The organism is Chryseobacterium cheonjiense (assembly GCF_012927265.1).
Classification (GTDB): Bacteria; Bacteroidota; Bacteroidia; order Flavobacteriales; family Weeksellaceae; genus Chryseobacterium; species Chryseobacterium cheonjiense.
On record NZ_JABBGF010000001.1, the window covers coordinates 657,548 to 772,890 of the forward strand.

Consider the following 115,343-nt stretch of genomic DNA (forward strand, 5'->3'; position numbering starts at 1 on the left):
CAACGGCAAATTTTAGTAGTTTAACAATAAATAATTCAAGTTTAGGTGGTATTACTTTTGCAGATGCCAACTCTTTACTAAGCGGTACAAATACAGGTACGGTTTCGGGAACATTAACCTTTACAAATGGTGTGGTAAACACAGGAGCTAATACATTTGTATTAGGTATTAGTGGTGCAACAGTAGGAACATTATCTTATACTGCCGGAGGTTTTGGCTCAGGTTCCACATTTAGCAGATGGTATGGAACAACAGGTTCGGGAACAGCAATTACCGCTGGTGCAAATCCTACACCCGGTGCGGGTTCTTATCCCTTTGTTACCGGAGTTTCAGGTTCTTATAATGCTAATCATTTCCATAGAGCTACTGCTGCACTTACTACGGCGGGGCAAATGGCTGTTAAATTTACGGCAGGAACAGGCGTTAGCGCCATTACGCCTGTTGTAGAAAATGCACTTACCTTCGACAAGCAAAGCAACAGTAACTGGATAGTATCTACTTCCGCTGGGTATGCAGCTACGGCTGCGCATACTTTTGCAGCAGCAGCACAAGGTGCTTATATAGCTACTACGACTAATGCCAGACTATTAATTGGAGCGGCATTGTTAGGTACACATCAAGCGGGTACCAATTTACCACTGGGACAGAGGTTGGCAGTTCCTGCAGCTTCAATAGCAGGTACCTATACCATAGGTGTGGTTGGGACAGAAATTCCATTGTTAACAATTGCTTCTGGTAAATGGGAAGATGGTGCCATATGGTCAACAGGAATAGCGCCTGTTTGCACTAATTATGTAATAGTATCTGCCGGACATACGGTTACGTTGGACGGAACAACTGGTACAGCAAATGCATCTTCTGTAATAAACAATGGTACATTGAGTGTTACTAATGGATCTACCTTAAATGTAGGTTGTACAAATAAAAATAATTACTTGAATAATAATGGTACTTTAAGTGTTTCCGGAACATTAAATGTAAATGGAAATATTAACAGTGCCACAGGTTCCACTTTTGCCCAAACGGGAGGAAATATAAATGTAGACGGAAATGATGCAGGAGCTACGGCAACAAGTGTAGCATCAGGTACAAATATAGTAAATATAGCTACCGGAAACGTAACACTCACCGGTGGAACAATGACGGTGGTAGATCCTCATGCGGCTAATAGTACAACTTCATACGCATTCTCTTATTCAGGCGGAACTGCCATTGATAACACCGTTGGCTGGACGTTAAAGTTTGGTGACGGATCTTCTACGGATGCGGGAGGAACTACAGCTACTGCTTCAGCTGCAGGTGGATTTATCTGGAACAATGCAGGAAGTAAAATTTATTTTGACAATGTTATAATAGATGGAGCATTAGGTACAAACAGATATGTATCAAATTCGTCTACAACGATTGGTATTAATACACTAACTATTAATGCAAATGGAGAATTCAGAATGCCGACATCAGGAATAAGTATTGCGGGTAATTTTACCAATAACGGTACATTTACACACACTGCTTCTACCTTGAGTTTCCAGAATTTCAAAAATGCAACTGCTTCAGTTTCTACTACACCTCAGACTATTTCTGGTACAGGTGTGTTTAGAAATAATATTGTCACAGCAAGTTCTACTGCGAATTTTATTTCCATAGCGATCAATAATAGCTCTGCAACAGGAGTTACTTTCTCTAACGCTAATTCATTGTTAAGCGGCGCTAATACGGGAACAGTTTCGGGAACTTTGACTATGACAACTGGTTTTGTCAATACAGGTGCTAATACCTTTGTTTTAGGGACGTCAGCTACATCCAACGGAACTTTATCTTATACAGCAGGTGGATTTAGCGCTGGAAGTACTTTTGCAAGATGGTGGCCTACAACAACTGGAGGAGCAGCTATTACACAAGGTGCAACTTCAACAACGACGACAACAACAGGAGTTTATCCTTTTGCTGTAGGTACATCAGCCGCTTTTGTTGCAAGAAATCTTTTCTTAAATCAAACAACAGTATCGGCAACCGGAGGAAGAATTGCTGTACAATATAATGATGTTGCAGGAACAAATACTGTAAGCATTGTAGACGGAGCTTATACGGTAGATACACAGGCGAAATCCAATTGGGTGGTTTCTCAAACAGGGATTACAGGGACGCCTGCTTATAGTATGGCAATAAACGGACAAAATATTTATACTGCCGGTAATGGAAACAGTAGAATTACATTAGCTTCAGCTCCAGCAGCGGGAACCCATCAAACTGGAACAAGTTATGTAAATGCACAAAGAACAGCAATGCCATTAGCTAATTTGGCTGACACCTATTATTTAGGTATTTCGACTTCAGATATTCCTTTTGTGTCTGTGGCAAATGGTGATTGGAGTGCACCTGCAACCTGGAACAAAGGAACAATACCTACTTGTACAGATATAGTGCAAATTGCAACGGGTACTACAGTAACAGTAAATTCATTAGGAAATGTATCTAAAAATGTTACAGTTAACACAGGAGGGACATTGGTAAATGCTTCAGGAGATTTAACAGTAGGTTGTACAGCGTATAATAATTTCCTTACCAATAACGGAACATTAACTGTTTCAGGAGGTACATTAAATGTTAATGGAAATGTTGCAATTAATTCCGGAGCTACATTTAATCAATCAGGAGGGCAAATAAATGTTGATGGGAACGATAATGGAGCTGTAGCAACATCGGTTGCCGGCGGAACTGTTTTATTTGAAGTAAAATCATCTTTAGGTACTGTAAATGGAGGGACGATCACGATCGTGGATCCGCCAGCTACGGGTACTGCCAGAAGTTTCGGATTTAATCTTACTTCAGGTAATGTGCAATGGGTAGGTCATACCATACGATTTGGTAATGGTATAAGTACAGATGCTTCTGCAAATGTAAACGGTTTTGAATTCGATACTTATATTGGTAGTTCTGGTACACAATCTCTTACAGGTAATATTGTAGTAGATGGTGGAAATGTTACCAATAGATGGGTTTCAACTTCTTCAGCTTCAGTAAATGGAAGTTTTATAGGAGGTGATTTAACAATTAATGCAGGTTCTGAACTAAGAAATATATCTGGTGGAGGAACATTAAGTGTTGCAGGAAACATAATTAATAATGGTATATTTACAGCAATAACTACATTAAGTTTAAGCAGTAGAAACACAACGGGAACTGCAATAGCTTCGCCAAATACTCAGGCTATATCGGGAAGCGGCGTCTTCAGAAATTTAACAGCTTCTCCAACCGCCAATTTAAATTCGTTAATTGTTAATAATTCTAACGCAGCAGGTGTGACTTTAAACGTTCCTTTGTCGGTAAGCGGAACTTTAACTTTAACAACAGGTATAGTTAATACTACCAATACCAATTTATTAACATTGGGTACGGCAACTGTAGCAGGTACGTTATCTGGAGGTAGTACAACAGCTTACATTAATGGTCCTTTTGCGAGAACAATAGCAAATGCAAATGCAGCTACTAACTATATACTATATCCTATAGGTAAAACTGCTTATGCTCCTGTTTGGTTAGCTCCTGTAACTACAGCGGTAACGAATATGAAAGCAGAAGCTTTTGATACTAACTCTGGAACGGTATCTTCAGGTATTCAGAATTTATCTGCGAGAAGATGGGAAGCGCCTTTAGTGTCCGGTGCTTTTTCGACAATCAATGTAAGATTGGGAGATAATGCTATTGCAAATGTTAATTTCCCGGTAATGGCACAATCTGCCAGCGGAATTTATGACAGTTTATTTGGTACTACGGGAACGTATGCTGCCGGAACACCAAACACAACACAGTCTACTACGGCATTAGCATCCGGTAGCTATACAGGTTATCTATCTTATGCAGAATTAGCTCCTACACTCGGTACAGGTGAAATTTTATCCAATGCAAAAGCAATAAAACTTTATCCAAACCCATTCACTGAAGTGTTAAACATCTCTGATGTTTCTAATGTGAAAAATGTTTTGATAACAGATATTGCCGGAAGATTGGTTAAAACAATTTCAAATCCGGGTAAGGAACTTTACTTAGGAGAATTGAAACAAGGTTTGTATTTAGTGACCTTAGAAATGAAAGATGGTTCTAAGCAAACAATCAAAACGATTAAAAAATAACTTTTTTATCACTATTTATTGAATAGCAGCCAGAAAATTGGCTGCTATTTTTTTATGTTAAATGTAAAGGTAGGGATTTAATTATGTTAAATTTTTTTTGTAAGTATTTGAAAATCAATATTAATTTAAATGTTGTACTAGTTTAAAAATTGTAATAAATTAAATTATTGTTTAATTTTTTTAATTATTCCAATAATTATAGCTATATTTTTTATTAATTTTATAATATTTTTAGTTAATGTTATATAAATTAATATTTTTATATCTAATTTTAATTTAACTAAGTATGAAAAAACTTTTACTTACGTACCTTTTATTTCTGGGTACATTACTGTCGGCTCAGATTACCTTGGGATCTGGAACGACATCGGGTGGTGCCTCCACTTCGGTAGCCACGGTTCCATGGAGTACCTATTACGAGTACAGTTATGCACAGCAGATTTTACTTAAAACCGATATTAATGCTGCCGGTGCTGGAAATATTACAGGATTAAGATTCTTTTTAGGGGCTTCTGCGAGTCTTTCGAATTCGAATGATATTGTGGTTTATTTGGGTCAGACTACAAAATCATCTTTTTCATCAACTACGGACTGGGTTCCTACAAGTGCAATGACCCAGGTTTACAGTGGTACTGTGACGAATAATGCCGGAGTTGTAGAGATTACCCTTGCAGCGCCTTTTGCATATGACAATGTGAATAATCTTGTTATTGCAATAGATGAAAATAAAGCTGGTGACGATGGAGGAGAGCTTTTTTATACCTATACCAACGGGACAAACAAAACATTGTATTACAGAAGTGATTTTACTAACCCCAATCCTGCATCCATTACGCAGACAGGTACAAGATCTGCCACTCAGTCTGTGGTGACATTATTGGGGCTTGCTCCTAATCCTGTTCCTGCATGTCCTACAGTTATCGCTCCAACGGCTGCTGCCACAGGAGTTTCTGTACTGCCTACCATTACCTGGAATGCCGTAAGTGGTGCAACAGGATACAGGCTTTCTGTTGGTACAACATCAGGAGGGACTGATGTGTTAAATAATGTTGATCTTGGCAACGTTACCACTTATACGCTTGCATCATCTCTGCAATTTAATACTCAATATTACTATACCTTAAGTTCTTATAATGGTGCTATTCCTTCTGTAGCATGTTCAGAGAGATCTTTTACAACTTCAAACATTACCTGTCCGGCTGTTACCGCTCCGGCAGCTGCAGCTGTTGGTCTTTCCGTTACACCTACTATCACATGGACGGCATCACCGGGAGCTACAGGATATAAAATATCTGTAGGAACGACTTCGGGAGGAACAGATGTTTTGAATAATGTTGATCTAGGAAACGTTACCTCTTATACATTCGCTACAGCATTGAATACTTCTACAACGTATTATTATACGGTAAATGCCTATAGTGGAAGTTTGACTTCTTCATCTTGTACAGTAAGGAATTTTACGACAGTTTGTGCAGCTTATACACCAGCTTATACAAATAATTTTTCTTCTTTTCCTGGGATTTGTTGGTCTCGTGTAAGTGGAGGATCACCAGCAACGGGACTTGGAACCGGGACTACCAATTACTGGGTTGAGGACGGATTTTTAAATTCAGGTTCAACTGGCGCAGCAAGAATTAATCTTTATTCAACAGGAAGAAGTGGTTGGTTAATTTCTCCGGCATTTAATTTATCTGCGGGAGGTTATAGACTTAAATTTAATTATGGCTTAACAGGCTATGATGTAACTACATCAAGTGCCATGGGGTCTGATGATGTTGTTCAGCTTGTCGTTTCAACCGATGGAGGTACTACTTGGACTGTTCTTCAAACCTGGAATGCTGCTAATGCTCCTACTAATACTTCAAACACTTATACTCTTAATTTAACATCTTATACAGGCAACAACGTAATTTTTGCAATGTATGGTAGTGATGGAACGGTAGATGATACTCAAGATTATGATTTCTTTATTGATAATTTTGTAGTCGAGACAATTCCTTCTTGTGAAAGTCCAACAGCACCATCAGTAAGCAGTATTACGTTAAATGGAGCCAATGTTTCATGGACGGCTCCGGCAACAGCTCCGGCTAATGGATATGAAATCTATTACAGCACATCAAACACGGCTCCAGCAAGCTCAACAACTCCAACTATTACAGGAATTACAGGTACTTCTCAATCTTTAGGAAGTCTTTCTTCTGCTACAACATATTATGTTTGGGTAAGATCTAAGTGTTCCGGCTCCGATCAGAGTATTTGGGTTGCTTCATCTTCTTTTACAACGGCATGTACTGATACAAGTGTTCCTTATACTTTGGATTTTGAAGGAACAGCTAATCCGGCTTTACCATCATGCACATCCAACGAGAATGTTGGAACAGGAAATAACTGGATTACCAGCAGTACAAATGGTGCTTCTTACGGATTTACGACTAATGCATTAAATTATGTGTATAATTCAAGTAATGCTGCTAATACATGGTTTTACACAAGGGGAATTAATTTAGATGCTACCAAGGTATACACTATTACGTATAAATATGGAGGTACGGGTACTTTTTTTGCTGAGAAGTTGAAAGTTGCTTACGGTACATCCCCTTCCAGTACTTCAATGACAAATGCTATCGCAGATTATCCGAATGTTACAAATGCTACACCAAATTCTGTATCAATTGACTTTACACCGCCTTCCTCTGGGATTTACTATTTCGGATTCAATGCATACTCGGCAGCAAATAAGTTTTATTTATTTGTAGATGATATCAGTATTGTTGAAAAAGTTAATTTAGCGACATCAGATATTTCATTAAGCAAAAATGAAATTAAGATATATCCAAACCCGTTCAGTGAAATATTGAACATCTCTGATGCTTCGAATGTGAAAAATGTTTTAGTAACGGATTTCTCAGGAAGATTGGTAAAAACTATTGCAAATCCTGGTAAAGAACTTCATTTGGGAGAACTGAAACAAGGGATGTATTTAGTGACTTTAGAAATGAAAGATGGTTCTAAGCAAACCATTAAAGCAATTAAAAAATAGATTTTAAATTGTAAAAATTATAAGCGGCTAATTTTAGCCGCTTTTTTTTATAAAATAATTCAATTTAATTCTAACTTACGTGAGTTTGAAGGGAAAAATGCGAAATTTTTACTTTATAAAAATACTGTCATAAAAGCTAATTAAAATGAATTTTACTAGTATTTATTGTATTTTATAAGAATAATTAAAATATAAATTTTTATTCATAAACGGGTTTATTTTATTAATTCTTAAAATTATTTAAAAAAATTGGTATTTATTGTGATTAAATCGCAACATTATTCATAAATTAGTGTATTAATCAGCAAAAATAAATTATGACAAAATTTCTACTTTCATGCTTATTGTTTTTAAGCATGATGCTTAATGCGCAGATAACCTTGGGCGCAGGAAGCACTAATGTCGGAACCGCTCCGATAAGTACGTATTACGGCTATTCTTACACACAACAGATTTTCACAAAACAGGAAATCAATGCCAATGCCGCAGGAAACATTACAGGATTAAAATTTTATCTGGATCCTGCTATGTCTATTGCAAGCTCATCGCAATGGGTAGTATATCTGGGACAAACCTCGAAAACGGTATTTGCATCAGATTCAGACTGGATCCCTCTCTCTCAGCTTACGCAGGTTTTTTCAGGAACCGTTACCAATAACAATGGTGTTGTTGAAATTACCTTCGCAACTCCTTTTGCTTATGACAATGTTGCTAATCTTGTCGTAGCTGCTGAAGAAAATTCATCAGGATATGACAGTAACGATTATGATGAAGTAATGTACGTTTATCCGGCGGCGGCAAATTCTACACTTAACTTTAAAGATGACTATAACGATCCGGACCCTGCCTCTCCACCTTCTTCAGGTGATCTGAAAAATTACAAATCAGTTACCACTTTTGAAGGGCTTACTTCAAATCCGATTCCAAGTTGTCCGATGGTTTCTTATCCTTCGAACAATTCAACTTTTATCCCTTTATCTTCAACAATTACCTGGATTAATTCTGCTGGGGCAACAAGTTATAAAGTTTCTATAGGAACAACTTCCGGAGGAACCGACGTGGCCAACCAGGTATCTGTAACAACAAACAGTTTTACACCGGCAGCACCATTTGCACCAAATACAACTCTATATGTTAAAGTTGTGGCAGTAGGGCCTGGAGGAGATTCTCCCGGATGCTCGGAAATGATGTTTACAACAGCGCCTCCGGCACCTACTAATGATGAATGTGCTACTGCAGTTACATTAACGGTAAACCCTGATCTCAATTGTGGAACCGTAACTCCTGGTTACACTATTGGTGCTACTGATTCAGGAATGATTCCGGACCCATGCTACGGAAACCCTGATGATGATGTATGGTTCAAGTTCGTCGCAACAGCTACTAGTCATAAAATATCTCTTTTGAACATCCAGTCGGTAGGAAGCGAGCCTAATGATACCGATACTTACTTCCAGGTTTTCAGCGGAGGATGCGGTGCTCTGTCAAGCATCTACTGTTCAGATCCGTCTTCAGGTACTGTTAGCGGTCTTACCGTAGGAGAAACCTATTTGGTAAGAGTGTACAGTTATTATGGTACAGGAAGTAATCAAAGTTTTGATATCTGTATAGGGACATATCCACCGCCGCCTGCTAATGATGAATGCAGCGGAGCTCTTGTAGCAGCCGCTTTCCCGTATACTTATGTTCAAAGTGATGGAGGAGGAGCAACGAATAATGCCGGAATAATAAGTGCCTGCCCCAATGAAATGAATGATGGTACATGGTTCTCTTTCGTAGGTGACGGTGACACTTTCAATATTATCGTTACAATGCCTGCGGGAAGTGATTTTGATCCTCAGATAGGAGTGTACAGCGGAACATGTTCAGCTTTATCATGTGAAGATACTGTAGATGACGGAGGAACTGGTGGCACTGAGACAATTTCTATTCCTACTCTTGCCGGAAATACCTATTATGTAAACGTAGGTCAGTATAGTGGTTTTTCTGATGAGCCTGAAGGCGCGTTCACCATTAATATTAGCAAAGGTACATTAGGAACTTCAGATGTGAAGCCTGAAAAGAAAAACATCAAAGCATATCCAAATCCTTTTACTGATGTAATCAATATTTCGGATGCTGCGAATGTAAAATCAATTTCTGTTTCTGATCTTTCAGGAAGATTGATTAAAGTAATTGATAATCCGGGATCTTCAGTTCATTTAGGAGAATTAAGACAGGGAATGTATCTGCTGACACTTATCATGAAAGATGGTTCCAAACAAACTATCAAAACGATTAAAAAATAGCAGTACATCATACATACAATGAAAGGCGATCTCACAGATCGCCTTTTTTATTGCTTTTTTAGAATTTCGATAATATTATCTGTTTGGAGAAACAGGCTGCAAGTCTCCGCTATTAAGGCTTTCAAAAACAGCCGGGAAGAAAGTAACAAGAATAAAATAAACAATGACCATTAATACAATTAAAGAAAACAGTATAACTACTAAAGTATTTGGCTTATTTTTCTTTTTTGGTTCCATGATGTGAGTATTTAGTTAATAGATATGTTAATGTTTTACATTAAGCTAATTTCTTGCCACATTGTTTGCAGTATCTGGCATCATCATCAATATCTTCATTTCCGCAACGGTCACATATTTTTTCCAGATTTTGTCTTTTGTTCCGCATTTCCGCAGTCACAATCCCGGTTGGGACAGCAATGATGGAATAACCGGCAAGCATTAGAACAACTGCAAAAAATTTTCCCATAGGTGTAATCGGAGAAACATCGCCGTACCCCACCGTAGTTACCGTAACCACCGCCCAGTAAATTGATTGAGGGATGGTTTCAAATCCGGGCCTTCCGCCTTCCACCATAAACATCAGAGAGCCTACAATTACTGAAAAGATAATCAGGAATAAAAGGAAAATATAAATTTTTCTGGAGCTGTTCTTGAGTGCTCTTACAATGACAAAACCGTCATTCATAAAATCCATAAGATTAAAAACCCTGAATACCCTCAACATTCTCAACATTCTGAAAATCAGAAAATATTTGGTAACTGGGAAGAAAAAACTCAGGTAAAAAGGAACCAGCGCCAAAAAATCAATAATTCCGAAAAAACTGAAAATATAATGGCGTTTATTTTTTACAACAGCAATTCTTAAGGCATATTCTATAGAGAAAAAGATGGAAATAATCCATTCCAAAATAATAAATGTATAGTGGAAGCGCTTATCAAGTTTGGGGATGCTCTCCATCATGATAATCGCCGTACTGATCAGGATCAGGAGTAGTAAAATGATATCAAACAGTTTTCCGAGCTTTGTATCGGAACGGTAAATGATTCTATAGAGATATCGTTTCCACCATGCATCTTCCGGAACAAGATTATGTTCTCTTTCCATTTTAATGTTTTTTTAAATATAACAAATTATCCTTATTTTCGTGACAAACATACAGAATAAAATGAAAATTAGAGACGTCGTTTCAAAGATAGAAAAACGTATTCCCTTGCAGAAGGCGGAAGATTTTGATAATGTTGGCTTGCTCTGTGGTTCCTGGGACCGCAACGTAAGCGGAATACTGGTGTGTCATGATGCTCTGGAAAACGTAGTGGACGAGGCAATCCGTAAAAACTGCAATCTTATCGTATGTTTTCACCCGATTATTTTTTCAGGGTTAAAATCCCTCACCGGGAAAAACTATGTTGAAAAAGCAGTTATCAAAGCAATTGAAAATAAAATAGCGATATATGCAATTCATACCGCTTTTGATAATGATTTTTTTGGTGTAAATGCAGGAATCTGCCAACAGTTGGGCCTTAAAAATCTTAAAATCCTTCAGCCTAAAAAAAATGATTTAAAGCAGCTGACCGTTTTCGTGCCTCAAGAATATTCGGGAAAAGTAAAAGAAGCACTTTTCGAAGCAGGAGCGGGCAGTATTGGATTTTATGATGAATGCAGTTTCACAGTGAATGGAAACGGAACTTTTCGGCCAAAAGAAGGTTCTGATCCGTTTTCGGGACAGCAGGATATCCGGGAAAATGCCGATGAAGATATGGTTTCCGTTATTTTTGAAGGCTATAAACAGGGGCAGATTGTCGCGGCAATGAAATCGGCACATCCTTACGAAGAAGTAGCACATCAGATTTACAGTTTGGATAACACCAATCATTACACCGGGCTGGGAATGTACGGTGATTTTGAGGAGCCAATGGATGAGAGTGATTTCCTTAGTTTTGTGAAAGAAAAATTCAGTCTTGAGGTTATCAGGCATTCTGATTTTACACATAAAAAGATAAAAAGAGTAGGTGTTTTAGGAGGTTCCGGGGCAAGCGGTATACGATCTGCAATCTCCAAACAATGTGATGCTTATCTTACGGGAGACGTGAAATACCATGACTTTTTTCTGGCAGAATCCAAAATGATGATCTGTGACATAGGACATTTCGAATCAGAGCAATTTGTTACTCAACAATTATTTGAAATTTTGTCACAAAAATTTAGTACATTTGCAATCTCAAAATCTATTGAGAAAACGAACCCGGTAAATTATTTCATTTAAAATATGGCAAAAACCAACGATATTTCAGTTGAAGAAAAGTTAAGAGCTTTATACGATTTGCAGATCATTGATTCCAGATTGGACGAAATCCGAAATACAAGAGGAGAATTGCCAATCGAAGTAGAGGATCTTGAGATTGAAATCGAAGGTCTTGAAAAAAGAGCTGAAAAATTTCATGCAGACATAAAAGATCAGGATGATCAGATCAAAACCAAGCATGAAGTAATCAACCATGCAAAAACTTTAATTGAAAAATACAGATCTCAGCAGGATAATGTAAGAAACAATAAAGAGTTTGAAGCATTAGGTAAAGAAATTGAATATCAGGAACTTGAAATTCAGCTTGCTGAAAAGAGAATTAAAGAATTCGGTGCCAAGATCAGCCACAAAAACGAAACGCTTGATGAGCTGAACGGAAAAATCGACGATCTTAAAAATCACCTGAAGTTCAAAAAAGAAGAGCTGGAAGGTTTGGTTTCTGAAACGCAGAAAGAAGAAGAATATCTGATTGAGCAGTCTAAGGAATTTGCTGCTAAAATCGACGAAAGATTACTGGCTTCTTACAACAGAATCAGAAAAAATTCTCCGAACGGTCTTGCAGTAGTAGGGTTGGAAAGAGGTGCTCCGAAAGGATCATTCTTCACTATTCCACCTCAAAAGCAGATGGAGATCGCCCAGAGAAAGAAAATCATTATCGATGAGCACTCAGGAAAAATTCTTGTGGATGACGAATTGGTAATGGAAGAAAACGAAAAAATGAAATCGGTCATTAAATTTTAATTACAACGATTTTTTCAGAATATGAAGCTGTCTCATTTGAGGCGGCTTTTTTGTTTTTTTTAAGTTTCGATAAATAATATTTTACATTCATAATTAATTTTAAATGAATAAATAAAGTTAAAAAATAATAAAGTCACGAATATAATTCTCCTTACAAGGAATTATTGTTTTTAGCATTTGATTTCTCTTTATATTTACTCCCGAAAAACACAATCGCTTATTTTCTCAAGCTGTTAAATAAATGAAAGGTATTGGATTAATATTCATTGTTGATTCATTATTAAAATATGTTGCAACAGAAGGGCAGGACTAAACCGAAAACCTGTCTCCGAAAGGAAAGCCGAAGTTTCACTGTAGAAAATTTGGCAAAATAAGTAGGTGAAAAAAAATTATTTAAGAAATGAAAAAATTTAAAAAATTAACCCGTGAAGACCTTAAAACAGTAAAAGCAGGACAGGTTTGGATTGCAGTTACCAAATGTGGTTTTACAGCAACGACTACTCAAGATTGGACCGCTGAGCAAGCAAATGCTTGGGTTGATGAAATTGAAAAAAATTACTGTAAAACTCCTACTTATTCGGGGTCTGATGCTCAACATTTAGCATCTAATCTTAACTAAAACAAAGCACTTATAGTGGGAATTATTCTACTATAAGTGTATTTATAGATTAATCATACTTCTTATGAACTACCATAAAAAAATATTTCAACTTTTAATATTATTATATAGTGTACTATATTATACCCAATCATACAAAGAGGATGGTTTAAGAGGTGAATTTACCTATCGATTAAGAGCTAAGTTCGATAAACGAACAGACAATCGATATGAAGAATTATTCGCCTTACAGGTAGGAAACAGACGTGCATTTTTTGCAAGTGCTGTATCATTGAAAGGAGATTCGGTAATGCAAAACTCAAGAGTTACGACCAAAAATTATGATGGCAGCATAACTCTTAGCTACAATGACGATGCGGTTATTCCAAAAACAAATTTCAATTTTACGATCATCCAGACCAATGAAAATATACAGTTTTTTGATTCCGCAGGTATGTCATTATTTACCTATAAACAACCTGTAATATCAAACTGGGAGCTTGCAGATGAAACCAAAATAATTAATACCATTATCTGTAAAAAAGCGAAAGTAAAGTTTAAAGGAAGAAACTGGATCGCATGGTATGCTCCGGAAATTCCACTTCCGTACGGTCCAATGAAGTTTAGTGGTTTACCGGGATTAATCATCAAAATAACAGACGAGAAAGAGGATTACGATTTTGAACTGGTAAAATCCTTGTCCGTTTCTCAATTGAAAGGCAAATTTATCAATATTAGAAGAAACAGATATGCCGGAGCTATAGAAACAACACAGGCTAAATTAAAACAAGCGCAAAAAAATGCTGACGACAATGCTGCCGCTGTACTGGCAAGTTACGGAACCACGATTATACATGGGCAGGAAATGTTAAAGGAAAGAGAAAAAGCAAGAGAGGAAAATGAAAAATATAAAAATCCGCTTGAACTAAGCGAGTAAAAAACCGCCTCAACAGAGGCGGTTTATTTTATTCCTTATGATCGTACATTTTGTTGTAAAGATCAATGAATTTCTCTTTAATAGCCTTTCGTTTAAGCTTCAGAGTGGGCGTTAAAAGCCCGGATTCAATGCTCCAAATTTCAGGAGTAAGTTCGATTTTTTTGATTTTCTCCCAGTTTCCGAGATGCTCGTTCGTATTTTCGATTTCTTTTTCAATTCTTTCTTTGAGCTCTTTACTTTTTGCGATCTCCTGAGGCGTTGATCCTACATTCAGGTTGTTTCTCTGGGCCCAGCTTTTGGCAAATTCAAAATCAGGCTGCACCAATGCAGTAGGCATCTTTTCGCCATCACCCACTACCATGATCTGTTCGATAAACTTAGATGCTTTCGCAAGATTTTCAATGGTTTGGGGAGCAATATATTTACCGCCGGAAGTTTTAAACATCTCTTTTTTACGGTCTGTGATCTGAAGAAAACCATCACTGTCAATATGCCCGATGTCACCCGTTTTGAAAAAACCGTCTTCTGTAAAGACTTCTTTCGTCATTTCATCATTTTTAAAATAGCCTTTAAAAATGGAAGGTCCTTTCACTGTGATCTCTCCGTCTTCCTGAATTTTTACCTGAACATTATCCAAAGGGAGACCCACGGTTCCAATTTTCATTTTTCCGAAAGCATTAACGGAAATCACGGGAGAAGTTTCCGTCAGTCCGTAACCTTCCAAAATAGGGATTCCGGCATTCTGAAACATTAGATTCAGACGCGTTGAAAGAGCTGCCGATCCTGAAACCAGGGTGATAATTTCACCACCGAGTCCTTCACGCCATTTTTTAAACACCAATTTATCTGCAATTATCTCCTGTAATCCGGAAGGCTTGGAAACTGTTTTCTTTTTAGAAATAAGATTGAGTGCCCAGAAGAATATTTTTTGCTTCAGACCGCCTGCTGATGAGCCGGTTGCATATATTTTATCATATACTTTTTCTACCAGTCTTGGTACAACACTCATGTAATGAGGCTTTACTTCTTTTACATTTTCGCCCATTTTTTCAATACTCTCTGCAAAATAAATCGAGAAACCATTGTATTGAAAAAGGTAAAAAAGCATTCTTTCAAAAATATGACATATCGGCAAAAAGCTCAGTACCCTTGTATCTTTATAATCAAGGTTATTCTTCTTGGGAATTCTTGGAATGGATCCTAAGACATTGGATACGATATTGTGATGCGTAAGCATAACGCCCTTTGGTCTGCCCGTAGTCCCGGAAGTATAAATAATTGTTGCCAGGTCTTCAGAATTAATTGTATTGGAGAGATCTTCGACCTCAATTTGCGTAGAATCGTCTTCTCCCAAATCAATTACTTCTTTCCAGTTTGCGGCCCCGGTAATATTTTCAAAGGTGAATACACCCTGCAACGACGGAATATTGTGCTTTACTTTGGTTACTTTATTCAAAAGATCCTTATCAGATAAAAAGCAGTATTTGATCTCCGCATTATTGAAGATGAATTCATAATCCTCCGGAGAGATACTCGGATAAACAGGTACCGAAACGACGCCGATTTGTGAAAGTCCTAAGTCCATAATTGCCCACTCGGTACGGGAATTTGTGGTGATAAGGGCTATTTTATCCCCGGGCTTTATGCCAAGCTTTAACAGTCCGCGTGAGATTTTATTGGCCTGATTGATAAACTCCTGAGTAGATGTTTTCTTCCATTGCCCCTGATATTTTGTTACAAACATATCCGCTTTTGGATAGGTTTCTAATGCGTAATGAGGAATATCGAATAATCTTTTTATGGTCATGATGTTAAGTAATTGGTTAAAGGATTTTAAATATAAGCATTTTTTTTAATTGGGGACATGGTGTAGTGAAATTAACAATCAGTAAAGATTGTTCTGAATTATATATTGCTTTATATGTTTTTGAGATAAAATTTTAACAATAATATAATCAATATATTTATTTTTTAAAATCTGTTTAATTGTTGATTTTCAGAATCTAAGACTTAAATTTTAATTCTGTTTTCAGATTTGATCAAAAAGTGTAAATTAGCGACCATCTAATTATTCAATTTTTATGGACTTTAATTTATCGGAAGAACAGCTGATGATTCAGCAGGCAGCAAGGGATTTTGCACAAAACGAATTATTACCTGAAGTAATCGAAAGAGACCGCGACCAGAAGTTTCCTGCAGAACAGGTAAAGAAAATGGGTGAAATGGGGCTTTTGGGGATGATGGTAGATCCTAAATATGGTGGTGCAGGCATGGACAGTGTTTCTTACGTTTTGGCCATGGAAGAGATTGCTAAAATAGATGCTTCTGCAGCCGTAGTAATGTCTGTAAACAACTCATTGGTATGTGCAGGGCTTGAAAAATTTGCTTCTGAAGAACAGAAAGTGAAATATCTTACTCCTCTTGCAAGCGGACAGGTGATCGGGGCGTTTGCTTTATCCGAGCCAGAAGCAGGTTCTGATGCGACTTCACAAAAAACCACTGCAGAAGATAAAGGAGATCATTATTTGCTGAACGGAATTAAAAACTGGATCACCAACGGTGGTACGGCAACATATTATATCGTAATTGCTCAAACGGATCCGGAGAAAAAGCATAAAGGAATCAACGCTTTCATCGTAGAAAGAGGTTGGGAAGGATTTGAGATCGGTCCTAAAGAGGACAAATTAGGAATTAGAGGAAGTGATACTCATTCCTTGATTTTTAATAACGTTAAAATTCCGAAAGAAAACAGAATCGGAGAAGACGGTTTTGGTTTCAATTTTGCGATGGCTGTTCTGAATGGAGGAAGAATCGGTATTGCATCTCAGGCATTGGGTATTGCTGCAGGGGCTTACGAACTGGCATTGAAATATGCTAAAACAAGAAAAGCTTTTAAAACAGAGATCATCAATCACCAGGCAATCGCATTTAAACTGGCAGATATGGCAACCCAGATCACAGCGGCAAGAATGCTTTGCTTTAAAGCGGCAGTAGAAAAAGATGCCGGAAAAGACATTTCTGAAAGCGGTGCAATGGCTAAATTATATGCCTCTCAGGTTGCAATGGATACCACGATAGAAGCGGTACAGATCCACGGAGGATACGGGTATGTGAAAGAATACCACGTAGAAAGAATGATGAGAGACGCAAAAATCACTCAGATTTATGAAGGAACTTCTGAGATTCAGAAGATCGTAATCTCAAGAAGCATTGCAAAGTAATTGCTTAATAATAAAAATGAAATAGTAAAAGGCTCTCAGAAATGGGAGCCTTTTTACTTTCACACGAACCACAAAATATTAATAATATGTTGTTTTAATTATTGTTTTGATTGATTTCTTTAACGTAAGTTAAATTATGAATTTAATTAATTCAACAATACAAAGTTATACATAACAATTATTGAAGAAACGGAATTTCGATTAAAATATTATTAAAAATAAATAATACGCCCGCTTTTGGTTACAAATTTTTATCCGTAGTCTTTCGTTTTTTATAAAAATAATAGCCTATTCCTACGATAAGAAACAATGGCCATAGCGGAAGTATAAACAGGAATATGGAAGTGATAACATTCCAGCCCGAAGATATCGCGGCAAAGGATTGTTCGCCGAAAGTTTTGGGTTCGTCATCTTTTATGTAGGCTCCGTCTTTTCCGTAAAGTGTGATGTCAACTTCACACATGGTATTCTGAACAAAATCCTGTCCGGAAACTTCTATACCTTTATTTTCAACTTCTCCCAGATTAGAACTCAGATCTTCCATCAGATAGTCGAACTTCTGAATCGGAACTCTTATTTTTAAATAAGCGATCTTTTTTTCATTGTTATTTAACGAAATATTTTCACTTCGGATAAATCCGTCGTATTTTGAAACTTCTTCCTTTACAATTTCTTTTGCAGTTTCAGCATCATCAACCGTTACTTCCAAAACTCCTGTTTTTACCAATTTATTTTTAGGAATATTCAGTTCAAAATTTTCATTTTTTGGCTTGTCTTTATAAACAATTTTTGTTTCTTTAATCACTTTCGGAGCCGGAACATTTACCACAATATTGCTTTCTTTTTTTGCCGAATCCTTCTTTTCAGCTTTCGTTTCCAGTTTTACCGATGAAATTTTTTCAGAAAGAGAATCCACCATTTTTGAAGTATTTTCCATATGATCTTTAATTTCATTTCCGGCCTGCTGAAAGTCTTTGATTTTTACATGGGCAGAATCCATTGCAGCATTTGCTTTATCATCAATTGCATTGATTTTTTCAGACGCATCAGAAATAGTGCTGTCTGCCGAACTGATTGTATTTTCCAGCTGTGAAACCGCTTCTCCTTTTTTACACATGATGAATGTTCCCGATACGGCAACAAGTAAGATTAATTTTTTCATACGATTAATTTTTTCGATGAAGTAAAATTAGGAGTGGAATTGTTGTAAAGATTGTAAAAGGTTTGTTTTGAAGATGTAAATTGGTAAAGATTTGATTTTTAGATTTTTGTAAAATTAAAGAATGCTGTTTTACAAAAAACATTTGTCATGAAATTACAGAGGCCTGACATATCTAAACTAAATAGTAATTTATTCATTTCCATTGAAATCTTCTTGCTTACAAATATATAACGTAATGCCATTAATGTTTTTATCAGAGACTTTATAAAGATTGAATTGCCATCCGTTCAAAATCCATGATTCAAAATCCAATTTGTCAGAGGGAATTTTTACATCAACTTTTTCTCCTTTTTCAATGAATGCTTGTCGAATCTCTTTATATTTCTTTTTGAAGTATTTATCACTTTCAATACTATTTTCGTTTTCTATTGGGAAATATTTTTTTTCACTGTTATTAAAGAATTTTGTTTTATCCCATTCAATAAAGATTGCTTTTAATTGATCATCTGTTGTAAATAAATATTCAATATTTTGAGTTAAGAATTCGTTTTCACTTTTTATATAATTAATAGTGTTGATATTTATATTTTTATACTTTTCTGGGTAATAACCATTATGATTAATGTTGTTTCTGTAGAATAAAATGTCAGTACCTTTGGTTGATTCTTCAAACATAGTAACATCTTTCTTCAAAATGTTTTTTCTTTCATATAAATTAGATATCAATTTTGTAATACTATCTGACTTAACATATTGTAGAGTGTCATATATATAATGGACTTTTGTTATATCTATATTTTTATTGGCAACTTCAATAAAACCATCCGAATTATAACCATTCTTGAATCTGAGAAATCTATAATTGCTTTTTGAAGTCCTATATTGATTATACCATTTAAATATATTGTATTTTTCGTTAAATTTATAAACAATATCAACTTGATCTTTATTGATTTTTGTAATGGCAGTTTTATCTTTTAATTGTGTAATATGATATAGCTGATGATCTGTTGGAAATGAAGATAAAAATCTATATTTAAGATTATCATAAACTTTTTCTGAATGATACGAATCATCGCTAATAGAGTCTTTATAAATAAAACTCACGCCCTTGAAGTAATCATAAGAATCAAATATTTTATCATGCTTGTTGACGTAATAATAATTTTGTCCGGAGCTGCACGCTGTGAGATTTTTAGGATCCGAAATTTCAGCGATTGAATTAAAGCTGGTGAGATAAAATTTTCCATCTGCAAAATTGGTATTGGTGCCATTAATGCTTGTAAAATACTGCTTTTTATCTTTTTTATTTATAAACCATGTTGCCTGTCCCCATTCTCCGAAGTCCTTGTACATTACCTGATAGTTTTGATCTTCATAAACAATATCATTTCCTTTAACCGTTTTATTAAATGTATGTGTTATAAAGTCAAGAACATATCTTGTGTTAAACTGATCTACTATGTAGATTTTTCCCTCATATTCAAACAGGTCCAGATAAAAACTGTCGTGTAATTCTTTCGGTAGTTGTTCTGCGTGTAAAATTTTACCCAGAGTATTATAAACAATTAAATATTTTTGAGTTTGCCCAAAATGGTTCATTTGCCTTTCTTCAAAAATTGAATAAAAATCATCATTAAATTTTGTGGATGTCAACATGCTGATTGTTGAAGCAGGCCTGACAATTCCATTTAAATTAATTTTAATTTTGCTTTCCTTAAGGTTAAACTTTTGACTGTAGTTTTTGGAAGAAAATAAAATGCATAAGAAGATTAACAATTGTAAATATTTCATGGTGCCTTTTTAAAGATTTTACAAATATATAATCTAATAAAACAAGTCTAAAATAAAACAAAAAATCCGCAGAAAATTCCGCGGATTAAATATATAAATTAATTATTTTTAATTAAGCATTCCTGAATTCACTGATGAAATGCAGTTTCACATTAGGGAATTTTTCCTGGGTCATATGAATGGTAAACGAAGAATCAGCAAGGAAAACCAATTGATTGTATTTGTCTCTCGCTAAAAATCGCTGTTTTAATCTCGCAAATTCTTTGAACTCTTCAGACTTTTCGTCGGCCTCAACCCAGCACGCTTTGTGCATAGAAAGCGGTTCGTAAGTACATTTTGCACCATATTCATGTTCCAGACGGTACTGGATTACTTCATACTGAAGGGCACCTACTGTTCCGATAATCTTCCTGCCGTTCATTTCCAGCGTAAACAGCTGTGCAACACCTTCATCCATCAGCTGATCGATGCCTTTTGCCAGTTGTTTTGCCTTTAACGGATCGCTGTTATTAATATATCGGAAATGTTCAGGAGAGAAGCTCGGGATTCCTTTGAAATTCAACTTTTCACCACCTGTCAGTGTATCACCGATCCTGAAATTTCCTGTATCATGAAGTCCCACAATATCTCCGGGAAAACTTTCTTCCACCACTTCTTTTTTATCTGCAAAGAATGCATTGGGTGAAGAGAACTTCATTTTTTTACCCTCTCTTACCAGTAGATAATTTTCGTTTCTTTTAAAAGTTCCTGAAACAATTTTCACGAAAGCCAGTCGGTCTCTGTGTTTTGGGTCCATATTCGCATGTATTTTGAACACAAAACCGGTGAACAGATTCTCTTCAGGCTTTACCAGACGCGTATCGCTTTCTTTTGGCTGAGGCATCGGTGCAATATCGATGAAGGCGTCAAGCAATTCACGTACTCCGAAATTATTCAATGCCGAACCGAAGAACACAGGCTGAAGATCCCCTTTCATATAATCTTCACGATTAAATTCGGGATAAACCGATTGTACCAAATCCAGTTCCTCTCTTAAAGTAGCAGCTGCTTTTTCGCCGATTACTTCATCAATAGAAGCATCATTAATATCGTCAAACTTAATAGCTTCACCAACTTTCTGCTTTTTCTCTTCCAGGAACAGCTGGATATTATTTTCCCAGATGTTGTAAATTCCCTGGAAATCACTTCCCATACCAATCGGTAATGAAAGCGGAACAACAGTTAATCCCAGTTTCTGCTCAACCTCGTCTAAAAGGTCAAATGCATCCTTACCCTCACGGTCAAGCTTATTGATGAAAACGAGCATCGGGATGTTTCGCATTCTGCACACCTGTACCAATTTTTCAGTCTGTTCCTCAACTCCCTTTGCAACGTCTATTACAACGATTACCGAGTCTACGGCCGTCAGAGTTCTGTATGTGTCTTCAGCAAAATCCTTGTGTCCCGGAGTATCAAGAATATTGATTTTATGATCTCTGTATTCAAAAGCAAGTACGGAAGTTGCAACGGAGATCCCTCTCTGTCTTTCAATTTCCATGAAGTCGGAGGTAGCTCCCTTTTTTATTTTATTGGATTTTACCGCTCCCGCTTCCTGGATGGCCCCTCCGAAAAGAAGCAGCTTTTCCGTAAGCGTCGTCTTTCCGGCATCGGGGTGAGAAATAATCCCGAAAGTTTTTCTTTTCTCTATTTCTTTGATTAAGTCTGACATATCGTATTTTGAAGTTGCAAAAATCGTAATTTTTAATGGAATCTGAAAATGATTTCATTCAGGAAGAGATCTGTATCTCAAAAAAAGCAGTTGTTTTTTTGTACTTCATTATTCAAACAATAAAGAAACTTCTTAAAAACTTTTATCTTTGTCCGATAAATCTGAGTATAAAGTATGGAAAACAGCAGATATCCGAAGTTTACATTTACATGGATAGGCGGACTTCTATTAGTGGCTGGGATGGTAGTTGGTACCATGGCGGTATCATTTTTTAATATCTTCTGGATGTTTGCCTTCAAAGAAAGTCTGCAGTATAAAGAATGGTTCTTAATGCTTTCCAATGCCGCAGGATTTCTTACCGCTATCGCCTTTTTTGATTTTTTTATCGTAAGACCAAAAACAGGAAAAAAGCTGAATTTCAATTTTTCGCCCACAAATTTCTATACCTATCTTCTGATTTTTCCTATGATGCTCGGAATGATGTTTATTGCAGAATTTATTGCAGCACAAATTCCTACAACAGGTCCTTTTTTCGGAAAATATTATGAATTCTTTACAAAACTGATGGAGCAGCTTACCGATGACCCGGTCGTGATGATCATTACTGCAGTGATATGTGCACCTATCTTTGAGGAAATTGTTTTCCGCGGAATTATTCAGAAAGGCCTCATCAATAAAGGGGTGGAGCCCTGGAAGGCTATTATCTCCGCATCCGTAATTTTCGGTCTGGTTCATGGGAATCCCTGGCAGTTTGTAGGAGCGGTTTTATTGGGATGTGTGCTCGGTGTTGTTTACTATAAAACAAAATCTTTATTGTTGCCGATGCTGCTGCATGGGTTTAATAATTTCTGTTCAACCATATTGATTGCGTATACGAAAAACGAAAGTTTTGCAGATGCTTTTAAAATTCCCGAATGGGTAATACTTACAGTCGGAATTCTGCTTTTTTCCATGTTTTACTACCTGTTTACAAGGAAATATAAAGTGCATTATTCTGAAATTTAAATATAAACTGATTTTTAAATAAAATTAATAAATGAACATGTGTTTCGCATTTGTTTATTTAAATTAAAAAAATAAATATAAACGAATAAGGATATGGAGTTATTGGTAGCCACCCACAACATACACAAAAAAGAAGAGATTCAGCAGATTTTGGGTGATGGTTTTATTGTAAAAAGCCTTACGGACTATGATATACATGAAGAAATTGTGGAAGACGGCGACTCTTTCAATGCCAATGCTTTGATTAAGGCTAAATATTGCTTTGAAAAAACAGGAATTCCAAGCCTTGGAGACGACAGCGGACTGGTTGTAGAGTCTTTGGACGGCAGACCTGGGATTTTTTCAGCACGTTACGCCGGAGACCATGATTTTGCCAGAAATATTGAAAAAGTATTGTCGGAAATGCAGGGTGTAGAAAACAGAAAAGCTTATTTCATCACTGTTTTATGTTACTATGACGAAAACGGAGCAAAATATTTCGACGGAAGAGTGCACGGAAATCTGCTTAATGAAAATAAAGGGTTTAAAGGATTCGGTTACGATCCTATTTTTGTTCCTGAAGGATATAATAAAACCTTTGCAGAAATGGATCCCCAGGATAAAAACAAGATCAGCCACAGAAAACAGGCATTGGATCTGTTTCTGGATTTTCTGAAAGATTAGTTAGGCTGAGGTTACGTAATTTAATTAATATTAAAAACGAGATAAATCTTTTAAATAATTTTTAAAAATAATTGCTTTAGTCTCAATCTTAACCTCAACCTTAATAAAATCTCAACCTCACTCTTACCTAAATTCCGTACATTTGTTTATACAATAAACGATAGATTTGAGTACTTATTTAACGATATTAGGCTTTAATTCAGCAATTCCTACCATCAATTCTTCTCCTACCGCACAACTTCTGGAAATGGAAGAAAGATCTTTTCTTATCGATTGCGGAGAAGGAACACAGGTACAGCTGAGAAAAGCAAAAGCGAAATTTTCACGGATTAATCATATTTTCATTTCCCACCTTCACGGAGATCACTGCTTCGGTTTGCCGGGACTCATTGCTTCTTTCCGTCTTTTGGGAAGAGAAACGCCGCTGCATGTATACGGCCCGAAAGGAATAAAGAAAATGCTGGAAACCATCTTCACCATTACCGAAACCCATCGTGGTTTTGAGGTAGTGTACCATGAGCTTGATAAAGATTATTCCGAAAAAATTTATGAAGATAGCAGGGTAGAGGTGCATACAATTCCTTTAGATCACAGAATTTACTGCAACGGATATCTTTTTAAGGAAAAGCCGAAAGAAAGGCATCTTAATATGCAGGAAATATCCAAATACAATGAGATCGAGACCTGTGATTATCACAATATTAAAGCAGGGAAGGATTTTGTATTAAGCGATGGGTACGTCCTTAAAAATGAAATTCTTACAACGGATCCCGTTCCTCCGGTTTCTTATGCGTTTTGCAGCGATACGCGTTATCTTGAAAATGTAATTCCGGTTATTAAAAATGTGACGGTCCTTTATCATGAATCCACATTTTTGCATGATTTAAAGGAAATGGCAGATTATACAGGCCATACAACCGCGCTAGAAGCGGCAATGATTGCTAAAAAAGCTGAAGTCGGAAAACTGATATTGGGACATTTTTCCAATCGATATGCAGATCTTACGGTTTTCACCGATGAAGCAAGAACTGTTTTTCCCAATACCTTCTTGCCGAAAGCATTGGAGCCTGTGAAAATTTAAAATAAATGATGTTGAAATTTGAAGAATTAAAAATTTTCCTGGATGAAAAAGCAGATCAGTATAATCACCCGGGATTTATAGAAAATGATCCTATACAGATTCCGCACCGATTTACGCTGAAACAGGATATTGAAATAGCTGGTTTCCTGGCAGCTACCATTTCGTGGGGAAACCGCAAAGCAATTATAAAATCTGCGGAGAAAATGCTGGATATTATGGGAAATACACCGTATGATTTTGTTTTGAATCATTCGGAAAAAGACCTGAAATTAATTGAAAATAAAAGCATACACCGTACTTTTAATGGAGAAGATTTTACGTATTTTATTAAACAGTTTAACCGGATTTATAATGAAAATGAAAGTCTTGAAGTTTTATTCAGGCTCAATGAGTCGGAAACCAGTTTCCTGCATTCGGTAGAACGCTTCAGAAGCAGTTTTCTCGGAACTGAAAAGCACAGAAGTCATAAACATGTAAGCTCACCGTATAAAAATTCGTCCACCAAAAGAATAATTATGTTTCTGCGGTGGATGGTACGCAAAGACAAACGTGGTGTAGATTTTGGCATCTGGGAAAATATAGATCAGCGGTATCTTTCCATTCCGCTGGATGTACATACAGGAAATATTTCCAGGAAATTAGGGCTGATTTCAAGAACGCAGAACGACTGGAAAACGGTAGAAGAACTGGATGCTGTCATCAGGAAATTTGATGAAAATGATCCTGCAAAATATGATTTTGCATTGTTTGGGTTAGGGGTTACTAAAGAATTATTATAAAAGCAGTACAATGAAAAAGCATGAAGAAAGAACTGAGGTTTTAGAAAAAATCGCCAACGGAATAACCTGGTGGATAGGCTCTATTCCGTCACTTATTGCACATACGTTGTTTTTTATTATTTCATTCCTGCTTCCTCTGCTGGGGCTTGTGGAATTTGATAAAATGCTTCTCATTCTCACAACGGTAGTATCTCTTGAAGCCATTTACCTTGCCATTTTTATTCAGATGTCGGTAAACAAGAGCCATGAAAAAATTGAAGATATTCAGGAAGATATTGAAGACATCCAGGAAGATATCGAAGAGATCAGCGAGGATATTGAAGAGATCAGTGAGGATATTGAGGAGATTAATGAAGACATCGAAGATATACAGGAGGATATTGAGGAAATCAATGAAGAAGAAGATGAGGACGACCACAGTGAACGTGCAAAAAATGTCATGCTGAAAAGTAATGTAAGCTCAAACAAAAACGAAATCAAAGCGCTGAAGGATAGGATTCAGGAACTTCAGAGTAAAATTGATGAGCTTAAAAATGAATGATAATCCAAGTGAATTTACATAATAACTCTACAAACAAGGCTAATAAAATTTAGTCTTTTTTGTATTATGACAGATATATTATCTGATATGTACTGATTTGGTGAAATAGATTGGCTTTTTTGTTGCAATTATTTCATTTCTTGTTAAATTTTAAGTGAAAAATTATTATTTTTGAACAAACAACAACAAAATGTTAAATTATAGACTGAAAAACTACTTCTTTTTTTTAGTGTTGCTTTTGGTTTCAGGTTCTGTTGCTGCTCAGCAAGCATCAAGAAAAAACGGTAAAGTAAAACTGACTTCAGAAAGTATGAAAGCAGGTGCTTTTATTGATGTCAATGCATCATCATATCCTGCATCTTCTTATAGTATTCAGCAGCTTGTTCAGCAGGTTCTTATCAATGGACAGTCAAGTTGCGCAACTCCAAACGTTACGAATGTTACGTTGAGCCCAAATCAATCTCAAACCGACCCAAACAGATTTTGGGGGTACTTTAATAAAGGCACCACAAACTTTCCCTTTGCAGACGGAATTGTTTTGATGACAGGAGTGGCATCACAGGCGGGAAATACAGCCTATGCAGGAGATATGTCCGGTGTCATCTCTCAAAACGGAGATGCGGATCTTGCTGCCGCTACTGGTACAAACCAAGGCAGTCAGCGTGATGCTGTTGCATTGGAATTTGATTTTGTACCTAATTCCAATCAGGTAAAATTTAATTATTTGTTTGCCTCTGAAGAATATACGGGTACTTTCCCTTGTAGTTATTCTGATGCATTTGCTTTATTAATAAAACCCGTTTCGGGAGGTCCTTACGTAAATTATGCTGTTCTTCCGGGAAATGCAGGACCTGTAAGTGTTACAAATATTCATCCCGCGAATCAGTTTAACGGTAATCCGTTTCCAAGTAATTGTCCGGCTATAAATCCAACCTATTTTGGAGGTTATAATACAACAAGTATTGAGACAAATTTTAACGGGAGAGTAGTTCCTTTAACAGCTGTAGCAACGGTTACTCCGGGAGTAGCTTACCATTTTAAAATGGTGCTGGCAGATTATACGGATAATTCACTAGACTCTGCAGTTTTCTTAGAGGGAGGATCTTTCGATATTGGTATTGGCTTTACAGCAGGGCCGGGAGGACCGGTTTTGCTGAGTACAATCAATATGTGTGACAATACTCCACAGATTTTAACGGCTCAAGTGGTAACATCACCTGGAACAACCTATCAGTGGTTTAAAGATGGAGTTGCTATTGCAGGAGCAACAAATATTAGTTATACAGCAACTCAGCCAGGAGTTTATGGGATACAGGTTACGATTCCGGGAAATCAATGTCCCGGTTCAGCGGAGATTACTATTGTGGGAGGAACAACGCCTCCTGCTCAGGATGCGACCCTGAAGCTTTGTACAACACCTTCCGTTTCCACATTTAATTTGAATGATGCTAGACCTTTGATTACATCATCAACCTCCGCTATTGTTCATTATTATGTAAACCAGGCTGATGCGGTAGCTCAAAACAATAATTTTCTAAATGCAGCTGCCGTAAGCAGTTATAGCGGTACCGACGGACAGGTATTGTATGTTGTTGTTTCCAACGGTGCTTTCTGTAGCAAGATGGTTACATTAACCCTCAGAAAAGAAGCCACACCTGTCGCACAGCTTACCGCAACAAAAGTAAGATTATGCGTAGGAGAATCTACCACTCTTACAGCAGCGAACGGTGCTACCTATGAATGGGTAGGAATGACTGCTACAGGAGCGACAATGACGGTTTCTCCAACTCAGACAACAACCTATTCTGTATATGCTATCGGTGCACAGGGATGTAAATCTTTGCAGCCGGCATCTCTTACCATAGAAGTGGTACCTGCGATTACATCCAATCTTTCAGGAGGAATGATCTGTCAGGGTGACGTGATAACTCTGGATGCAGGATCAGGACCGAACTACACATATTTATGGAATACCGGAGATACATCGCAGACTATTTCTGTAGGAACGCCGGGAGCATATTCTGTAACAATCAATAACGGGGTTTGTTCAAAAGTGTTTACAACACAGGTTATTCAGGCTATTATTCCTGAAATCATTAACGTAAACTACACGGAGAGCGGAACGATGGTTCTTACGGCAAGCAACCCAAGCAACGGAGCATTGGAATATTCTATTGATAACGGTCTTACATGGCAGAACTCCAATACATTCAGCAATGTACCGAGAAATACGGTAATATCCATCAGAGTGAGAGTTAAGAAAACAAGCTGTGTAGGATTCCTTCAGTATTTTACTTTCGTGATGCAGAATGTAATTACACCGAACGGAGACAACATTAACGATATTATTGATTTCCGAGGAGTAAATCAAAACAAAGATTTCAAAGCTTCCATTTTTGACCGCTATGGAAAAGAGGTTTATAAAGAAAGCAGTCTTCAGCCTTATTGGGACGGTTACTTCCAGGGAAAACGCCTGCCTACGGCATCATACTGGTACCAGGTAAGCTTCGAAGATCCTGCAAGTAAAAAACCGGCACTGAAGACGGGATGGATTTTGCTTAAAAACATAGAATAAAAGAAAAAGAATAATTTTTAAATATTCAAAGAAAGACCAATAATTTGTTGGTCTTTTTTTCGTTAATAATATGAATTGAAGATATATTGTAAAATCGGCCTTATTGTATTAATGATAATGTAATTTGGGCTGAATTGATATTCAATCAAAAAAAATAGTATTTTTGTTTAAAATAATATAAAAATGTTAAATAGGAGGACGAAAAATTTACTTTTGGCTTTATTTTTAGTTTTTACGGGATCTTTGCTATTTGCACAGGACAGGCAAAGTAAGGTTTCTGCTAAAAAACCTACAGCTGCAAGTATGAAAGCCGGGGTCTTTATCGATGTGAATGCTGCCGGCTATCCGGAATCAGCCTTTAGTATTACACAATTGGTAAAGGATGTGCTTATCAGTGGTGGTTCCACATGTTCGGCTGCCAATGTAAGCAATGTGGTTGTCTCTCCCAATCTTGCAGTTACCGACCAGAACAGAAGCTGGGGATATTTTAATAAAGCGACCACTAATTTCCCCTTTGCCAAAGGAATTGTTCTTACCACAGGATATGCCAGAAAAACGGGAAATAATTTCCAGGGAACTTTAAGCGATGTGCTGTCTTCCGGAGGAGATACAGATCTTGCAACGGCTTTAAATGTAAATAATACAAACTTAAGAGACGCAACCTATATAGAATTTGATTTTGTACCTGCTTCCACGAAAGTTTCGTTCAGGTATCTGTTTGCTTCCAAAGAATATCAGAGTAACTTTACATGCAGTATTTCAGATGGTTTTGCTTTATTACTGAAAAAAGTAGGAGATCCTACATACACCAATTTAGCGATTCTTCCCAATGGTGATCCTGTGAGTGTTACCAATATTATTCCGGCAAATTTACCTTGCGGCCCTAAAAATGTTCAGTATTTTGCAGGAATTAATAACCCTCAGGTTGAAACCAATTTTGACGGACGTACTATTCCTCTTACGGCAACAGCGACGGTAATTCCGGGGCAGACGTATCATTTTAAAATGGTTCTTGCAGACTATCAGGATTCAAACTTCGATTCGGCTGTTTTTCTTGAAGCGGGATCTTTTGATATTGGAGTTCAGCTTCTCAATCCTGCCGGTGTAGAGCTGCCCTCATCCATAAACGTCTGTGACAATGCGCCGCAGGTTCTTACTGCTTCTGTTCAGGGAGGAGGAGCTACTTATCAGTGGTTGTTAGGAACTACTCCTATCCCGGGAGCAACAGGTTCATCCTATACGGCAACCCAGCCCGGATTATATACCGTTCAGGTTTTTCTACCCGGCAATACGTGCCCCGGAACCGCTTCCGTTACAATTGTTGGAGGAACTTCACCTACCGTACAAAATGCTACTTTAACGGCATGCTATACACAGGGAAATGCAACATTCAACCTTACTTCTGCACAAACTTCAATAAGTACGACACCGGGAGCAACATTTAGTTATTACGTCAATCAGTCGGATGCTTCAGCCGGAAACGGTAATACAATAGCCAATCCTGCAGCATTCCAGAGCGCCGGACAAACAGTATATGTTCTTGTAAAAAACGGATTCTGTTCGAAGGTTGCACAACTGCAGCTTGTGAAGGCACCGCAGATAATTGCTACAATTGCAGCACCATCTATTTTAACATGTACCAATTCGCAAACTACCCTGAATGCTTCAGGTTCCACTTATCCTGCCGGATCTACATTCGCGTGGACAACGACAAATGGAAACATTGTATCCGGCGCCAATACCCTCAATCCGGTGGTAAACACGGCAGGAACTTACACCTTAACAATCTCAAATACTTATCAGCCGGGTAACTTAACTTGTACAGGAACAGCAAACGTTACCGTAACCGGCGACAGTGCTCCGCCAACTACTGTTTTAACGGCTTCTAAAACGCTAATATGCTCCGGCGAATCTGTGACATTAACAGCATCCGGCGGTGTTACCTATAATTGGGTGGGACTTCCGGGAAATGGAAATACTCAGGCTGTTTCACCAACTACCACAACAACGTATACGGTCACAGCAGTTGGGGCCAACGGTTGTGTATCTCAGACTCCTGCAACCATTACCATACAGGTTTCACAACCAATTACAGTTCAGAATGCTACATTGTTTAAATGCTATCAGGCTGGAGGAATCAATTATAACTTAACGGAAGCGCAATCTCAGATTACTTCTGCAACCGGAGTTACATTCTCTTATTATCTGAATCTTGCTGATGCCAATGCAGGAAATACCAATACCATAGCAAATCCCGCCGCATTTAACAGTGCGGGAAATCAGACAATTTATGTTCTGGTGGTAAGCGGAGGATGCAGATATGTTGTGAATTTACAGCTGTTGGCAACTCCTCAAACAACATTAACTATTGCTCAGCCTCAACAGATTACCTGTAATACACCACAGGTAACCCTCAATGCATCTGCGTCTGTAATTCCTACAGGTTCTACCATTGCATGGACGACAACCGGCGGAGGAAATATTGTTTCAGGAGGAAATACATTGACACCTGTTGTAAATGCAGGAGGAGTGTATACATTGACAGTGACTAATGTTAATCAGCCGGGCAATTTAAACTGTTCGTATACGTCGAACGTTACGGTAACACAGAATACCACACTACCTGTGGCAACGTTAACATCAACCGTTCAGCAAATCTGCTCCGGAGAATCGGTGACATTAACAGCATCCGGCGGTGCTACTTATACCTGGGGCAATAATCTTCCGGGAAATGGAAATACGCAGGTCGTTTCTCCTACGAATACTACGGTTTATACGGTTTTTGCTGTAGGTGCCAATGGCTGTGTATCGGCAACCCCGGCTACTGTTACCATTGTGGTTGGTCCGCCTGTGGCCATATTGGCAGCATCAAAATCTAAAATTTGTGTAGGTGAGTCGGTTACATTAACAGCAACAGGTGGCATTACCTATGAATGGGTAGGCCTGCCAGGGAATGGAAGTACTCAGGTTGTATCTCCTACCGCTACAACTATCTATTCTGTTTTTGCTTTGGGTGGAAACGGATGTAGAGTAGCAAATCCTACTTCCATTACCATTGAGGTTGTACCTGCAATTGAATCAACATTGAAGGATGTCTATGCCTGTGCCGGAGATTCCGGAATTCTGGATGCCGGTTCTGGAACAAATTATACCTATCTCTGGAATACAGGAGCCACTACACAGACAATTTCTGTAAATACTCCGGGAACATATTCCGTAACGATAAGTAACGGTACCTGTTCTAAAGTCTATAGTGCGCAGTTGATCAATCCTGCACTTCCTCAGTTTACCAACGTTACATATGATAATCATGTTTTAACAATATCAGCAACCAATCCGACAGGGGGAGCTTTAGAGTATTCTTCAAACGGGGGAGTAACATGGCAGGATTCAAATATCTTTTACAATATGCTGGATAATAATAACTATAATCTTATGGTACGGGTAAAAGATGCGAAGTGCGGAACTACATTATCCTTCTTTACATTTGTCGTAATTAATGCTATTACTCCTAACTCTGATGGTAGAAATGATACCGTAGATTTTACAGGAATAAGCAAGTATAACAATTTTGCAGCCTCTATATTTGACAGATACGGACAGGAAGTATTTAAAGCTGGCAAAAATCAGACAAGCTGGAACGGACTGCTGAGAGGAAGCTTAATACTTCCAACGGCGACATACTGGTATCGTGTACAGTGGGAAAATCCTGCAAGCAGGAAACTTGAGCAACGCAGCGGATGGATTTTGTTAAAAAATAGAAATTAACAGTCATAAATATAATAAACCTCTCAATTTGGGAGGTTTATTTGCTTTTTTGATATAAAAAAGTTAAATATGTGTATATATTTATAAAAAACAATTAAATTTGTTCAAACAACTTATTTATGAAGAGATACTTACTATTGTTTTCCTTATTCGCGGTCTCGTCGTCGAGTCTCTTTTATTCACAGAACATTACAACCAGAAAGCCTCAAAAAGAAAAGGCATCCAGTTTAACAATGAAAGCAGGTGCTTTTATTGATGTAAATGCTGCCGGTTATGCGCCGACGGATTATACTCCGTTGCAGCTGGTAAAAGATGTATTGATTTCTTCAGGAACAAACTCTTGTGTAACGCCAAGTGTATCCAACGTTCAGGTAAGCCCGAACTTACCGGCAAGTAATGTTCAAAGATCCTGGGGTTACTTTCATAAAGGGACCACCAATTTTCCTTTTAAAGATGGTATCGTGCTTACAACAGGCTACGCAAACAAAGCAGGTAACAGTTATAATAGTAGTACTTTAGGAGATGATTTACCTACCGGAAGTGATCCGGATCTTGTAGCGGCTACTAATCCATCCGGAACACTTAACGATGCTGTTATTTTAGAGTTTGATTTTATTCCGACCTCTTCTCAGGTGAAATTTAATTATTTATTTGCATCAGAAGAATACACCGGGTCATTTCCTTGCAGTTTCTCCGATGCTTTTGCTTTACTGTTAAGACCGACAAGTGGAGGTCCTTATGTAAATATGGCAGTATTGCCTGCTCCGGGAACGGGGCCGGTAAGTGTAACGAATATTCACCCACAGAACAGTTTTAGCGGATTTGATATGGGATGCGGAGCTCCGAATGTTTCTTTCTTCGGAGGATATAATACCGCTAATATTGAAACTAACTTTAATGGCAGAACAGTGCCTTTACAGGCTACAGCAACAGTAGTTCCCGGGCAGTCTTACCATTTTAAAATGGTGTTGGCTGATGCTATTGACAGCAGCTATGATTCTGCTGTATTTTTAGAAGGAGGTTCATTTAATATCGGGGTTGAATTATTAGATCCTAATGGAGGAACTTTACCGGAAGAAATTAATGTATGTGACAATGTGCCTCAGGTTATTACAGCTTCTGTAAGTGATCCGAATATGAATTACCAGTGGTTCTTCAACGGAGTTGCAATTCCGGGAGCAACAACGCCTACGATTACTGCTACACAGCCGGGGAACTATGAAATTCAGGTATCATTCCCTGGAAATCCTTGTCCCGGAAAAGCAAATATTAAAATTAACGGAGGAACAACTCCTTCTGCAGTTGATGCATCATTACTGCTTTGTTCCACACCGGATGTGACATGGTTTGATCTGACGGATGCTATGCCGTCTATCAGTACGACTCCGGGTGCGGTATTCCGTTTTTACGTGAATCAGGCTGATGCGATGGCTCAGAATAACAATTATATTCAGGATATTTTACATTATAATGGAAATGACGGACAGATTCTCTACGTTGTTGTTTCTAATGGAGGATTCTGCAGCAAAATGGCAAAATTAACCCTATTGAAAGAAACACGGCCTACGGTAACTTTGGTAGCATCAAAGCTTAAAGTATGCCCAGGCTCAACAGTAGATCTTACCGCTACCGGAGGGGTTACTTACGACTGGGCTAATTTCCAGGGAACCGGCGGTACACAGACGGCAACGGTTTATCATACGACAACATTCTCTGTATATGCTTTAGGCACAAAAGGATGTCAGTCTTCATTACCTGCCACGGTTACGGTAGAAGTGGTACCTGAGATCACGTCCCCACTGACAGATGTGGAAATGTGTCAGGGAGACAGAATTACTCTTGATGCGGGAGCGGGACCTAATTACAGCTATCTGTGGAGTACAGGTGAAATTACACAAACCATCAATGTAGATAACTGGGGTATTTATTCGGTGAAAATCAACAACGGATATTGTGAGAGAACATTCACGGCAGAGGTAATGGGAGCAGCATCTCCATTTGTTTCGAATGTTGATTACAGCAACAGTACATTGACAATTACCGCAGAAGTGCCGATGATCAATAATATTCCTCAGACTGCAGAATATTCTGTTGACGGAGGTATTTCATGGCAGCAGTCTAATGTATTTACGGGAATTCTGGACAATACAACCTATAATATCCAGGTGAGAACAGTAGGAACTCATTGTGTAGGAGCGCTGGAATTCTTTACATTCCAGGTGAGAAATATTATCACTCCGAATGATGACGGTATTAATGATACGCTTGATCTTACTTCCCTTGGAGGCTTCAACAACTTTACAGGATCTATTTACGATCGTTATGGTGCGGAAATGTTCAGATTCTCAAAAGAAAACCCGATCTGGAACGGTACCGTTGGAGGAAAGAAATTGCCTACCGCAACGTACTGGTACAAGTTTAACTTCCAGTATCCGAAATCAAAAACCAATATGAGCCAGTCTGGCTGGATTATGCTCAAAAACAGAGAATAATAAAGTTAGTATTTAATAAATAAAACCCCGAAAAGTTAATTTTCGGGGCTTTTAATTTTAAGTGTTCAGAGATAAAATGATTATATTTTTATATAAAGTTCTTCCCTGATTTCTGTAAGTATCTTTGTTGTTTTTTTGATATCTGGAAATTCCGGAAGCTTTGAGCCTGAATAATAAAATTCTATAGATTTTATAAGTTCCTCCGCTTTTTTCATAACCTCATCGTATGAACGGTTTCCGGCTTTAATATCCAGCAGTTCCTCACGGTTTTCTACACGGATATTCAGAGAGCCTGTTTTGAAAATCTGCTCGCATGACTGCAGGAGACGGATGGTATGCATCATATTTTTGCTGTCATAATTCTGTCCGTGGTTTTGGTTGACATTGTAGCGGTCTTCATTGCGTTCGGAAACCCACTTCCAATACTCGCGGTAGTCTTTGCAGTAGGCAGAATACGCATCCAGGTTACAGAACATGTAGGCAATAGGTTTTTCCTCTTTCGGAACCGAAGAAACCGAAACCTCATTGGCCTCTTCATGCTGAATAATTCCTTTATAGTGTAAATCTCCCGATTCATCAGAGAAAAGCGCAAACATTCCTTTGGTGTTATCTATATTTACCAGCCCGCATTTTTCCTGTTGTAAAACACCCCGTCCTTCGGACACCCCTCCAGAGGAGGGGAATTCCCGCAACCACTTTTTCAATGGAACGGAACCCTGATCCCGCAAAATATAGCAGAAATCGAGAATGGATTTCTTTTCTTTATCCATCGGGTTCAGAATTTTTTTGTTGAGTCCTTTTGCTTTTTTAATCTGTGAAATCGCATATCCCGCAAATGTGTCTTTACACAATTTGGATAGGAAATCTTCAGGTTTCAACAAACCCATTAACGGATGTTTAGACTGTATGCAATCTTCCGGAGTAGCCAGTACTTCCAGTATATTCGGATTGTTCTTCTGCAGAAGCTCAACAAACCTTCCGATTTCGTAATACGTAATATCATTGGTTTCATTGGAGACCTGCGGAATATAGTTTAGCCCGAAAAAATCTTCCCTCGGAACAAAATATACACCACGGATATCAGTATCCGAGTTTTCCGTAGCCAGTCCGAAAGCCCGGCTTCCGGAGATCGCTTCGAAAAGGATGAGGTTTCGGGATGTTAATGTTCTTATGGTCATAACTTATGTAGTACTATTTAATATTTCTCTGAAAACTCTTTCCATTTCATTCTTATCCATATTTGCTGCCTTCAGATTTTTAGCTTTTTCTTCATTATCCAGTAGTGTTTTTTCTAAAAAACCGAAAAGTTCCCAGTCGTTTGGATGGTAATATGATTCTCCTTTCATAGCTTTTAAGGCGATCAGATTTTCTATTTTTATTCTGGTTAAATCATCTACCAACACAAGCAGCTCACTGAACAAAACAGGGGGAACCGTTCCTTTTTCCAATATCCATTTTCCGGTTAATGTTGTTCGGAGGCAGTAGAAATAAGATTTTAGTTTTACTTCGTCGTTTCTGCAGGCTTCGAGATATTTTTTGCTCATGCTCAGATAATGATAAGAAACGGCTATCGGAGAAAAACACTCGTTTGCCAAAGGTTTGAACAGTTCATAAAACTTTTCATCTTTCACATAGATGATAGGAGAGTAAAACCAGCTTAACAAAGCCGCATTTGACTTCAGCAGTAAGTGAAAAGTTTTCCTGAGATCCCATCCGGAACCATCCAGATCATCCTCTGTCATGAATTCTATTGTTTCATCCTTATCCCAAGGGGAAAGATACCAATCCTTTTCGTGACGGTAGATAAAGCGTATATCGTAATCGCTGTCGGGAGATGCAAATCCCCAGGCACGGCTCCCGGATTCTACGGCAAGAAGTATTTCTATACCGCGTTTTTCCTCGACTTCTTTTAATTTTTCTATTATTTTTGGTGTCATGATTTCAAATTTGATACAAAATAAAAAACACCCTGCGCAATCTTTTTACGCAGGATTATTTTTTTATATTTTATACTTTTTGTAACGCAAAGTTTTTTTCTAAAATCTTTTACTTATAAGGAGCAAAGCATGACGGCAAAGCCTTTGATGAAGCTTACTTATAGACATTTGCCTAATCAGATTAGCTTGCTGATCCATTCTCTGCTCTCTTTAATGGATACAGTAGAACATAAGACTTTGCGTTACATTCTTGTGATACAATATTATGCAGATTTAGCCTGAATTTACTATGCGAAAATTCTTGTAAAACTATCTTTCTCCAGACTTTCCAAAGAAAAATCAAAGTCAGCTTCTTCTTTATCAGAAACGATTTTGGCCCCCAATTCCGACATCAAAAGATTAAAAGACATAGGTTCGTACCATTGCTGATACAATGCGTTCGTCGCCATCAGGGAGATTTCTGTATTTCCTGAAACATGAGCGTGTCCCGCTCCGAAATTCAGCAATACGAAACACTGTTTTCCATCTTTTGGCAACAACATTCCTAAAACGGTCTGCTTTTGTACGGAATTACATTTTGCTTCCGCAAAAAGATGGTTCGGATTCATCATATAATCGTAAGAAACAGCATCGCCTTTTCCGATAACAATTTTATATCCGCAGTCGCTGTTTCCGTTGAAAACGTTGTTCATTACCAGAGTCGGAGCCATTAAGCCTCTGTTTGCGTAAAGATATTCTACAGCACCTTTTGGCGCGGAAGTCATATCTCCGGAATACATCAGCTGACATGAATTTTGGTTATAAGCTGCATTCCATCCGATTTTTCCGGCAATATTTAATCCCGAAAGGTCAAGATCATAAGCTCCCCAAGCGTTTTCCCAGTAAATTCCTATAGCTAATCTTTCACCAAAGAATCTTGTTCCCGTCGGAATATTTCCTACAAACATCTTTTCAGAAGTCGGTAACGCAAATTCTATGTCTTCAGGGAAATAGAATTTCTTTCCTTCAAAACGATACTTTGATTTTAAATAGCTTAAGATAAAATCGTAGTTCAGTTCATTCACGGAAGTTCCGATAGATTTTTTCGTCCATGATTTTCCGTTTCGGATTCTGTACACAAAAGTATCTTGACCGTACATTCTTGAATAACAAGCCGATAAAGCTTTAAACAATGCAAACGGAGTGGCATTTTCCAACCATTGCAGATCGCTATTTTCCAGTAATATATTGGTTGCGTTATTCAATGGATTAGAAATTAATGGTTTGTGATAAATTTTCGACAATTTTGAAATTTTATTAATCACCTTTGGTGCTCTGTTTTTATAAGCTAAAAATAAAGGTTTGAAACGGTTAAAAATTTCCGCCATTTTTTCCAGTCCGAAACTTTCAAAAAGATAAGTCGGATTGAATTTACTTTGCTTAATATCATTAATTAAATCATCGTTTTTAATTAATAATGTTTCTCTAGTGGTTTTGTAGATCACATAACGCAAAAATTCAACATTATTTTCGGGATAAACATCGTAACGGTCGGCAATTTTTATGATGGCTTCTTTGTTTCTGATATTTTCTTTTCCTGTGAAATCATATTCCAGTTCGTTGTGCAGAATGGATAGTAAATCATCAATCGTTTCTTCTTTCAATGCAATTCCTGATCTCAGAATAGCAAGACATTTTTCCTGAAGTTCTTCTTCGGAATATGCTTTAATTACTTTGAAATTCAGCTTCAGATCCGGGATATTCAATACTTCATCCGGAATATAGACTTCGCCCTGAAATTTACTTCCGTACGTTGAAAAATAATGAAATATCTGTTCCATAAACAGTTCGAATCTTGTACTTTCTTTAATCTTCTGCCACGACTTATGGAAGGTTTTGTTGAGATCATTTCCATTCAGCTTTTCTTTAGCGTAGTAAGAAATAATTTCTTTTTTTGCCCACATTGCATGAGGTTCGATGATGAAACCATCCTGTGAAATAAATAATCCGGCATCCGACTCTTTTGCCAGTACAGCGTTGAATAATTTTAATGTTTTCATTGTTTTTAGTTTAAAAAATAAGTTAGGAGTAAGATACATTAAAAGTGAGGTATTATAGGAACTCCTTTTACCTATAGTTTCTAAAAAAGCGGGGAGTAATTTTCCAAAAATATAGGAACTCCCTTTGCCTTAAAGTTCTTTAAATTTTACCTAAATTGTGTTTTGAGGAACAGGCAGGACTCGAACCTGCGACCCACAACTTTGACGTTTACAGGAACTTTATTTGCCAAAAAGCGAAAAGTAATCTGTTGCTCTACCATCTGAGCTACTGTTCCTACCTTATGATTAATATTTTCATTAAACCTACAGGCTTTTACACCTGCAAGGTTCTTCGGGTATTAGTTTTCTTTTTGTTAACGTATTGCTCTTAATCTGTTTTTACGAATAATTTTGAATTCTTAATCTTAATAATCCGACTTAGGAAAATGTAGCGTTAAGAATATTAAAATTTAATCCGTTAAAAAATTTCCACTGTCTGAAGTGCGACTGCACTTTTGAACCTAAGAACTTATCTTGAATTCGCGCAAGTTTTGGGAATTTTAGGATTAAGTTTTAATTTTTAGCGGAAGTTTCCAGGTTTTGAATTTTTGTTTCTTTTGTTTCAAGACAAAAGAAATTTTACGCTTTCCTAAACTTCTTCTTTTTCTTCCAAGGCGCATTCTTCTGAATGTCACCCGCCATGATACATCCGTAAGGCATCACTTCATCCAGCACTTCACACAATCCGTATTCTTCGATCTGTGCCCGTACATTTTTGGCACTTTTATAAGCGGTTGGAAGTTCTGAAATATCAATATCATGGGTAAAGAAACGGACATCCAGCCCCTGGGTTTCTTCTGCAAAAACTTCTTCAATCGTTTTATGGGCCAGCGATTTTTTATGCTGGGTTCTGCTGAAGTTTCTTCCTGCTCCGTGCGGCGCAAAACCAAGATTTCTTTCGTTTGTTGTTCCCTGTACAATCAGAACCGGTTCTGCCATGTTCAGTGGAATCAATCTTGGTCCGGTAATATCCGGTAAAAATTTATCATCCAATGGTGTTGCTCCTTTGGCGTGGTAGAACAGATCTCCATCTCGGAAAACGAAATTATGCTCATTCCAGTACCGGTCTTCTTTCTCGATGTTCATTTTGTTTAAAACTGCATCATGAATGGATGTATGGTTTTCCTTGGTCCATTGTCTGATCAGCTGTAAAGCTTCCCAATATTGTTTTCCTTCTTCCGTATCATAGGGAATCCATGCGTTTTCCTTTAATGTGTCCGGGGAAATTTCCATCCTGAATTTGTTGGCGACTTTCATTCCCTTATCATACAAAGCCGCACCCGGAGCTCTGGAACCGTGATGCGTTACCAACATGGTGTTTCCGGTATTTTTTGAAATTCCGACGAACAGGAAATGGTTTCCGTCTCCCTGTGTTCCCATATGCGAACGGGCAATGCTGATCAGTTTTTCGTCATTCAGGAAATCATTTTCCCTGAAAGCATCCATTAATTCCTGAGACATTGGCATCTGTTCACCTCTCGGTCTTCCTCCGTATCCGAAATGAGTAACGGAATGGGCGATATCTAATACTTCTTTAGGATCTGCCTTTCCAAAATCCGTCAACATGACCGAACAGCAGATATCCGCACTATGAAATCCGGGATGAATGGCATTTTTTGCCACAACCACTCCTCCGACAGGAATATGCCCTGCAGGACCTGTAGGACAGGCGTCCGGCATGATCGCTCCGTCAATTAGCGTAGGTGTTTTCATCAAAACTTTCATGGTGTTGATTACTTTTTCCACATTGTCATTTTCGCTTTCGTGTTCGGCTCTGATGTTGATCACAAAATCTTTGGCCGTTTCATGAAGCGGAATCAGTTCAGGCTGCTTAAATTGTTCCAGGTATATTTTGATTTGATGTTCGTCTAAATTATTTTCATTAATGAATTCGATTGCTTCTTTAAACCATTTTGCAGGTCTGTATCCTAATTCGATTAAATGAGTTCCGTTAAATTCCATGTTCTTATCTTTTTATTGATGCAAAGTAAGAGTACAAGTGTGCAATCTTTTTGCGCAGTTGGGATTATTTTGATTATTTTTGAGAAAATTTAGATAAAATGTTGTTTGAACAGTTAGAAAACGCGCCCGAAGAAATTCAGTTTAAGAATGTCATAGCCTTTATTGACGAGCATTATGATTTCACCCCTACAAGATTCACCAATGGAAATACAGTAAATGAAGCCAATCAAAACAACGGTTCGTGCAAAGTGTTTGGTTTTGCGCAACTGCTTGATTTAAGTAAACAGGAGACCCTGAATCTTTTCGGTGAATTTTACAGGGAAGATGTATTAAAAAATCCGGACGGAAGTGATCATCAGAATATCAGAAACTTTATGGAGTTTGGATGGGACGGAGTTTCTTTTGAAGGAAAAGCTCTGCAAAGAAAATAGAAATTTATATATAGGATTTATAACTCTTTCGAAAAAAGCCAATTGTAAATGAGGTACAGACAAGAGAAAATATTGTGCAACAGAAACTTCAAACTTATTACAGAGATGAATGAGTTTAGAATGTCGTTATGGATTAACGGTTTCGGATTGGAAAATGCAGCGACAGGTGAGGAAATTCTTCCACTACTTTCCCATTTTAATCTTGATACTATTGAAGAAGTGAATGAAGAGATTTTAAAAATAAAGTTTAGGATTTATCCTGATGGCTCAAAAGATTATTCAGTCGAAGTTAATCCATTTTATAAAAGATTTGAATATAAAGGAAGGATTTATTCAACCGATCATTTTTATAAAACCATTACTGGGGAAGATTTCAGGTAAATACGGTTAGGAAACTCCATCTTATTTTAATTTTATGGTGGAGAAACCTTATAGGTTTTTAAAACCTATAAGGTTTGACCTGAAATATAGCACTTATTAATTTAAAAACAATGTCATCCAACAAAAACGCCCTGATCCGCTACAAAACGCTTGATAAATGCTTAAAAAACAAATTCCGGAAATACACGCTGGAAGATCTTATCGATGAATGTTCTGAAGCACTGTTTGAGTACGAGGGAAAAGAATCTTTTGTAAGCAGACGCACGGTGCAGCTCGACCTGCAGAATATGCGCAGTGAAAAATTCGGGTATGAGGCTCCGATTGAAGTGTACGAAAGGAAATATTACCGATACAGCGATCCCAATTACAGCATTCACAACATTTCCGTCAATGAAAGTGACCTCAAAGCAATGAATAATGCAGTACAGATTTTGAAGCAGTTCAAAGATTTTTCCATGTTTAAAGAAATGAACGGGGTCATCCAGAAACTGGAAGATTCAATTCATGCAACTCATCACAAATCGATCATTCACCTCGATAAAAACGAGCAGCTGAAAGGCCTTGAGCATATCGATATTCTTTACGAAAGCATTATCGGCAAAAAGGTGCTCCGCATCTTATACAAAAGCTTTACCGCAAGAGACGCGAATATTTTCACCGTTCATCCGCAGCTTCTAAAAGAATACAATAACCGCTGGTTCTTAGTATGTGTCTACAAAGGGAAAATGTATAACCTTGCTCTGGACCGCATAGAGCATATTGAACAGGAAGAAAAAGCAGAGTATATGGAACGGAATCTTGACGGAGATGAATACTTCAAGGATATCGTAGGCGTCACCGTTTCCGAGACAATCAAACCCCGGAATGTTGTTTTTTTTGTTGATGCCTCCAACGCGCCTTATGTGAAAACAAAACCATTTCATAAAAGTCAGGAAATTGTTAGTGAAACAGAAGAGGGGACATTGTTTAAAATCTGTGTGCAGATCAATTATGAACTGGAGCGCCTGTTATTAGGCTTTGGTGAATGTCTTATCGTGCATCAGCCAAAGAAACTGAGAATGAGAATGCAGGAGAAATTCAGAGCGGGATTTAATAATTATAATAACCTGGATTTAGAAGGTGGGGACTAGAACAAATTCTTTGTGGCTTGGAAATTGTATTACCCAAAATACAAAAATAATAATATGAAATCAAGAATATTAAAAGCTGTGGTAGCAGTGGTAGCACCTTTGGTGATAGAATTTGTAATTAAAAAAATAGCTGAAAAGTTTGATGAAAAACCAGCTGAAGATAAAAGGCGGGTTCCTGTACAAAATTGGGAGTAGCTAATTTAATATTGTGAAAAAAGAGGTGTTATGAACAACACCTCTTTTTTTTATACAAAATCGTAAATACCGTTTTTCCAGCCTAATACTTTTGACGAATCTGCCTTCAGCCAGTTTTTAAGAACAGTTGCATAGACTTTTCTGAAATCTTCAGAGTAAATAAGATCGCCTTCATTCAGCTTTGTGAGATCGGGTAGTGGATTCAGAATTCCTTTTTTCTTCAGTCCGCCACTGATAAAAAACATCTGGTTGGCTGTCCCGTGATCAGTTCCCTTGCTGGCATTCTGAGCAACCCGCCGTCCGAATTCCGAAAACGTCATCAGTAAAATATTATCAAAAAGGCCATTGCTTTTCATATCTGCTACGAAAGATTTTACGGCTTCATTAATATCACTGAACAACTTTTGCTGTCTTTCATTTTGATTGACGTGCGTATCAAAACTTCCGATGGAAAGGTAATAAACCCTTGTGTTAATATCAGATTTAATTAAAGAAGCAACTGTTTTAAAATCTTTTCCGAGCTGTGAATTGGGGTAGGCTTGTGTTGTCTGTTTCGCCTTGCTCTTTTCAAAAATATATCCGGCATTGTTGATGGTGGAACCCAGTGTTTGATAGAGATAGGAAACCGTTTCATCGTCGTGATGATGATCATAGAGCGATTTGAAATATTTTTCCTGGCTGGTTTGGTACAGTCTTTTAGGATCTTTAAATGCAAAAGCTTTATTTTTTTCACCTTTTAACGCAAGACTGAGCATATCATCTACTTCCAAAGCCTGGGTCGGATGCTCGCAACGGTAACATTCTTCATCGAGAAACCTTCCGAGCCAGCCTGTGTCCAGGTATTCATCGCTTTTGCTGGCGGAATGCCAGATATCCATGCTTCTGAAGTGCGATTTATCCGGATTAGGATACCCTACATTGTTCATGACCGAAAGTTCGCCGCTGTCATACAGTTCTTTAAAATAAGAAAGAGCAGGATTGATTCCTGTTTCATCGTTCAAAGCCAGCGAATTATTAATGGCAATGCTGTTTCTTTCTTTAAAATAGATGTCATTCCGCACCGGAATAATCGTATTGAGGCCGTCGTTTCCTCCTGTGAACTGCAGGACGATCAGTATTTTCTGGTTAGGCTCCAGCGCTTCGTCGAACGTCATCGCTTTAAGGAAATTCGGCATCAGTAATGAAGCGGTCGCTAATGAGCTTATTTTCAGGAATTCTCTTCTTTTGATTAGCATAAGGCTGGGTTTTAGGTTACATTACATCAACTGATATTCAGGAGTGCACATCAGATTAATAACATTCATTTTAATACTGTTGTCTGAAAAGTTTTTCACAGAATCCAAGTCTAAAGATTTTGAGCTCTGAATCAGATATTCTTCAGGATTTTTTCCGTTGAAAAATTTTTCCACACGTTGCCAGTCAATCGTAATATTTGGATTTTTAAACGATTTATTCATTGCATTTTCCGGGGATTTCATTCCCATATCGATATCATCATCCGGCCGTGGTCTGTATTCTAAGGGCCGTAATCCCGACCAGATCTGGGGAATCTGGAGTCTTAACATCAACGTAGAGCTGTCGATCCAGGATTTTCCGTTGGGCCAGCCCGCGACATTCGGCGGATATAAAAGCATCTGTCCCAGTAATTTCTGGTAAACAATGAGATTTTCCGGATTCTGAATATTCATCGGTAATGTACGCATGATTCCGGCCATCAGTTCTATCGGTGATTTTATTCTGTTTCCGATATTTTTCTGATCATAAAACCATGAGCTTGAAAATATTTCGATCATCAGTTTCCGGATATCATAACCGGATTTGTAAAAATGATCTGCAAGCTGGTCAATAATGGCCTTATCTTCAGTTTCATTGACAAAAAAGCGGTAAATTTTTGCTGTAATAAATCTGGCTGTGGCTTTCTGTTCAAGAATAATATCTAACACATCATTCCCCGTAAAGTTTCCGGTTTTTCCTAAAAATGTTTTTGATCCTTCATCATGGAGTTTTTTTCTTTCCTGGAAATTTCCTTCTTTATCGTAGCCCCAACCTGTAAAAGCTCTTGCACCTTCCCGAATGTCTTTCTCCGTATAATTTCCTCTGCCCATTGTGAACAGCTCCATTACTTCCCGTGCAAAATTTTCATTGGGATGATCTTTTTTATTTTGCTGGTTGTTAAGAAAACCCAGCATAGCAGGAGCTTTGCTTACTTCGAATAAAAGATCCCTGAAATTTCCCAGCGCATTTTTTCGGATAATATTCAGGATTTGCCGGTTGAACTTTGGATTCTGTACTCTTGAAGCGAAGTGTCCGTGCCAGAAAAAAGCCATTTTTTCTCTTAGCTGTTCCGTACCGGTTACCATTTTATAAAGGAAATTCAGGTTTAGTTCTTCATTCTGCCGGCGGTTGATCTTCTGGATTTCTTTTCTCTTTTCTGCCGGAGATTTATCGTTCATATAATCTACAATTTCGGTATCGGGCGTATCATAATTGATATACGTAAAAGTCTCTTCTTTCAGAAGTTCATCCAATAACGTTTTGGAGTACTTGTTTTTCAGGTCTTCAAACTGGTTGATTGCTGCTCCAAAGCCTGCGCGCCAAAGCAGATGTTTATTGTGGATAATTGACAGGACTGTCATAGCTGTATTTTGTTTTTGGATGGTGTTATGGTGATAAGGTTAAAAATTACAACGGTTAACAATTGTTAATATAACAAGCTTAAATGGGTTTTTGTCATATAATTAAACAATCATTTAAATTTTAATAAATTTAATGTATTGAAAATCATTGTTTTGTAATTATGTTTAAATGTAAAACTGTTGTAGACGCCCTGGTTGGCACGATTTTTACAGTTTTCAGCTTAGTAAAATTAAAAAATCAGAGTTATGAAAATGTTAAAACATGCAATTTTATTTGCCGGAATTTTTACTGCTGGAGCTTTGAGTGCGCAGAGTGCACAGATGAATAATATGATTAAAGTAGGAGCAAATGTTGGTTTAGCAGTTCCTTCTGATAATACATCAATGGCAGTAGGTGTGGATGTAGCATATCAAAACCTTGTGACTCCGGGATTCGGATTGGGGATTGCTACAGGATATACTCATTATTTTGGAAAAGATAACAACGGATACAGCAATAACGATGTAGGGGTAGTTCCTGTGGGTGCGCTGATCAGAATTTATCCGAAACAGACAGGTTTCTATTTTGGGACTGACTTAGGATATGGTTTCCTTGTTGGTAATGATAAGGTAGCTTCTAATGCTTCTCTTGACAGACCGGATGGCGGTTTTTACATCAAGCCGGAGATCGGATATCATAACCAGGACTGGAACTTTTTCGTGCAGTACCAGAAAGTATTTGTAGGAAGCAAAGGAGATTTGCCGGGTCAGGACTATAATGTTGGCAACCTGGGTGTAGGATTTTCCTACAACATTCCATTAGGAAAGTAGTTAGATTTAAATATAAGCAATTATTAGCCAAACCTTTTCGAGTTTTTGAGAAGGTTTTTTATTTCTAACGAAAATTTACGAAAAGTATTATTATATTTGATAAAATTTGAGGTTATGATTTTGAATCCGAAATTTCCGCTTTATTTACCAGGAGCAAAAAATGCTGGCAATGATAACATTTCAATCATTGGCGCAAACCTTCGTGAAGATATTACAACTTTAGGTCATTTTATTTCCGCCAACGGAGGCCTTGAGGTTAAAATCCAAAACAGTTATCCAACCAAAGAATATGCTTCATTTGCAGACATTTTAAGGAAATTTATCCAGGATAACATGCTGGAAAATGTAAAGAGACTTAGTGTGGCTGTACCCGGCCCGGTGATTAACGGGAAGAGTAATCCGATACGACTGGGGTGGAATCTTGATATTGAAGATTTTAAAAGAGATTTTAATTTTGAAAAAGCAGATATGCTTAACGATCAGGAAGCTTCAGCATACGGAATGGGACTTCTGGAAGATTCCGATCTTGATCCTATCTACACCAGCGGAAATCTTGAAAAAGGAAATGTTGCCATCCTCGCTCCCGGAAACGGACTTGGAGAAGCAGGGTACTTTTTCGACGGCAAATACATAAGACCTTTCGCAACGGAAGGCGGACACTCCGAATTCTCCCCGAGAACCAATGTAGAGGTAGAGTTCTACCAGTTCCTGAACAATATCTATGGAATTGTAAGCTGGGAAAATGTATTGTCCAAAACAGGATTATTTAATATCTACCGTTTTTTAAGAGACGTAAAAAGACATCCCGAACCGGAATGGCTTGCCGAAAGACTGTCAGAAGGAAATTTCGTACAGGAACTTTATAAAGCGGCCGTGGAAGATGATGTACTGATCTGTAAAATCGCTTTAGATACCTTTATAGAGTTTCTTGCAAGAGAGGCAAATAACCTTACCTTAAAACTGAAGGCAACAGGAGGTTTATTAATCTCCGGCGATATTCCACAGGAAATCAGGTCCTACATTGATAAGGATAAGTTCTACGAAAAATTCAAGATCAGTGATAAAATGGAAGAAATGCTGAGAAACATTCCGATTTATCTGAATAAAAATGAAAATACAGCTTTGAATGGCGCAGCGCTATACACCGCTTATTATCAAGACTAACTTTAAGCTCCGGATTTCCGGAGTTTTTTATTTATAAAAATTATTGCATTAATTGATATACATCAATGAAATCTATCGTTTCTGTTGATTACATTTGCATCAGTAAATAATAAACAAGCAAATAATTTTTTATCAATGAAAAAAATATTCCTATTAGCAGTTTTAGCGAGTGGTTTAGCATTCGGACAGGCAAAAAAAGTAGTAAGCTCTGATGTTCAGTGGTGGGGTTACAAAATCGCAAAATCTGAAGCGAGTTCTCACAACGGAACCGTAAAAGTAAAATCCGGTGAAATGGTAATGAAAGGTAACCAGTTGGTTGGAGGTACATTTGTATTAGATATGACTTCTATCAATTCAACCGATCTTTCCGGCGAATATCAGCAGAAGCTGAACGGGCACCTTAAAAACGGAGATTTCTTTGAGGTAGAAAAATATCCTACTGCAACTTTCAAAATTACAGGTGTGAAAAAGAATAATGATAAAGTATACAATTCTTTAGTAACAGGTAATTTAACGGTGAAAGGAAAAACAAACGCGATTTCTTTCCCTGCAAAAATTACGTATGCCAACGGAACAGTAAGCTTAATGTCAAATAAATTCTCAATCGACAGACAAAAATTTGATGTTGCATACAAATCTACCATGCAGGATGTTCTTGTGAAAGATGACATGGATTTGCAGGTAAAAGTAACAGCAAAATAATTTAATCAAAAAAAGATTGTTAAAAGTGTAGAAGTTCTACACTTTTTTTTATTTTTGTTGAATTGTAAATAAAAAAGAATGAAAAGATTACTATTGTTTGCTATGATGTGTGTATGCATGTCATTTGTTTTCGGTCAGAAGAAAGGAGATAAAGTGGTAAAAGTAACATCGTCGGAGATCAGATGGTGGGGATATAAAGTAGTGAAAACAGTTCCTACAACGCACTCGGGGACCGTAAAGCTGAAAAGCGGAAAGTTTACTTTTGATAAAACCGTTCTTGTAGACGGAGAATTTGTGATCGATATGAAGTCGATTATGGCAGGTGATGTTTCAAGCCAGGATGAAGATATGGTAAAACTAACGAATGATCTTAAAAGCACCAATTTCTTCGATGTTAAAAAGTTTCCGTTGGCGAAATTCCATTTAACGAAGATTATTCCACTGGCAAACAGCGATTATAACTCTACAGTTTATGGTGATATAACGATAAAAGGAGTAAGAAAAACAATTACTTTCCCTGCAAACGTTTATATCACACAGTTTACGGTAGTAATAGAATCTGCAAAATTCTCTCTGAACAGAAGAGATTTCAAAGTATTCTATCAGTCTTCTCTTAAAGATTACTTTATTAAGAACGAAATGGATATTCAGTTTAAGATTTCAACAGAGAAATTGGATAACGAAAACAGAACCCCTGTTAAAAAGAAAAAATAAGACATCCGTCTTTATATAAATCAATGAGCGATTTCTTCTGAAACCGCTCATTTTTTTTGTCTTAATTTTTTATTTTAGTAGTATGAAAATATATGTAGTAAGCGGACTGGGCGCAGATTTTAAAGTGCTGGAAAAAATACAGTTTCCCAAACATCATGAAGTTGTTTTTATCGATTGGCTGATTCCTGAGCAGAATGAAGAATTTCTGGATTATGTTGAGAGAATGGCTGAAAAAATTGATGATTCGGAGCCGTTTTATCTGTTGGGATATTCTTTTGGCGGAATTCTGGTTCAGGAAATAAATAAACTAAAGCCAGCCCGGAAAGTGGTCATCCTGGGCAGCATCAGATCGGATAAGGAAAAATCAGTACTCATAAAGACCGGACAGATTACCAGGATTCCGAAACTCTTACCGGTAAGGCTTTTCAATGAAAAGACAACCAGTATCTATTCGATGTTCAGAAAATTTTTTGATCCTAAAAATCCTAAAATCCTACAATATTTTCAGGTAAGAGATCCGTATTACCTTAAATGGTCTATTGAAAAAATATCCGACTGGAAATTTGATGAAAATCCGGATGTTATCCAGATTCTGGGGGATAAAGACATTGTTTTTCCCATTAAAAACTGTCGGCCAGATTATATTATCAAAGGAGGAACTCATCTTTTTCCTGCAACTAAATCTAAAGAAGTATCAAATATTTTAAAAGGGGTATTTGATTAATTTATTACTAAAATTTAAAATATGCCATAATTTTTAGGGGGTTAAAAAATATTTTATATGTTTTTTTTTGAAAATTTATTCTTACTTTTGAAGGGGTAATACATGAATTTATGACAGTTGGTTTAAAATGGATTGTTTCATTTTCCATTATAACATTGGTTGCAGTAGGCGGTTTATTCTGGAGTCCTATTGCAGATTTTCCGAATACCGGAGAATTTCTTAGTGAAGATAAAATTGTTGGCGCCGATGTCGCTTGGATTCTTGCTGCTGCCGGTTTGGTTTTACTTATGACTCCCGGACTTTCCTTCTTTTACGGAGGAATGGTAGGAAAGAAAAACGTAATTTCAACTATGCTGCAGAGTTTTATTGCACTGGGAGTAATTTCTATCCTTTGGGTGGTGATTGGTTTCTCCCTAGCCTTTGGCGATTCCATTGGCTTTACTATAAATGGAGAACATTATGGTATTATAGGTAATCCGATGAGCTACCCGTTTTTCAGCAGGGTAGGGGTGTTGCCTCACAAACAGATGGCCTCTACTATTCCGTTTATTCTTTTTGCTTTATTTCAGATGAAATTTGCCGTGATCACGCCTGCTTTGATTACAGGGTCTTTTGCCGAACGGGTACGTTTCATTTCCTACCTTTTGTTCATGGTGCTTTTCAGTATCTTTATTTATACGCCGCTTTGTCATATGGTTTGGCATCCGGACGGATTGCTGAATAAATATTTCGGCGTGAAAGACTTTGCAGGAGGAACGGTTGTTCACATGAGCGCGGGTTTTGCGGCACTTGCCGGTGCAATGGTTGTAGGAAACAGAAAAAGACCACATCATGAGCCCTCTAATATTTCTTATGTCTTACTGGGAACGGGAATGCTTTGGTTCGGATGGTTCGGTTTTAATGCGGGTTCTGCACTTAGTGCCAATGCTACTGCAGCCACAGCGTTCGGAACAACAACGATCGCCTCTGCTTCTGCGATGATGACCTGGATCTTTTTCGACCGTATCAATAAAAGAAAAGTTTCTGCTTTGGGAGCATGCATCGGTGCAGTGTTAGGCTTGGTCGCCATTACACCGGGATGTGGTTTTGTTTCGGTTTCTGAAAGCTTATTTATCGGATTTATTTCTGCAATTGTTTCTAATATGATGATGAACTGGAAAGCGCTGAAAAAAATAGACGATACGCTTGATGTCTTTGCCTGTCATGGCGTCGGCGGAATTATGGGAATGATCCTCACTGCGATTTTTGCCCACGGAGAAAATGCAAGCCTTCTTCATGGCGGACTGGAAGTTTTTGCCCATCACATGGCTGCATTGTTGTTGGTTTCCGTATTTACCTTTTTCGGATCATTGCTTTTATATAAAATTACAAACAGAATAATTACACTGAGGGTTTCGGAAGAATCAGAAAATCTCGGCCTGGACATTTCTCAGCATGAAGAAAGCCTTTGCTGAAAAGTGAATAATGAGGGTGAAAGTGAATGGTCAATATTGAATCTATTAGGTTTAAATTTAAATTAACTGCGAAAGCAAATTGACTATTCATCATTGATATAAAAAAATCTACTAGTGTTCATATAGTTTTAATTAGAAAGCCGGAGCTGATTTTTCATCTCCGGCTTTTGCATTTGGATTTATCATGTATCTTTGCGTTAAAGAAAAGGAAGAATTTCTATATGGAATCAATATCGGTTTTTGAAATCATAAAAGTGGGAATTGGTCCGTCCAGCTCACACACAATGGGACCCTGGAATGCAGCTTCTGCATTTATCAGGATTATAAAAAGGGAAAGGTCAATTGCGGAAGTGAAAGAAGTTTTCCTTGAGTTTTTTGGCTCTCTTGCCAAAACGGGCATCGGACACGGAACCGATATTGCCGGAATGCTGGGTTTAAATGGTGAAGATTTTAAAACCATTGATACCACAAAAATTGATGAAAAAATAGCTGAAATAAAAAGCTCGCAAAAAATTAATCTCGGGGGCGAAAAAGAAATTCCTTTTATTTATGGCCATCATCTCGTGTTAAATATGAAACAGTCGCTGGATTATCATCCTAACGGAATGATTTTCAAAGCCATTTTCGATGACGGAACTGAACTTGTGCAGGACTTCTATTCCGTAGGAGGAGGTTTCATTATGAGCCAGGAAAAAAAGTCAATTGAAAAACACTGTATCCGTACTTTATATCCTTGTCATAAATCTTCGGATATTGTAAAATATTGTGAAAAACTGGGTCTTACGAAAATTTCAGACCTGATTCTCATGAACGAAGAAAGCTGGAGAACACAGGAAGAGACCAGACAGGAAGCATTATATATCTGGCAACAGATCAAAGAATGTATTTATAAAGGTGTTAATAAAGAAGGAGTGCTTCCGGGAGGATTAAATGTTTCGCGCCGTGCTGCCGGAATCAACAGAAAATTATTAGGAGATAAGATCTATAAAAATAAAGATGAATGGTTTCAGCAGGTTGTTGACGCAGAAGAAAATTTCACCAATATCAACAAGTGGATTTCGTGCTTTGCACTGGCGGTGAATGAAGAAAACGCAAGCTTCGGAAGAATTATCACTGCGCCTACAAACGGGGCGAGCGGCGTTATTCCTGCCGTACTGATGTATGCTCAGGCTTTTACACCCTTTACGAGTGAAGATGATATCGTACGTTTTTTGCTGGTAGCAGGTGAAATCGGAACTTTATTCAAGAAAAATGCAACCATTTCTGCAGCAATGGGCGGCTGTCAGGCGGAAGTTGGGGTCTCATCGGCAATGGCTGCGGCAGGACTTACTGAAATTCTCGGCGGCAGTGTCGGACAGGTTCTTATGGCTGCAGAAATCGCCATGGAACATCATCTGGGAATGACCTGTGACCCGATCAAAGGTTTGGTTCAGATTCCATGTATCGAGCGGAATACAATGGGTGCCATAAAGGCAATTACCGCTGCTAATATCGCATTGGAAAGTGATCCTGCGAAAGCAAAAGTAAGTCTAGACCAGGTAATCCAAACAATGTGGGAAACTGCTTTATCTATGAACGACCGCTTTAAGGAAACTTCCGAGGGCGGACTGGCAATTGCAGTGAATGTAGCGGAATGCTAAGATTGGCTTAATTTATAAAGAATAAAAATCCTCAGAATGAAATAGTTCTGAGGATTTTCAATTAATATTGTAATTTAGGTTACTTTAAAGTTATTTTTTCACCGTAATCCCAGGATTTACCGCAAGAAGATCCCGTTCAAAATCATTAAAATCCTTTGGCGAAATAACAATACTTCCGGATTGGTAATAGATTTCTACCCTACCCATAATCGAAGGGGCAGGAGACGAAATCATATTCCATGTTTTTTCTATTTATAAATGTCTTTAATGTTGATTTTTGTTGTGCCGAATATTGAATTTTTGACATATAAAAAGTCAGAATCCAGCTGATAACGAATCGTATATATTAGAAATAATATCACAGCGATAACGGCAGAAGGTACGAAAACTATTTCCCAATTGTTGTTTCTGATTTCTGGAATAACAGGGAAAAATATAATACAAAAAACAGGAATAAAAAGTTCCCATCCGATTCTGACAGGTATATTTTTCATAGTTAAGATGCTTTTAACAAATTTAAGAAAGAACTAATTATCAAACATTATTTATCTAAAATTCCCCTGATTTTATTGGCGTTTGAAATCAATTCTTCAAGATACCCGTAATTTTCTTTTTCTAAAGCCGATTTGAATTTTCTTAATTGAGAGATATGCTCGTTGAGTACATCCAGAACATTCTCTCTGTTTTGCTTAAAGATGGGCACCCACATTTCCGGGTGTGACTTTGCCAGCCGGACAGTGCTGGAAAACCCCGAACTCGCCAGCTGGAAAATGGTTTCTTCCTCACGCTCCTTTTCAAGAACGGTATTGGCCAGCGCATAGGAAGTAATGTGTGAAATATGGGAAATGTAGGCAGTGTGTACATCGTGATCCTCCGCATTCATATAGATTGTGTGCATATCAAGGCTTTCAACAATTTTTTCTACGGTTTTGAGGGCATCTTCGGAAGATTCTTCTCTATTGCAGATTACTCCTGCTTTTCCGGCAAAGCTCTCAGAAATTGCTGATTTCGGACCGTTGTTTTCGGTTCCCCACATCGGGTGGAAAGCGACAAACCTTGATCGGTTTGGATGATTTTTTACGGCTTGTACAATTCCTGCTTTAGTAGATCCCGTATCCATTACAACCTGCTTTTCGGTGATGAGATCCAGAATCTGGGGAAGGAGTTTCCGTGCAGCATCTACCGGAATTGCAAGAATGATGAGATCAGAATTTCTGATTCCATATTCAAGATCTGCATGGGCATCAATTATATTTAATTTCAGCGCTTCATTCAAATGGTCAGTGTTGTTATCGATTCCATAAATAAAATCTGCTATTCCTTTTGATTTCAGTTTTAAGGCAATTGATCCGCCGATGAGGCCTGTTCCTATAATACTTATCTTCATTATTTAAATTTTAAAAATAAAAAACCCCGTCCGGGGACGAGGTTATGTTTATCTATACAGAAATCCTTTATCCCAAATCTGAGCTAAAAATTTCATAATAATATGTTCCGATGTTTATAATCATAACACGAAGATAGGTAAATTTTTTTAATTGAAATTAAGAAAATGAATGGTGAATTTTGATTTGCAGGTCAATTGTCAATTTGTAAATTTGCGTGATGATAACAAGTTAATTGCCTTTTAAGATTCACCATTCACCTTTATTAAGGATTGCTGATGATCAACGTGGAAGGAATATCCGAAAGCCAGAGACTTTTACTGTCAATCAGATTTTTCCAGCTTTTATTGCTGATCAGCATCAGGTCCTGAGAAGTGAGAAATTCTTTTTCAATTTTCTTCTCGTTATATAAAGTGATGTGATTGGGGGCTACCTGCTCAATACTCCGGATGAGTTCTTTTACTTCAATATTGCTCCGGATCTGGCCGGCAACATCAAGAATGATAATCTGGGAATTGTTATTGTTGATGAGCCTTTTGGCATATTCAAGGAGATAAAAGTCGCTGAGATTGAATATCGGAACGAATACTTTATCTGCGGCGCTGAAATTTTTATCCACCATAATCCCTACCGGAATATTGGTTTTATCTAAAATCTGAAGGGTAAAATCGTCAAAAGGAGATGTATTGAAGATATTGCCTTTCCCTTTTACGGTATTGAGCAGTTTTTCAGGGTTAATGATTTTAGTGGTGAAACCTAAAAGCCTTCCCAGCAAACTTCCTTCATACATTGATTTTCCCAGCATAATAAGCAGGAGGTCATAGTTTCCTTTATTTGAGATCTGGGTAAGATCGCTTTCGATATCGGTAGAAGCTTTAAAATGAGTGGTGATTTCCAGGTTAAGTTCCTGAGAGGTTTCGATTACATTCCGGAATTGTTCGTTTTCATATTCATTGATATCATAAGCGTGCATTTCGTTTACCGGGGCAATATTGATAGCAGTTATGCTCTTATTGGCATTCATTTTTTTTGTGAAATCGTGCGCAAGCTTCAGCAGAGTGCTTGCCGATTCGGGATTATCGAAGGAAAGCAGAACTCTGTACCGGGCAGTATCATTATCATTACTTTCATCTTCTGTTTTTTTAGATTTAAAAATAAAATTAATAAAATCCAGCGCCGGTCCCGTCATAAAAGTGGTAAATAAGGCCATAATGACCATCATGGCAAAGATTTCAGGACTTAAAACGCCAAGATCATATCCTATATTCAGGACGATTAATTCCATTAATCCTCTTGTATTCATTAATGCTCCGATGGTTAAACTTTCTTTCCAGTTGATACCTAAAAATTTAGCCGTTAAAGCGCTGCCTGCAAACTTTCCTACAACAGCGGTAAGGATGATAAACCCTGCTGTGATCCAGAGATGTCCGTCATTCAAAAGTCCGATCTGCGTACGAAGTCCGGTGAAAACGAAGAATAGCGGGAGTAAAAGAACCAGCGCAACATCTTCTACCTTATCAATGAACATGGTTCGGAATTTTGCATTTTCCGGCATAATGGCACCGGCCATAAAAGCACCGAATAATGCATGAATACCAATGACTTCCGTAATGTATGCCGAAAGGATTAATGTTAAAAAAAAGATAGCGACCATCGGTCTGTTGATCGTATTTTTACCGGCCTGAAGATCTCCGATTCTTTTTAAGAACGGCCTTACGATTTTTATCATCAAAAATACATAGGCTATCGCCATTAAAATCACATAAATAGAACTGGCAAAAGACCCGGCCTTTACAATAGCAATTACCGCTGCCAGAATACACCATGCTGTAATATCATCTGCTGCGGCACAGGTAATAACTACTGTTCCGAGCTTGGTTTTCTGAAGGTTTCTTTCCTGAACGATTCTGGCTAATACCGGAAAAGCAGTAATGCTCATGGCAATTGCGATAAATAGAGCAAAAGAGGTAAACTGAATTCCGTCCGGAGCAAATTCCCGGTAAATAAAATACGAAAGACCTACTCCCAGAGCAAAAGGAATGATAATACTGGCGTGGCTGATCACTACGGCATCATGTGCTTTCTTTCTCAGTACGCTGAGATCAAGCTCCATTCCTACTATGTACATGAAGAGAATTAGTCCGATCTGGCTCAAGAACTGTAGATTTCCCAAAGATTCTTTCGGAAAGAGAAATGCAGAAAATTCTGGGAAATACATTCCTACAAGTGAAGGCCCCAAAACGATTCCCGCAATCATTTCACCGATTACGGAGGGCTGCTTGATCTTGATGCAGATCCAACCGAAAAGTCTTGCGACAAAAATGATGGTAACGATCTGTGCAAGGAGCAAAGCCAGCGGGTGGTGAAGATTAGCCGTGAAAGATTCTGTAAAGCTTTCCCACATGCCAGAACCTGTGTTTTTGGAAGGTGCAATATTCTCCCCGATTTCCAGTGTCCTTCCTTCCACAAAAAACCAGTACATCAGCATCGAAAAGAATGCAATGGTGCTTACGTAAAAAATAATATTCCTATATTTTCCCAGATTCATACTCCGATTTTTTGCAAAATTGGTAAGAATAAAATTATAATATATACTATTCTTTTTTAAATGTAATGAAAGCAATAAAAAATGCAGTTAAGTTATTTTTCAAATAACTCGGAAAGCCTCTTTTTATATATTTCTCCAATCTGAAGCTTCAGAAAACTGTTGTCATTAACAGGAATAGTGGTGATAATTTCGTTGGTAGAAAAAACTTTAATGGAAGAAAGCGCGATGATTTCTTTTTTATTCACCTGTGCAAAATCTTTTGCAGGAAGCATCTCCAGAAGGGTTTTAAAATTAAGGTTTTTCAGTACGATACCGGTGCCGTCGTTGAGGATTATATCTTTGTCGCGGCTGTCGATCTCAGAAGTTTTAATATAGGCGATCTGGTCTGTAAAAATTACGGTTTTGCCGATGTTGGTATTCCACTCAATAAAATCTTTTTTATGACTTTTCTGCACGAGTTCTTTCGCCTTTTCAAATGCCTGCATGAGCCTTTCTATTTTAATAGGTTTCCTTACATAATCTACTACATTAAGGTCAAAAGCTTCTGCTGCATACTCCTTATAGGCTGTGGTGAAAATAATTTTTTTTGAATCATGAATCAGTTCTGCAACCTGAAGGCCATTGATTCCCGGCATTTCGATGTCTAAAATACAAACGTTACAGTCAATATTTCCGATCTCATTTAAAAAAGCTTTCGGATCATTGAATGCTTTCACAACTTCAACATTATCAATCTGTTCGCAAAGCAGTTTCAGGTAGCTGATAGCCAGTAATTCATCATCAAGAATAACGCATTTTATCATAAAATTCTCCTAAATTGATGGTTAATTCTGCGGTGAAGATACCGTTTTTTGAATTTTTATGCAGCGAGTAGAAATTATTGTAAATCATTTTCAGACGCTGATCAAGCGACTGGCTTCCGAATCCGCTTTTCTCTTTTTCAAGAACATTTTTGAGCGAAGCTTTATTGCTTACTTTCATTGAAAAAATTCCCTGCTGCAGTTCCATGTGAATGGCAATAAAAGAATCCTGAGCAAGAAAATCGGTGTGTTTAAAAGCATTTTCAATCAGATCAACGGAAATCAGCGGTGCAAAAACTCTTTCTTCAAACAAAGCATCAAATTTATCGATTTTAGATTTAATTCTGAAATCAAAGAGGGGATTTACCTTTATTTTATTAATCTCAATTAAGCTTAAAGCGAAATTTAATTCTTCTTTGGGGCTTACAAATTTATTGTTGCTTTCATAAAGAATATAATCAAGAACGTTGGCTAGCTTATCGAGCGACATATACGTCTGATAGGCATGTGACTGTACTGAATTAAGAATATTTTTGAATAAATGCGGATTTAGTTTTGTACCGATGTGTTCCAGCTGTACTTCATTCAGCCGCTGCTGGATCATCTTATTGGCTTCGCCAAGCTTCGCATTTTTAATCCTGAACTTCTGGTTCTGGCTGAACAGGTAAATGCTTACTGTCACAAAAAAGAAAATGGCAAACACCCCGATGAATATCAGATAATCATGAATCATGTAGTAATTGCCGTCCATTAAGTTTTATAAAAAAATTAGATATTTTTCCGATATATTTTCTCTGAAAGATCCGCGTTTTATAGAATCATTTTTTACACGAATTTTTTCAAGGGACTCTATTGTAAATTCTTTTGACAGCTTATCTTTTTGCACAAGCATTTTTACTTTAGGACACTTAAAAAGACAGCTTACTAAAAAAGGACTTGTTGTAAAATATCCATTTTTATCGGTGTATAATCTTACCGGTTCAGAAAGTCCTTTAACAGTATACCTGAAATTATCTTTTACTCCTTTTTTTCGCAATTCTTTTCTTTTCGCAAGCGAAATGGTATCAAATTTATCTCCTGCTTCTGTTATGGTGTCTTTATTGTTGAGAATCAAAGCGATATAAGCATTTTCTATCGGTTCGTGTTTATGATTATAAACATTTCCTTCGTAATGTAGTACAGCCTCGCAGGAACTGAGTATAATTGCAGATAAAAAACAAAGAAATACGGATAATCTGTTTCTTATTTTCATTTTAAATTCATGTAAAAAAGTCTACTTCAGTTTTTTCAGAGATGTCATTGTTGCTTTTTCCTCACACTTTTCAAATGTAATCTCATATGCCGGATTTTTGTCAGGATAAACTAAAAGATAATCAGGACAGGGTTTTTTCTGGGCATGGCTTTTATCAAAATCAATTTTTCCTTTGGTGATGATGCTGTCTTTTAGGAATTTTTCATCAACCTTTGATGCAGCCATTTCAGCTTTAAACTGATCGGAATAGGTGAAATCTTTAGACAGTGTTTCTGCGATGACACGGCTGTTGGGAAGATATCCGCTGCAGCTTGCCCCTTTTTTGTTTAAAATAAAAAATACGATAATAAGTCCCGGAATAAGACCTATCATATAAAATTTGAGTTTTTTCATTAGAAGATTAAAAGATTGATATCGTGATAGGTAAGCCCGAAACGGTCGCAGATGATTTTCTTCGTATGTCGTCCTTTGTACATGTAAAGGCTTTGTTTCATTTCATTTTTGCGGACCAACATATTTTCAAAACCGCCTTCTTCATCATAATGAAGAATGTAGGAAAGGAAGAAATTGGAAATGGCCTTCGTTGTTGTTCTTGGCATTCTTGACGTTAGATTGGGAAGTCCACAGTGAATCACGCCGTGTTTAATAATGTAAGGATCTTCCATGGTGGTCAGCTCGGATGTTTCGATTACTTTTCCATTGTCAATGGTAATATCGATAATAACGCTGCCTTTTTTCATTTTCATGACCATATCTTCGGTCACAATCGGTGTCATATTGAGTCTTGGTAACGCTCCGATCACCACATCGGCTCTTCTTAATGCTTTTTTGAGTTCTTTAGGATCAATGATGGAAGTTGGAACCCGGCTGTCTACTAAAGTGTGAAGTCTTCTGAGCTTTGAAAGTGAATTATCAAAAACCCTTACGCTAGCTCCTAAACCGATGGCTGCTTTGGTTGCAAATTCACCCACGATTCCGGCTCCGATGATAACCACTTCGGCTGGCCTTACTCCTGTAATTCCTCCCAGCATGAGCCCGTTTGATAAAGCTAATAATTCTGAGGCATACAGTATGGAAACTGTTCCTGCAATCTCGCCTACAAGCCTTACTAAAGCTAATTGCTTGTATTCATCAACGATAAATTCGAAGGCTATGGCATTTACTTTCTTTTCTGCAAGTTTAAGGAAATAATCTTTATCCCGGAGATTGATCTGAAGAGCAGACACGAGATAAGTATTAGGACGCATATAATCGATTTCCTCATCGGTGGGAGGGTTTACTTTAAGAATCAGATCCTGAGAAAAGGCTTCTTTAGGATCATTGGTAATCTTTGCGCCCGACTCGGAGTACTGAAGATCTGTAAAAAAAGAACCCACACCGGCACCGGATTCTATAATGATTTCATGACCACTTTCTACCAGAACCTGTACAGCATCCGGAGTGATACAAGCTCTTCTTTCATTCAGGGAAGTTTCTTTAGGGATTCCTATGCTGAACTGTTTTCCTTTTTTGATGACCTCCAGCTTTTCTTCTTTCGGCATCAGTTCCTCTTCGGTAAAAGGAGTAAAAATATTTGTCGTACTCATCCTTTAAATAATTAAATTCTAACAGATCGTTATTTTACATTCAATTTCAGAAACAAAGATACATAATATTTACTCGAATGAGATTTCTCTGTGTTCACCTGTGTTAATGATGCTCATTTCGTGGTATTTAAGACCGTAAAGATCATCTTCATATACTTCAGGCCATTCAATAATACACAAAAAGGCATTATCGAGATACTCTTCCATACCGATATCGTAGACTTCATCAATATTTTTTAAACGGTAAAGATCAAAATGAAATATTTTTCCCTGAGGGGCATTGTACTCGTTAACAATAGAATATGTGGGAGAACTTACCTCATCCTCGCTTCCCAGCTTTTTAAGGAGAAATTGGGTGAAAGTAGTTTTCCCCGCTCCGAGATTCCCTTTCAGAAGAAGGATGTTGTGTTGTAATCCTGAAGCGACTTTTTCCGCAATATGTTGCCAGTCGTCCATATCATGAATCGTGAATTGCATATTTTTAAACAAAGATAATTAATTACAATAAATTTTTTATAAACAAAAAAATACTGAAGAAATTCTTATTTCTATTCGGCGTTTTATTTACGATCTGAATACAATTTTAAAGCCTATTTGTCATTTTTTAGATTATTAATGTAAACCTGATTTAAATATTCTGCCCGTGTTTTTGCTCTTTCAGGATTTCTGTAACGGTTATTTTTTACGGGGTTTTCATAAAGCGATACAATTTCTGCTATTTCAATAGATTGCAATTCTTTAATATCCTTTTTAAATAAGGATTGCGAAAGTTTCGAAATACCTTTTCTGTTTTCCAAAAAGTCGAAATGGCTAAAATTAAATGAAAGACATTCTTCCTGACTGTAATGACGTTCAAGATATCTTGCAACAACAAAGTGATCTATACTTTTTTTGTTGTTAATTGCTAAAACAGGTGTCAGTTGAAAAGCGGCAGCTTTACAAGGGCATTCCTTTATCCGAGCATTCTGACCTATCAGTAATTGTAATACGGTATGCCACGAATTTTCATGCAAAGCATTCGGGTAGAGGGTATTGTAAAAATTGGTGAAATTTTCCGGAAGTTTTTCGCTGGTCTTTATTTCGTGAGTAATCATTCGTTTATCAGAATTACCGATGATAAATCTTCCAGCAAACTCAACATACAAAAACAGTAAAACAAGTGCTGTAAATGCTAAAGCTGTAGAGATTTTAAAATATTTCATCATATAAATGGAGCTATTTTATTCAAAAATAATTAAAATAAAACTCTAAAATCACTTTAAGCAGGAATTAATCTTGTTACTTTGCTGTATTGTACTAAGAACATTTTTTTGTATATTTTTGCATCATGATTTCCAAGCAGACCATTGATAAAATATTCTCAACAATCCGTGTAGAAGAGATTGTGGGAGAGTATGTGCAGCTGAAGAGGGCAGGGTCTAATTACAAAGGACTCAGTCCGTTTCATGATGAAAAGACGCCGAGCTTTGTAGTTTCCGCGAGTAAGCAGATCTGGAAAGATTTTTCTACAGGTAAAGGAGGAACGGCGATTTCCTTTTTGATGGAAATTGAAAATTTCACCTATCCTGAAGCGCTGCGTCATGCCGCAAAAAAATACGGAATTGAAATTGAGGAAGATCAGCGTGAATACTCTGAAGAAGCCAAGCAGGCACATACAGAAAGAGATTTACTCTATAAGATTCATGAAGTAGCTAATAATTACTTCCAGGAAATACTTTGGGATTCTGAAGAAGGAAGATCGATCGGGCTTTCGTACTTTAAAGAGCGTGAGCTGAAAGATGACATCATTAAAAAATTCCAGCTCGGATACTCTCCCGAACAGAAAAATGCTTTTACGGCTTATGCACTGGAAAAAGGTTATGCAAAAGATATCCTGGAAAAGTCCGGACTTTCGATTTTCCCCGAAAATACACCTTCCGGAGTTGACCGTTTCCGTGAAAGGGTGATCTTTCCGATTCACAGCTTTTCAGGAAGAGTATTGGGTTTTGGAGCGAGAATTCTCAAGAATAATGTTAAAACGGCCAAATACCTCAATTCTCCGGAAACGGAAATTTACCATAAATCCAATGTTCTTTACGGTCTGAACCAGAGTAAGCAGGCCATTTCAAGAAAAAATGTCTGCCTTTTGGTGGAAGGATACATGGACGTGATCTCGCTGCACATGTCGGGAATCGAAAATGTGGTGGCCAGTTCGGGAACTTCACTTACTACGGAGCAGATCAAATTAATAAAAAGGCTTACCGAGAATGTTACCATTCTTTTTGACGGTGATAACGCAGGAATAAAAGCCAGTTTCAGAAGTATCGACATGCTGCTTACCGAAGGAATGAACATCCGTGTTCTACTGTTCCCAGACGGAGATGACCCTGATTCATTTGCCAGAAAGCATCCGCAGGAATATGTTGAGAAATTCATTGAAAACCAGGCAATGGATTTCATTGACTTCAAAGCAGAGATTTTGCTGAAAGAAGTCGGTAACGATCCTATCAAAAAAGCGGAAGCCATCCGGGATATTGTAAAATCGGTATCATTTGTTCAGAATGCCCTCAAAAGAGAAGTGTACCTTAAGGAAGTTTCCAATAAATTCGGACTTTCGGAGCAGAGCCTTTTTAATGAACTCGATGTTCAGAAGCAGATCACACAGAACCAGACTCAGAAAGCCCAGGTGAAAGCCGAAGCGCAGCAGCCTGCCAAACTGCAGATTGTAGACGAACCGAGAGATCAGGTAGACCCGATTGTTTTTAATGTTACCAAGATGGAAAACGACCTGATCAACCATATGCTGAACTATGGTGATGTGGTACTGCAGCGTACAACACCCGATGAGCAGAATTATGAAATTACGGTCATCGAGGAAATTCTACATCATTTTGAAGAAGACGGCTATGAATTTCAGGTGGAGCTCAACAAAAAAATCGTAGATTATATTAAAGAGGGAATTGAAAAAGAAGAGCTGAGAAAAGGAAATTTCTTTTTCGGATTAATGGATGAAGAACTCAGTAAAGCGGCAGTTAATTCTATGAATATCTACAGTGAGCTGAATGACTGGTCCACACGGAATATTATTTCACCCAATTACGGTGACAAAATTCCCGAACAGGTTGCCGGTGATATTCTGATTCATAAATTCCGCTATGTGAATTTCCTGATTTTAAAAACCAAAAAGGAGCTTGCAGACCATGCTGATTCTGATGAAGGAAAATATTTTGAACTGATCAAAAAGATACAGATGCTCACTCTGGTGTCAGTAGAACTATCCAAAGTACTGAATTATTCTGCAATTACCGGAATTTATTCTGACAGATAACCATAATTATTTTTTCTTTTTAAAAAAGTCTGTGACAAAAAGTCCTATAATATTTTAGGAATAAAAGTTGTAATTTAAACTTCGTAAAATTTAATAATACATAACAGAAATATGGACATCAAAAAAGAATTCAGAGATTTCTCTGTAAAGCATTTAGGAAACAGCGGTCTGGCTACCGATCAGTATATGGGAATGTATGGTCCTACCAATCTTACACCATACATTATGGAAGAAAGAAGATTGAACGTTGCTCAGATGGATGTATTTTCACGTCTGATGATGGACAGAATCATTTTCTTAGGAACTGGAATTGATGACCAGGTAGCGAATATCGTTACGGCTCAGCTTCTTTTCTTAGAAAGTGCAGATCCATCCAAAGATATTCAGATTTATATCAACTCGCCGGGCGGAAGTGTGTATGCCGGATTGGGTATTTACGATACCATGCAGATCATTAAGCCGGATGTAGCAACGATTTGTACAGGAATTGCCGCTTCAATGGGAGCTGTATTACTGGTTGCAGGGGAAAAAGGAAAACGTTCTGCGTTGAAGCACTCAAGAGTAATGATTCACCAGCCTTCAGGAGGTGCGCAAGGGGTAGCTTCTGACATGGAAATCAACTTAAGAGAGATGTTAAAACTTAAAAAAGAATTGTACGAGATCATCTCCGAACACTCCGGACAAACATACGAGTGGGTAGAAAAGGCATCAGACCGTGATTACTGGATGACTTCCGAAGAAGCCAAAGGTTTCGGAATGGTAGACGAAGTATTACAGAGATCAAAAGACAAAAAATAATTTTTGTTAAAGATAGAAAAGCGCATCAATTAGTTTTTGATGCGCTTTTTTTACTAGGAGCTATTCCGGCTTTCCGCACTCGCTATTTTGAGGATTTTGGCGGCGCGGCGAAGCCGCGCCGCCAAAATCCTCAAAATGAGCTCAGACAATTGCTGCAATCCGGGCTAAAACAGCAGCCTTGTTGAAATTTACAGTCAATAAGGTTGATTTTGATCCAAAAATCAAGACTTTAACAAACTTTATAAATTCAGGGGGCTAAACGGCATCATTTTTCCAATTAAAATGACATAACACTTAAATCATTAAAATTATGTCAAAGAAAATTGCAATTTTAGCAACACACGGATTTGAAGAAAGCGAATTGAAATCTCCAAAAGAACATTTGGAACAGCAGGGCTGGACTGCTCACATCATCAGTCCGGAATCAGGAGCCATCAAAGCATGGGCTGAAAAAGACTGGGGGCAGGAATATCCTGTTGATAAAACATTAGATGAAGCAAACGCTTCCGATTATGATGCTTTGGTTTTACCGGGAGGTGTCATCAATCCTGACCAATTACGAACAAATGAAAGCGCACTGTCTTTCGTAAAAGATTTTTTCCAGCAGCAAAAGCCGGTAGCCGCTATTTGTCATGGACCGCAGATCCTTATTAATGCTGAAGTAGTGGAAGGCAGAAATATGACTTCCGTAAATTCTATCAGCCAGGATCTTAAAAATGCGGGAGCACAGTGGGAAGATAGTGAAGTGGTTGTTGATAACGGATTGGTTACCAGCCGTACCCCAAAAGATCTTCCTGCTTTCAATGCCAAAATGGTGGAAGAAATCAAGGAAGGGAAACATGAGGAGCAGACTTTGTAACTCACTAATTAAATAAAATAAAAAAAATTCGGCGGCATCGAAGATGCCGCCGAATTTTTTATTCTTCCTGTATAACCTTTTTTCTTTTAAAGAAAATAGTATATACCAATAAGGTCTGTACAAATACATTTCCCAAAAATATCAATATTGACTGATACATAGGTATCGGTGCATAAAAAGGCAATAGTTTGTCAAAGAAAATTGCCGGTGCACAAGCCATATATTGAACCGCAATCAATGGATATTGTAAAAACTCAGGCTGAATCCCAATAAAAAACTGATCATACAGGAAAGTATACACAATATCAAACAGAAGAACTCCAAAAAATAAGAGGATAAACTTTTTCACCTTAGTTAAAAGCCTCAATAATTTTTGAAAAATCTTCAAGTTTTAAAGCAGCACCGCCAATTAACCCACCATCAATATCAGGCTGCGAGAAAATTTCCTTTGCATTATCCGGTTTTACGGAACCTCCGTACAAGATAGAAACCTCATCAGCTACTTCCTGTCCGTATTTTGCAGCGATAATGCTTCTGATGTGCGCGTGGATTTCCTGAGCCTGCTCAGGACTTGCTGTTTCTCCGGTTCCGATGGCCCAAACCGGTTCGTAAGCGATAACCACTTTTTTAATTTCCTCCGCAGAAAGCGTAAAAAGAGCTACTTCCGTCTGGTTTTTTACCACTTCAAAATGTTGTCCTGCTTTCCTCTGTTCCAGCGTTTCACCGTTACAGTATACCGGAATCAAACCTTTATCTAAAGCCAGTTTCACTTTTTTGTTACAGTGAGAATCCGTCTCACCATGATACTGTCTTCTTTCAGAATGTCCGATCAGAGAACCGGATGCATCAATTGATTCAAGCATGTCTGCAGAAATTTCTCCGGTGTACGCACCGCTTTCATACTCGCTCATATCCTGTGAAAAAACGCCGATTTCATCTTTCTCAAAAATATCTTTTGCCATCATCAGGTATAAAGCCGGCGGCGCAATCCATACCTCACAGTTGGTCGCATTGTTGTTTTTATAGCTTAGTAACTGAACCATCAACTGTTGTGCATCAATTACGTTTTTGTTCATTTTCCAGTTTCCTGCAACTATTTTTCTTCTCATAGTTTCTTATTGTTTGAATGTAGATTCAGAATCATGTCAGAAGTAATTCTAACTTTTAAGTCTGATTTGTCAATTAATTAATGTTCCAGATTTTTTTCAAAAGTGTATAGTAAGAGTGTTCTTCATCGGTTACCTTATTATCGGCTTTAATAAGTGTTTTGGCAAATTGGATAAAGTTCTGACGTTCCTCTTCCATAGAATCGTCGTAGAAGCAACGGGCATGGAATTCAAAATGACCTTTCCATTCTTCGGGTTTCAAAAGTGCGATGGTCTCAAGCTCATTATCAAGATCCGTTTTAAAGGGAAATTCATCTGCCAGATATTGTTGCACCAGCATTCCTTCTTCCGGAGCAAATTCCCCGTCCACTGAAGATAAGATCATCAATAAGTGGTATCCCGCAATCGGTTTATTTGATTTCTGCATTATTTAAATATATTAAGTTTAGTGTTTATTGTTAAGTCTCAAAAGTTATTTGATATATTCCTTTGCCGGCTCTTTGTCGATAATTTTTCCGTTTTGCAAAACAAGTACGAAAGGATTGCTTCTTGCAATTGTTTTAATCGCGGTGCCGTCCATCATCATATTTTTAAGGGTTTTGAAAGTATTCGGTTCTGTAGAAATCCCGTATACAACGTTGGCCTTTTGTGCTTTTACTTTGGCTTCCACCTGCTTTAATAATTCCGGGGAAACATCTTTCGGATGATAAGAAAAAACAAGAATGGCTTTCGGTGCATTAATGATCTCTTCCGTAACCTCCATTCCCGTAGGATCTTCAATCTTGAACTTTACAATTTCAGATTTATAGCCTTCTTTTATCAGGATAGATTCATTTTTGCCTTCCTCAATTTTCCATGGAGATCCTTCTGCCCAGTATTTATTCTCTCTAATATAAGCATCCTGGTCCACTTTCAGCGTTTCTCCGGTTTTCTCATTTTTAAGCGAATAAAACGTCTTGTATTCCGAAGGGTTTTTATTGATTTTTTCTTTTTCAGCTTTCAGATCAGTGCCGATTTTATAGTCACGAAAATCGATCACTGGTTCATACAAAATTCCATAAGCTCCGATCCCGAGCATTACTAAGGAGAATACTGCTAAAAGGATATATCTCACCTTACTGGATTCTTTCTTTTCACTATAGCTGTATCCATCTTTTTTTCTGAACTCTTTTTTATAAAGAATAAATAAAATAATTAAAGCGAAGAGCAGTACAATATCTTTGATAAAGCTTTGCCACGGTGTAAATTTAATAGCATCACCAAAGCATCCGCAGTCCGTTACTACATTGAAATATGCCGAATAAAAGGTCAGGAAACCAAAGAATACACAAAGAGCAATGAGCGCGGAAACGGTGAATTTAAGTTTTAATTTGAGCAGAAGCATAAAGCCTAGCAGAAGTTCAAGAGTCACCACAATTACCGAAAACAACAGTGCAAACTTTTCAAAAAAAGGCATGTTGAATACGGAAGGAGAGAAGTATTCCTCCATTTTAAAAGAAAAACCAACCAGGTCCACCGCTTTTACAAAACCCGAAAGAATGAAAATAACGGCAATAACGAAACGTAATAAACCTTTGATCATATATAATTAGTTTTGAGATTCAATACTGTTTTTCTTTTCAGAAAATTTAATGAGACAGAAAACGGAATAATTCAGCATGTCAAAATAATTGGCATCAAGACCTTCTGATACGACCGTAATCCCTTGGTTATCTTCAATTTGTTTGGTTCGTAAAACTTTCTGGTAAATCAAGTCTGTAATTGAGGAAATCCGCATATCTCTCCATGCTTCGCCGTAATCATGGTTTTTCCGCTCCATCAATTGTCTCGCTTCAGTTGCATAATGATCATAAAGATTCAGAATTTCCTCTTTATTTTCATTAAAATCATTGGAAAAACCTTTCTCAAGCTGAATAAGCGCAATAATCGAATAGTTGATAATTGCTACAAACTCGTCCTCTTCGCTTTCATCCACCATTTTTTTTCCGGTCATCTGCAGCGTGCGGATTCTGTTGACTTTAATGTAAATCTGATCCGTAATAGAGCTTGGTCTTAAAACCCTCCACGCCGGTCCGTAATCCTGTAGTTTCTTGCTGAAAAGCTCACGGCACTGATTGATAATTTTCTCAAACTGTATTGATGTTTCTGACATAAATTTTCTTAATCTCCCAAATATACGAATTTTTGTGTGTTGCGTTGTTTGATCGCAGCGTTTAGAGTATGGAGTTTTAGGGTAGGAGCGTATAAGAGTTGAGTTTTGAATGGATTTTTTTTGAATGACAAAAGTTTTTATTCTCTATTTTTGTAATATAATTTTCAGTTTATATTGTTTTAAGTCTAATCATAACTATAAGTTTTGCAAGTACCTTCACTCTCTGACTATTCAGCTCCCCGAAGCTCCAGCTCAATCAACTGTAACGGAAGATTGGTAGACCTTTCGGTTCCTAAGATCATGGGAATTCTCAATCTCACGCCGGATTCATTTTCCGATGGCGGAAAATTCAATACGGAGAAGGCCGCACTGGAGCAGACGCACAAAATGCTGAAAGAAGGCGCTGAAATCATTGATATCGGTCCGCAATCCACAAGACCAAACGCTGAATTTCTGACTGCTGAAGAGGAAATTAGAAGACTGGGGAGTATCATTTCATTCATCAAAAAAGAATTCCCTGAAGCTCTTGTTTCGTTAGATACTTTTTATGCTGAAACGGTAAAGTTTGGTTTTAATGAAGGAATCGATATCATCAACGATATTTCCGGAGGCCATTATGATGAAAAGATGTTTGATACCGCTGCCGAAACAAAGCTTCCTTACATTTTAATGCATGTGAATCCTTCTTATGAAACCATGCATGATAAAATAAAATTCACAGATATTACACTTTCGGTTAACCGGTATTTTTCCGGAAAAACTGCAGAGTTACTCAATAAAGGAATTAAAGATATTATCCTTGATCCGGGTTTCGGTTTCGGTAAGATCGTAGCAGACCAGATGAAAATGATTGATGAGGTTAAATATTTGGGTTTTGGAAAATTCCCTTTACTGATAGGGATTTCAAGGAAATCTTTTATTTACAAACCTTTAGGTAAATCTCCACTGGACATCAATGAAGAAACACAAAAGTTTCACCTGAAAGTTTTACAGCAGGGCACAAAAATCCTCAGAGTTCATGATGTTGCAGCAGCAAAAAAAACGGTTGACTTGTTTAAGAGTGGAAGGGTCTGAGAATAGGAGTGTTTTAGGGTTAGAGATATGAAACAACCATAAATCGTTTATTAATGATAAATTTTGTTAGTATTAATATGAAATTAACTTTACTTTGAAAATCACCGTTTAACTTTCAACTCTAAAACTCTAAAACTCTAAAACTCTAAAACTCTAAAACTCTAAAACTCTAAAACTCTAAAACTCTAAAACTCTAAAACTCTAAAACTCTAAAACTCTAAAACTCTAAAACTCTAAAACTCTAAAACTCAATTAAGATTCGCAAGCTTATCTGCGAACTGTTTAGAAAATTCCTTTCGGTCTTCTTCCAGTTTGTCCTGATTCGATGGCAAAATATAGCTGAATAATATTTTTTCTTCCTCATTCAGGAAAATAATTTCTTTCTCATTTCCGTCGATCATCTGGGCAAAAATCTCCCACATGGAAGTGTCTTTCAGTTTTAGTAATTCAAAAAACTGTTCTGCCTGTATTTGGATAGTCTGCATTTGTTTAATTTTATTTTTATTATTTACTTTAAAATTCCAGAAGCTTCAGCTTAAACTGAACGGCAAAATTTTGCTTAAAATTCCGTGTAGTGTAATAGCCCACTCTGTAAAATAATCCCAGATTAAAGTAAGTGGAAAGGAAATTATTCCATTCCAGGCCGACTTCCTGATACAAATGGTCGAGCGGTTTAAATTTAAATTGGTGATATTCCGGATGCTTCATATTTCCGATGGTACCTCTCAAAACAAAATCAAAACTTGAAATATTCTGTCCGAAACTTTTAAAATACAGAGGCAGCTTATGGGTAAAATAGTAGGCTACGAAGCGGTCATTGTAATATTTCCCCCCTTCAAGCGTGGCAAACCCAAGAAATGAGGTCAGGTTGAAGTTAAAATCCCTTCTTGGCGAAGCCAGTCCGTTCATCGTAAAATTTTTCCATATCGGTGCATCTCCGATGACCATTCCGCCGTACAGCCGGAATCCGGTTGTTCCCAGCATGGTCTTGAAATTATGTACGAAAAGTGCATCAAACCTCGTATAATTGAAGTCACCGCTCAATGCCTTATAACTTTGTTCATAATTAAAATACAGCTCCGGATATTTCTGATCAATAAGGGATTTTCCCTGCGGTGTCATGATATTGGTAGAATTCGGGGAATATTTTAACGTAAACAGCGTATTGAAGTTATTAAAAGAAGAACCTCTGTCGCGGAAAGAATAATCAAACATGGCTTCCTCAAGATTTGTGCGGGCTGCAAAAACCAGCGTTAATCCGTTCGTAACATCATTAAGATAAGAAACAGAACCTCCTCTGTAATGATAATAACGGTCGTTATTCAGATTATTGCCATAGTTGGCCGTTCTCATTTTGAAGTTCCAGAGTCTTCTGTAAAATTCGCCGGAAGCAGTTACATCATCATAATAATCGATCCTGAAATAAGAATCTTTTTCAAGAGTCGTCTTAATATCAAGTCCGATTCTGTATTTCCATTTATCATCCTTAAAACCATAGGCAAAAGTGTAGTCTGGTGAAAAATACGGATTGAAATTTTCATTAAGTTTTGCTTTTAAACCTACCCTGAAGCCTTCGTATAAGTTATAATTCACGATTTCATCCACCGCAAAGTCTACAACGCCTATTTTTATCTGTCCGTTTAACAGCAGTCCGCTTAAAACTCTTGCTTTACGGTCAATATTATATATTTTTCCGAGGCTGTCGATGGTTTTATAGGTATTTCGTTCCCTTTCCGTTAAAGGATCCGTTCTAAACCGGTCCAAAGTTTTCCCGTCAATATTTTGTACAGAAAAAGTATACCCTTTAAAATCATTTTTATCATGATCGGCAGGCGACTGGTAATCAAAATACCGCGAAGTCAGGAAAGCATATGTTCCGAAGCTCTGCTTCTTGTTTTTTTCATGTTTTTCATCGGGATATTCTTTGTTATCCTCCTGCATGACCATATTGCTCATTTTCAGCTTTACGGTTTCATGGGCAAGGAACCATTTGTTATTGAAATAGATCCAGGTACTTGTAATGATGCCGTCATTTTTATTTTTGCTGAAATTTTCAATTTTTTTAATGCCGTACGTATCGGTATCAATATAGATAGCACCGTTATACTTTCTTTTTTTATCAGGATTTTTAAAATTGACCTCCCTGAAACGGATCACGAAGTTCTTTCTTCCGTCTATTTCAATGGTATCTGTCAAAAAGAATCTGTACAGTCCTCTGTTTTCCTTTTTAAGCTGTGCGGGAAGCTGGTCTCTGTTGCTCTGCTGGAGGGCGATCATTTCGTAGATCGGCTGTTTTAATCCGGAAATCCTGTTATCAAGGATATTGATTTTCTCGCCGTATTTTTTGGTAAATAAGAATTCCTGGGCTCTCTCCCAGAGAAACAATTTGCTTTTCGAAAATATTTTTCTGGCAGAAATGTTGTTCAGGGAATCTTTTTCTCTTTTTTTTCTGAATAGATCGGCATTTTCGAAAAACTGTTTGTATTGTAAAATGCTGTCTTCATCAATGTCCAGAGAAATTTTTTCATACGATTTGTAGGAATAGGAATCCAATGTTTTCGGTGAGTTTTCACGGAACAGCTGATTCACTTTTTTCAGGATTTCAAGTGCCCGGGGATCACTTTTATCTTCAATCACAACCGTTTCAATAGAAGTGACTTTTGATTGTGAGAAACCAAAAATGCACATACAGAAACATAAAAACAAGGCAATCCTTTTCATAAAGAGATGGCAAAATTAGTAATATTTATGATGCTGTAAAAGGTTTATTAATTGATATTAACAGCCGCTTTCATTGATGGTGTTGCTGAACGACATAATCCCGGAAATTCCGGGATTATTATTTCTGATCTTATTATATTTTTATCTTAAATTCTTAACAAATAACACCGTTTATTTTTAACGGTAAAAATGTTTTAATATTCCTTATCTGATTTGAGTTTGCACTGCGGTTAAAAGTTTAATAACATAATTGATATCAGTTCAACAGGTTGAATTTTATCTTGATTCCGATGTTGTCTTTAAATTCCGAAGTCTGGTAATATCCGAGTCTGTAAGAAAAGCCTACCCCGAAATTCGTTCCCAGAAATTGGTTCCAGATCAGCCCGACTTCCTGATAATAATGATCCAGGACGACAAATTCAAACTGGTGATCCTGTCTGTTTTTAAAGCCACCGATGGCCGACTGATATTCAAGCTCAATGGACGAATATCTTTTGCCCAGCGTTTTAAACCTAAAAGGCAGGTACTGTGAAAGTTTAAATGCCGCAAATCTGTCTGCAAAGAATGTTCCCGATGGCATCGTGGCAAATCCGAGATTTGAAGGCGTACTGATGTTGGAGTACCATTTGTCAACATTGGCATCGTTCTGCCCTGCAATTTCAAAGTTCTTCCAAATCGGTGCGCTACCTGAAGAAATTCCTCCGAATAATTTAATATTGGTGGTTCCCAGTTTCGATCTGAACTGATGGATGATTAATGCGTCCAGCCTGTTATAATCAAGATCGCCGCCGAGAGTTTTAAAACCTTTCTCATAATTGACAAAAACCTGCGGATAGCTCTTTTCATACGTGAACTTTCCGGAAGGCGTCATGATATTCTTGTCATTCGGTGCAAATTTTAAAGACAGAATAGCATTGGTATTATCAAAACTGTTGCCCATGTTTTTATACTGATAATCAAAAAGGGCTTTCTGTTTTTCTTTGTTCACCGCGATTTTCATGCTTAAAGAATTGGAGATGTCATAAAGATATGAAGCGCCCCATTTTTGGTTTTTATAGAAAACTGCATTGTGAAGATCAAGATTGATGTCGGATACCTTCATCATCATATCCCACATGTGGTTGCTGAATCTTCCTGCTGCAAATACATCATCAAGATATTCAACCCGGAAAACTGACGTTCTTTTTTCGGAAAGTTTTACATCCAGCCCAAGGCCGTACTTCCAGCGGTGGTCCTTAAAGCCATATCCAAAATATCCGTCCGGAGAAAATGTTTTACTGAATTTTTCGTTAAGCTTAATGCCCGCACCCAAACGAATTCCCTGGTATTTGTCGTAGCTGAAGAACTTGGTAAGATCAAAATCGATCATTTTATAGCGGAGGTTTCCTCTTAAAAGCTGGGTTAAAGTATTTAATTTTTTTTCAAAATCATGTTTCTGTACAAAACTGTCGATTTTGGTGTAAGTATTACTTTCCCTTGCAGTAAGGCTGTCGGTTCTGTATTGCTGCAGCAGGCTTCCGTCGGAGTTTTTCATCTCAAGCGAGTAGCCTTTAAAATCAGAAGCTTTCTGGGGTTCATTAATCTCAAAATCAAAGAACCTGTTTTTTACATACAGGTAATTTCCGAATTTCTTCTGGTTGTATTTACTTTTTTCACCGGGCTTTATACTGTCTTTTTTAGAAATATCAAAACTTGTATCGCCCATTTTCAGCTTAAGATCCTCATAATCCAGAAACCATTTATTATTAATCGGTTTCCAGACCGAAACAATATTTCCTTCATTTCTTTTCTTGCTGATGCTTTCAAACTTTTTCAGCGCAAAAGTCTCGGCGTCAACATATATTTTCCCGTTGAATTTTCTCGGATTCTGCTTCTTCTTATCGGTAATTTCTTTGAATTTGATCACAAAGGTCTGCCTTCCGTCCAGCTGGATGGTGTCTGAAAGATAATAATTAAATAATTCCCTGTTTTCCGGCCTCAGCTGTCTCGGGGTTCTGTTAAGATTGGAAATATTAATGGCCATTGCCTCGTAAATTGGATTTTTAAAACCCGACATCCTGTTGTCGATAATATTGGTTTTTTCACCGAATTTTTTAGAATATTTGTATTCGGTAGCTTTTTCCCAGAGGAACATCTGGCCTTCCGCGGAAGCGTCAATAAAATCTTCAGCAATCAGGGAATCCTTTTTTTCCTTTTCTTTTTGCTTAAAACCTTTTTGATCCACCTTTGAGATGGAATCTTTTCTGACTGCTAAAAAATTCCTGTACATGTCAATCGAGTCTTTATCCAGGTCAATGGAAAATTTAGCATACGATTTGAAATTGTAGGAATCTAAAGATTTTGGGGAATTCTCTTTCGCTCTTTTATTAAGCTCGTCAAGAATTTTCAGGGCACGCGGATCACTTTTGTCATTAATAACAACACGGTCAATATTTCCTCTTTTCTCTGATAATGGCTGCATGGAAACCTCCATGCTTTTCTTTACCTCCACCGTTAGATCTTCAAAATTACTGGCCAGAATTTCAACTTTTTTACATTTCGTTTTAAAGGAGACATTTCCATTGAGATCGGTTTTTCCTAAAAGCTCATCATCGCAGTAAACGGCCGCATTGTAGATAGGCTGCTGGGAAGCTTTACTGAAAACCTTCAATTGAGTCTGTCCGAAAACCAGTACCGTTAACAATAAAAACAGGGTGGATAAAAGTTTTGTCATTAGTCTTTTTTAATAGTTAGACAAAACTATTGATAAGAAAGTTACAATACCACAGAAGAAAATATAATGTTTTGTTAAAAATGGAATCAGCTATAAAAGAAGATTATTCAATATTGGCTTTAGCCAAAATGATTTATGTTTGGCTAAAGCCAATCACATTATTTAATCTGGTAAATGGGCTGAAGCCCATTTCTATTGATAATAAAAGTTATTAAAAATAAAAGCAACTGCCACGACGACAGTTGCTTTTTTACTTTATGTTTTATTGAAGCTTAAAGATTCAACGCTTTCTGATACGCGTTCTCAAGGCCGTCAAGATTCTTTCCTCCGGCTGTGGCAAAGCCCGGATTTCCGCCGCCGCCGCCCTGGATTTCTTTAGCTAAATCTTTAATCAATGCTCCCGCCTGATAAATTCCGGCTAAATCATCAGAAACACCAACGGTAATCATTGGTTTTCCGTCTGCGTCGGACAGAATAACCGTAATGGAAGTCGGGATTTCTTTTTTTAACTGGAAGATGATATCTTTTACCGAACCGGCATCCAGAGAAGTCCTTTTTACCAGAAGTAATTTATCGCCTTTTTGTTCATAAGCTCCTTTCCATTCGCCGATTTCTCCTTTGGCCTTCTCTTTCTTCATCGCATCTACTTCAGCTCTCAATGTTGCATTTTCTTCCATCAATTTCTCAATAGAACGTACGACATCTTTTGACTTCAGCAACTGTGAAAGCTCGGCAACCTGCTTTTCAAGATTTTTGAAATATTCTTCAGCCTTATCTCCGGAAATCGCTTCAATTCTTCTAATTCCTGCTGCTGCGGAACTTTCGGAAATGATTTTAAAATGCCCGATTTCGCTGGTGCTTTTCACATGGGTTCCTCCGCAGAGTTCCATAGAAGTTCCAAACTGAATCATTCTTACATTGTCCCCATACTTTTCCCCGAACAAAGCCATAGCGCCTCTGTCTAATGCTTCCCGGATCGGAATGTTTCTGAATTCCTGTAAGGCAATATTTTCCTTGATCTTGGCATTTACTTTATTTTCCACCAAAGCCAGTTCCTCCTCCGTCATTTTATTAAAATGAGAGAAGTCGAAACGAAGGTAATCCGGACCGACGAATGATCCTTTTTGCTCTACGTGTGTTCCCAGAACTTCTCTTAATGCTTCATGCAACAAATGCGTTACCGAGTGGTTGGCCTGGGAATTTTTTCTTTCCGAAACATTTACTTTAGCATAGAAAACAGCGCCTGCATCTTTCGGAAGACCGTTGATTAAAGAAATAATCAGTCCGTTTTCCTTTTTTGTTTCTAATACCTCAAAGCTTTCTACAGCGTTTTCCAGGGTTCCTTTATCTCCGACCTGGCCTCCGCCTTCCGGATAGAAAGGAGATTCGCTTAAAACTACCTGGTAAAATTCTCCGTCTTTATTTTCTACTTTTCGGTATCTGGTAATATAGGTTTGAGATTCAAATTGATCATAACCTACAAAATTTTCAGGTTTTTCTTCTAATGTTACCCAGTCGTATACTTTCTGGGCAGAATCGGCTTTCGAACGTTTCTTTTGCTCATTTAAAGCTTGTTTAAAGCCTTCCTCATCGATGGTTAAACCTTTTTCTTCCGCAATAATTCTCGTTAGATCATCAGGAAAACCATACGTATCATATAGTTCAAAAACTTCTTCCGTTGGTAAAACCTTCGCATTATTGGCAATCGTCTGCTGAATTAATTTTTCAACGCGGATCAGTCCGTTTTCAATAGTTCTTAAAAAAGATTCCTCCTCACTTTTAATCACCTCAGAAACAAGTTTTCCTTGTTTTTCAAGTTCAGGAAAGAAGGCACCCATCTGCTCCTGCAAAACAGCAACTAATTTGTAAAGGAAAGGTTCTTTCATGCCTAAGAAACGGTAAGAATAAGAAATTCCTCTTCTTAAGATTCTTCTGATCACATAGCCTGCTCCTCCGTTGGAAGGCAGCTGCCCGTCAGCAATTGCAAACGAAACCGCTCTGATATGGTCTACCACCACGCGAATCGCAATATCTTTTTCGTCTTCTAAAATCCCGGTGTATTTTTTTCCTGAAAGTTTTTCAACTTTAGCAATCAAAGGAGTGAAAACATCAGTATCGTAATTGGAAGATTTACCTTGGAGCGCCATACACAGACGTTCAAAGCCCATTCCCGTATCCACATGCTGTGCAGGAAGCTTTTCAAGGGTTTTGTCTGCTTTTCTATTGAATTCCATGAAAACGAGATTCCATACTTCCACCACCTGCGGATGATCGTTGTTCACCAGTTCTAATCCGGAAACTTTCGCTTTTTCTTCTTCAGTTCTCAAATCAACATGGATTTCTGAGCACGGTCCGCACGGTCCGCTTTCCCCCATTTCCCAGAAATTGTCTTTTTTATTTCCATTGATAATTCTGTCTTCGGAAATATGGGATTTCCAGAAATCATAAGCATCCTGATCTCTTTCAAGGTTTTCGGAAGCATCTCCTTCAAAAATGGTTACATACAGGTTTTCTTTAGGAATTCCATATACTTCCGTCAGCAATTCCCAGGCAAAAGCAATAGCATCTTTTTTAAAATAATCCCCAAAAGACCAGTTCCCCAACATTTCAAACATGGTGTGGTGGTACGTATCACGGCCCACATCATCCAGGTCATTATGTTTTCCGGATACTCTCAGGCACTTCTGTGTATCTGCAATTCTAGGTGCAGTAGGTGTTTTGTAGCCCAGGAAAAAATCCTTGAACTGCGTCATCCCCGAATTGGAAAACATAAGCGTAGGGTCGTCTTTCAGAACGATTGGTGCTGAAGGAACGATGAGGTGGCCTTTGCTTTTAAAATAATCTAAAAATTTTTGACGAATCTCTTGTGATGTCATAATTTATGTTGCTTTGCTTTTTACAATTTTTGATAAGATGCAAATTTAAGATTTTTAAGTGATTTCTTTTACAAAATGTTATTATTGTAAAGTAAAGAACAATAGGAGTGGTTTCTGATTCTTTGCTGGCTTTTTGGTTTCGGCGTGGCTTTGCCACGCCGAAACCAAAAAAATAGTAAAATTTTCTTATCAAAAATAAAATTAAAATGATTAAATTTCTTCAAATAATTTGAAGTTTGAAATCAAAATCAGAATTGTCGGCGAAGTGGGTAATTGGACTTACTCTTTGTTATCCTATTTTACTTATTTTTTTGTTTTTATCAGACAGTATTGATACAAATTATGCTTATCAAGTGTTTGCCAATATTTGCATTTATATTTCCATTCCCCTTTTTTTTCTGGATTGGTTTTTAATAATAAGAAGTCTAAGATTTGAAAAAACTACTTTAGCATATATTGGTTTAATTATTACCATTTTTTATTCACTGATATTTGTTTGGATTGTATTTGTGTTTTCAAATTTGAAAATGTGCTGAAATTTTTTAATAAATTTATGAATGACCAAAGACGAAACATTCAAAAACTGGATAGAGCAGTATTCGGCAGCGTTGATGAGAAGGGCAGTGTATCTGTTGTCTGATAAAGTTGAGGCGGAAGATATTGTTCAGGAAGTTTTTATTTCCGCTTTTTCGTCCTATGAATCTTTTGAAGGGAAAAGCCGGCCGCTCACCTGGCTGATGACTATTTTAAACAGAAAAGTGGCCGATTTTTACCGTAAAAAATATAAATCTGAACCCAATATTAAACTGGATCACTTTTTTGATGAAGACGGAGCCTGGAAAAACAATGATATTTTGAATGACTGGAATGCAGGCAATCAGGAAACACAACTGTTAGACAATGCAGAATTCAATAAAATCCTGGAGGAATGCCTGGAAGATCTGCCTTCCAGATGGAAAATTCCGATGAAGCTGTATTACCTTGAAGAAAAAAAAGCACCGGAAGTGAGTCAGGAACTTGATATTTCCACGACTAATTTATGGAAGATTCTGCAAAGAGGCAGGATGCAATTGAGAGAATGCCTGGAAATGAACTGGTTTGCCAATCAAAACTGATCTAAAAATGCTTAAAAAACTGATTCATATTATTTTTTTACCGTGCAGCGAAGCGACGATGCTCATGGAAAAACGGAATGCGGAAAATATTTCCCCAAAAGAAAACCGTAAGCTTTCCCTGCATCTTGCCATTTGTAAATGGTGCAGAGCCTACAAAGAAAAGCTGGAAATATTGGATAAAATGTTGAAAAGAAAGCTTTCGGATGAAAGTAATGTTGAAATTAATGACTCTGATATTCATAATGTTAAAGAAAGAGCTCTGAAAAATTTAGATATTTCATAAAATAATTTGTCAGGATTTTGAAATGGTTCCGACTATACTTTTGAAAATAATAAAGTATTCAATCAAAATCTTAAAAAATGAATGGAACTGTACTAAAAATTGATAATGAAAACCTTATCGGAAAAACGGGGTACTATCTCTCCCTTTTCGGAACCGTCATTATTCTGCTGTGGATCGGAATTTTCAAATTCACGCCAACGGAAGCAAATGCCATAAAACCTTTGGTGGAAAACCATTTTCTTACTTTTTTCGTATATGATATTGTAAGCATTCAGGCAGTGTCCGATACTATCGGAGTCATAGAAATTATCATTGCATTATTGTTACTGTTTAGTGTGAAATTTGCATCACTCAGAAAGTACGCCGCCATCGGAATGATTATTACCTTCCTGATAACACTGAGCTATCTGTTTACGACTCCGGGACTCTGGAAAACAGTCGACGGAATTTTGATAACTGACTTCTTTATCGTAAAAGATATCATGCTTTTAGGATTTGGATTAATGATTTTAAATCTGAAAAAATGAAAAAAAATATAAAAATGAAGAACATATTGATTTTACTCGGCGTGGTTCTGGGAATAGCAGTATTTGCTACAAGTTGCGGAGATGCAAAAACGAAATCTACAGCTACAAAAAAAGAAAATGAGACCATTATGGACAATAGAAATCTAAAAGAAGTGTATTTTGCAGGAGGATGTTTCTGGGGAACTGAACATTTTTTTCAACAGATACGCGGTGTCGTAGGAACAGAAGTAGGCTATGCCAACGGAAATAAAAAGAATCCTACATATGAGGAAGTAGTAAGTCATACCACAGGCTTTGCCGAAACGGTAAAAGTAAAATACGATCCTGAAGAAGTAGACCTTAAGCTGTTAATTGACCTTTATTTCAAAACCATTGATCCTACGAGTTTAAACAAACAGGGAAATGACAGGGGAGATCAGTACAGAACAGGAATTTACTCTACTGACAAAGAGACGGAAGCTATTGTAAAAGCCGAAGTGGCGAGACTGGCTAAAAATTACAGCAAGCCTGTACTGGTAGAAACGATTCCGTTAAAGAATTTTTATAAAGCAGAAGACTACCACCAGGATTACCTGGATAAAAATCCGGGAGGTTACTGCCACATTGAACCGGGATTATTTGAAATGGCCAGAAATGCAAATCCTCCTAAGAAAAAAGAACTAAAATACCAGAAGCAGGACAAAAAAGCTTTAAAGGAAAAGCTGACTGCCGAACAGTATAATGTAACCCAGGAAAATGGTACGGAACGAGCTTTCCAAAATGAATACTGGGACGAAACACGCGAAGGAATTTATGTGGATATTACAACTGGCGAACCGCTGTTTATTTCTACAGACAAATTTGAATCCGGTTGTGGATGGCCGAGTTTCTCAAAACCAATTACCAAGCAACTGGTAGAAGAAAAGCTGGATCGTTCCCACGGAATGACAAGGGTAGAAGTAAGAAGTAAAACAGGAGATGCGCATTTGGGACACGTTTTCAATGACGGCCCGGAGGATAAAGGCGGACTTCGTTACTGTATCAACAGTGCTTCCCTGAAGTTTATCCCGAAAGCGGAAATGAAAGAAAAAGGCTACGGAGAGTATATTGCTCTTTTGGATAAAGATAAAAAGTAATATTTTAAGTGAAGTGATTGAGGGGGCTGCCGAAAGGCAGCCCTTTCTCTTTATTTTGTTTTGAAAATGTCATTCTGAATGGAGCGGAACGAAGTGGAGTGCAGTGAAGAATCTTTAAATAATTAAGAATAAGTTTTGAAAATATATTATCCCGCAGATTTTACGGATTACGCAGATTTTTTTACTGGTTTAATATAGTTTTAATCATAAACTTTAGCAAATCAACTTGTTGATTATTCTTTGCTCCTTAAATAAGAATGCTGGTTATTATAAACTTTGCGGTAAAATAAATCTTCCCATTTTTTTTAAAAACGGATTCATTATACGAAACGGCATCTCTGGATCTGAAACCTTTCCTTAATGCTGAACATGGAAATATTTAAAAATAAGAGAAAACCGAAAAAGATATAATAAGCTCCGCCTGGAAGTTTTGAGAGATTTTGAAAAATACTCAGATAATATTGTTTAAAATCTGGTTTTACATCCACAAAAGTATAAATCACATCATGGCATAAAAGGCACCCCATTTTTTCTTCTTCTTCAGTTTTTGGACTTTTATAATTTACAGTGGCAAATACATGTCCTGTTTTTTCCAGATCTAAAGCATACGTCTCCTGTCCTGCAATCGCCATATCATTTAGTAAAGACACAAAGTCACCGTAGGTATTATTATTGTCTAAAATAAATTCTACTCCGGTATTTTTTTTATTACGTTTTTGAAGAGCTTTAATTTCCGAAACATAAAATTTCGAATTTTCTTTAGCTTTTGAATAATCAACCTTTATTTTCTTATAATCCCAGTTTCGTACAGATTCAAAACTGTATATATCATTGCTCTTATCTTCCCTTAATTTGGCAGGAATTCCGATATCAATTACATTATACTTCGTTTTATCAACATATGGATTAATATAGAACCAAAATAAAACAGGCACAATTACAGCACTGATAAGTCCCGGAAAATAATAGATCTTTTTCATGCAAATGTTCTTTTGAGTTGAAGATTTTCCTTAATGCTGAACATGGAAATATTTAAAAATAATAAAAATCCAAAAATAATATAACACGTCTGTTGGGGTATGTGATCAATAAATGTCTCAGGATTAAGAAAATTTAATGCGATTTTCTCTTTATTATATTCGCCTCCTACAACGCCTCCACAAATATATTCCCGCTCTATAGCGTTCGGATCTTTGTACATATGAACGGCGAAAAAATGATTGGTTTTTTCTACATCGACTCCATAAGTTTCCTGCTTTGCCAGCTTCATTGCATCAATTAAGGCGATAAAATCCTGATAATTATTTTTATCACCAATTACAAATTCAATCCCTGTTTCTTTTTCATTTCTTGCCTGAAGCTTTTTTAATTCCGAAACATAATATGCGCGATTTTGAAGAGCGGTGTTAGGCTGAACAATGATTTTTTTATAATTCCATTTTCGGTAGGGTTCAAAAGTATTCAATGAATTTTCCCTTCCTTTCTTTACTTTTGCGGGGAGCCCCAGATCTATCACGGTGTATGGTTCATGGGTTCTTTGGCTCCCGTAAAACCAAAATAAAACCGGTATCAGCAAAGCACTGATGAGTCCGGGAACGTAGTATATTCTCTTCATGGGATTAATTTTATTAAATAAAATAAAACTTCAATAAAAATAAAAAAAGTGACCCCGAAAAACGGATCACTTAATTATGTAATGAATAAAATTCTAAACTTTTAATCTTGAACTTTCAATTTTGAACCTTGAATTTTGAATCAAAAATTACCAATCTCTCCTTTTTAAAATCCAATACGATCCGAAAATAAAAATACCACACCAAACCAGACAGGCAATTAAGCTTTCTGTAGGATAGTGGAACTCGTATTTAAGGCCTATCATTTTTGCCATTTTCAGCCTCATTATCGGATTCGGAATCAGGCTGGACATACTTTCCAGTGGCAAAAGATGGGTAATAAAGAAATCATTTTGAAGTACTGCATTTCTTTGAGCTTCCTGCAGTCCGCGTACTTTCATAAAAACTTCTACTCCTGATAAAATCGCTTCTCCTATCCAGAAGACAAAAAGAGCAAGAAAAACAAAAACCGATTTTCTCAATAAAACAGAGAGAAACATTAAAAAACAAAAGAAAGTGAACAGTTTTACAAAATAATTTCCGATAAAAAAGATCTCTTCAAAAACCTTGGCAGATTCCGTGGTGTCAGAATATTTATATCCCAGGAAGATTGTAATGCCAAAAACGATAATTGTTGAAACAATAGTAAAAAAGCTGATCGTTAGCAATTTTGAAGAAATAAATTCCTTTCTGCTTAATCCGTCAATTGTATTCTGCTTAAACATCCGGTTGCTGAACTCCTGTGAAATCGAAAAAACAATAATCAGTCCCAGAAAAATTTTCAGCAATGCAACAATCCACGTCGTAAAGTTCCATATTCCGGGAAAATTATAAATGCCCTGTTCTTTAAGGTTGATGGTTCCCCCGAAAAGGTCGAAGTCAACAAGTCCGATAAAAAGCAATGCGATAAGAATTGCAAAATAAAGGATGGTGAAAATCTTGAACGGTCTGTAATTCAGATTTTTATAATATTCTAGTTTTAATAATTTGATCATGATTAATTGGTGTTTTTTACAAGTTCAAGGAATTGAGATTCAAGAGACATTTTTTTCTTGGTTAAATGAGAAAGGAAAATGCCCTGTTCAGCCAGCTTTTGGTTAAGAGAAGATGCGGAAATAGAAGCATCATCACGAATCTGAGCTTTCAGAAGATCTCCCTCCGGATGAACGGCTGTAAACCACCCAAGCGAATTTAAGGCATTCAGAAGCAATGTATTGTTGTCTGCTTTCAGCTCAAAATAACCATTATTGGCGGTCATTTCATCCACCCTTCCGCAGTAAATGGAATTTCCTTCTTTCAGCACGATAACGTGGCTGCATATTTTTTCGATCTCGTCCAGCAAATGGCTTGCAATTATAATGGTAATTCCCTGCTTTGCAATATTGCTGATGATCTCACGGATCTGGATAATTCCTTCCGGATCGAGACCATTCGTTGGCTCATCGAGAATCATTACCTCAGGATTGTTCAGCATCGCAGAAGCAATCGCCAGACGCTGCTTCATTCCCAGGGAGTAGGTTTTAAATGTATCTTTTTTTCTTTCCAGGAGGCCTACTGTCTGCAGAACTTCATCAATTCTGTGGAAAGGAGTTCCTTTAATCTCCGCTACAATTTTTAGATTGGTTTCCGCACTCAGGTACGGATAAAAGTTAGGCTGCTCTATAATGGCGCCGATTTTTTTGAGCGTATCCGAATCGGTTCCCTTTTTACCAAACCAGTACCATTCTCCGCTGGTAGGATTAATCGTGGAGAGCAGCATTCCGAAAGTCGTGGATTTCCCGCTTCCGTTAGGGCCCAAAAGACCATAAACATTACCTTTTTCGACATCGAAAGAGATATTGTTTACAACGATTCTCTTGAATTTTTTAGTCAAATTCTTTACTGACAAAACTTTTTCCATGTAATTTGTTTTACATAGTAGTAGTCTATATAAATACTGAATTGTTACAGAAATTACGATAAATCAATTTAAATTTAATTTCAAATACGCTATTTTTGGTATTAAATCTGTTTAAAATAATTTAAATTTTACCACACCGAAAGTTCGACGGATTCAACAGATTTAGAAAATTATTGTTATTGTGGTTAAAATAAGTTTAAAACAGTTTAGCATTAATGTATCGTTATGAAATTAATTGATTTGGCAAAAGAACTGAATATTTCCGCGGAAGCAATAAAACAGTTCATTCAGGATTTTGATCTTGATCTTGTAGAATGTATCAGTACCAATTTTGAAATAAAAAAAGACTTTGAAAAGTTTGCCCGTGAAAATATAGAGTTTTTAAGGCTTTACGAAAAAGACCTCGACAAGGCAAAAACCCTTGAGCAAATCGCCGAAAAGATCAATCAGCCTAAAGAAAAAGTAGAAAAGGCAATCAAAGAAGCAGATCCCAATATTTTTGATAATGGCTTCTTCAAATCTTCCGTTTCCAGCTACGGGATCGATAACAGGCTGGGAGGGAATTATAAATTCGTTTATGATTACTTCGGGCATAAAACAAGTCTTCAGAAAAGAGATTTTATAGGATACAGAGACTTATTTTTCTATATTTCCGGTATCTTGGAACCTTTTCTTAATCCGCAGCAGATCAAAGATTGGGGAATCAACAAACCTTCCGGAATTATATTGTACGGTCCACCAGGAAGCGGGAAAATTTTCTGGGCTACCAAAATCGCAGAAATTATCGGTTATCAATTCAAAGAAGTTAAAAAGCATTATCTCGGAACCTCCTTTGTAGACGGAAACCAGACCAATTTTAATGATTTTCTCGTTGCCATGATGAAAGAAGAAAAAGTATTGCTTTTTCTGGAAGATTTTGATAATATTATGATGGCCAGAAAAGCTGAAAACAATGTGGCTTCCTGCAATCTTGAAACCCAGGAAATCATTTTACATTATATTTCAAAATTTGAGCAGGAAGAACTGCTGATGGTTGGTTCTGCCAATTCCGTTTCAGAAATAGACGAAGAAATCCTGGCTCCCGGAAGATTTGACGTCATGATTCCTGTTTTTCCGCCTAACCATGCAGAAAGATCAGAAATAATCCTTTATGCGATGACCAAAAATCTGGAAAGTGATTCTCTTTTGTTTAAAATTTTAAAAAATAATAAAGCCGATAAAATTCCTTTCTGGCACGAAATCTCTTCCCAGATGAAGGTTTTCAGCAATACCATGCTGATTGATTTTACACAAAGTCTTAAGAAAAGAATTAAAAATCTATATCAGAAAACCAGGAATGAAAATCTTAAGATCGATCAAACTCTCCTGAAAGCCGCTTTGCGCGATGCTGCAGGAAAACTGACGGAAGAATACCTGGACCAGATTGCCAGATTTTTAACGGATGTGATCGTTAATAATTTTGACCAGTTTCAGAATAGGGCGAAAGATCTTAAAAAAGAGCTGGATTCTTACCGCGCTGTTGAAGAACCGAGAAGAATTATCGGTTTCCCTCACAATGAGGAGGAAGATAAAACTCAAGGTGAAGACAAGAGATAAAAGGAATAAAAATTTCTTATTTTTGCAAAAATAAAAATCGTGATAAACAACGAGCAGATAAAAGAAATTCAGTCAAGAATCGACGACCTCCATAAATATCTTCAGATCGACAAAAAGAAGATTGAAATAGCGAATGATGATGAGAAGACCGCAGCCCCGGAATTTTGGGACAACCCAAAAGAAGCTGAAGCATTCCTGAAACAGCTCCGTTCCAAGAAAAAATGGGTAGAAGCCTACGAAGAAATCCATACCCAGTTTGAAGACATTCAGGTACTGATGGATTTTGCCAAAGAAGATCCTGATTCTGAAAAAGAGCTTGATGAAAACTTTCCTCAATTGGTAGAGAAGATCGAAGATCTTGAATTTAAAAACATGCTTTCTAATGAAGGCGACGAACTTTCTGCCGTATTGCAGATAACGGCCGGAGCCGGAGGAACCGAAAGCTGCGACTGGGCTTCCATGCTGATGAGAATGTATACCATGTGGGCGGAAAAGCAGGGTTATAAAATCCGCGAACTCAACTATCAGGGAGGTGATGTTGCGGGTGTAAAAACCGTAACGCTTGAAATTGACGGGGAATTTGCATTCGGATATCTTCGGGGCGAAAACGGTGTTCACAGGCTGGTAAGAATTTCACCTTTTGATTCCAATGCCAAAAGACATACAAGTTTTGTTTCGGTGTATGTTTATCCTTTAGTAGATGATACGATCGAAATCAACATCAATCCTGCCGATATTTCCTTTGAAACGATGAGGTCTTCCGGAGCGGGAGGGCAGAATGTCAACAAGGTGGAAACAGCTGTTCGTTTACGTCACGCGCCGACAGGAATTATCATTGAAAACTCCGAATCCCGTTCACAGCTTCAGAATAAGGAGAAAGCAATGCAGTTGCTTCGTTCCAGATTATATGAAATGGAGCTCGAAGAAAGAATGAAGGCCAGAAATGAAATTGAAGCCAACAAAATGAAAATCGAGTGGGGAAGCCAGATCCGAAATTACGTAATGCACCCTTATAAACTGGTAAAAGATGTACGTTCTGGATATGAAACTTCAGATGTGGATTCTGTCATGAACGGAAATCTCACCCCATTCCTGAAAGCATTTCTCATGGCCGATGGAACCGCGGTTTCAGACGATGATATGGACTTATAAAACTGATGTTTAATTTTCGTTAAAATCTTATAATAAATTTCGGAATGACGTTTATTAATCCTATTTTTGTTACTTATCAAAACGTATGGAAGATTTCAATAGTTGGAAAGATTTATTAAATCCTGAGTTTTATATCAAACTTGGCGGATTTTGGCTTATTCTGTTTATTATTTTTGCTGAAACAGGTCTTTTTGTAGGCTTTTTCCTTCCGGGAGACTCGCTTCTTTTTGTTTCAGGAATTTATTCCATTGACATTATAAGCGCAACTTTCGGATCTACGGGAAGTGACTTCTTAGATACGTTTATCCTGGCCTCTGCTGTGGCATTGGCGGCTATTATCGGAAATGAAGTAGGATATTATTTTGGAAGAAAAGCAGGCTCTACCTTATACAAAAAGCAGGATACCTGGTTATTTAAAAAGAAATACCTGTACCAGGCGCACGATTTTTTTGAAAAGAACGGAGCACTGGCAATCATTATGGCAAGATTCCTGCCGGTCGTAAGGACATTTACACCCATTGTAGCCGGAATCGTAAAAATGGACAAAAAAGATTTCTTAAGAGATAATATTATCGGAGCTGTTTTGTGGTCTTTCTTATTGATTTTCGCAGGGCATTATCTTGATAAACTATTCATCGATCAATTCGGGATCGACCTTAAGAAGAAACTCGAACTCATTATTATCGTTATTGTTCTGATTACAACAGTTCCGGTAATTATCAAATTTTTATTCGGGAAAAAAGAGGATTTTTCGAAATATGAAAATCATAAATTTGACGAAGACGAAGAATAAATTCATTAAAATTAAATAATACAAGATTAAATAATACAAGCCTGCTGAAAGAGCGGGCTTTTTTATGCAATATATTTAAAAATCTAAAAGCCTGCAAAAATGCAATTTCAAAACACAATCTTCCGTTGTCGTCAACAAGCAACCATCAATTATCAATCATCATTTATTACTCATCACTCATGATCTTATCCATTCCCTGATATTCGGATAAATAATGCTGTTCCTTTTTTTCTTATTAAAAAACCTGGGAGCGTGCCCCGTATTTTTCATAAAGATAAGTTTGTGCGGAATGTTTCGTGCTGTTAATACCGAATCTAACGTCAATCCCTGTTGCTTATTCACCAAAAAATCCTGATTTCCCTGAAATATCAGCGTGGGGACATTGGAAACATTGGCTATAGGACTTGCTTTTCTGAATTCCTCCGACATATTTTTCCTGTGAAATTTGGTGCCTACTACATTCTGAACAGTCGGCGATGAATATTTTGAATAAAATGAGTTTAAATATTCCGGGGAGTAAAAATCGGTGGGGGCGCTCATAGAGATAATCTTTTTAATCCGTTCAGGATTCTGATATCCGTAGAGCAAAGCAAGATGTCCGCCTGCACTTTCGCCTAAGAGAATATAATTGTCGGGTTGCAGCTCGGCCTTATGTGCCAATTCGTTGAATTTTGCAATTACAGCATTAATATCTTCCAGCTGTTCCCGGTAGGTGATTTTTTTTGATTTTGAAACCAGCCGGTAATTCATATTAATGCTCGGAATGTTGTAGTTAAAAAGCATTTTCTGAATGTGGATCATATGCTCTTTTTTTCCATATTTCCATGCGCCGCCATGAACGAGCAAAACCACAGGAGCATCCTGAGGATAATCCGAAGGAAGAAAAATATCCATTTTCTGCCTTTTATGTTCACCGTATTTAAGATTGTATATTTTCTGTTCGTTATTCGTTCCCACCCAGACTCTGAATTTTGTATTGCACGATTGGAATACAAAGCTGATTAATCCCAGAACGAAAAAATGATACTTTAAAATCAGCTTTTTCATAAATTAAAGGTACATAAAAATTACAAAAATAATATCCGTACGGGATTTAAACTACATCACTATTTTCTTTTGCATGGAAGTTGATAATGTAAGAATGTTGATTTGATCTTGCGATTGGCTAAGTACCTTTTAAAATGTTCACAATCAATTTTATTAAAATTAAATGATAGTAATTCTTTCTAAAAGGCGAATTCATCATAGAGTAAGTCAAATTAAATAATTATTTTTGTTTAACAATTATTAAAAAAATATTAAAATATATGGCATCTGGCTTTTTTGCAATTTTGGATGATATCGCAGCACTGATGGATGATGTAGCGGTGACGAGTAAAATTGCAACTCAAAAAACAGCAGGAATCCTCGGGGATGACCTTGCGGTAAACGCTGAAAAGGCAACCGGCTTTCTTTCGTCACGCGAACTTCCGGTATTGTGGGCAATCACCAAAGGCTCTTTCCTTAATAAACTGATTATTCTTCCCATTGTATTTTTGCTGAATTGGCTGTATGCTCCGGCGATTAATTATGTTCTGATTCTGGGAGGACTGTATCTTTCCTTTGAAGGAATGGAAAAAATTATTGAATTTTTATTTCACCGCGACAAAAAAGGTCATGACGTAAAAGAAGAGATGGAAGATACAAAAGGGCAGAGCCCAGAAGAAATTGAAAAATCCAAAATAAAATCAGCCATTACCACAGACTTTATTTTATCCATTGAGATCGTTATCATTGCGCTCGGAACAGTATTGGAAGAGAGCCATCCTTTCATTACCCAGATTCTGGTCACCAGTCTGGTAGCATTTATCGCAACCGTAGGCGTATACGGAATTGTTGCGTTAATCGTAAGAATGGACGATGCCGGATTCAAATTGATCAAGAAAAGCAATGATAAAGGATTCTTTGGAAAGCTCGGTCATCTTTTGGTAAAAGCGTTACCGATCGTCATCAAAGCATTGGGAATCATCGGTACCATCGCTCTGATTCTTGTTGCGGGAGGTATTTTTGTCCACAGAATCGATTATTTTCATCACCTGTTTCCAACCTGGCCTTCTATTCTGAAAGAACTTGTCTTTGGTTTAAGTGGCGGATTGCTTGCGGTAGCTCTTTTTACAGCTGGTAAGGGGATTTATTCGCTGGCTTTTAAAAGGAATTAATTTATTTTTATAAATCATTTAGTTTCGGGGGGCGGCTTCGAAGAAGCCGCCCCCCGAAACTAAAAAAGAGGCTTTAAAGCCTCTTTTTATATTAATTGAATAAGTCTTTCACTTTATCAAAAAAAGTTTTTTCTTTTCCGGATGGTTCTGCAATCATTTCACCGCTGTCCATCTGTTTTTCAAAGAAGTCTTTCTGTTCTTTTGTCAGCTTCTGTGGTGTCCATACGTTGATATGGATAAACATATCACCCTTTCCATAGCTGTCAATGCTTGGTAGACCTTTGCCTGCCAGTCTCAGGATTTTGCCTGACTGTGTTCCGGCATCGATAGTGATCTTCACTTTTCCGCCAACGGTCGGTACTTCTTTTTTTGTTCCCAGAGCTGCTTCAGCAAAAGAAATATAAAGTTCCTGGTGAAGATTGTCTCCTTCTCTCTTGATAGTTTTATCAATTTCCTCTTCAATGATTACCAGAAGATCTCCCGGAATACCGCCAAAAGGCGCATCATTTCCTTTTCCTCTTACATTAAGCTGAATGCCGTCTCTTGCTCCGGCAGGAATATTGATCGTAACTTCCTCTTCATCTTTAACAAGACCCTGTGTATTAGCTCCGGCAGGAATTTTATCGGCAACTTTCCCGATTCCCTGACAGGTTCCGCAGGTAGTCTGCGTCTGCATCTGCCCGAACATCGTATTCATAACTTTCAGCTGAACTCCTGAACCTCCGCAGGTAGGACACGTTTTTGAAGTCGCCCCTTCAGCTAACTTCATTTTTTTTACCTTGATGGTCTTCTGTGTTCCATTTACCATTTCATCAAGATTCAGCTTGATTCGGATTCGTAAATTGGAACCTTTCACCTGCTGACGTCCTCCGCCACCGCCAAATCCGCCGAAACCACCTCCGAAAATATCCCCAAACTGACTGAAAATATCTTCCATGTTCATTCCACCACCAAAGCCGCCGCCTCCAAAACCTCCGTTTCCGCCCACTCCTGCATGACCGAACTGATCGTATCTCGCACGTTTCTGTTCGTCACTCAGCACTTCGTAAGCTTCAGCAGCCTCTTTGAACTTTTCTTCAGCCTCTTTGTCGCCCGGGTTTTTATCCGGGTGATATTTGATGGCCATTTTACGGTATGCTTTCTTTATCTCGTCGGCTGATGCAGATTTGCTGATCTCAAGAACCTCGTAATAATCTCTTTTTGACATCTCTTTTCTATAATTGATTATTGATAAATGATAATAGATATTTAAAATGGGTAAATAAATGAATATACATCAATTATCACTCATCATTTATCATTCATAAATTTTAATTTCCTGTAACTACTTTTGCAAAACGGATCACTTTATCTCCTAAAGTATATCCTGTTTCAATCACATCTACAATTTTACCTTTAAGATCTTCCGATGGTGCAGGTATTTGAGTGATTGCTTCATGGAAGTCCACATTAAAGTTGTCTCCTGCATTTACCTCCATTGCTTTTAGTCCTTTTTCGGTCAGTTTACTTTTAAATTTATTGTAGATCAGTTCAACGCCCTGAAGATCCGAAGGATTACCGTTTTTGGCAATTTCCTTTAAAGCTCTCTCAAAATCATCCAGAACGCCCAGCATGGAAACCATCATATCCTGATTGGCATACTGGAAAAATTCCATTTTTTCCTTTGATGTTCTTTTTTTATAGTTTTCGAATTCAGCGTACAGTCTGATGTAACGGTCTTTTTCCTCTGCCAAAAGTTCCTCCGCAGAAGGTTTTGCTGTCACATTGTCTTCTGATGCCGCTTCATTCTGAATATTCGTTTCTTCCTGATTATTGATGCTTTCTTCGTTGATATCCTGATTTTCCATAATTCAATATTTATTTGGGTTAGTATTGACAAACATTCTGCCAAAGGGGAAAGGGTGACATTTAGGCAGATATTGTGATTTAAATTCACAACTCACCATTGACTTTTTTAGGAGCTTTTTCGCGCTATCCACTCATACTCCTCGCGCAGCCGCATGTTTTCACTGCCAACGCGTGCTGTGGGGTATCCGTTACTATCGCGGCTAGGACAGTAGGCTTGGTGACTTCGGGAGCCTCAACCACTATTGAAATTGCAGTCTGTTTAAATCTATTATTTTAATAATTTAGTATAGCGAAATTCCCCTGCTCTGGAGGGGTGAATTCGACCAATGAGAGAAGACGGGGTGGTTTAAAATTAATTAAATAGAATGTTAATTGTAAAACTGAGAATTTTTAAATATAAAAAGTTCTTAACAAATTCACTTTAAACTCCTTCTCCGAAAAAAGTCTGATACAAAAGATAAACATTCAGGATTATAATAATAAAAGAAATAATCCAGACACAGATCTTTAAGAAAGGTTTATTCACAAACTCTCCCATTTTCGCTTTATCACTGGTAAACATTACTAAAGGTACCACCGCAAAGCTCAGCTGCATGGATAATATAACCTGGCTCAGCACCAGAAGATCCGTAGTGCCCTGCTCACCATACAGAATGGCTACAATCAGCGCCGGAATTACCGCTATTAACCTCGTGATAAGGCGCCGCAGCCAGGGTTTTAATTTAATATTCAGGAAACCTTCCATTACGATTTGCCCGGCAAGAGTTCCCGTTAAGGTAGAATTCTGTCCCGAAGCCAATAAAGCAATCGCGAAAACAATGCTTGCCATCGAAGCTCCTAAAATAGGGGTCAGTAATTTGTAAGCATCATGAATATCCGCTACATCATGATTTCCCGAAATGTGGAAGGTGGCCGCTGCCAGGATGAGAATGGCTCCATTGATAAAAAAAGCCAGCATTAAGGAAAAAGTACTGTCCAGCGTGGCAAATTTTATGGCTTCTTTTTTTCCTTTGGCATTTCTCGGGTAATCTCTTGTCTGAACAATGCTGCTGTGTAAATATAAATTATGAGGCATTACCGTAGCTCCCAGAATTCCTATAGCAATATAAAGCATCGCAGGATTCTGAATAATTTCCGCTTTAGGGACAAGGCCTCCCAGAAGTTCGTTAATGGCAGGTTTTGAAATAACAAGTTCATAGATAAAACAAGCAAGAATAATGAAGATAAGCCCTCCTACAATACTTTCGATCCAACGGAATCCTTTTGATTGAAGCAGGAGGATTATCAGTACATCGACAGTTGTTATTACAATCCCCCAGGTAAGAGGAATTTCAAAAAGAAGATTAAGTGCAATAGCCGAGCCTATCACTTCTGCGAGGTCACACGCTGCAATAGCAATTTCGCAGAATATCCATAATATGAAATTAGTGGTAGGACCGAAGTGGTCCCTGCATGCCTGAGCAAGATCTCTCTCTGCAACAACACCCAATTTCACCGATAAATGCTGCAAAACCATTGCAAAAATATTTGAAATCAGAATCACCGAAAGAAGGGTATATCCAAACTGCGCTCCTCCCGCAATATCGGTTGCCCAGTTTCCAGGATCCATATATCCAACTGCAACCATTAGCCCAGGACCCGCAAAAGCCAGGTATTTTCTCCAGAAACTTCCGTTTTGAGGAACTTTTACCGAAGAATAGACTTCAGACAATGAATTGGATGTTTTATCTCTACGCCAGGCGTTTTTTAAATTCAGCTTCATAAATGTTAGGAATGACTAACAAATGTAATTAAATAAATGAAAACTACAAAATCATAAATAAAAATCCCGAAATACTTCGGGACTTATAAATATTTTATATTAAGGTTATTTTGCAAACCTTACTGCCATTTTACGGTCAACGGCTCTTTCAGCATCAGAAGCGGACGCATCAACGGTTGCAAACTCACTTCCGTATCCGTCTGCCCCGGTAATTTGTGATCCTACTCCTTGTTTATCCAGCCATGATCTTATAAATTTTGCACGATCGTCAGATAATTTTTGGTTAGTGTTTTCATCTCCGGTTTTGTCCGTGTAACCTCCTATTTTAACCTTAACATCAGAATATGCTTTTAAAATAGCTACCAGATTTTGAAGTTGCCCTTCAGATCCTGCTTCAAGCTCGTTGGCGCTTCCCATTTTAAAATTTACATGGTCAAAATTATACCACGTATCTTTTAATGCGTCATCATTTTGTGCATTTTTATAACCGTCAGACTTTAGGAAAGCAATCATACGATCTTCCATACCGCCTTTGTAGCCTTTTAACGGAGTACCGTTTAAATCAATATCTTCATCTACCTTAGTTGACGACATATCTGCTGCTGCATTGTTAACAGTGGTTGTAGCTGTATCGGTAACTACTTCTCCCGAGTCAGTTACAATGGTAGTCGTTGTAGTTTCTTTCTCCTCGCACTGTCTCCAGATGAAATAAGCTGCGGCGATCAGCAATAAAAGAGGCAGGAGCCATTTCCAGATAGATCCGTCCTTATCTTTATTCCTGTCAGGAAAAGTTCCGTTAAGGGTGGTGCTTCTTGTAACTTCAGGCTTTGGTTCTTCCTGAGCAGGCATATTGATGGCATCTCTGTCATTATCAAATTTATATCTTGCATCCCAGTCGCCCATACTTAAAGAAGCGAAAGAAAGACCTGCCGGTAATAATGTAGAAACAACTCCCTGCTGATCATTAAGAAGACCTGAAATTCCTGCTTTATCCAGATTATTATCTATAGCATATCTGCTGATGGTGCCCACTGTTGCTCCGGTAACCAGATTCAAAAGAGAATTTGAAGAATTATTACTGATTCCGGCGTATGTAGCAACAGAATTAATCAATCCGTTCAGCTTATCGCCGAATATCTGTGTAAGTACACTGGCAATCGATGAATTATTTGAGGAATTTCCTGAGAGGTTATTCAGGATATCCGGTGAAGAGGAATTCATGATAGCATCCAATACTAAAGGATTATCAGAGTTATTGGCCAGTCCGCCTACTACAGCAGGCAGCATTCCTCCGATCGCTTTTGAAATTCCGGATTCGCTTTCACCGTACTGTGAAGCAGCGTGGGTTACGAAAGCCGGTCCCAGCTGTCCTTTAATAAGATCAATAATGTTTAGAGACATAGTAAATTATTTTGAGATTAATGTTGTAGAATGCTATCAAAAACTCGTCCAAAAGGCTGTGATAAAAAAAAATCAGCAAAAATCCATCGGATTTTTGCTGATTCAAAATCTTATTTAAGATAAGTTAGTATGCTTTTGCAAACAGAACTCTTCTTTTTGAAGGTTTTCCGGAAATTAGAGAAACTCCCTCTTCGATATCATCATCCAAAGGAATACATCTTATGGTTGCTTTAGTCTCTTCCTTGATCTGTTCTTCTTCCTCTGCAGTGCCGTCCCAGTGTGCATATATAAATCCGCCTTTTTCTTCCAGAACTTTTTTGAATTCATCATAAGAATCAACTTTTGTTATGTTGTTCTTTCTGAATTCAAAAGCTTTGTTGTAAATATCCTTTTGAATAGTTTTCAATAATTCTTCAATGTAAGAATCTAAACCGTCAATAGACCGTACTTCTTTCGTAAGGTTATCTCTTCTTGCGATTTCCACAGATCTGTTTTCCAGGTCTCTTGGTCCCATTGCAATTCTTACAGGAACACCTTTCAGTTCATATTCTGCAAATTTCCATCCCGGCTTATTCTGCGTATCGTTATCAAATTTCACGGAAATTCCTTTCGCTCTTAATTTAGCCTGAATATCTAAAGCAACTTCACTGATTTGCTCCAGCTGCTCTTCTCCTTTAAAGATAGGAACAATAACAACCTGAATTGGCGCTAGAGTAGGAGGAAGTACCAATCCGAAATCGTCAGAATGAGTCATGATCAATGCCCCCATAAGACGTGTTGAAGTTCCCCATGAGGTTGCCCATGCGTGCTCAATTTTACCTTCTTTGTTAGTGAATTTTACATCAAAAGCTTTAGCGAAATTCTGACCTAAAAAGTGGGATGTTCCCGCTTGTAAGGCTTTCCCGTCCTGCATTAATGCTTCTATACAATAGGTTTCATCAGCTCCGGCAAATCTTTCGGAAGGTGTTTTTAATCCCTGAATGACAGGTATTGCCATAAAGTTTTCTGCAAAATCAGCATATACTTTATTCATTTTTTCAGCCTCTTCAATCGCCTCATCTTTTGTGGCGTGAGCGGTGTGTCCTTCCTGCCAAAGAAACTCAGCAGTTCTAAGGAAAAGACGTGTTCTCATTTCCCAACGTACAACATTCGCCCATTGGTTAATCAATATCGGTAAATCTCTGTAAGACTGAATCCAGTTTTTATATGTACTCCAAATGATCGCTTCGGATGTAGGACGTACAATCAGTTCCTCTTCAAGCTTAGCATCAGGATCTACAATAAGTTTGGAAGGATTATTAGGGTCTGTTTTTAATCTGTAGTGTGTAACAACAGCACATTCTTTGGCAAAACCTTCTGCATTCTTTTCTTCGGCTTCAAACAAACTCTTGGGCACAAAAAGCGGGAAATATGCATTAACGTGACCTGTCTCCTTGAATTTTTTATCCATTTCGTCACGCATTTTCTCCCAGATTGCATAGCCATATGGTTTGATCACCATGCATCCTCTTACTCCTGAGTTTTCAGCTAAATCGGCTTTTACAACCAACTCGTTATACCATTTGCTGTAATCTTCGCTTCTTGAGGTTAATTTTGCCATTAATTTTTTTTTAATTTTTTTAACTTTTCGCTATTATTGTTATCTAAAAATAAAAATCTATTTTTGATAGATTTTTGTACCTCTGGTGATGGTACATTTTTGGTACATTTTGCAAATATAATTTAAATAAAAAATTTTTACGTTATCATGAAAAGAAATATACATAAAAATTTGCTTGGTGCAATAAAGTCCAAAGGGATTTTGGCGGTGGCAGGCGGATTATTACTTGTGTCCTGCGGCGCCCAGATGGGTGGATACAGCGAGACAGATGGCGTTTATTACGACCCAAATAAAGATACCCTTCCGGAGGGAGTTATTATTAACGACAGCGGAAACAGAGTAGGACAGGATTATAACTATTATCAGGATGATTCCAATCTTATTCAAAATGCACAGACAAATGCGAGAACAGGCCGTTATGAAGACTGGAATAACTACAACTGGAATTCTACGGCAACTGATTCAGACTGGGGAATGTATGCAGGAAGCCAGACCAACTACTACGATAATTCGTGGGGCTGGGGTGGCTGGTACGGAGGCTATAATCCGTATTGGGGCTACGGCGGCGGCTGGGGCATCGGACTTTCATGGGGAGGCTCATGGGGTTGGGGCGGCGGCTGGAATATGGGCTGGGGATACTCACCTTACTGGGGTTATAATCCTTACTGGGGATGGGGAGGATATCCGTACTGGGGCTATGGCGGCTACTGGGGAGGTAACTATTACGCACCTTATTACAGAAGAAGCAGTGCAGACGGAAGAGGATTTAATACCTACAACGGAAGTTTTGCCAATAAATATGGGGTAACCAGCTCAGGAGGCTTCAGAAGAAGCAATACTGGTACCACTACAGGAGGGTTCAGAGATAGTTCAAATAATGGCGGTTTCAGAGGGACTGGCAACAATGGTGGTTTCAGACAAGGAAATACTGCTAATGGAGGATTTAGAGGTCAAAATGGTGTAAGACCTCAAGGTGGATTCCGTAGTCAGGGGCAGCCGAGACCAAATTACAATTATCAACAGCCATCTCAACCTAGAAATGACGGCGGCTTCAGAAATAACGGCGGTTACAATAATTCCAACAGTGGAGGCGGCTTCCGGTCAGGAGGCGGTGGTTTCGGTGGCGGAAGCGGCGGCGGTGGTTTCAGATCCGGTGGCGGCGGAGGCGGTGGCTTCCGAGGTGGCAGATAATTTAAATTAAAACTATTCAAAAAATAATGTTAAAAAAATCTTTAGCAATAATGAGTATTTCTGCTGCATTTTTTGCGCAGGCTCAAGATGTTTCAGTGATAAGAAATACGGTGGACGTTTATTCTAATGCACTGAATGTAGGTTCAGCGAAATTTAATGCCATGGCCGGATCCAACGGAGCTTTAGGAGGGGATGCGAATTCTCTTCTTACCAACCCAGCCGGTTTAGGAGTTGCTATTTCAGGGGAAGTTTCGGGAACGCTTTCTATCACGAGCAATAAAAATACATCATCTTATGCCGGATCATCTTACGGATACACAATCAATAAAGGTGATCTTGGAAATATAGGAGCAGTAATGACTTTTCAGTTGATGACAGAAAGTGCATGGAAGTTTATCAATATCGGGGTGAACTATTCGAATCAGTCAATAGATAATTATATTGAAACTCCGGGAAATGCTAATTTGGTTTATGAATTTCCTGATACATCACTTTCTTCATTTGGAAGACATGCTTATGACCGGTACGGTTATATGTCTAAAACAAGTTTTGGTGTAGGAGCAAATTATAACAATAATCTATACCTTGGAGCCGGATTGAACTTCTTCAATTCATCAATTGATCAGTCTGATACGGCTATTTTCAACTCTTTAGCAAACGGAAGCTCAGAATATTTCAGTAAGCAGAACACTCCTTTTTATGAAAGGGGGAATGGTTTCTCAGCCTCACTTGGGGTAATCGGAAAATTAAGCCCGAATTTCAGATTGGGTGCATCAGTTGAAACACCTACTTTTTGGAATATTGACAGAAGCTATAATTTCTACAACGACCCGATTTACGGAGATGATTATGCTGTTGAAGACAGAAAGCTGACATCACCTATGAAAGCTACTGTAAGTGCTGCTTTTATCGCCAGCAAAAGTTTTGCTTTAAATGTTGATTATACTTTAGGTCTTACGAAACCTAAATACAAAGTATACGGAGATGCAGAATCTGAACTTAACGATTTCTTTAAGGACAATTATAAAAATCTTTCAGAATTAAAAATCGGAGCAGAATACCGAATTAAACAGTTCAGATTAAGAGGCGGTTATGCTTATTCTTCAAGCCCGTTTGATGCTGTTGCTACTGACAGATATACCAATGATGGTGGCATAGCAGCAGCATATTCCGATAACAAACTTATACTTAATGACAGAAATGCACTTTCAGTAGGTTTAGGATATGATTTCAAATCTTTTTATATTGATGCATCTTATCAGAATATAACTTCAAAGTACAGCAATCCGTTTTTGTATGGTGTTGTTGATAACAATTATGAAGCGGGATACTATTCTCCGAACCGTCTGATTACAAGTGATGCGTATGCAGTATCCGATGTGAAAAACGTAAGAAATAATTTCTTTATTACGTTCGGATGGAAATTCTAAGATAAATAGTACAATCAGATAAAAAAAGCTTCGGAAATTTTTCGAAGCTTTTTATTTTATCTAAAAAAATAATTTTTTAATGATGGTGTTCCAAATGAGAATGATCATGGAAAAGATGCATTACCAAAGCTAATGAAACGCCCAGAATAACAAGACCGATCTTTAACCAGTCTATATTATGGTTTTTATTGCTTTCAAAAATAATGACGGAAGAAATATGCAGGAATATTCCTCCTACAATTGCCAGAAAATAAGGCTGTAAATCTGGGTTAAAATAATTCCCCAACAACATTCCCATGGGTGAAGCTAGTGCAAACAGCGCCACAATCAGAAGAGAAGGATATGATGGTGCAGATTTGGATTCATGTTTTCTGTTAAATAAAAAAGCTCCCAAAATAAAAGAGATCGGAAGGTTATGAAAAACAATTCCCCAGAGATAAGGTGAAAGCTCATGTTCTTCACTGGCAAGAGGAATTCCCTCAATAAATGCATGAATGAATAGTCCCACCATTAAAGCCGCCGGAAGAATGTTATGATCGCTGTGATGATGGAAATGACCATGCTCAAAACCTTTGGTCAGAGCTTCCAGGATCATCTGCAATAAAACCCCGATGATTACGAAGATTCCAAGGCTGCTTCCTGTTTCTGCAGCATATACCTGCGGAAAAACTTCATTAAGGCAAATGGTAATAAGAAATCCCGCACTTAATATCAATAAGTTTTTGGCCAGTTTTTCCTTTTTGCCGAAATGTTTTCCCAGAAAAACCCCGGAAATAACACTTAAAATAAGTAAAAGAGCAGTTATCATTTTTTCTTAAATAAATTAATACAACGGGACGAATTTTCTTTGTCAAATGCATTCAGCTGATAATCTCCCCAGATTTTAACTCTTTCAAAACCACACTCCTCGGCGTACATATTGATCGTTTCCCGCGTGTGAAGTTTTACTTTTTCAAAAAAATGAAAAGGCTTTCCATCGTCTTCAAACCGGATATCTTTAATCACATGTCTGCCTTCTATCTTCTTGGTAATTTTAAACTCAATATCTCCGCGTATTAGGGTCGACTCGGGAACGATATTTTTTCGTACAAATTCTTCATTCAGATAATCAAGAACAAAAAAACCGCCGGGTTTCAAAACGTCATACACCGATTGAAAGACTTTTTTGTCATCACTTTCATTATCGAAATACCCAAAGCTTGTAAAAAGATTGAATACGGCATCCTTAGGATCTGCATCGATGGGATTTCTCATATCATGAACACCAAATACTAATGTTTCGTTTTCAAACTGTTTGTCAAACTCAATACTTTTTCTTGAGAGATCGAGCCCCAGAACATTAAATCCTAATTTATTGAGAAAAACAGAATGTCTTCCCTTTCCGCAGGCAAGGTCGATAATCTTGGCATTTGGCGGTAACTGAAGGTCAGCCGTAAGTTTTGTGATGAAGTTTTCTGCTTCCGTATAATCTCTGTTACTGTAAAGCAAATGATAATAAGGGGTATCAAACCAAGATTCAAACCATTCCATAATGCAAAAATAACTAAATTTGTGCGGTAAAAGGAAAAAGTATTTAACATTGAAAGATTGAAACATTCAATGATGCAATAATCAGAATACCTAATCTTTTAATTCTTAAATATTTAAACTTTTAATAATAAGATATGGACATAGAAAATATAGAAATTCAGATAAAAACATTTTTCGGATTAGAACAGGTTTTAGCAGAGGAAATTAAAAAACTTGGCGGAAGAAAGGTGGAAGTGAAGAATAGGGCCGTTAACTGCGAAGGTGACCTCGGTTTTTTATACAAAATAAACTATTCTGCAAGAACAGCGTTGAAAATTTTGGTTCCGATTCATGAATTTAAAGCGTTTAATCAACATCAGTTCTATGACAGGCTTTTTAAATTCAATTGGGAAGAATTTATGGATGTTGAGCAGTCGTTTGCAATTGATTCTACGGTTAATTCGGAGACGTTTAAGCATTCACAATTTGTCACCCTGAAAATGAAAGATGCGATTGTTGATTATTTCCAGGACAAATTTAAAAGACGTCCGAATGTTGAAACGAGAAATCCGGATATTAAATTCCATCTACATATTGACCGGGAGCTGATTACTATTTCACTTGATTCATCCGGAGATCCTCTGTTTAAAAGAGGTTACAGAAGAGAGCAGGGTGAGGCACCCATCAATGAAGTGTTGGCAAGCGGAATGCTTCAGTTGGCAGGATGGGACGGAAAAGGAAATTTCCTTGATCCGATGTGCGGTTCCGGGACGCTCTTGATCGAAGCAGCAATGATTGCTATGGATCTTCCGGCACAGATTTTCAGAAAAAGATTTGCTTTCCAGAACTGGAAAAATTACGATGCAGATTTATTTTCCAAAATAAAAGAATTCAGGGTCAACAGGATTAAAGAATTTGCCGGAAAGATTGTAGGATATGATATTGACGCCAGAATGTTGAATGCCGCGAGAATTAACATTGAAGCCGCAGAGATGGAAGACGTTATCGAAGTGAAAAAGCAGAATTTCTTTGATTCTAAAAAAGAGCTTTTCCCGTTACTGATGGTTTTCAATCCGCCTTATGATGAAAGGATTTCCATTAATGATGACGATTTTTATAAGAAAATAGGCGACACTTTTAAAACAAATTATCCGAATACTTTAGCCTGGCTGATCTCTTCCGATCTGGAAGCCGTAAAGAAAATAGGTCTTCGGCCATCCAGAAAAATCAAACTGTTCAACGGGAAACTGGAAACACGTTTTTTACAGTATGAAATGTACGAAGGAACAAAGAAAGTCCACAAGCTGGAAAATTAATAATAAAACATCCCGAAAAGTAAAACTTTTCGGGATGTTTTTTGCTTGCTTAGCTGTTTTTCTAAAGGTTATTTTTCCACAACTGGGTAAAAGATATAAAATCTGCAACGCTCAGTTCCTCCGCTCTTTTATCCATAAATTCATGGGTTTTTAACGCTTCAGGAATATTCAGTACTTTCAGGGCATTCGATAATTTCTTTCTTCGCTGGTTGAATCCTGCTTTCACGATTTGCTTAAACAATACCTCATTTCCTGCGAGACCTTCTTTAGGATTTCTCGTCAGGCGGATAACTCCTGATTTTACTTTGGGAGGCGGATTGAACACATTTTCATGAACTGTGAACAAGTATGCAGTATCATAATAGGCCTGTATTAAAACAGTAAGGATTCCGTAATCTTTGGTTCTCGGTACAGCAGCAGTTCTTTCAGCTACTTCTTTCTGGAACATGCCTACCATTTCAGGAATCAGTTCGTAATGATCCACAATCTGGAACAGGATCTGCGAAGAAATATTATACGGAAAATTCCCGATAATAGCGATTTGCTCACCTTTGGTAAATTGAAAATCCTGTTTCAGGAAATCACCTACAAAAGTTTCTTCCGTAACTTTATCGTAATTGTTTTTAAGATATTCAATAGATTCATTATCGATTTCCGCGAGGTAGATATGCTGGTCTTTTTCCAGCAGATATTTGGTAAGAACTCCCATTCCCGGTCCTACTTCCATGGTATTTTTATAGCCTTCAAAACTCAGACCTTCCACGATTTTTCTTGCGATGTTTTCATCTGTCAGAAAGTGCTGACCAAGATGCTTTTTTGCTTTTACACTCAATGTTTTTTATGATTTTATTAACAGTGATTTTCTCTTTTTCGTTCCCAAATTTCGGAAGTTTTTTTCTATTTTAGCCAAAAATTTTAATATTAATGGCTAAATCTGTAGAGGAGTTTAATAAGAAAAGGCTTAGGTCTAGCAATATTACAGTCGTAATAAGTATTGCCTTAGTGTTATTTTTATTGGGATTAATGGGGCTTATTTTAATCAATGCCCAGAAATATTCCGATTATATCAAAGAGCAGCTCGTTGTCAATGCGTACTTTGCTGAAAATTATAACGCTAAAGATTCTGTAAAGATTGCGAAAATGGAAGCTGAGGTTTTCAAGGAAATTCAGACACTTGCCCCGGTGAAAAAGGCAACTTATATTTCACGGGAAATGGCATCTCAGGAAGCTAAAAAAAGCATGGGTATTGATACTGATGCACTTTTCGAAGAAAATATCTTTCCTTCATCTATAGAAATTGCCCTTAAACCGGAATATGTAGATCCTGCCAAAATTGATCAGGCTCTAAAGGTGATTAAAGCCGTTCCGGGAATTGCTGAAGTGAAAAACGACAGCACCCTGATGGTGGATGTTTACAATAACCTGAGCAGAATTTTAAAGTGGATCTTAGGTTTTTCCATTCTGTTCTTGATTCTGGCGGTTGTATTGATTAACAACTCGATCCGTCTGAAGATATTCTCCAAAAGATTTATTATCAAGACTATGCAGCTTGTTGGGGCCAAAAGAAGATTTATTCTTAAACCTTTCATCATTGAAGCAGTGATTCTGGGAGCCATTGGTTCCTTAATCGGACTTCTGGCGCTGTTTGGAGTTTGGTATTACTTTACAAGCCAGATCGGTTCTGCCTTTGTACAGGACAATAACCAGTATTTCTGGCTGGTGTTACTGGTAATTGGAGTGGGAATATTCATTACCGTGCTGAGTACCGTGATTGCTACCTGGAGATTCTTAAGATCAAACGTTGACGATTTATATTATTCTTAAAATGAGCAAAAAAACAAATAAATTTTCCGCAGACGACTTCGGAAATGAGCCTAATGAAGTTCCTCAGGAAAATACCTTTTATTTCAGAAAGGAAAACTTTAAGTGGATGCTGATAGGTCTGGCATTTATCATCGTAGGTTTTCTTCTGATGATGGGGTCTGATGCCAATACGGTAGATGGGAAATTTGACCCGAATTCCTGGAACGACGGGATATTTTCTATCCGAAGAATCAGAATTGCACCTCTGTTTGTGGTGATTGGTTTTGCCATCGAAGTATATGCGATTTTAAAAAGAAAATAAACAATATTTTACATGTTAGCTTTGTCAGAGTTTAAAAACTTTGACAAAGTTTTTTTTGATAAATACAGAAAATTATGGATTTAATCAAAGCAATAATCATTGCGATTATCGAAGGATTAACAGAATATCTCCCGATTTCTTCAACGGCACATATGGGATTTACGGCCAGTTTAATGGGTTTGCCCGAAGATGAATTTTTAAAAATGTTCCAGGTTTCCATTCAGTTTGGGGCGATACTTTCCGTGGTCGTTGCCTACTGGAAAAAGTTTTTTGATCTTAAAAATTTACAGTTTTATTTCAAACTCGCTTTTGCAGTGATTCCTGCTCTTGTGCTGGGTTATCTGTTTGACGATAAAATTGAAGCTGTGCTGGACAACCAGATTGCAATCTCTTCAGTTTTAGTATTGGGTGGAGTTGTTCTTTTATTTGCAGATCGATGGTTTAAAAATCCTAAAATTGACGATGAAAAAGGGATTACCATAAAGAAAGCGGTTACCATCGGCTTTTGGCAATGTCTTGCCATGATGCCGGGAACCAGCCGTAGTGCAGCCTCTATTATTGGAGGGATGACTCAGGGCTTAACGAGAAAGGCTGCTGCAGAATTTTCCTTTTTTCTTGCCGTTCCAACAATGTTGGCGGTTACGGTATATTCTGTTTTTGTAAAAACGTGGGGAAAAGAAACGGCAAATCCACAGAAAGGATATGAGATGATCATGTCTTCACAGGACCATATGATCATTTTTGTTGTCGGGAATATTGTCGCTTTTATTGTTGCGTTAATTGCGATTAAAGCATTCATCGGTGTTTTGAATAAATATGGTTTCAAGCCGTGGGGCTGGTACCGTATCTTCGTTGGCGTGGCTTTACTGATTTATTTTTATTTTTTTAAATAAATTCTTCATTACTTATTCCCCATTACTCATTATCATTCGACCATGACAGCTGAAGACTTACAGTCAGGACAGATATTTTTACTGGACAAACCTTTGGATTGGACGTCTTTTCAGGCGGTCAATAAAATGAAATACAAGCTCAAAAGAGAGTTTAACCTGCCCAAAAAATTCAAGATAGGGCATGCCGGAACATTGGATCCCAGAGCTACCGGACTTCTGATCGTATGCTGTGGAAAATTCACAAAAAAAATTCCGGAAATCCAGGATGCGCCTAAAGAGTATTGGACAGAGATAAAAATTGGTGTTCAGACCGAATCCTACGATACCGAAAAACCCGAAATCCTTCATCAGGATTTTTCGCATATTACGGAAGAAAAGATCCATAACGCTTTGGAAAAATTTGTAGGAGAAATTGACCAGACGCCGCCGGTTTTTTCTGCGATAAAAATTGAAGGGAAAAGAGCCTATGATCTGGCAAGGGCAGGAGAAGAAGTAGAAATGAAATCACGGAAAACAACAATTTTCTATATTAACGATTTTAAAATTGATCTTCCGCTGATAAGTTTTACTGTAGGATGTTCAAAGGGAACTTATATCCGGAGCCTGGCACATGATATAGGACAGGAACTTGGTGTTGGTGCTTACCTTACCCAATTGAGAAGAACAAAAATCGGAGAGTATACTATTGAGGAGGCCACAGCCGATTTTTTAGAAAATGATTTTAGATTTAATCAACCATGAAAAGATTACTAATAATATTTGCCTTAATTTCTTTTTCAGCAGCTTTCTCTCAGGAAGCCGGAATTTCAAAGCAGACGATGGGCTTTTATTTTAATCCGTCTCTGAATCTGGGTTTTAAACTGAATAAGGAAAAAGAAGCCCCGAATACAACACAATACATTCAAACCACACCACCACGGAAATTTACCTATGGGATTACTGCAATCGGCGGTTACAATTTTCTTCCTAACTTTGCACTAGGAACCGGATTCAGGTACAGTTTTATTGAGGACAATTATCATTTAATTTATCTGATGGTACAGCCTAAATTCATATTTGATCCCGGTGACAGACCATTTTATGTTGAACTGAATTACGGAAAACAGCTTAATCATGCAGTGGTTTCCGATGCCGAATTTTGGGGAGCAAGACTGGGAATACAGGTTTCCTATTCAAAAAGGATCAGCCAGGAAGGAGGTATTTTCCTGGAGAGTCATAAATTAGGGAATTCAAATCCATTTTTTGTCGGGATAAGCTATGGGGTGACGATTTTCAGCAATAAAAATTATACAGGTTACGGAGAAGATTAATGGAAAAAACGCGTATCAATAAATATTTATCAGAAGTCGGCTACTGCTCGAGAAGAGCGGCGGATAAACTTTTGGAGGAAGGAAGAATCAAGATCAACGGAAAAGTTCCGGAGATGGGAACCAAAGTTTCCGATGAAGATGTGATAGAAGTAGACGGCAAGCCGATTCGTGAGCCGCAGGAAGACCATGTGTATATTGCATTTAATAAACCTGTGGGAATTGTCTGTACTACAGATACCAAGCGCGAACAAAATAATATCATCGATTACATCAACCATCCGAAAAGAATTTTTCCTATCGGGAGGCTTGATAAACCGAGTGAAGGCCTGATTCTTCTGACCAGTGACGGTGATATTGTCAATAAAATACTGCGGTCAAGAAACAACCACGGGAAAGAATATATCGTAAGGGTCGACAAGCCGATTACACCTAAATTTTTAGATAAAATGCGGAATGGTGTTCCGATTTTAGATACGGTTACCAAAAAATGTGAAGTTGAAAAAATTGATGAAATGAACTTCCGGATTGTCCTTACACAGGGTTTAAACCGCCAGATCCGCAGAATGTGCGAATATCTCGGTTATGAAGTTAAAAAACTGAAACGGATCAGGGTGCTGAATATCAAGCTGGATCTTCCCATTGGAAAATGGAGAGACCTTACCGATGTCGAACTTGCCACACTGCAGAAGCTTGTTGAAGATTCCAGTAAAACTTTTGATTAGCTAAGGTATTAACCGAAGTATATTTTTTAACCTCAGTTCGGAATAAGATAATTTTGTAACATCAATAGAAATGGGCTTTAGCCCATTCAGATCATGAATAAAACGGGCTTAGCCAAACTTAATTATAGGTTTTAACTAAAGCCTTTATTTTGTTCCCTATTGAAGCGTCGGGCTAAAGCACATCGCTCCGGATACCTAATTCAATAATTGAATTGAGGTTACCAAATCATTTAAGGTACAGTTTCATCTTAGCCTCATATTCCGGTTTGATCTTTAAAAGTTTCCAGAGTTTCTTTTCGTCTTTTTCACTCAGACGGTAAAAAATGATTTTATCTGCGGAATATTTGAAATAAGGATGATTCTTCAGCCAGTCTTCGGGAGCTTCGTAAATCGTATATCTTGCAATATTAGAAGTATTAAGCTGCGCTGTGGAAAGCAGTTTCTGCATCAGTGGAATATCAATATTGTAGGTGGTTAAGATCTGCTCTTTATTCATAAATCCGCCCAGTTTTTTCCTGAAACCGATCATGGAACCGGCTGCTTTTTCGTCAAATCCAAACTCTAAAAGCTGTCTGAAAGTAATCGCATTCAAATCAACTTTTGAAAAGTCTGTTTTTTCCTGCTGTTTCGCTTCGGGACGCGTATTGTCGACAGTACCCATAGATGCGGCATTTAATCTGATAAAAGGCTTCATCTCATTGAGCTTTTTGGCAGAAATCACAAAACACTTCTGGATATCCTCAATACTTTTAAAGCTTCCTTTTAAATTGCGGTCGCGGTAATTCACAATTGTCTGTGCCTGCTTATCTGAAAAGCCCAAAGATTTCCATCCTTCTGTATCTAAGGTATTCGGGTCAAAAGGGCGGTATTGAATTTTGGATGTATTAGAAATTGAATTGTTAGCATAACGGCTAAATCCGGCAGCTGTCTTTTCGGGAAGAATAAGATAACCCGACAGCTTCTGGTAATTTTCTTCACTGATGATAAAGCATTCCCTGAATTTCTCTTTGCTTACAAAACTGCCGCCCAGATAGTTTTTATATTTAATAATTGCTTCTGCCTGACGTTCTGAAAAACCCATTTTTATCCAGTCATCCTTAGTATAAAGATCCGGATTGAATTTTCGGTGAACAGCTATTGATTTCTTTTCGAATTTAAAGCGGTTAATTTTTGCTTCACGGTTGCTGTCCGGTAATAAGAGAAAAGGCTCCAGTTCCGAAAACTTATCTTTAGAAACGGCAAAACATTTTCTGAACTGTTCTTTGGAGAGAAATTTCCCGCCTACGATCTTTTTATAATTAAGAATGGTAGCGGTCTGCTTCTCTGTAAATCCTAAATTCTTCCATTGCTTTTCATCCAGATCGTTAGGGTTAAATTCGGTCAGCTGTAAAGCTGCTATGTTATTCGTGATGAAATGTACATCTGAAAAATTTTCTTTCGGTTTGCTTCTGTAATTTTGAAAAGCAAATAAGATGATGAGCAGAAAGCCCATAAATGCCAGCTGTTGGTAATAATTTTTTTTCATTGCACCAAACTTAATAATTCTGTCAATTAATAGCAATGAGCGGTTTGCAATTGAATGATTTCAGAATATAAATTCAGAGAAATGATTGAAAAAAATAAGTTGGTAGAATAAAATGAATTTAAAATTTACTTATTCAGAATCCTTTTCCACCAAAGAATCCTTAAGTTTCAACAGCTCTGCTTTTACAAATTCCAGTCTGTCGATAAGGGTAATGGTTTCAGAAATTTTACTGTTGGTGGTAAGGGCAATTTTGGCGCCGTCGAGCGTATAGCCTTTTTCTTTTACGAGATGATAAATGATCTGAAGATTTTTAATGTCTTCAGGCGTGAAATAACGGTTGCCTTTTTTGTTTTTTTTAGGCTTGATAATGGGGAATTCCTGTTCCCAATAGCGTATCAGTGAAGTGTTCACATCAAATGCTTTCGCAACTTCTCCTATGGAATAATACAGCTTATCGGGTAAATTTATCTTCATTTTTAGAATCCTAATTTTCAAAGATAAAAATTTTTTGATTTTCTTCGGCAATACTGGGTCTTAAAAGTTAATCTTTGCCTGGTTTTACGGTGCAAATCATATTCAGAAACGATACTTATTATTGTTTTTACTATTTTTGATCTAAATTACATCCGGCGTGGAATCTATTTCAGTTCTCAATATTGATCTATTTCAGGGAGGCAGAAATACCTCAGATTTTTATTTCAGCACTCTGAAAAACCATTTGATTGTCGGTCACCGGCATTTGGAAAAGCCTCACCGGCACGATTTCTATGCTGCTATTCTTTTTACACAAGGTAGAGGCTTTCACGAAATAGATTTTCAGAAATATGAGGTTTCTTCGGGAAGTCTCTTTTTCATGTCTCCGGGGCAGATCCACAGCTGGGAGCTTTCTCCTGATATTGACGGCTATATTTTCTTTTGTTCCCAGGATTTTTATGAAATGCATTATGTGAATCAGAAGCTCAGGAGTTTTCCTTTCTTCGGATCGGTGCATTTTCCCAGGAAGCTTCAGCTTGATGGCGGTCATTTACAGGAGTTTATTTCCGTTATACATCAGCTCGAAAAAGAATATCATTCTCAGTATTATATGAAAAACGGACTGATCTTGTCCCTATTGTCACAGATCTTTATTTCTTCAGCGAGGCTTTTTTCGAAAGATTTCGATCATCTCTCGTCTTCGGCAGGACTTTCTTATTTTAAGCATTATCAGGATTTTGAAGATTTGCTGGAAGAAAATTTTACTGCGGAAAAGTCGGTTGCATTTTATGCATCAGCCATGAAAATCTCCCCGAAACATTTAAACAGGATCATTCAGACTGTTGTACATAAAACGGCAACAGATCTCATTACCGAAAGAGTCGTTTTGGAAGCCAAAAGAATGCTGATCTATCTTGATGAAAGCCTGGTGGAAATTGCGTTCCGTTTAGGATATGAAGAGTATTCCTATTTTGTGAGGGTATTCAGGAAATCTTCGGGAACCACTCCTACACAGTTTATTAAAATGTATGCATCATAATCCTGCTACAATACCAGTCGGAAAGGACCTTCAAAAACGGTCTCGAAAGCATCTACAAGATTACCTTTTTCATCATAAACACCGATGGTTATATTTTGTTTTGAAAATTTAATCTCTTCTTCAGGGAAAGAAATATTAATATTTCCTTTTAATATCTGATCTCCTTTCACACTAATTTTTTCATTACCGAAAAATTGTATTTCTGCATGCTTAGGCTGTAGCACTTTTATGGTTAATGTTTTCTTATCATTGGACTTATTTAAAAATGTATAAATAAAAGTATTTGTTATTTTGCCATCTTTAACGAAAAATGTTGAGCCTGCAGGCTTGATGAACTTTGCTTCCATCGAGCCTCTATCATACATCAGAAATCCTAAAAATCCGATCAGCAGCGCCAGGAAAACAGCAGTCGCTTTCATTCGGGAAGTAAATATGAATTTTTCCCTGTTTTCAATTTCAGCCTCTGTAGCGTAGCGGATGAGCCCTTTCGGCAGACCTACTTTTTCCATTACCTCATCGCAGGCGTCAATGCATGCGGTACAGTTTACGCATTCCAGCTGTTGGCCGTTTCTGATGTCTATCCCGGTAGGACATACGATAACGCACTGGTTGCAGTCAATACAGTCTCCTTTTCCTGTGGCTTTCCTGTCTTCATTGTTTCTCCATTTCGAACGGTTTTCACCTCTTTTAAAATCATAATAGACATTAATGGTGTTTTTATCAATCAGGACACCCTGCAGTCTCCCGTACGGACATACGAGGGTGCAGACCTGCTCACGCAGCCAGGCAAATACGAAATAAAAAGTAACCGCGAAGGCAATCATACCCAGGAATTTCAACGGATTGCCGACGGGCCCATCAGAAATAATTCTAAAAACTTCTTCATAGCCGACAATGTACATGAACATAAAATTGGTAATCGTTACTGAAATAATGGCAAATATGAACCATTTCAAAAGTCTCTTTCTGATCTTTTCGGCATCCCATTCCTGTCGGTCGAGTTTCATCTGTTTGTTGCGGTCACCCTCGATAAGATATTCTATTTTCCTGAATACGCTTTCCATGAAAATGGTTTGCGGGCAGAGCCATCCACAAAATATCCTTCCGAAAACTACGGTAAAAAGCATAACGAATATAACTGATGTTACCGCTCCCAATGCCAGAATAAAAAAATCCTGTAGATAAAACGGCTGTCCGAAAATGAAAAATTTTCGGTCGATCACATTAAACAGCAGAAACGGATTGTGATTGATTTTCACGAAAGGCAACCCAAAGAAAAGAGCAAGTAGAAGCACGCTTGTATAATTCCTGTAATTGGTAAATTTCCCCTTAGGCTTTCTGGGATATACCCATTTTCTTTTTCCGCTTTCATCCATTGTGCCTACCGAATTTCTGAAATTCTCATCGTCTTTTACCACTGTCTGAAAGCTGTTAGATTGCATATTCATCTTTTTTATGATTACGTTATGAGCCGGATAGAGTGACTGTTCCGGATATGCAAAGCTCATTAATAATGATTTTCTTTCCTAATATGATATGCTCTTTAAATAGGATTATCAGGACATTTTTAAAGTTGTTGATATCATTCATAAATAAAGAAATAATCTTTGAATCTGATTTTACAAATCGTAAATTGTGGCCTTAAAATTAATGTTGTATGAAAAATATTCTGCGGTTTGCTTCCGTTGGTTTGGTTTTAGCAGTAGTCAACTGCAAATCAGTAAATACCAATACTATGTTTTATGAAGATGTAAAACCGGAAAAAATTTCGGATCAGTTTACTTTTACGGAAGGTCCTTCCTCAGATAAAGAAGGAAATGTTTATTTTACAGACCAGCCTAATGATAAGATTTACTACTGGGACTGGAAAACCAATAAAATTGTTGAATTTTTAAGCAATACGGGAAGAGCCAACGGTACCCATTTCGACAAAGATGATAATCTTATCACCTGTTCTGATAATAAAGGTGAAATCTGGAAAATTTCAAAAGATAAGAAGATTGAAGTATTGCTGAAAAATGTTGATGGTAAAAGGCTGAATGGTCCAAATGACATATGGAATGACAAATTCGGAGGCATGTATTTTACAGATCCTTTGTATGAAAGAGATTACTGGGTAGATTTTAAAAAAGAAACGCCGCATAAAAGTCTGTATTACAGAAGCAAAGACGGAGCGGTAAAAAAAATAGAAACCTTTACGCAACCTAACGGTATTATAGGAAGCGAAAAATTCAAAAAGCTGTACGTATCGGATATTGATGCCGGAAAAACCTATGTTTACGATATGTTGGGTGAAGGAAAGTTATCTGAAAAGAAACTGTTTTGTGAAATGGGTTCAGACGGAATGACTCTGGATAAGCATGGAAACGTATATCTTACGGGAAACGGCGTGCACGTTTTCAATCACGAAGGAAAGAAAATTTACCATATTCCGATCGATGAAGATTGGACGGGTAATATTACTTTCGGCGGAAAAGACAACAATGTATTGTTTATAACGGCATCCAAATCCGTATATATTCTGCCCACGAAGGTAAAAGGGGTGGAATAAATAAAGGTCTTGCGAACCAACGGTGAAGCAATCTCAAAAATGATTGATTAATTAAATAGATCGAGATTGCTTCGTCGTTTCGCTCCTTGCAGTGACTGTATTAATAAGCTACTTCCATTTTCACTTTTTTACCTTTCAATTTTTCATTGGCCAGCTTGCGTAAAACAGAATTTACTTTATTTCTGGAAACCGCAACATAGGAAGTGGAGTCCTTCACTTCGATTAAGCCGACGTCTTCTTTTTGCAGTTCACCTTTTTTAAGCAGGTATCCTACAATATCCACTTTGTTCACTTTGTCTTTCTTTCCGGCACTGATGTAAATGGTCTGGAACGGTGTTTTCTCCGGAACTTTTTCAAATCCGGCAACACTTTCTATGGGAGTATCATTCTTAATGAATGGAAAATTCTCTTCCTCCGTCATGATAAGGTAAGCAAAACCTTTCGCATTCATTCTCGCTGTACGGCCGTTTCTATGGATAAAAGCATCTTCTTTCGGGGGTAATTGGTAATGAACGATGGATTCAACTTCAGGAACATCCAACCCTCTTGCTGCCAGATCGGTTGTGATTAAGATTCTCGCCGAATCATTTCTGAACTTTAAAAGCGCACGTTCTCTTTCATCCTGCTCCATACCTCCGTGAAAAGTTTCCCTGTCAATTCCTTTCTGGCGCAGCAGCTCAGAAATTCTGTCAACGGCATCCCTGTGATTACAGAAAATCAGGGTTCTCTTATTTCCTATCTTACAGATTAAATTAAATAGGGTATCGAGCTTTTCTTCGGATGTCGTCATTACTTTTTTTAACTGAATATCAGGCTTTGCTTCATTTAATTTTAAAAAGTTGATAACTTTTTCATCTTTAAGTCCGGTAAAGTCCGGAATTTCATCCATCGCGGTTGCAGATGTCAGAATTCTTTGCGAAAGACTTTTTAATGACTGACAGATAAATTCCATATCATCCTGAAATCCCAATTCCAATGCTTTGTCAAACTCATCCAGAACAAGTGTCTGAATCGTTTTCGGATCAAAATTATTATTTCTTATATGGTAAACTACTCTTCCCGGAGTCCCTATCAACACTGCCGGAGCTTCGATGAGATTATTGACTTCGATTTTTTTGTCGTGACCGCCATAGCAAACCGAAACCTTAAAGTCTGTTCCCATCGATTTAAAAACCTGTTCAATCTGCAATGCCAGTTCTCTTGCCGGAACTAAAATTAAAGTTTGGATTCCGGATGTATTTTTCTTTAAATTTCTAAGTACAGGCAATAAAAAAGCAAGCGTTTTACCCGAACCGGTAGGAGAGAGCAGAATAATATCCTGGCTGTTTTCCGTTGCTTTATAAGTAGATTTCTGCATCTGATTCATATCCTGAATCTGCAGTTTTTCGTAGATAGATTGTAGTTCCATGGGTGCAAAGATAGTGAATTTACATGGCGACAATGAAGGAGTTTGAGAGACGGGATTTTGTTTATTGTTTTAGATCATTCATCCGTTTAAGAATCTCTTTCCCCCGAACAAGAGTAACATTGTAAGTCTGTTCGGGATTATGTATTGCTTTTTCATATAAATCTCTGGCTAAATTATTATTTCCCTGCACAAGATTAATGAATCCTAAGATTTCATATAAAAAGTTTTGCATTTTGGAATCTGGATTGTTCTGAGCAGATAAATACGTTAAAATCCGTTGTGCTGCATCAATTTTGGGATCTTTATATTGTTTAATTTCATATCCAAGAGGCTTGCTGAACCAATAATCCCACATGCTGCCGTTATTGTGCTCATTCCATGAATACTTTATAAGTTGTAAGGCGACTTCCAGTAAGGCAGGATCTAAATTTTTATTTTTTGAAGGAGATGTTCTGCTTTCCTCAATATAACGATCAATGATAGACTCCATTCCTTTATCCTTCATTTCCTGGAAAATAGATTCTTTAAGGTATAGGGCGTGATTTTTTGAGAAACTTTCATAAGCAAAGGAAGGAGGAAAGTGATCTGCCAGATTTTCTATTCTGTATCCTTTTTTCAGCTCAGCTTTTAAATCAATTTTATATACTGTATTATAATCATGGAAAAGATAGACGTAGATAATGCCTTTTTTTAGATCGCATATCGTAGAATATAGAGTATTCAGTTCTCCTTCCTGATGGGTTTTATCCAGAATGGTTTTTAGAAAATTAATGTTGTTTTCCTTAGATTCCGAGAGCATTTCATTGGCGATTTCAGGTCTTCTGCATGCTAGTTTTCCATTGATCATATTGCAGTTTGAATTGATCTGAAAGTCTCCTTTTTTTTCAATAATACCTTTTGGATTGATCAGTACGGAGTTTCCTTCCTTATCAGCTAATAAGACCTGAGACTGGGAGATGTAATCATATTTTTTTAAGATTACG

Annotated in this window: 100 protein-coding genes and 1 tRNA gene (2 of these 101 running past the window's edge); 50 read left to right on the top strand and 51 right to left on the bottom strand. The window is 37.5% G+C overall.

The window, feature by feature from the left end; translation table 11 throughout:
* The 3 genes from HHL20_RS03120 to HHL20_RS03130 form a co-directional block, all read left to right on the top strand.
* Window positions 1–4,133, top strand: the 3' portion of a protein-coding gene (locus tag HHL20_RS03120) for a T9SS type A sorting domain-containing protein (protein WP_169229725.1). Its footprint begins 1,000 nt before the window's first position; 4,133 of the gene's 5,133 nt are visible here — the last part of the coding sequence; its start codon lies off the left edge, out of view; it ends in the stop codon at window positions 4,131–4,133.
* Window positions 4,134–4,419: 286 nt separating this feature from the next.
* The gene (locus HHL20_RS03125) at window positions 4,420–7,173 is read left to right on the top strand and encodes a fibronectin type III domain-containing protein (RefSeq protein ID WP_169229726.1); all 2,754 of its coding nucleotides are present in this window, start codon (window positions 4,420–4,422) and stop codon (window positions 7,171–7,173) included.
* Window positions 7,174–7,490: 317 nt separating this feature from the next.
* Window positions 7,491–9,461 (top strand): T9SS type A sorting domain-containing protein, encoded by a 1,971-nt coding sequence (locus HHL20_RS03130; RefSeq protein ID WP_169229727.1) that lies wholly within the window; start codon window positions 7,491–7,493, stop codon window positions 9,459–9,461.
* 75 nt (window positions 9,462–9,536) lie between these two features.
* Here HHL20_RS03130 and HHL20_RS03135 read toward each other — a convergent pair whose 3' ends face one another.
* Window positions 9,537–9,698 carry a hypothetical protein gene (locus HHL20_RS03135; RefSeq protein WP_169229728.1) on the bottom strand — a complete coding sequence of 54 codons (162 nt, stop codon included), beginning with the start codon at window positions 9,696–9,698 and terminating at the stop codon, window positions 9,537–9,539.
* 40 nt (window positions 9,699–9,738) lie between these two features.
* Window positions 9,739–10,566, bottom strand: a complete 828-nt coding sequence (locus tag HHL20_RS03140) for an ion transporter (protein WP_169229729.1) — start codon at window positions 10,564–10,566, stop codon at window positions 9,739–9,741.
* Window positions 10,567–10,627: 61 nt separating this feature from the next.
* On the opposite strand from HHL20_RS03140, the gene HHL20_RS03145 reads away from it, so the two are divergent.
* The 4 genes from HHL20_RS03145 (at window position 10,628) to HHL20_RS03160 (ending at window position 14,040) form a co-directional block, all read left to right on the top strand.
* Entirely contained in the window at window positions 10,628–11,725 is a 1,098-nt protein-coding gene (locus HHL20_RS03145; protein WP_169229730.1) for a Nif3-like dinuclear metal center hexameric protein, read from the top strand.
* A gap of 3 nt (window positions 11,726–11,728) precedes the next feature.
* On the top strand, window positions 11,729–12,505 hold the full coding sequence (locus HHL20_RS03150; RefSeq protein WP_169229731.1) for a zinc ribbon domain-containing protein: 777 nt from the start codon (window positions 11,729–11,731) through the stop codon (window positions 12,503–12,505).
* Between the two features lie 400 nt (window positions 12,506–12,905).
* Complete coding sequence (locus HHL20_RS03155) at window positions 12,906–13,124, top strand: bacteriocin-like protein (RefSeq protein WP_169229732.1); 219 nt, start codon at window positions 12,906–12,908, stop codon at window positions 13,122–13,124.
* A gap of 64 nt (window positions 13,125–13,188) precedes the next feature.
* A complete protein-coding gene (locus HHL20_RS03160) occupies window positions 13,189–14,040 on the top strand; it encodes a GLPGLI family protein (RefSeq protein WP_169229733.1) in 852 nt (283 codons plus the stop codon).
* Between the two features lie 28 nt (window positions 14,041–14,068).
* Here the strand turns inward: HHL20_RS03160 and HHL20_RS03165 are convergent, their stop codons facing one another.
* Window positions 14,069–15,847: an AMP-dependent synthetase/ligase gene (locus tag HHL20_RS03165; RefSeq protein WP_169229734.1), complete on the bottom strand. Its 1,779-nt coding sequence runs from the start codon at window positions 15,845–15,847 to the stop codon at window positions 14,069–14,071.
* Between the two features lie 274 nt (window positions 15,848–16,121).
* Between HHL20_RS03165 and HHL20_RS03170 the strand changes: the two genes are divergently transcribed.
* Window positions 16,122–17,261 (top strand): acyl-CoA dehydrogenase, encoded by a 1,140-nt coding sequence (locus tag HHL20_RS03170; RefSeq protein WP_169229735.1) that lies wholly within the window; start codon window positions 16,122–16,124, stop codon window positions 17,259–17,261.
* Between the two features lie 241 nt (window positions 17,262–17,502).
* Here HHL20_RS03170 and HHL20_RS03175 read toward each other — a convergent pair whose 3' ends face one another.
* The 3 genes from HHL20_RS03175 to HHL20_RS03185 form a co-directional block, all read right to left on the bottom strand.
* Entirely contained in the window at window positions 17,503–18,423 is a 921-nt protein-coding gene (locus HHL20_RS03175) for a DUF4349 domain-containing protein (RefSeq protein WP_169229736.1), read from the bottom strand.
* A gap of 189 nt (window positions 18,424–18,612) precedes the next feature.
* Complete coding sequence (locus HHL20_RS03180; RefSeq protein ID WP_169229737.1) at window positions 18,613–20,217, bottom strand: hypothetical protein; 1,605 nt, start codon at window positions 20,215–20,217, stop codon at window positions 18,613–18,615.
* A 112-nt stretch (window positions 20,218–20,329) separates the two neighbouring features.
* Window positions 20,330–21,925, bottom strand: coding sequence for a peptide chain release factor 3 (locus tag HHL20_RS03185; protein ID WP_169229738.1), 1,596 nt, complete (start codon window positions 21,923–21,925; stop codon window positions 20,330–20,332).
* A 174-nt stretch (window positions 21,926–22,099) separates the two neighbouring features.
* Between HHL20_RS03185 and HHL20_RS03190 the strand changes: the two genes are divergently transcribed.
* The 8 genes from HHL20_RS03190 (at window position 22,100) to HHL20_RS03225 (ending at window position 34,829) form a co-directional block, all read left to right on the top strand.
* On the top strand, window positions 22,100–22,930 hold the full coding sequence (locus HHL20_RS03190; protein WP_169229739.1) for a CPBP family intramembrane glutamic endopeptidase: 831 nt from the start codon (window positions 22,100–22,102) through the stop codon (window positions 22,928–22,930).
* 93 nt (window positions 22,931–23,023) lie between these two features.
* On the top strand, window positions 23,024–23,593 hold the full coding sequence (gene rdgB / locus HHL20_RS03195; RefSeq protein ID WP_169229740.1) for an RdgB/HAM1 family non-canonical purine NTP pyrophosphatase: 570 nt from the start codon (window positions 23,024–23,026) through the stop codon (window positions 23,591–23,593).
* A 166-nt stretch (window positions 23,594–23,759) separates the two neighbouring features.
* Window positions 23,760–24,674 carry a ribonuclease Z gene (locus HHL20_RS03200; protein ID WP_169229741.1) on the top strand — a complete coding sequence of 305 codons (915 nt, stop codon included), beginning with the start codon at window positions 23,760–23,762 and terminating at the stop codon, window positions 24,672–24,674.
* 8 nt (window positions 24,675–24,682) lie between these two features.
* On the top strand, window positions 24,683–25,453 hold the full coding sequence (locus HHL20_RS03205; RefSeq protein ID WP_394352915.1) for a TIGR02757 family protein: 771 nt from the start codon (window positions 24,683–24,685) through the stop codon (window positions 25,451–25,453).
* 10 nt (window positions 25,454–25,463) lie between these two features.
* Window positions 25,464–25,994, top strand: coding sequence for a DUF1003 domain-containing protein (locus HHL20_RS03210; protein WP_169229742.1), 531 nt, complete (start codon window positions 25,464–25,466; stop codon window positions 25,992–25,994).
* A gap of 190 nt (window positions 25,995–26,184) precedes the next feature.
* The gene (locus HHL20_RS03215; protein ID WP_169229743.1) at window positions 26,185–28,569 is read left to right on the top strand and encodes a choice-of-anchor L domain-containing protein; all 2,385 of its coding nucleotides are present in this window, start codon (window positions 26,185–26,187) and stop codon (window positions 28,567–28,569) included.
* 183 nt (window positions 28,570–28,752) lie between these two features.
* Window positions 28,753–32,337: a choice-of-anchor L domain-containing protein gene (locus HHL20_RS03220; protein ID WP_169229744.1), complete on the top strand. Its 3,585-nt coding sequence runs from the start codon at window positions 28,753–28,755 to the stop codon at window positions 32,335–32,337.
* 119 nt (window positions 32,338–32,456) lie between these two features.
* Window positions 32,457–34,829 (top strand): choice-of-anchor L domain-containing protein, encoded by a 2,373-nt coding sequence (locus HHL20_RS03225; RefSeq protein WP_169229745.1) that lies wholly within the window; start codon window positions 32,457–32,459, stop codon window positions 34,827–34,829.
* 80 nt (window positions 34,830–34,909) lie between these two features.
* Here HHL20_RS03225 and HHL20_RS03230 read toward each other — a convergent pair whose 3' ends face one another.
* From HHL20_RS03230 to HHL20_RS03250, 5 genes are all read right to left on the bottom strand, one after another.
* A complete protein-coding gene (locus HHL20_RS03230; RefSeq protein ID WP_169229746.1) occupies window positions 34,910–36,007 on the bottom strand; it encodes a nucleotidyltransferase domain-containing protein in 1,098 nt (365 codons plus the stop codon).
* Between the two features lie 3 nt (window positions 36,008–36,010).
* A complete protein-coding gene (locus HHL20_RS03235; RefSeq protein ID WP_169229747.1) occupies window positions 36,011–36,766 on the bottom strand; it encodes a nucleotidyltransferase domain-containing protein in 756 nt (251 codons plus the stop codon).
* Window positions 36,767–37,053: 287 nt separating this feature from the next.
* On the bottom strand, window positions 37,054–38,805 hold the full coding sequence (locus HHL20_RS03240) for a hypothetical protein (protein ID WP_169229748.1): 1,752 nt from the start codon (window positions 38,803–38,805) through the stop codon (window positions 37,054–37,056).
* 165 nt (window positions 38,806–38,970) lie between these two features.
* Window positions 38,971–39,080 (bottom strand) — tRNA-OTHER (locus tag HHL20_RS03245).
* 343 nt (window positions 39,081–39,423) lie between these two features.
* Complete coding sequence (locus HHL20_RS03250; RefSeq protein ID WP_169229749.1) at window positions 39,424–40,806, bottom strand: RtcB family protein; 1,383 nt, start codon at window positions 40,804–40,806, stop codon at window positions 39,424–39,426.
* 98 nt (window positions 40,807–40,904) lie between these two features.
* On the opposite strand from HHL20_RS03250, the gene HHL20_RS03255 reads away from it, so the two are divergent.
* The 4 genes from HHL20_RS03255 to HHL20_RS03270 all read left to right on the top strand — a co-directional run bounded on the left by HHL20_RS03255 (window position 40,905) and on the right by HHL20_RS03270 (window position 42,943).
* Window positions 40,905–41,237: a HopJ type III effector protein gene (locus HHL20_RS03255; protein WP_169229750.1), complete on the top strand. Its 333-nt coding sequence runs from the start codon at window positions 40,905–40,907 to the stop codon at window positions 41,235–41,237.
* 48 nt (window positions 41,238–41,285) lie between these two features.
* Complete coding sequence (locus HHL20_RS03260; protein WP_169229751.1) at window positions 41,286–41,618, top strand: hypothetical protein; 333 nt, start codon at window positions 41,286–41,288, stop codon at window positions 41,616–41,618.
* A 110-nt stretch (window positions 41,619–41,728) separates the two neighbouring features.
* Entirely contained in the window at window positions 41,729–42,748 is a 1,020-nt protein-coding gene (locus HHL20_RS03265; protein ID WP_169229752.1) for a helix-turn-helix transcriptional regulator, read from the top strand.
* Window positions 42,749–42,802: 54 nt separating this feature from the next.
* A complete protein-coding gene (locus HHL20_RS03270) occupies window positions 42,803–42,943 on the top strand; it encodes a hypothetical protein (protein ID WP_169229753.1) in 141 nt (46 codons plus the stop codon).
* A gap of 50 nt (window positions 42,944–42,993) precedes the next feature.
* Here the strand turns inward: HHL20_RS03270 and HHL20_RS03275 are convergent, their stop codons facing one another.
* A complete protein-coding gene (locus HHL20_RS03275; RefSeq protein ID WP_169229754.1) occupies window positions 42,994–44,178 on the bottom strand; it encodes a DUF1501 domain-containing protein in 1,185 nt (394 codons plus the stop codon).
* Window positions 44,179–44,199: 21 nt separating this feature from the next.
* Window positions 44,200–45,579 (bottom strand): DUF1800 domain-containing protein, encoded by a 1,380-nt coding sequence (locus HHL20_RS03280; protein ID WP_169229755.1) that lies wholly within the window; start codon window positions 45,577–45,579, stop codon window positions 44,200–44,202.
* 246 nt (window positions 45,580–45,825) lie between these two features.
* Between HHL20_RS03280 and HHL20_RS03285 the strand changes: the two genes are divergently transcribed.
* From HHL20_RS03285 to HHL20_RS03315, 7 genes are all read left to right on the top strand, one after another.
* Entirely contained in the window at window positions 45,826–46,389 is a 564-nt protein-coding gene (locus tag HHL20_RS03285; RefSeq protein ID WP_169229756.1) for a hypothetical protein, read from the top strand.
* A gap of 114 nt (window positions 46,390–46,503) precedes the next feature.
* Entirely contained in the window at window positions 46,504–47,553 is a 1,050-nt protein-coding gene (locus HHL20_RS03290; RefSeq protein ID WP_169229757.1) for a glucokinase, read from the top strand.
* 135 nt (window positions 47,554–47,688) lie between these two features.
* Window positions 47,689–48,255, top strand: coding sequence for a YceI family protein (locus tag HHL20_RS03295; RefSeq protein ID WP_169229758.1), 567 nt, complete (start codon window positions 47,689–47,691; stop codon window positions 48,253–48,255).
* Between the two features lie 78 nt (window positions 48,256–48,333).
* Window positions 48,334–48,969 (top strand): YceI family protein, encoded by a 636-nt coding sequence (locus tag HHL20_RS03300; protein WP_169229759.1) that lies wholly within the window; start codon window positions 48,334–48,336, stop codon window positions 48,967–48,969.
* Window positions 48,970–49,051: 82 nt separating this feature from the next.
* Complete coding sequence (locus HHL20_RS03305; RefSeq protein ID WP_169229760.1) at window positions 49,052–49,693, top strand: alpha/beta hydrolase; 642 nt, start codon at window positions 49,052–49,054, stop codon at window positions 49,691–49,693.
* Between the two features lie 110 nt (window positions 49,694–49,803).
* Window positions 49,804–51,147, top strand: a complete 1,344-nt coding sequence (locus tag HHL20_RS03310) for an ammonium transporter (RefSeq protein ID WP_169229761.1) — start codon at window positions 49,804–49,806, stop codon at window positions 51,145–51,147.
* Between the two features lie 221 nt (window positions 51,148–51,368).
* On the top strand, window positions 51,369–52,787 hold the full coding sequence (locus tag HHL20_RS03315; protein WP_169229762.1) for an L-serine ammonia-lyase: 1,419 nt from the start codon (window positions 51,369–51,371) through the stop codon (window positions 52,785–52,787).
* A 90-nt stretch (window positions 52,788–52,877) separates the two neighbouring features.
* Here HHL20_RS03315 and HHL20_RS03320 read toward each other — a convergent pair whose 3' ends face one another.
* The 11 genes from HHL20_RS03320 to HHL20_RS03370 all read right to left on the bottom strand — a co-directional run bounded on the left by HHL20_RS03320 (window position 52,878) and on the right by HHL20_RS03370 (window position 61,563).
* A complete protein-coding gene (locus HHL20_RS03320) occupies window positions 52,878–53,021 on the bottom strand; it encodes a PH domain-containing protein (RefSeq protein ID WP_169229763.1) in 144 nt (47 codons plus the stop codon).
* A gap of 14 nt (window positions 53,022–53,035) precedes the next feature.
* Entirely contained in the window at window positions 53,036–53,281 is a 246-nt protein-coding gene (locus HHL20_RS03325) for a hypothetical protein (RefSeq protein ID WP_169229764.1), read from the bottom strand.
* A 47-nt stretch (window positions 53,282–53,328) separates the two neighbouring features.
* Window positions 53,329–54,174, bottom strand: coding sequence for a prephenate dehydrogenase (locus HHL20_RS03330; RefSeq protein ID WP_169229765.1), 846 nt, complete (start codon window positions 54,172–54,174; stop codon window positions 53,329–53,331).
* A gap of 263 nt (window positions 54,175–54,437) precedes the next feature.
* Window positions 54,438–56,714: a cation:proton antiporter gene (locus HHL20_RS03335; RefSeq protein ID WP_169231104.1), complete on the bottom strand. Its 2,277-nt coding sequence runs from the start codon at window positions 56,712–56,714 to the stop codon at window positions 54,438–54,440.
* Window positions 56,715–56,812: 98 nt separating this feature from the next.
* On the bottom strand, window positions 56,813–57,523 hold the full coding sequence (locus HHL20_RS03340; RefSeq protein WP_169229766.1) for a LytR/AlgR family response regulator transcription factor: 711 nt from the start codon (window positions 57,521–57,523) through the stop codon (window positions 56,813–56,815).
* Window positions 57,501–58,271 (bottom strand): histidine kinase, encoded by a 771-nt coding sequence (locus tag HHL20_RS03345; protein ID WP_185194791.1) that lies wholly within the window; start codon window positions 58,269–58,271, stop codon window positions 57,501–57,503. The genes HHL20_RS03340 and HHL20_RS03345 overlap by 23 nt, the downstream gene beginning before the upstream one ends.
* A gap of 6 nt (window positions 58,272–58,277) precedes the next feature.
* Window positions 58,278–58,772, bottom strand: coding sequence for a hypothetical protein (locus tag HHL20_RS03350; protein ID WP_169229767.1), 495 nt, complete (start codon window positions 58,770–58,772; stop codon window positions 58,278–58,280).
* A 21-nt stretch (window positions 58,773–58,793) separates the two neighbouring features.
* Window positions 58,794–59,165, bottom strand: a complete 372-nt coding sequence (locus tag HHL20_RS03355) for a hypothetical protein (RefSeq protein WP_169229768.1) — start codon at window positions 59,163–59,165, stop codon at window positions 58,794–58,796.
* The gene (locus tag HHL20_RS03360; protein ID WP_169229769.1) at window positions 59,165–60,358 is read right to left on the bottom strand and encodes an alanine dehydrogenase; all 1,194 of its coding nucleotides are present in this window, start codon (window positions 60,356–60,358) and stop codon (window positions 59,165–59,167) included. The genes HHL20_RS03355 and HHL20_RS03360 overlap by 1 nt, the downstream gene beginning before the upstream one ends.
* A gap of 69 nt (window positions 60,359–60,427) precedes the next feature.
* Window positions 60,428–60,835, bottom strand: coding sequence for a tRNA (adenosine(37)-N6)-threonylcarbamoyltransferase complex ATPase subunit type 1 TsaE (tsaE, locus tag HHL20_RS03365; protein ID WP_169229770.1), 408 nt, complete (start codon window positions 60,833–60,835; stop codon window positions 60,428–60,430).
* Between the two features lie 113 nt (window positions 60,836–60,948).
* Complete coding sequence (locus HHL20_RS03370; protein ID WP_169229771.1) at window positions 60,949–61,563, bottom strand: transglycosylase domain-containing protein; 615 nt, start codon at window positions 61,561–61,563, stop codon at window positions 60,949–60,951.
* A 122-nt stretch (window positions 61,564–61,685) separates the two neighbouring features.
* Between HHL20_RS03370 and dnaG the strand changes: the two genes are divergently transcribed.
* From dnaG to HHL20_RS03385, 3 genes are all read left to right on the top strand, one after another.
* Window positions 61,686–63,665 carry a DNA primase gene (gene dnaG / locus HHL20_RS03375; RefSeq protein ID WP_169229772.1) on the top strand — a complete coding sequence of 660 codons (1,980 nt, stop codon included), beginning with the start codon at window positions 61,686–61,688 and terminating at the stop codon, window positions 63,663–63,665.
* A gap of 111 nt (window positions 63,666–63,776) precedes the next feature.
* The gene (clpP, locus tag HHL20_RS03380; protein ID WP_089999356.1) at window positions 63,777–64,463 is read left to right on the top strand and encodes an ATP-dependent Clp endopeptidase proteolytic subunit ClpP; all 687 of its coding nucleotides are present in this window, start codon (window positions 63,777–63,779) and stop codon (window positions 64,461–64,463) included.
* A 310-nt stretch (window positions 64,464–64,773) separates the two neighbouring features.
* The gene (locus tag HHL20_RS03385; RefSeq protein WP_169229773.1) at window positions 64,774–65,322 is read left to right on the top strand and encodes a type 1 glutamine amidotransferase domain-containing protein; all 549 of its coding nucleotides are present in this window, start codon (window positions 64,774–64,776) and stop codon (window positions 65,320–65,322) included.
* A gap of 58 nt (window positions 65,323–65,380) precedes the next feature.
* Here the strand turns inward: HHL20_RS03385 and HHL20_RS03390 are convergent, their stop codons facing one another.
* From HHL20_RS03390 to HHL20_RS03410, 5 genes are all read right to left on the bottom strand, one after another.
* On the bottom strand, window positions 65,381–65,671 hold the full coding sequence (locus tag HHL20_RS03390; protein ID WP_169229774.1) for a hypothetical protein: 291 nt from the start codon (window positions 65,669–65,671) through the stop codon (window positions 65,381–65,383).
* Between the two features lies 1 nt (window position 65,672).
* A complete protein-coding gene (gene tpiA, locus HHL20_RS03395; protein WP_169229775.1) occupies window positions 65,673–66,431 on the bottom strand; it encodes a triose-phosphate isomerase in 759 nt (252 codons plus the stop codon).
* 73 nt (window positions 66,432–66,504) lie between these two features.
* Window positions 66,505–66,855, bottom strand: a complete 351-nt coding sequence (locus HHL20_RS03400; RefSeq protein WP_169229776.1) for a tellurite resistance TerB family protein — start codon at window positions 66,853–66,855, stop codon at window positions 66,505–66,507.
* A 45-nt stretch (window positions 66,856–66,900) separates the two neighbouring features.
* Complete coding sequence (locus tag HHL20_RS03405; protein ID WP_169229777.1) at window positions 66,901–68,010, bottom strand: BT_3928 family protein; 1,110 nt, start codon at window positions 68,008–68,010, stop codon at window positions 66,901–66,903.
* A 6-nt stretch (window positions 68,011–68,016) separates the two neighbouring features.
* Complete coding sequence (locus HHL20_RS03410) at window positions 68,017–68,580, bottom strand: DUF1599 domain-containing protein (RefSeq protein ID WP_169229778.1); 564 nt, start codon at window positions 68,578–68,580, stop codon at window positions 68,017–68,019.
* 300 nt (window positions 68,581–68,880) lie between these two features.
* On the opposite strand from HHL20_RS03410, the gene folP reads away from it, so the two are divergent.
* Window positions 68,881–69,654, top strand: a complete 774-nt coding sequence (gene folP / locus HHL20_RS03415) for a dihydropteroate synthase (RefSeq protein WP_169231106.1) — start codon at window positions 68,881–68,883, stop codon at window positions 69,652–69,654.
* A gap of 248 nt (window positions 69,655–69,902) precedes the next feature.
* On the opposite strand, the gene HHL20_RS03420 is transcribed toward folP, so the two are convergent.
* The 4 genes from HHL20_RS03420 to alaS all read right to left on the bottom strand — a co-directional run bounded on the left by HHL20_RS03420 (window position 69,903) and on the right by alaS (window position 77,964).
* On the bottom strand, window positions 69,903–70,139 hold the full coding sequence (locus HHL20_RS03420) for a hypothetical protein (RefSeq protein WP_169229779.1): 237 nt from the start codon (window positions 70,137–70,139) through the stop codon (window positions 69,903–69,905).
* 28 nt (window positions 70,140–70,167) lie between these two features.
* The gene (locus HHL20_RS03425) at window positions 70,168–72,342 is read right to left on the bottom strand and encodes a DUF5686 family protein (RefSeq protein ID WP_228463079.1); all 2,175 of its coding nucleotides are present in this window, start codon (window positions 72,340–72,342) and stop codon (window positions 70,168–70,170) included.
* A 289-nt stretch (window positions 72,343–72,631) separates the two neighbouring features.
* The gene (locus tag HHL20_RS03430) at window positions 72,632–75,088 is read right to left on the bottom strand and encodes a DUF5686 family protein (protein ID WP_169229781.1); all 2,457 of its coding nucleotides are present in this window, start codon (window positions 75,086–75,088) and stop codon (window positions 72,632–72,634) included.
* 272 nt (window positions 75,089–75,360) lie between these two features.
* Window positions 75,361–77,964 (bottom strand): alanine--tRNA ligase, encoded by a 2,604-nt coding sequence (gene alaS / locus HHL20_RS03435; protein WP_169229782.1) that lies wholly within the window; start codon window positions 77,962–77,964, stop codon window positions 75,361–75,363.
* Window positions 77,965–78,521: 557 nt separating this feature from the next.
* On the opposite strand from alaS, the gene HHL20_RS03440 reads away from it, so the two are divergent.
* The 4 genes from HHL20_RS03440 (at window position 78,522) to msrB (ending at window position 81,004) form a co-directional block, all read left to right on the top strand.
* Window positions 78,522–79,079, top strand: coding sequence for a sigma-70 family RNA polymerase sigma factor (locus HHL20_RS03440; RefSeq protein ID WP_169229783.1), 558 nt, complete (start codon window positions 78,522–78,524; stop codon window positions 79,077–79,079).
* A 7-nt stretch (window positions 79,080–79,086) separates the two neighbouring features.
* A complete protein-coding gene (locus HHL20_RS03445) occupies window positions 79,087–79,362 on the top strand; it encodes a hypothetical protein (protein ID WP_169229784.1) in 276 nt (91 codons plus the stop codon).
* Between the two features lie 77 nt (window positions 79,363–79,439).
* Complete coding sequence (locus HHL20_RS03450; protein WP_169229785.1) at window positions 79,440–79,889, top strand: DUF417 family protein; 450 nt, start codon at window positions 79,440–79,442, stop codon at window positions 79,887–79,889.
* Between the two features lie 14 nt (window positions 79,890–79,903).
* Window positions 79,904–81,004, top strand: a complete 1,101-nt coding sequence (msrB, locus tag HHL20_RS03455; RefSeq protein ID WP_169229786.1) for a peptide-methionine (R)-S-oxide reductase MsrB — start codon at window positions 79,904–79,906, stop codon at window positions 81,002–81,004.
* A gap of 320 nt (window positions 81,005–81,324) precedes the next feature.
* On the opposite strand, the gene HHL20_RS03460 is transcribed toward msrB, so the two are convergent.
* From HHL20_RS03460 to HHL20_RS03475, 4 genes are all read right to left on the bottom strand, one after another.
* The gene (locus HHL20_RS03460) at window positions 81,325–81,984 is read right to left on the bottom strand and encodes a hypothetical protein (RefSeq protein ID WP_169229787.1); all 660 of its coding nucleotides are present in this window, start codon (window positions 81,982–81,984) and stop codon (window positions 81,325–81,327) included.
* Complete coding sequence (locus HHL20_RS03465) at window positions 81,981–82,619, bottom strand: hypothetical protein (RefSeq protein ID WP_169229788.1); 639 nt, start codon at window positions 82,617–82,619, stop codon at window positions 81,981–81,983. Before HHL20_RS03465 ends, HHL20_RS03460 begins: the two co-directional genes overlap by 4 nt.
* 147 nt (window positions 82,620–82,766) lie before the next feature.
* Window positions 82,767–83,612 (bottom strand): ABC transporter permease, encoded by an 846-nt coding sequence (locus HHL20_RS03470; RefSeq protein ID WP_169229789.1) that lies wholly within the window; start codon window positions 83,610–83,612, stop codon window positions 82,767–82,769.
* A gap of 2 nt (window positions 83,613–83,614) precedes the next feature.
* Window positions 83,615–84,517 carry an ABC transporter ATP-binding protein gene (locus HHL20_RS03475; protein WP_169229790.1) on the bottom strand — a complete coding sequence of 301 codons (903 nt, stop codon included), beginning with the start codon at window positions 84,515–84,517 and terminating at the stop codon, window positions 83,615–83,617.
* Between the two features lie 225 nt (window positions 84,518–84,742).
* On the opposite strand from HHL20_RS03475, the gene HHL20_RS03480 reads away from it, so the two are divergent.
* The 3 genes from HHL20_RS03480 (at window position 84,743) to HHL20_RS03490 (ending at window position 88,058) form a co-directional block, all read left to right on the top strand.
* Window positions 84,743–86,113, top strand: coding sequence for an AAA family ATPase (locus tag HHL20_RS03480; RefSeq protein ID WP_169229791.1), 1,371 nt, complete (start codon window positions 84,743–84,745; stop codon window positions 86,111–86,113).
* 39 nt (window positions 86,114–86,152) lie between these two features.
* Entirely contained in the window at window positions 86,153–87,265 is a 1,113-nt protein-coding gene (prfB, locus tag HHL20_RS03485) for a peptide chain release factor 2 (RefSeq protein WP_169229792.1), read from the top strand.
* A gap of 85 nt (window positions 87,266–87,350) precedes the next feature.
* Window positions 87,351–88,058, top strand: coding sequence for a DedA family protein (locus HHL20_RS03490; RefSeq protein ID WP_169229793.1), 708 nt, complete (start codon window positions 87,351–87,353; stop codon window positions 88,056–88,058).
* Between the two features lie 177 nt (window positions 88,059–88,235).
* Here HHL20_RS03490 and HHL20_RS03495 read toward each other — a convergent pair whose 3' ends face one another.
* Window positions 88,236–89,105 (bottom strand): alpha/beta hydrolase, encoded by an 870-nt coding sequence (locus tag HHL20_RS03495; RefSeq protein WP_169229794.1) that lies wholly within the window; start codon window positions 89,103–89,105, stop codon window positions 88,236–88,238.
* Window positions 89,106–89,365: 260 nt separating this feature from the next.
* On the opposite strand from HHL20_RS03495, the gene HHL20_RS03500 reads away from it, so the two are divergent.
* The gene (locus HHL20_RS03500) at window positions 89,366–90,256 is read left to right on the top strand and encodes a DUF808 domain-containing protein (protein WP_169229795.1); all 891 of its coding nucleotides are present in this window, start codon (window positions 89,366–89,368) and stop codon (window positions 90,254–90,256) included.
* Window positions 90,257–90,347: 91 nt separating this feature from the next.
* Here HHL20_RS03500 and dnaJ read toward each other — a convergent pair whose 3' ends face one another.
* The 5 genes from dnaJ to proS all read right to left on the bottom strand — a co-directional run bounded on the left by dnaJ (window position 90,348) and on the right by proS (window position 96,867).
* The gene (dnaJ, locus tag HHL20_RS03505) at window positions 90,348–91,463 is read right to left on the bottom strand and encodes a molecular chaperone DnaJ (protein ID WP_169229796.1); all 1,116 of its coding nucleotides are present in this window, start codon (window positions 91,461–91,463) and stop codon (window positions 90,348–90,350) included.
* Between the two features lie 103 nt (window positions 91,464–91,566).
* Window positions 91,567–92,103, bottom strand: coding sequence for a nucleotide exchange factor GrpE (locus HHL20_RS03510; RefSeq protein WP_169229797.1), 537 nt, complete (start codon window positions 92,101–92,103; stop codon window positions 91,567–91,569).
* A gap of 422 nt (window positions 92,104–92,525) precedes the next feature.
* Complete coding sequence (locus tag HHL20_RS03515; RefSeq protein WP_169229798.1) at window positions 92,526–93,866, bottom strand: Nramp family divalent metal transporter; 1,341 nt, start codon at window positions 93,864–93,866, stop codon at window positions 92,526–92,528.
* A gap of 105 nt (window positions 93,867–93,971) precedes the next feature.
* Window positions 93,972–95,267, bottom strand: a complete 1,296-nt coding sequence (locus HHL20_RS03520; protein ID WP_169229799.1) for an OmpA family protein — start codon at window positions 95,265–95,267, stop codon at window positions 93,972–93,974.
* A 124-nt stretch (window positions 95,268–95,391) separates the two neighbouring features.
* The gene (proS, locus tag HHL20_RS03525; protein ID WP_169229800.1) at window positions 95,392–96,867 is read right to left on the bottom strand and encodes a proline--tRNA ligase; all 1,476 of its coding nucleotides are present in this window, start codon (window positions 96,865–96,867) and stop codon (window positions 95,392–95,394) included.
* 147 nt (window positions 96,868–97,014) lie between these two features.
* Between proS and HHL20_RS03530 the strand changes: the two genes are divergently transcribed.
* Window positions 97,015–98,058: a prolyl-tRNA synthetase gene (locus HHL20_RS03530; RefSeq protein ID WP_169229801.1), complete on the top strand. Its 1,044-nt coding sequence runs from the start codon at window positions 97,015–97,017 to the stop codon at window positions 98,056–98,058.
* Window positions 98,059–98,108: 50 nt separating this feature from the next.
* Window positions 98,109–99,488, top strand: a complete 1,380-nt coding sequence (locus HHL20_RS03535; RefSeq protein ID WP_228463080.1) for an OmpP1/FadL family transporter — start codon at window positions 98,109–98,111, stop codon at window positions 99,486–99,488.
* Between the two features lie 76 nt (window positions 99,489–99,564).
* Here HHL20_RS03535 and HHL20_RS03540 read toward each other — a convergent pair whose 3' ends face one another.
* Window positions 99,565–100,293, bottom strand: a complete 729-nt coding sequence (locus tag HHL20_RS03540; RefSeq protein WP_169231107.1) for a ZIP family metal transporter — start codon at window positions 100,291–100,293, stop codon at window positions 99,565–99,567.
* Complete coding sequence (locus HHL20_RS03545) at window positions 100,293–101,018, bottom strand: class I SAM-dependent methyltransferase (RefSeq protein WP_169229803.1); 726 nt, start codon at window positions 101,016–101,018, stop codon at window positions 100,293–100,295. The genes HHL20_RS03540 and HHL20_RS03545 overlap by 1 nt, the downstream gene beginning before the upstream one ends.
* A 134-nt stretch (window positions 101,019–101,152) precedes the next feature.
* On the opposite strand from HHL20_RS03545, the gene HHL20_RS03550 reads away from it, so the two are divergent.
* Entirely contained in the window at window positions 101,153–102,313 is a 1,161-nt protein-coding gene (locus HHL20_RS03550) for a THUMP domain-containing class I SAM-dependent RNA methyltransferase (RefSeq protein ID WP_169229804.1), read from the top strand.
* Between the two features lie 61 nt (window positions 102,314–102,374).
* Here HHL20_RS03550 and rsmA read toward each other — a convergent pair whose 3' ends face one another.
* Window positions 102,375–103,145 (bottom strand): 16S rRNA (adenine(1518)-N(6)/adenine(1519)-N(6))-dimethyltransferase RsmA, encoded by a 771-nt coding sequence (rsmA, locus tag HHL20_RS03555; protein ID WP_169229805.1) that lies wholly within the window; start codon window positions 103,143–103,145, stop codon window positions 102,375–102,377.
* Window positions 103,146–103,237: 92 nt separating this feature from the next.
* Here rsmA and HHL20_RS03560 point away from each other — a divergent pair, with 92 nt between their 5' ends.
* The 6 genes from HHL20_RS03560 (at window position 103,238) to rluF (ending at window position 107,363) form a co-directional block, all read left to right on the top strand.
* Window positions 103,238–104,137, top strand: coding sequence for a cell division protein FtsX (locus HHL20_RS03560; protein WP_169229806.1), 900 nt, complete (start codon window positions 103,238–103,240; stop codon window positions 104,135–104,137).
* Window position 104,138: 1 nt separating this feature from the next.
* Entirely contained in the window at window positions 104,139–104,438 is a 300-nt protein-coding gene (locus tag HHL20_RS03565) for a DUF3098 domain-containing protein (protein WP_169229807.1), read from the top strand.
* Between the two features lie 74 nt (window positions 104,439–104,512).
* On the top strand, window positions 104,513–105,331 hold the full coding sequence (locus tag HHL20_RS03570; protein WP_169229808.1) for an undecaprenyl-diphosphate phosphatase: 819 nt from the start codon (window positions 104,513–104,515) through the stop codon (window positions 105,329–105,331).
* A gap of 42 nt (window positions 105,332–105,373) precedes the next feature.
* On the top strand, window positions 105,374–106,072 hold the full coding sequence (gene truB / locus HHL20_RS03575) for a tRNA pseudouridine(55) synthase TruB (protein WP_169229809.1): 699 nt from the start codon (window positions 105,374–105,376) through the stop codon (window positions 106,070–106,072).
* Window positions 106,069–106,641: a hypothetical protein gene (locus tag HHL20_RS03580; protein WP_169229810.1), complete on the top strand. Its 573-nt coding sequence runs from the start codon at window positions 106,069–106,071 to the stop codon at window positions 106,639–106,641. Before truB ends, HHL20_RS03580 begins: the two co-directional genes overlap by 4 nt.
* Window positions 106,641–107,363 (top strand): 23S rRNA pseudouridine(2604) synthase RluF, encoded by a 723-nt coding sequence (gene rluF / locus HHL20_RS03585; RefSeq protein ID WP_169229811.1) that lies wholly within the window; start codon window positions 106,641–106,643, stop codon window positions 107,361–107,363. Before HHL20_RS03580 ends, rluF begins: the two co-directional genes overlap by 1 nt.
* A 226-nt stretch (window positions 107,364–107,589) precedes the next feature.
* Here rluF and HHL20_RS03590 read toward each other — a convergent pair whose 3' ends face one another.
* Window positions 107,590–108,888, bottom strand: a complete 1,299-nt coding sequence (locus HHL20_RS03590) for a helix-hairpin-helix domain-containing protein (RefSeq protein WP_169229812.1) — start codon at window positions 108,886–108,888, stop codon at window positions 107,590–107,592.
* A gap of 129 nt (window positions 108,889–109,017) precedes the next feature.
* Window positions 109,018–109,362: a MerR family transcriptional regulator gene (locus tag HHL20_RS03595; RefSeq protein ID WP_029294276.1), complete on the bottom strand. Its 345-nt coding sequence runs from the start codon at window positions 109,360–109,362 to the stop codon at window positions 109,018–109,020.
* 157 nt (window positions 109,363–109,519) lie between these two features.
* Between HHL20_RS03595 and HHL20_RS03600 the strand changes: the two genes are divergently transcribed.
* Window positions 109,520–110,401, top strand: a complete 882-nt coding sequence (locus HHL20_RS03600; RefSeq protein ID WP_169229813.1) for an AraC family transcriptional regulator — start codon at window positions 109,520–109,522, stop codon at window positions 110,399–110,401.
* A 5-nt stretch (window positions 110,402–110,406) separates the two neighbouring features.
* Here the strand turns inward: HHL20_RS03600 and ccoG are convergent, their stop codons facing one another.
* On the bottom strand, window positions 110,407–111,849 hold the full coding sequence (ccoG, locus tag HHL20_RS03605; protein ID WP_169231108.1) for a cytochrome c oxidase accessory protein CcoG: 1,443 nt from the start codon (window positions 111,847–111,849) through the stop codon (window positions 110,407–110,409).
* 209 nt (window positions 111,850–112,058) lie between these two features.
* Between ccoG and HHL20_RS03610 the strand changes: the two genes are divergently transcribed.
* The gene (locus tag HHL20_RS03610; RefSeq protein ID WP_169229814.1) at window positions 112,059–112,952 is read left to right on the top strand and encodes an SMP-30/gluconolactonase/LRE family protein; all 894 of its coding nucleotides are present in this window, start codon (window positions 112,059–112,061) and stop codon (window positions 112,950–112,952) included.
* Window positions 112,953–113,052: 100 nt separating this feature from the next.
* Here the strand turns inward: HHL20_RS03610 and HHL20_RS03615 are convergent, their stop codons facing one another.
* Together HHL20_RS03615 and HHL20_RS03620 are read right to left on the bottom strand one after the other, a co-directional pair.
* Entirely contained in the window at window positions 113,053–114,360 is a 1,308-nt protein-coding gene (locus HHL20_RS03615; protein WP_169229815.1) for a DEAD/DEAH box helicase, read from the bottom strand.
* Between the two features lie 61 nt (window positions 114,361–114,421).
* Window positions 114,422–115,343: the 3' portion of a carcinine hydrolase/isopenicillin-N N-acyltransferase family protein gene (locus HHL20_RS03620; protein ID WP_169229816.1), read on the bottom strand. Its footprint extends 356 nt past the window's final position; the window shows 922 of its 1,278 coding nt (coding positions 357–1,278); the start codon falls outside the window, past its right edge; it ends in the stop codon at window positions 114,422–114,424.

Bases quoted from the DNA above. Each gene is read 5' to 3' on its own strand.
- HHL20_RS03480 (WP_169229791.1), top strand. From the start codon at position 84,743: ATGAAATTAATTGATTTGGCAAAAGAACTGAATATTTCCGCGGAAGCA.
- HHL20_RS03570 (WP_169229808.1), top strand. From the start codon at position 104,513: ATGGATTTAATCAAAGCAATAATCATTGCGATTATCGAAGGATTAACA.
- HHL20_RS03535 (WP_228463080.1), top strand. From the start codon at position 98,109: ATGAGTATTTCTGCTGCATTTTTTGCGCAGGCTCAAGATGTTTCAGTG.
- HHL20_RS03145 (WP_169229730.1), top strand. From the start codon at position 10,628: ATGAAAATTAGAGACGTCGTTTCAAAGATAGAAAAACGTATTCCCTTG.
- alaS (WP_169229782.1), bottom strand. From the start codon at position 77,964: ATGACATCACAAGAGATTCGTCAAAAATTTTTAGATTATTTTAAAAGC.
- folP (WP_169231106.1), top strand. From the start codon at position 68,881: ATGGGAATTCTCAATCTCACGCCGGATTCATTTTCCGATGGCGGAAAA.
- HHL20_RS03205 (WP_394352915.1), top strand. From the start codon at position 24,683: ATGTTGAAATTTGAAGAATTAAAAATTTTCCTGGATGAAAAAGCAGAT.
- HHL20_RS03225 (WP_169229745.1), top strand. From the start codon at position 32,457: ATGAAGAGATACTTACTATTGTTTTCCTTATTCGCGGTCTCGTCGTCG.
- HHL20_RS03565 (WP_169229807.1), top strand. From the start codon at position 104,139: ATGAGCAAAAAAACAAATAAATTTTCCGCAGACGACTTCGGAAATGAG.
- HHL20_RS03325 (WP_169229764.1), bottom strand. From the start codon at position 53,281: ATGAAAAATATACCTGTCAGAATCGGATGGGAACTTTTTATTCCTGTT.
- HHL20_RS03550 (WP_169229804.1), top strand. From the start codon at position 101,153: ATGGACATAGAAAATATAGAAATTCAGATAAAAACATTTTTCGGATTA.
- HHL20_RS03430 (WP_169229781.1), bottom strand. From the start codon at position 75,088: ATGACAAAACTTTTATCCACCCTGTTTTTATTGTTAACGGTACTGGTT.
- HHL20_RS03465 (WP_169229788.1), bottom strand. From the start codon at position 82,619: ATGAAGAGAATATACTACGTTCCCGGACTCATCAGTGCTTTGCTGATA.
- HHL20_RS03385 (WP_169229773.1), top strand. From the start codon at position 64,774: ATGTCAAAGAAAATTGCAATTTTAGCAACACACGGATTTGAAGAAAGC.
- HHL20_RS03190 (WP_169229739.1), top strand. From the start codon at position 22,100: ATGGAAAACAGCAGATATCCGAAGTTTACATTTACATGGATAGGCGGA.
- HHL20_RS03175 (WP_169229736.1), bottom strand. From the start codon at position 18,423: ATGAAAAAATTAATCTTACTTGTTGCCGTATCGGGAACATTCATCATG.
- HHL20_RS03265 (WP_169229752.1), top strand. From the start codon at position 41,729: ATGTCATCCAACAAAAACGCCCTGATCCGCTACAAAACGCTTGATAAA.
- HHL20_RS03590 (WP_169229812.1), bottom strand. From the start codon at position 108,888: ATGAAAAAAAATTATTACCAACAGCTGGCATTTATGGGCTTTCTGCTC.
- HHL20_RS03420 (WP_169229779.1), bottom strand. From the start codon at position 70,139: ATGCAGACTATCCAAATACAGGCAGAACAGTTTTTTGAATTACTAAAA.
- HHL20_RS03520 (WP_169229799.1), bottom strand. From the start codon at position 95,267: ATGTCTCTAAACATTATTGATCTTATTAAAGGACAGCTGGGACCGGCT.
- HHL20_RS03475 (WP_169229790.1), bottom strand. From the start codon at position 84,517: ATGGAAAAAGTTTTGTCAGTAAAGAATTTGACTAAAAAATTCAAGAGA.
- HHL20_RS03230 (WP_169229746.1), bottom strand. From the start codon at position 36,007: ATGACCATAAGAACATTAACATCCCGAAACCTCATCCTTTTCGAAGCG.
- HHL20_RS03425 (WP_228463079.1), bottom strand. From the start codon at position 72,342: ATGTGCATTTTTGGTTTCTCACAATCAAAAGTCACTTCTATTGAAACG.
- HHL20_RS03595 (WP_029294276.1), bottom strand. From the start codon at position 109,362: ATGAAGATAAATTTACCCGATAAGCTGTATTATTCCATAGGAGAAGTT.
- HHL20_RS03165 (WP_169229734.1), bottom strand. From the start codon at position 15,847: ATGACCATAAAAAGATTATTCGATATTCCTCATTACGCATTAGAAACC.
- HHL20_RS03240 (WP_169229748.1), bottom strand. From the start codon at position 38,805: ATGAAAACATTAAAATTATTCAACGCTGTACTGGCAAAAGAGTCGGAT.
- HHL20_RS03305 (WP_169229760.1), top strand. From the start codon at position 49,052: ATGAAAATATATGTAGTAAGCGGACTGGGCGCAGATTTTAAAGTGCTG.
- HHL20_RS03210 (WP_169229742.1), top strand. From the start codon at position 25,464: ATGAAAAAGCATGAAGAAAGAACTGAGGTTTTAGAAAAAATCGCCAAC.
- truB (WP_169229809.1), top strand. From the start codon at position 105,374: ATGACAGCTGAAGACTTACAGTCAGGACAGATATTTTTACTGGACAAA.
- tpiA (WP_169229775.1), bottom strand. From the start codon at position 66,431: ATGAGAAGAAAAATAGTTGCAGGAAACTGGAAAATGAACAAAAACGTA.
- HHL20_RS03130 (WP_169229727.1), top strand. From the start codon at position 7,491: ATGACAAAATTTCTACTTTCATGCTTATTGTTTTTAAGCATGATGCTT.
- dnaG (WP_169229772.1), top strand. From the start codon at position 61,686: ATGATTTCCAAGCAGACCATTGATAAAATATTCTCAACAATCCGTGTA.
- HHL20_RS03160 (WP_169229733.1), top strand. From the start codon at position 13,189: ATGAACTACCATAAAAAAATATTTCAACTTTTAATATTATTATATAGT.
- HHL20_RS03300 (WP_169229759.1), top strand. From the start codon at position 48,334: ATGAAAAGATTACTATTGTTTGCTATGATGTGTGTATGCATGTCATTT.
- HHL20_RS03510 (WP_169229797.1), bottom strand. From the start codon at position 92,103: ATGGAAAATCAGGATATCAACGAAGAAAGCATCAATAATCAGGAAGAA.
- proS (WP_169229800.1), bottom strand. From the start codon at position 96,867: ATGGCAAAATTAACCTCAAGAAGCGAAGATTACAGCAAATGGTATAAC.
- HHL20_RS03330 (WP_169229765.1), bottom strand. From the start codon at position 54,174: ATGAAGATAAGTATTATAGGAACAGGCCTCATCGGCGGATCAATTGCC.
- HHL20_RS03125 (WP_169229726.1), top strand. From the start codon at position 4,420: ATGAAAAAACTTTTACTTACGTACCTTTTATTTCTGGGTACATTACTG.
- HHL20_RS03215 (WP_169229743.1), top strand. From the start codon at position 26,185: ATGTTAAATTATAGACTGAAAAACTACTTCTTTTTTTTAGTGTTGCTT.
- HHL20_RS03270 (WP_169229753.1), top strand. From the start codon at position 42,803: ATGAAATCAAGAATATTAAAAGCTGTGGTAGCAGTGGTAGCACCTTTG.
- HHL20_RS03360 (WP_169229769.1), bottom strand. From the start codon at position 60,358: ATGAGTACGACAAATATTTTTACTCCTTTTACCGAAGAGGAACTGATG.
- HHL20_RS03350 (WP_169229767.1), bottom strand. From the start codon at position 58,772: ATGAAAATAAGAAACAGATTATCCGTATTTCTTTGTTTTTTATCTGCA.
- HHL20_RS03615 (WP_169229815.1), bottom strand. From the start codon at position 114,360: ATGGAACTACAATCTATCTACGAAAAACTGCAGATTCAGGATATGAAT.
- HHL20_RS03290 (WP_169229757.1), top strand. From the start codon at position 46,504: ATGATTTTGAATCCGAAATTTCCGCTTTATTTACCAGGAGCAAAAAAT.
- clpP (WP_089999356.1), top strand. From the start codon at position 63,777: ATGGACATCAAAAAAGAATTCAGAGATTTCTCTGTAAAGCATTTAGGA.
- HHL20_RS03460 (WP_169229787.1), bottom strand. From the start codon at position 81,984: ATGAAAAAGATCTATTATTTTCCGGGACTTATCAGTGCTGTAATTGTG.
- HHL20_RS03135 (WP_169229728.1), bottom strand. From the start codon at position 9,698: ATGGAACCAAAAAAGAAAAATAAGCCAAATACTTTAGTAGTTATACTG.
- HHL20_RS03370 (WP_169229771.1), bottom strand. From the start codon at position 61,563: ATGATGAAATATTTTAAAATCTCTACAGCTTTAGCATTTACAGCACTT.
- HHL20_RS03180 (WP_169229737.1), bottom strand. From the start codon at position 20,217: ATGAAATATTTACAATTGTTAATCTTCTTATGCATTTTATTTTCTTCC.
- HHL20_RS03470 (WP_169229789.1), bottom strand. From the start codon at position 83,612: ATGATCAAATTATTAAAACTAGAATATTATAAAAATCTGAATTACAGA.
- HHL20_RS03285 (WP_169229756.1), top strand. From the start codon at position 45,826: ATGAAAATGTTAAAACATGCAATTTTATTTGCCGGAATTTTTACTGCT.
- rdgB (WP_169229740.1), top strand. From the start codon at position 23,024: ATGGAGTTATTGGTAGCCACCCACAACATACACAAAAAAGAAGAGATT.
- HHL20_RS03340 (WP_169229766.1), bottom strand. From the start codon at position 57,523: ATGATAAAATGCGTTATTCTTGATGATGAATTACTGGCTATCAGCTAC.
- msrB (WP_169229786.1), top strand. From the start codon at position 79,904: ATGAAGAACATATTGATTTTACTCGGCGTGGTTCTGGGAATAGCAGTA.
- HHL20_RS03405 (WP_169229777.1), bottom strand. From the start codon at position 68,010: ATGATCAAAGGTTTATTACGTTTCGTTATTGCCGTTATTTTCATTCTT.
- HHL20_RS03515 (WP_169229798.1), bottom strand. From the start codon at position 93,866: ATGAAGCTGAATTTAAAAAACGCCTGGCGTAGAGATAAAACATCCAAT.
- HHL20_RS03140 (WP_169229729.1), bottom strand. From the start codon at position 10,566: ATGGAAAGAGAACATAATCTTGTTCCGGAAGATGCATGGTGGAAACGA.
- HHL20_RS03560 (WP_169229806.1), top strand. From the start codon at position 103,238: ATGGCTAAATCTGTAGAGGAGTTTAATAAGAAAAGGCTTAGGTCTAGC.
- HHL20_RS03495 (WP_169229794.1), bottom strand. From the start codon at position 89,105: ATGAAAAAGCTGATTTTAAAGTATCATTTTTTCGTTCTGGGATTAATC.
- HHL20_RS03250 (WP_169229749.1), bottom strand. From the start codon at position 40,806: ATGGAATTTAACGGAACTCATTTAATCGAATTAGGATACAGACCTGCA.
- HHL20_RS03155 (WP_169229732.1), top strand. From the start codon at position 12,906: ATGAAAAAATTTAAAAAATTAACCCGTGAAGACCTTAAAACAGTAAAA.
- HHL20_RS03450 (WP_169229785.1), top strand. From the start codon at position 79,440: ATGAATGGAACTGTACTAAAAATTGATAATGAAAACCTTATCGGAAAA.
- ccoG (WP_169231108.1), bottom strand. From the start codon at position 111,849: ATGAATATGCAATCTAACAGCTTTCAGACAGTGGTAAAAGACGATGAG.
- HHL20_RS03255 (WP_169229750.1), top strand. From the start codon at position 40,905: ATGTTGTTTGAACAGTTAGAAAACGCGCCCGAAGAAATTCAGTTTAAG.
- HHL20_RS03170 (WP_169229735.1), top strand. From the start codon at position 16,122: ATGGACTTTAATTTATCGGAAGAACAGCTGATGATTCAGCAGGCAGCA.
- HHL20_RS03185 (WP_169229738.1), bottom strand. From the start codon at position 21,925: ATGTCAGACTTAATCAAAGAAATAGAGAAAAGAAAAACTTTCGGGATT.
- HHL20_RS03235 (WP_169229747.1), bottom strand. From the start codon at position 36,766: ATGACACCAAAAATAATAGAAAAATTAAAAGAAGTCGAGGAAAAACGC.
- HHL20_RS03530 (WP_169229801.1), top strand. From the start codon at position 97,015: ATGAAAAGAAATATACATAAAAATTTGCTTGGTGCAATAAAGTCCAAA.
- HHL20_RS03295 (WP_169229758.1), top strand. From the start codon at position 47,689: ATGAAAAAAATATTCCTATTAGCAGTTTTAGCGAGTGGTTTAGCATTC.
- HHL20_RS03545 (WP_169229803.1), bottom strand. From the start codon at position 101,018: ATGGAATGGTTTGAATCTTGGTTTGATACCCCTTATTATCATTTGCTT.
- HHL20_RS03490 (WP_169229793.1), top strand. From the start codon at position 87,351: ATGGAAGATTTCAATAGTTGGAAAGATTTATTAAATCCTGAGTTTTAT.
- HHL20_RS03320 (WP_169229763.1), bottom strand. From the start codon at position 53,021: ATGATTTCGTCTCCTGCCCCTTCGATTATGGGTAGGGTAGAAATCTAT.
- dnaJ (WP_169229796.1), bottom strand. From the start codon at position 91,463: ATGTCAAAAAGAGATTATTACGAGGTTCTTGAGATCAGCAAATCTGCA.
- HHL20_RS03355 (WP_169229768.1), bottom strand. From the start codon at position 59,165: ATGAAAAAACTCAAATTTTATATGATAGGTCTTATTCCGGGACTTATT.
- HHL20_RS03220 (WP_169229744.1), top strand. From the start codon at position 28,753: ATGTTAAATAGGAGGACGAAAAATTTACTTTTGGCTTTATTTTTAGTT.
- rluF (WP_169229811.1), top strand. From the start codon at position 106,641: ATGGAAAAAACGCGTATCAATAAATATTTATCAGAAGTCGGCTACTGC.
- HHL20_RS03345 (WP_185194791.1), bottom strand. From the start codon at position 58,271: ATGGACGGCAATTACTACATGATTCATGATTATCTGATATTCATCGGG.
- HHL20_RS03610 (WP_169229814.1), top strand. From the start codon at position 112,059: ATGAAAAATATTCTGCGGTTTGCTTCCGTTGGTTTGGTTTTAGCAGTA.
- HHL20_RS03440 (WP_169229783.1), top strand. From the start codon at position 78,522: ATGACCAAAGACGAAACATTCAAAAACTGGATAGAGCAGTATTCGGCA.
- HHL20_RS03310 (WP_169229761.1), top strand. From the start codon at position 49,804: ATGACAGTTGGTTTAAAATGGATTGTTTCATTTTCCATTATAACATTG.
- HHL20_RS03500 (WP_169229795.1), top strand. From the start codon at position 89,366: ATGGCATCTGGCTTTTTTGCAATTTTGGATGATATCGCAGCACTGATG.
- tsaE (WP_169229770.1), bottom strand. From the start codon at position 60,835: ATGCAATTCACGATTCATGATATGGACGACTGGCAACATATTGCGGAA.
- HHL20_RS03275 (WP_169229754.1), bottom strand. From the start codon at position 44,178: ATGCTAATCAAAAGAAGAGAATTCCTGAAAATAAGCTCATTAGCGACC.
- HHL20_RS03410 (WP_169229778.1), bottom strand. From the start codon at position 68,580: ATGTCAGAAACATCAATACAGTTTGAGAAAATTATCAATCAGTGCCGT.
- HHL20_RS03260 (WP_169229751.1), top strand. From the start codon at position 41,286: ATGAGGTACAGACAAGAGAAAATATTGTGCAACAGAAACTTCAAACTT.
- HHL20_RS03400 (WP_169229776.1), bottom strand. From the start codon at position 66,855: ATGCAGAAATCAAATAAACCGATTGCGGGATACCACTTATTGATGATC.
- HHL20_RS03580 (WP_169229810.1), top strand. From the start codon at position 106,069: ATGAAAAGATTACTAATAATATTTGCCTTAATTTCTTTTTCAGCAGCT.
- HHL20_RS03150 (WP_169229731.1), top strand. From the start codon at position 11,729: ATGGCAAAAACCAACGATATTTCAGTTGAAGAAAAGTTAAGAGCTTTA.
- HHL20_RS03445 (WP_169229784.1), top strand. From the start codon at position 79,087: ATGCTTAAAAAACTGATTCATATTATTTTTTTACCGTGCAGCGAAGCG.
- HHL20_RS03315 (WP_169229762.1), top strand. From the start codon at position 51,369: ATGGAATCAATATCGGTTTTTGAAATCATAAAAGTGGGAATTGGTCCG.
- HHL20_RS03280 (WP_169229755.1), bottom strand. From the start codon at position 45,579: ATGACAGTCCTGTCAATTATCCACAATAAACATCTGCTTTGGCGCGCA.